This window comes from Leptothoe sp. LEGE 181152 (assembly GCF_032906605.1).
Taxonomy (GTDB): Bacteria; Cyanobacteriota; Cyanobacteriia; order Phormidesmidales; family Phormidesmidaceae; genus Leptothoe; species Leptothoe turfae.
Genome location: NZ_JASATU010000068.1, coordinates 1 through 115,343, shown reverse-complemented (window position 1 = coordinate 115,343; position 115,343 = coordinate 1). Strand labels below are relative to the sequence as shown.

Sequence of the window (115,343 nt, the reverse complement as noted above, 5' to 3'; positions counted from 1 at the left end):
CATGATCCGTATCAATAAGCTGTCACCCTTTTTATTGATACATGTCAAGTAAATGTTAATGGCACAATTAAAATGATTTTTATGTGAAACACTATGAAGTGAGGTACATTTTACAATCAACATCTGTCTGAATCTTTATCATTGAAGTTAGCTCTCTGCATAAAACTCTACATCCGGAAGCTGACCTTTGAGCAACTTAGGATTGACCTGCATGAGTGCCTGATAAAATACCTCTAGCTCGGGGCGGGCTTCCATCGCAGGTACATATTCAAACTGATTGGTTTTGAGGGATTGTGCGATTACAGAAGCAGGGGTGTCCATGTATTTAGCTCCCAGCTCTGCAGCATCAGTGGGATTTTGTTGAATCCAATCAAGGGAATCACGCAATTCTGTTTGTATCAATGTTACCACATCAGGATTGTTATCCACAAAGTTGCTGAGGGCAGATATTCCTGCTTGAGGAAAACGGGCCGATTGTCCTGTTACCTGACTCCAGGTTTCTTTAAAGTCTAAATTGTAGAAGAGTTCTAAATCTTGCTGTTGGGCCTTGGCAACAACATTACTGGCATGGGGCTCAGAGAATACTCCCACATCGGCTGCACCTGTCAATAACAGCTGAGCAGTACTCTGAAAGTCCTGGGTGGACTGAATGGTGAGGTCCTGGTCCGGTTCTAATCCTGATTGGATAGAGAGAAAGCGGAAGATCATTTCTGGCATTCCCCCCTTAAATGGAATCAGCACTGATTTACCGCGCAGGTCTTCCCACTGGCTAAGTCCTCCATCAGCCGATAGCACATAAATGTTACCCCATACCATTACGTTCAGTAGTTTAATCGGTATGTCTTGTTGATAGAGGCCTGCTGCGAGCAAGGTGGGATTGGCAGTGATCTGTCCCTGCCCCGAAGCTAGTAATGCCTTCATTTGGTCATGGTTGCGTATAGCAAAAAAATCAATGTCTGCGATCGCATTCCGCAAGCGACTATGCTCAACTAAGTAGGCCAGGGGAATTGTTAACAAAATTGGCGATCCACCGATGCCTAGGGATGACAGTCCGCCGTTGGTGGTGGGTCGTCCACAGCCAGCGGCAATTGACAGCCCAAGGCTAGCTGTCATTAACTGGAAAAACTGACGGCGGTTGTAAGTCATAGGATAACATTCCTGATGGTTGAAAGATTGACGGTTTTGAGATTAAAACTAGCGGCAATTTCAGGCAGAGTTTGTAGCGCTGAAAGGGTTTGGTAGATGTAAGCCGGATCCCGCTGATGGGGTGGGCGCTCATTGTGCCAGTTATAGACAATGTGGGCCGGACATCGGGAAAGCACCAGGAGACGATCGCCCATTGTCACCGCTTCCGCCAGGTCGTGGGTCACTAAAATAGCCATTGCCCGATGTCGTTGTACCCAAGTCACCACCAGTTGTTGTAGCTGCTGACGTGTGCCAATATCGAGGGAACTAAATGGCTCATCTAGCAGGAGCAGTTGGGGGTTGATGGCAAATGCCCTGGCCAAATTTACCCGCTGTTTCATGCCGCCACTGAGCTGAGGTGGGTACAGGAACATAGCCTCCGACAACCCGACAGTTTTTGCCAACTGTTGGGCCTGTTGCAGCTGCTGTTGTCGACTGATGCCTTTAGCTTTTAACCCCAGGGCAATATTCTCGATGACTGTATACCAGGGAAAAAGCCGGGGTTCTTGAAAGACATAGGCGGTCGCCATGGATATGCTGCCAACGGTCCCTGTTGTTGGCAACAGCAAGCCTGCTAACACATTAAGGAGTGTGGTTTTACCACAGCCAGAAGGCCCCATAATCCCCACAATTTCCCCAGGCCCAGCGCTCAGATGAATAGCCTCCAAGATTAGCCGGGATCTATAAGAGCGATAGATGTTGTCCAGCAGTTGCATCATTGTCACCATCCCAGGGGTTTAGCCGGTTGTTGCCAGGGTAGAAGCTGTTGTTGCAGTCGTCTCAGCAGTGTGTCGGAGGCCAGAACCAAGCCAATGGTAATCACGATCCAGGCCATCACTTCCGCTGTATCTAGATTGGCGCGGGCGGTATTGAGTTCAGCGCCAATGCCGGTGGGCGTGGCCAACACCTCAGACATGATCGACACGCGCCAGGCGAGGCCTAATCCGGTCACGAGTAACGGTAATAGCCGCGACACCAAATGGGGCCAATAGAGTGACTGAAATCGCGATGTACCGGACAGCTGATACACCTGGGCGACGTCTACTAGGTTGGGGTCAAGGGTCATCACTGCATTGACTACTCCAGCAAACACCATGGGTCCCACCGTAATTGCCACGGTAAAAATTGAGTTGGCGTGGCCCAGACCAAACCACACCATTGTCAACATTAACCAGGCGATGGGGGGTGTACCTAGCAGGGCAATGGCGACAGGGGTGAGTGCTGGACGAACCCAGGACTGACGACCCGCGGCCAGTCCCAACAGACCGCCAATGCCCAAGGCCAGGATAAATCCGACCAGGACATGCAGGCTAGTGGCTGCGATCGCAGCCCACAGCCGCCTTTCTAAGAGAAGCGATCGCAAAACAACGGCCACCTCAATCGGGGCAGGCAAGATCACGCGACTGTACTGCTGCGAGCCCCATTGCCAGCCCCCCAACACCAGTATCAGTGTCCCCAGGCCCAATAGTATCGACCGCAGCCGAGTCAACGCATTGACATCAGGTTGATTAGATAACATGGGCTGACTAAAACTGAAACACGATACGAAGATTGCCAAGCTCAACAGTGAACGACTCAATGAGAATTTCTATTGGTAAAAAATGCAATCGTCTGTAAATTGCAGCAGCCGGAATGCCCCTACCCACGAATTCTGCTCAGTGTAAGCGCTTAAAACAAGTCATTTCTCACAAGTGGAGATTTAATTTAGATTTATGTAGTAATTATTTGTTGTCTGACAGGTTGTCTTTTGACAACTCTCTTTTAAGCAGTTACCGAGTAACACAGTTTAGCTACAGCCTGCATGATCAGACTTTTATACAAGACAACAGTGCTACCTAAATTTAGGTAGTTATAACTAAATTTAAAGATTTGCATCCATAGCTACATTGGGTGACTTGGAACAACGCCTGTGCCTCTATCTACCGATGATCCCCCCAGTTCATACCCCTAATTTATAGGCCCCAATCAGCCGCAGAACGACTTGCATATCTAGGTCTATCGACCTATCATCGGAACATAAGCTATATCAGGTACAGAGGCAACTGTCTAAAGGCACAAAAAGATTTTTCTTTTAATGTTGTTCTTAGTCAGGCTAAATACGTGTATCTAAGGAGACTAGAATATGTCACGCCAAGTCGGTGATCGTTATGCCTGTGATAAGTGTGGAGCCCAGTTGGTTTATGAAAAGCCATGCCCCTGTCCTTCGGACAGTATGCCCCACTCAGAAATCTGTTGTGGAGAGCAGATGAAGATGGTGCAAGCAGGGACTCCAGAGAATATGAAAAAAGGCTAGGGTGTTGCCCCCTTGGGAAATTTCCACCGAATTAACACGATGAAAATAAGTAGGTTTTGACGTAAATGGTTCGGCTGAAGCTGGGTTTGAAACATCACCGTCGAAGCCTTAGTTAAATGGTGAGTATAGAGAGCAGTGAAGGACTGCAGATATAACCGCAGACATAACCTATGACAACAGCAACTATAGACCCACTGGTTAAATACAAAACCCTACCTATCTGGGCAGAAACAACGTTACCAGAATCGTTTCAAACTCAGCACAATACAAAGCCAGGCACCTGGGGAAAAATCACAGTATTAGCAGGCCAATTGCAGTATGAGGCCCTAAATGAGGCTGGAGAGATCCTGTCTACCGACATCATCACCCCACAGCACACAGACTTCTTTGTATCACCAGGAGCCTGGCATCGGGTCAAGCCTCTAGGACCCCTACAGTGTTTTGTTGAGTTTTACTGTCGCTCCGAAGACTACTTTCAAAAGAAATATCATTTTGCAGCGCCTCACCGAGATATCCAGGCGCTCATTCAAGGACCTTTGGCAGACTGTCAGGCGATGAACGTCTTAGATTTAGGTTGCGGGAAAGGTCGCAATTCTACCTATTTATACGCTAAGGGGCATCAGGTGACAGCATTGGATAAAAATACCAGTGCTATTCAGCATCTTCGGGAGATTATTCAAACGGAAAAGGTTGGGGATAGATTTCAAGCCCGGGTGCACAACATTGAATCAGCGGCGCTTGATGACTACTACGATTTGATTATTTCCACGGTTGTTTTTCAGTTTTTGAGGTACAAAACTCTATCCCATGTGATTGAGAACATGCAGGCTCAAACGAAGCCCCAGGGCTATAACTTTATTATTGCCCCAGTTTCATCGTCGGAGTTTCCCTGTCCTCTCAAATTTCCGACTACCTTGGTGCCCCAGGAACTGCGTGACTATTACAAGCACTGGCATATTTGTGAGTATCAAGAACAAGTGGGAAAATTTCATCGCAAAGATAGCAACGGCAACCCTATTGAATCTATCTTTGCTACTCTGCTGGCTCAGAAACGTACTTAGCCCCCTAAGGGATGTCGTCGTTTCGCCGGGTTAGTGAGAAAGAAGGCGTCCTTAGCCTGCCCTCGAATGAGGACAGGCTAACCCAGTTGAACTGGATGGTCAGGGTAGCCTGCAATACGGGGCCAGAGACCCACCTTAGTAGATCACTCTAATTGTGATAGCTCACTGAGGGTAACGGCATCCGCTAGACCATAAATTTGCTTCAAGTAGTCCGTATACTCAGAAGATTTTTTTCGAGAATAGTTGAGGTTCTTATACAGACCGATCAGGTGAGTAAAATAATCTCGGGCTGACGATTTATTGTCAAACTTATAACATCTAGTCACCAGGTCATTGACCAGGTTAAAGCTCTCTTTCTGACGGGCTAGGGGTGTGCTGGAATCAACGGCATCAAAGGCATCCTGTTGTAGATAGACCATGTCCACAAATAGGGATTTTTGATACGTCACATAGTCATCCAGGGTCACCCCATCCTCACCCGTGACTTGCATCATCTGATAAATACTATCCCCTTGTTTCAAGAGACTGTTCATGGCCTGGACCTGGTCAACCCAGTCAGAGGCAATCTCCTTTTTTAACCATGGTGTGAGTTGGGTCAGGTAGCGCGACCACGAAATTAACGGATCGATAGCTGGATAAAAACGCTTGTATGCCCGATCATAGCTCAGACCTAAGAAGGTTTTAACGGTGCTCATGGTGGATTGGGTGACCGGTTCTTCAAAGTTTCCTCCGGCCGGAGAAACAGTGCCTACCATGGTGAGACTGCCCACACTGCCATCATTGGTGCGAATCACTCCAGAGCGCTCGTATACTCCTTTAATTGAAGAGTCTAAATAAGCTGGAAACGCTTCCTCCCCAGGAATTTCCTCCATCCGCCCTGAGGTTTCTCGCATGGCCTGAGCCCAGCGAGAGGTGGAATCCGCCAGGAGGAGAACGTCATAGCCCATTTGACGATAGTACTCACCTAAGGTGATACCGGTATAGATGGACGCCTCGCGGGAGGCCACTGGCATGGAAGACGTATTGCAAATAATGATGGTACGCTCCATCAGTGAGGCCCCTGTCTTTGGATCTTTCAGTTCCGGAAATTCAGTAATGGTTTCTACCACTTCACCCGCTCGCTCACCACAAGCAACAACCAGAACAATATCAACGGCGGCATATCGAGACAGGGTGTGCTGCAATACGGTTTTGCCAGCCCCAAAAGGCCCTGGGATACAGGCAGTGCCCCCACGGGCAATCGGGAAAAAGGTATCAATAATCCGCTGGGTTGTCATCAGCGGCTCATCAGGGTAAAGCCGTTCTGAGAATCGCTGTGTCAGCAGCCGTTGTGGCACCGATCGCCGTACAGGCCATTGTTGAGTCATATCCAGGGTATGCTCTCGACCACTGGCCTCCCGGATGCGAGCGATCGGCGTGTTCACGGTGAAACTCCCCTGTTGGATCCAGATCAGCTCCACCTCACCCGGTTGATCGAAAGGGACCATAATTTTATGGCGAAATCGACCTTCCTGAACCGTACCGAGAGTATCTCCAGCCTTGAGTTGAGCACCCAAATGTACTGTCGGCACAAATGACCATTTCTTCCGTTCATCCAGGGCCTTGACATCGACACCCCGAGGTAGAAACGTACCGTAGGATACTGCCAACAGATCTAGCGGATTTTGTAGACCGTCATACACTTGACCGAGTAACCCCGGCCCCAAGCTGACAGAGAGTAACTGGCCCGTTTGCTCCACAGGATCGCCAATTCCCACCCCCCGCGTACTTTCAAAGACCTGGGCATCGGCTTCATATCCCCGTACCCGCAGCACTTCAGCCTTGAGTCTCTCAGTCCGACCGTCATTCTGCCGCTGGGGAGAAATGTAGACCACTTCATTCTTGGTCAAGGGACGCCCGTCCGTCGGGGCCATTTTAATGGTGACAATATCTTCTTGAACAGCAACAACCCTAGCTGGCTTGTACATTTCAGACATCGGACTCTCCTCATACAAACAGCTGATCAAATTCGCCCACCCCAGCGTCCACCAGGTTCTTGAACCGCTCTACGGCCAACGGGCCATCGTATCGAACCCATCGATCAATCAAGTCCCAACGCATTACATAAATTACCACTGCTTCAAAATCGAAGTAGTGCTCTGCTCCTAACTGACCTAATCGCTGCCAAACGTAGCTAAATAACACACGTTCTAACGCCACTGATTCATCGGCATGCAACAACTGTTGGGCTTCTAACAGCCAGGGGAAATTCCCCTGTAGTCGAAAGGCGGGTTCTGTCCAATGACGTTCAATGTGTTTAACCCAGCGCCCATACCCCCAGGGTTCTCCCACCGGTGCGGTTTTCTCGCCTCGCTGACGACGGCGTAGGGCGGCGACAATCGTGTGTAGCTCTAAGCGAAACGCGACGACTTCTCGCAGGAGCGGATTTTTGACCTGCTGAAAGAATTGCTCTGCTGCTGCTACAATTTCCGCATCTGTTCGCGATATGGGCACATGGTGCCAACGAATTAAGGACTGTATTTGCTGCAGGCGTACAGCATCTTCCTCACTCAGCATCTTCAGACGAGCTTCCAGTTTAAATCGCGACAACGGCGTCTGCTGGGCTTCAAAAAGTTCGCCAAGATAGGGCAGGCTTGCCATCAGGGTGACGTACTGGTTGGCCTTAAACATTGTTATACCTATTTGACAATGCCTTCTAGAAGTGCGCGGAAACGGGGTTGAAGATACTGAAGAAGTACATCGGCAATGGCGCGATCGCTAACATCTAGCACAACTTCCTGATCCACCAGTCGGATCCTCAGACCCCCATGATTATCGTTAGCCACACCAAAGGTGATGCCTTCTTGCAGTGCTTCTTGACTAATCAGACGGATAAAATGGGTTAATATCCCCTGTTCCAATTCCTCAGGGTTACGACTGAGTTCCTCAAACCCTGCCACATTACGAGGCAACAAGATCTCCACTGATTGCGCATCGTCAATCTCGTCTTGAGCTCGGCCTGCTATTTCTAGAATAAGTCGCTGTAAGAGTTCTGGTTTCTGAGCTTCGACACCGACTAAGCGACGCACCTCCCCGGCAAATCGCTGGCTCAACTCCATTTTGAGAGAGAGCATGGCATCACGGGCGGCAACTTCTAGCGCTTGATGACCCGCTTTTTCTAAACTGTCTGCCTCTTGTCTGGCCTTAGTCAGAACCTCACTCGCTTTTTCATGGGCTTGCTCAATAATTAACTCGGCTCGTAATTGGGCATCTTTTACAATCTGTTCCCCTTGAGCCCGACCACTGGCAACGCCTTCATCTCGCAGTCGTGCAACTAGGGCATCAACCCCATGGGCAGCGGGTATATCTGATCGGTGAGATTTATTGTTTCGCACGGTTATATTTTCCCCCTTTTTTACCTATGGCAGACCACCTGCCGCTACCAGAGCGAAGACAAAGGCAAACACGGCGAAACCTTCAATAATGGCGGCAGGTGCCAGGGAAAGCCCAAAGATTTCAGGTTTGGCTTTTGCCCCTGCGATCGCAGAGGCACAGGCTTGACCTTGATAGATCGCCGATAGCAGAAACGCCAGCCCGGATCCCACACCAATACTAAATAACCCGGCAGCATTATCCACGGTCACAAGACGGTTTAGGGAAAACAGAACCACAATGCCATAAATCGACATGGAAGAGGGCAAAGCTGATAAACCAACAAAGCGACCATATCCACCTTTAACCTCAAGCATTGCCCCAATGGCCGCTTGTCCAGCGATCTTACAGCCAAGGGCGCTGCCAATTGCCCCCAATGACACAGGAGCGTATATGCCTATCCACCCCAGGAGAATGATAAATTCATTCACGGATTACTCTCCTTTTTTGCAAATGCCTGAAAGGGATATCCTTCATCAGTGATACCCCAATTAAAAAACTCAATAAAATTCAACCGCAAACCATGGACAAACCCGCTAATGATCCCCAAGGCTAAATTAATGCCATGGCCCAGTAACAGAATCAAAATGCTGAGCAACAACCCTAATCCTGGCACTGACTGATACACCTGGTGGGCTAGCTGGTTGAAGGTTAAGGCCAATGAGGCACTGGCCAATCCTAGCGCGAATAATCGTAGATAGCTCATAATATCCCCAAACAGTTTGGAGATCTGGGATAACGAACCCAGGCCAGCCACCAACCGTAAGGGCAGATTTTTTTGGCGACTGCCGAGAAATCCGCCTAAGAAAATCACTAAGAAACCGCCCACTAGTAAGCCAATGCCTAGATGGTGCCCGACGGCTTCCCCCAACCCCAGTGACAAGGTTAATCCGCCAGCAATAACAACAATCCAACCCAGTGGTTTCGCCTTTCCGGCAAATCCACCGGCACCAAGGGCGGCGATGATGTTCGCGAACGTAATATGCAAACAGCCAATTGCGATCGCAAGCTGCATCATGGCATCGTAATTGTTGATATTTAGCACCTGAAAACGGGTGAGCCATGATCCAATGCGCGGAATCTGCTCAGGCCCGGCACCAAAGTAGCTACCGACCAAAACACCATAGATGATGGCCGCTATCAATCCCATTACCGATAGGATCCGGAAATGTCGGCCGCCTGCACTGCTCCCCATGGATGGCCAGTAACAAGCCACAATGACTGCCAGCACCAGGGCATAGCCAGCATCCGAGAGAATCATCGCAAAAAAGACGGCAAACGAGAAGAAAACCGCAATCGACGGGTCCCAGGTACGGTAGCCGGGGGTCTGGTAAAAGCTGACCAAATCTTGCCCACTACTCAGCTCCGGCGGATTATCCATCAGGGTGGGTGGGGCATCGTCAGGACGGGCCGGTTCAACCAGGAGTGCCAGTTCCTGTTGTTCAGCAAACGCTTCCAATTGTTCTAACTCTCGGGCGGGCATCCAACCCTGGACCATAAAGATGCCAACTTCCTTACGGGTTTGGGTACTCGCATACTGAATCGCTGCCCGATCGTCAGCCCGCGCCAGATTCTTAGAGAATAAATGTATCCAGCGACTTAGGGCCTCATGTTCAGCATCCAAGTCTTCTAACTGGATCTCAACCCGTTGTAACTCATGCTTTAAATCCGTTAGCGGCACTGCCCCGGTGTAGGTGCGAGCAACGGGCAGGGCGTTAGCGGGAGGCTCCTGTTTAGAAATGACTACAACATAGGTAAATCGATGATCCGCAGAGACCTGTTGCCAGGGCCATTCCAAATCCTGGAGAGATTTCATCTTCGCGTAGGGCACCCGATAAAACCAGAGTCGGTAACCACCCAGCTGGCCGAGATCGGGTAAGGTAAAATCACCCCAGGGCTCTAAATCTCGGATGCGATTCACCAAAAAATATCGCCTGTCCTCGGCCTCCCGACGGTTTTGTTTATTGGCCAAAGCCGCTGCTAACACGTGATCAAAGTCAAAATCCACATGCTTCAACACCTGATGTCGCCTACGCCGTACATCCATCAGATATAGCAGCGCTTCATGGGCATCTTCATCCCGCACAAATAGCTCTGCCTCTGATTCTTGAGCAGGGGGCTGGAGTGGGATCAAGTGGAGGCATCCCAAACGCTGTAGGCCCTCAAGTACCTTCTCTTGATCGTAACTTACCCCGCAAAGGGTGACTTTGTTTAAGGGAACAATACTCATGCAGCCACTCCCTTCTTCCGCTTGGCAATCTTTGAGTTCACCACAGCGGCCCGTGCGGCATCCGACAAATAAATCTGGATTTTTTTAATATTTGCCTGGGCTCTTGGGATCAGCACCTTATCAAACAGGTTGACTCGCTGGGTAATCTTGCGAGCAGCCTGATTTAGCAACACTTGCCGTTGCTCAGCCACCTGTAATTGCAGGCGTAATTCCACCGCTGTTGTGAGGGCGTCCACCACACGCTCGACCCAGTGAGGTCTGCCCAAGAAAGCATACTGGCGCACTTCTATATCAACCTTCTCCAACTTAGGCAGACGGGTTCCCACAACATTTTCTTCCACTATCTGCACCCCAACGACCTTAACAATATCGGTCAGATCTACCTCCTGAGTTGATAGCATCAACAGCTCGCTGGCAATCAGAGGATCTAACTCTCCCAGCTGCTGGCGAACATCCATGAGCCTGCGTCTAGCTCTGGCCTGCTCAGCCAGTAACTGACGGCGTTTCAGGTCGAGAGATGGCAAGACGTCTTTATAGGTTTTGAGTTGTCGTTGAAGTTTGGTAAGAGACGCCTTATTTAATGCCAACCTTGCCATGGTCGCCTCCTATTACTGCATCTCTTTTGGAAAGTACTTGTCAATCAGCGCCTGTTTCATCAACAATTCTTGAGGTTCAAAGCACTCGGCTAACGTTTTCCACCCCAGGTCAAGCGCCTGCTCAAGGGAAATAGAGACATTAATGTCCATGAAGCGCTGTTTGAATAGCTCACCAAATTTCAAGAGCTTATGATCAAAATCAGACAGTTCAAATGCCATCGCCTGCTTCTGTTCAGCATCTTTGGCATTGGAGTAAAAGCGAACCATCGTATTCATAATCTGACTATGGTCTTCGCGAGTCGCCTTACCAATAACATGCTGCTTAAGTCGTGACAACGAACCAAAAGGATCAATCACCCCATCATGGAGATAGAATTGCCCCTCGGTGATGTACCCCGTATTGTCTGGCACTGGATGGGTGACATCATCCCCAGGCATTGTGGTCACGCTAAGAATAGTCACTGATCCCCCCTGGGCATAATCACAGGCTTTCTCATAGCGACGAGCCAGCTGGGAGTATAGATCACCCATATAGCCCCGATTTGACGGTACCTGATCCATGGCAATACCGATCTCTTTAAGGGCATCGGCATAGGCGGTCATGTCTGTCAGCAATACCAACACCCGCTTCCCTTGTTCCACAGCAAAACGTTCCGCTACCGCCAGGGCCATGTCGGGAATCAGGGTACGTTCCACAATGGGATCAGATGCCAGGTTAACAAACATCACAGTGCGAGAGAAAACACCGGCATCTTCAAAGGTGGTGCGAAAAAAGTGGTAATCATCAAAAATGAGACCGAGTCCGCCAAAGACCACAATGTCTGCATCAGCCTGAATGCCAATGCGAGCTAGGAAAGGGTTAAACGGCTCGCCAGCGACAGAGAAAATGGGTATCTTCTGACTCTCGACCAGGCAATTAAACACATCAATCATCGGCACATCGGTGCGGATCATCTTAGATGCCAACACCCGCCGCATGGGATTAACGGACGGTCCACCAATGGGGACTTTAGAATCCTGTGATAGATCGGGTCTGCCATCAATGGACTCCCCGGTACCGCGAAATACCCGCCCTAGAATGTTGTCAGAATAGGTAACCTCCATGGGATGCCCTAAAAAGCGAACAGACGAATTTGTCGCCACACCTTTCGTGCCACCAAACACTTGAAGAGCAACCGTATCATGCTTAATGTTAATAACCTGAGCCAGAGATAGGCTATCCTCATCATCGCCTTCCACCACAGCTAAGTCGCCATAGCGCGGCCCAGTATCTTTCAGGTAAGCACTCTCAGGCACTTGCACCCGCATGATGTCGCCAACGATCTCAACTACTTTAGAATAACGAACGAGAGTTTGTGGCATAAGAAACACTCTGGGCTAAAAGATGGACACCCTAAGGACTAAATATCTTAACAAAAATGGTATTTTTTATTACTTGAAGCGAAACAGAAAACTTAAAAAACTTAGTAATATTCAAGTCTAGCTGGAGCAAAATCTTGAACAGAGCATCTAAGGAGATCTTGAAACCATAATTTCAGTTCATTAAGCCATACACCAGCCAAATAACAAGTAAGTACATCAGCTCTGGTCTACTTACTGAAAACAAAACAAATCGTTAGCAAAGATTCAAACTTGTCTGAGATTAATGAACAACGACCAACAAGATATCATTTTACTCACTCTGAACCATAGCAACACACCAAGTGTAAACACGGATCAGCAAAACGACTGCACTCAATCAAGCAAATAAACTAATCTCAATGAACCCATGCAATAACATTGCCTTATCTCCAACAGAATTTAAGGTTTTCTAAATAGATTCAATCACTTTTCTCTCATCTTTCTCATCAAAGCAGAATATTTTCTTTCATTACCCTCACCTTTCGAAAGAAGAGATATACAATAACAAGGCTGTATGTCTGTGGCTGGCGTCACAATCATCAATAACGGAGGTGATTTCAGAGATTTCAGGAATAAAGATGCATCTTTTAAATATCAGGGTATCTTAACTTCTCTATGCCGTATTTATAGATATCAGCGGTGTCAGAAAAATCAAGATAATCAGGTGCTGTTATACAGCTATACAGCCTTAATCAGTCACCAATCCCAGGTCTTCTAACACATTTGGGACTAGAGGTAGGATAGGCTCTTTTAAGGTCGCAACAACCAATCCCTAGGCACGTCGAAACCACAATAAACACCAAGCAGGTATCACAGGCAGCATCAGGTATAACAAATACTGTAAAAATGACACACTATCACCAGGTCTAACTAAAATGATTTCTTTCAATAGGGGTAACGCGAATGACAGCATAATCAGGCTAAATAGTCCGACTAAGAGTCTGCCTCGCTGAAATTTTATCCAGCGAAACCGGGTTACAAGACTGATGAGCAAGGTTTCTACCGCTAGAGCTATCTGGATATAAACCATGCCCATGACTAATCCCAATACCCAGTTCTCAATTGGCCTTACCTGATCTGGATTGAGTGTTCCGTACCACCAATCCTGCCACCAGGCTGCCACACCGATCACGATCAGCAACCCCAACAAACTAATTAGCCCAAGAATGATAGTTCGTAGTAGCTTGGCAAAAGACATGGCACAGCAGACAATTAAAGGATTGAGTTGTAGATGCTGCCAAGGCGGACCCATTGCCAACTATACACAGTTAGAAATGAGGCTCCGCCCACTTCTAGTATCGTCTTAACTTTTGTACGCTATGGGTTGCGCTTGAGTGTCCAGAAGGGTGGCGCATCGGGGGCTATTTTCTGGACCTGTATAATTTCAAATCCATGTTTCTGATAAAAGCGTACGGCTTGTTCCGTAAACGTCACCAAATAGCAGGCTACCCCTTCATGGCTTGCCTGTTGCAAAATCGGCTGTAGTAACCGACGGCCCACGCCTTGTCCCTGGCAGGCGGGATTCACTACCATCAAGCCCAAATACCAATGGGGGCAATCGCCCATATCTTGTTGATGGGCCTGCTCAACAGCCGATAACAACGTTAGACATCTTCCCAAGCGATTCCAGCGAAATTTTGTGGGTAAGGCATACAGCTGGAGCTCCCAGATCATTTTCAATAACTCAAGCGGATTACTAGAGAGTTCTCCCGGTGGTAGCCCGGCGGCAATTCCTTCTAAATCCTGGGTTGTATAAACATGATTGTACTGAGTAGAATACACAACCAGTTTGCGCATCAACCACGTCAAAGACTGCAGCCGAAATTCTCGATCGTCAGAGATTATATACATAAAGACTGGATCGTCTGCAAATGCCTTAGCGGCCACCATACCAGCATCTAAAACTTGTGATTGCTGTAGTTGGATAACATCAGATGATGGCTGCGGTTGTACAACACCAGACGTTTTCATGATTCAGGTTCCTTAGTTACGGTTCGAAATGAACGTTAGAATTTGTCGTTTTTCACTGGTTTAACTGTAATCAAACCAGTGTCCCTAAAGCGTCCCTAAAGCGTCGAACCCCTGCCAGTCATGGATTTAATGCGCTAACGTTAATTTTCAGCACACCGACGCCCAGACAAACAGGGGGGTAACGACCTGAGCAGATGCAGCCTGGTGGGGTCTACGCTCACGGTCTCCACATAGGCGGCAGTGAGGTAGGGATTATAGGTTTCATCCCCCATTAAAGAGACCTGACCATGGGCAATCAACAGCGTCACCATCAGATTAAACAGCCATTGTTCACTGGCGTTAAAGCGTTCTACAATGCCACTTCTGGGATACGCCAGGTCCAGGATCGCCCGCGTCAGGGCAGAGGTGTGGGATAGATTTTCAGCCAGGTAAAAATATTTTTCAGAGGTGGTAAGCCCCTGGAAAGCAGCTAGCTGCTCTTGCACAATGGGAGTGGCAATATCATAGGCTCCACCCACAATGACTACCGGAATCTGAATATTTCTCATGCCCTTGTCTCCAAACAGATTGCTTAAGGGAGACAGGGCAAACACCGAGCCAATGCGCTCATCGGCCAGGCTACCATCAAGCAGGTGTTGCAACACCTGGGGAGCAGATTGCAGCTCTAGTAATCGACATTGAATTAGCAGGGCAATATTGACATTGTCAGGCACAAAATCGGCGTCTAGATCACACTGTTGCTCCAGGAGGTCCACATCAACGGTTGCCCCAGCGGCTGCTAATACGGTGTACCCTCCAAACGAATACCCGACCAGACCTACACGTTCGAGCTGTAGCCGTCCCTGAAAATCAGTTTTGTTTTTCTCTTCTAGAGTGTCAAGGAGAAACCGAATATCCAAAGGGCGATTGATAAACTCCATGACATCAAAAGATTCACGGTTTAGTCCCAGGGCCAAATCATCCTGATAGACTGCGTTGCTGCCAATGTGCTCGGGCACAGCGACCACAAAGCCATTGGCGGCTAAGCTGCGAGCAGCGGCTACCGCATCTGGATTGGTGCGGGTCTCTCCGTAGCCATGGGACAACACCATCACTGGGATGGGTCCGAGAACGGCACTGAGGTCAGTGGGGAGATAGAGATCGGTAGGATAAGTGCGGTTGCGATCGCGATCTTCCAACATCAGCGATTGTTTCACCACATCAAACCGAGGCACATCTGCCAGCATGGGTAGCGCCTGATAGTCCAACATCGGCTCAGTGGCAGCAACAGCAACAGACTGTTGAATGGTCGCCTGCACTAAGCTGTCAGTAGTTTCAATATTGGTCTCAATAGCCTCAGATAGCGCCAAAATTTGTGGCAAATCCAGCCTGATACCATTCGTCGGGTAGAACCGGAGGATATTAATCAGCGATAGACCCGCCGGATCAGCCGCCGCCAACACCATCGCCGCTCGAATCGCCCGCTGACCATTGTGACGTCCCTCAGTTTTAATCAGCTGCCCAGCGTTCGCTAAAACAAGTTCTCCGATGGGAGAATACAGCCACTGAGACAGCACAAACGGATCGGCTATTTGTTCAGGAATACCGTCATTTAAAGCCACTAAGGGAGTACTCAAAGTCCGCTGAAACGCCTGACGATTTTCCGGTGAAACCCTATCCAAATAAGGGGCTAGTTCATCGTCTATGGTGCCTTCTGTGGCAAATGCTTCTAGGGATGAGATCGAAATCTGTCGCCCTAAAACACCGTAGTCAAAGTAAAGTTCATCCGCTGAGCGAACGGGTAAGGGGCTCATTATCCCAGAAAGGATACCTAAAGCCGTAGCTTGCACTAACCGTCGAATCACCTTGAGATAACCTGTTGTAAAACCCATGATAGTTGTCTCAGTTTATTGGATCAGTTTATTGGATAGTAGGGGCTTGCACCTGTCTTGGGATCACAGATGTCACCAAGCCGAATTTCAGATTTATTTCGCAACAGGCTGTTGCTCCTGATTAGTTACAGTCTGGTTACTAGCAAATACCCATCGCAGCATCGGAGGAGCCACAAAGGTGGTGGCAATCACCATCAACACAATGGCAACATTCAAGGAACCGGTTAATGTCCCTGTGGTGGCCCCCAGACCTGCAAATACTAAACCCACTTCTCCCCGTGGCACCATGCCAGTACCAATGGCCAGTCGATTCACATTCTCTTTAGAAGAGACAAAATATCCAGCGGCTAGTTTGCCCAAAATGGCAATCACAATTAGGAATGCTGCTATCACTAAACCAGTTCGACTCTCAGGATTCGCCAAGTTCAGGACACTCAAGTCAGTTTTGGCACCAATGGACACAAAGAATACCGTTGCAAATAGAGCAACTAAAGGCTCACAGGCCTTCTCTAAAGCTGCCGTTGCTTTTGTATTGCCAAGAATTATACCGGCTGCAAAACAGCCAAGGATTTCTTCCAAGCCAATCACATTCGCAATCGTGCCCATCAACGATAGAAAGATAATGGAACCGATCAGCACACTATACGGATTACTGAATCTGCTCAGAAAGTTGATGTAGCGGGGACCAAAAACCTTATTCAAGACAATGGCTGATATTACAAAAAGTGTAGCGCTGACAATTGTGCCAATGACGCTAGAAATCTCCACTGTTCCATGCTCAGCAATACCGATGGCCACGGCTAAAATAGCAATGCCAAGAATATCGTCTAAAACGGCAGCACCGAGAATAATTTGCCCTTCCTTGGTGTTCAATACTCCCATATCTTGCATGATTCGAGAGGTAATGCCGATACTTGTGGCCGTTAGTGCTGCCGCCGCAAAAATTGATGCGATCGCAGATAGATGAAAGATCGAAGTCAGACCCACAAACCCGGCTACAAACGGGAGAATCACCCCTGCCACAGCGACTGATGCCGCCTGGGGACCCACCTTGATTAACTCTTCGAGATCAGCTTCCAGACCAATCTTAAAGAGCAAAACCCCCACACCAAGCTCGGCATATTGATTCAGTAAAATCCTTATCGGACCCGCAAAGACTTCTTGAATTGTCGTCGTGTCACTACCAGAAATTAGCTGAACAGCGGCCACGGTCCAATCAGCAACTTCCCCCCCATTACCCAAAACAATACAATGAATACCTGAAACACCCAGAATAAAACCAGCAATCAGTTCACCTAGAACTGCAGGCAAACTCAAGCGAATAGCAAGTTCGCCAAAAAGCTGAGCAAACAGAAAAACGACAACGGTCACCAATGCAACTGCTGCGGCTAACGCTTTAGCATAGAGCTCGCTTTCAACTCCGACAGCTGAAGCCAGCAGCGGAGTAAACACAGAACTCGTGACAACAGAAAATGAAGAAAGAATCATAGTTCAAAAAAGAATCTTGGGGAATTTGAGAACCTGGACAACATTCACATCATTACCAATATTTCTAAACACTGAGTTCACCGGCACGATCTTCTCAAGGAGAGGAAATTCTAAGGCACAATGTCACCCATAGAATGTCTTACGCACCAGACTCTGTCGGGGTCCTGGGAGTCAACTGCAAGTAAAGCCCCGGCACAACCAACAGAGCAATCAACGTCGCCGACATTAATCCAAAAATGATCGCCATACACAACGGGAACCATTTCGCATCACTCAGCGCCAGCGGAATCAAACCAATCACAGTTGTGATCGACGTTGTCACAATGGGGCGTAATCGATCGCTAGCCCCCAGAGCAGCCGCATGGCGTACATCCCAGCCTTCTCTGCGGCGCTCATTCATGGTGTCCACCATGACAATTGCATTATTTACCACAATGCCTGTGAGAGAAATAATACCAATGGCCGTTGGGAACGAAAACGGTAGATTCAGCACAACATAGCCAAAGATTGTCCCAATCAAGGCAAAGGGAATGGTGAGGATAATAATCACTGGCTGGGTGTAGGAACCAAACTGGAGCACCAGCACCGCAAACACCAGAAAGATGGCCACCACTAACATCTGCCCTGCCGAACCAAAGGTTTCACTACTGGTATCGGCGTCACCACCAAACTTATAGGTGTAGCCCCGAGGCCAGCGGTCAGGATTCTTGGGATCGGTGGAATCGTACTGCATGGCCTCCAGATAGGGTACAAGTTCAGCCAAGATCTGACTGTCATAGTAGCCCTGGCCAGGAATCACTTTAGCCAACACCGTGACGCTGCGCTGGGTATCGCGATGGGTGATGGAAAGGGGAACAGCCCCCTGGACCGGTTCCAATAAAGCATTGGCGGGCAACGCCTCACCTTCAGGGGTGATAAACCGCATGGTGGCAAATTCATCTAGCCGAGCCGGTCCACCCACTTCGCCATTTTGAGAGGGCCATCGAGTACTCAAACGAATTTCCAGATCTTCTTCGCCACTGCCCACAGAAAAGTCACCCACCTCATTGTCAATCATCAGATAGCGCCCCTGGATCCCCAAATCTTCTTGACTAATGCCATAGAAATCTAAGGCCTCTCGTTTAGGCACAAACTTGTAATCTTCCCGTAAGTTACCAAGGTCATCCCGCACATCCATCGTGCCGGGAATCTCTCGCAAGGCCTGCTGCACCTGACCAGAAATCTCCCGCAGGGTTTGCAGATCTTTACCATAGAGTTCTACTTGGATAGGGTCTTCACCGCCCCCGGTACGCTCATATTGAACCGCTAAGATGGCTCCTGGATAATCCCGTAGGATGGTGTTGTTGATCTCTCGCCTGAGATCGCGAGCATACTCAAAGGAGTCACGGTCTCGCTGAGGCCGCTCGACGAACATTGTCGATAAACCAACAAAGTAGTCGGCATTGGTGGGTTTGATTTCACTAGACGCGACTAAATTACTGCGCTGACCCACCAGTTTCACCACACTTTCAAAGACTTTTTCTCCGTTAGGGTCACTATAGTTACGAACAAATTCACCCATGCGATCAGCCACCTCTTGGGAGCGGGTCAGCGTGGTAGCTGGGGGTAATTCCACATTAATGCTGAGCTTGCGGGCCTCCGCATCTGGAAATAGGGCAGATGGTAGCCCCGTGAACAACACCATAGCTAGCACAAACAAAGCAATTGTGCTAGCTGTCCATAGACGGGCCACCCGCCGATTGGGCACCGTGACCTTTAAGCTCCATTGGGTAAACTTTTTAGAGACTTCTTCAGTCAGGCGGTCCACAAAGGTTTTAGCATCGCCCTTACCCTGCACATTATCTAGCAAGAATTTAGAGAGGGGCACAACAACTAGTAAAGCAATTACATAGCTCAGCACCAAACAGGTAATGGCACTAATGGGAATCAGGCGCACAAACTTACCCATGGTACCTGCGATCGCCATCAACGGAGCCATGGCTAAAATGGTCGTCAGCTGGCCTGAAAACGCAGGAGCCGCATAGGTCTTCACGGTTTTAATCGCCGCTTGGGAAAAGGTTAGCCCCTCAATATATAGACCATTGTGCATGCCCTCCAGCATCAGGATAAACACATCCACCAGCAGCCCCAACGCCAGGATCATGCCAATCATCACCATGGTGTTGAGGGTATACCCCATCATCCACAGAAAGAAAATCGCCCCTGCAAACGTCAGGGGAATGGCTAATCCAGCAATCAGCGCCTCGCGCCAGGTGAGGGCCACAAAGAGAATGGCAAAGACACAGAGTGACGCCTGAAAAACGTTGCTACCGAGGTCGTTAAGTTCAGTTTGAATTTTGTCCGCATCGCTATTGAGAACGCGATAGTCCATGCCATGGGGCCATAGCTCAGGGTCTTCACGGGCAGATTCCATGGCCGCTAGGGCACCATTAACCACTTGGGTCGTATCACTACCGGCCACTTTTACCACATCCAGCACGATAGTGGGTGAAAATTCAGCCCCTTGCCAGCTCACATCGGCTCGATTGGTCTCTCGCTCTAGACCCTGATAAACGTCAGCCACCTCAGCTAAGCGCACCACACGATTATCATTCAGCCGAGCAACCGGCAGACTGCTCAAATCCTCCAACGTGCGAAAGCGACCATATAGCCTGACTTGAGCCCCAATTTTGTCATCCCGTACTAAGTCCCAGGAGGTGTCAATATTGCTCCCTTCAATGGCACTGCCCACCTGGGTGGCAGAAATCCCTAAAGTTGTTAAACGACTGGGTAGCATCTGCACATGGATAACATCTTCACGTCGCCCTGACAGATCGACCTCGCGCACATTTTTAACCGACTCCAGCCGTTCTTGTAAGTCTTCAGCAACCTGGCTGAGAATGGTAATATCCAGATTCTCTCCGGTTAAGGCTAGAGAGAGAACGGGTGCATCTTGCTGTGAAAGCTGTTCAAATTCTGGCTTTTCTCGCCCAGTAGCCTCTAACGGCAGTTCAGGCTCAGAATCATCCAGCTTACCGCGTAGTTGCTGAATCGACTCAGCCACAGGGGATTCGGCCTTAAAGGCAACATTAATAATCGAGAAGGAATTAAAGGTGGCACTGGTGAAATCATCCAACCCCTGGAGACTTTTAATCTCTTCTTCAATTTTATCGGTAACCTGATTTTCGATAGTTTCTGCATCGGTACCCGGCCAAACTGTGGTGATCAGCGCACGGGCAATCTTAATATCAGGGTCTCCCTCCTTTACCATGGAGAAATACCCCATCAAACCGCCCATCATCAACATAAAGCAGAGCAGAATGGCAAAAATCTGGCGGGTAAAAAAGAACGTCATCCAGGCAGGGACTGATGGCTGCTCACCTCTATGATCGGATGCAACACTGGTCACGCTATCTGATGGGATGTTCGACAACTCTTGAGGATTCACTGTATGTCCTCCTGATTAATAATTTCAACCGGGGTGCCATTCACCAAACGGTTTTGGCCGTCAGTCACCACCAGTTCGCCAGGCTCCACACCAGACAACACTTCTGTCCCAGCTAGACCCTCCACACCTACGGTGACCCGTCGTCTCTGCACAGTGCCGTCCTCGCTAACAACAAATGCAAAAAAGTCTTGTCCCCGAGCAAGCACAGACCCTAAGGGCAGAACGGTTGCATCTGAATTGGCCTCTGTTTCAATCCAAACGTAGGCCCGAGCACCCACTTTGAGATTACGCACCTGCTGGAAATCTCGAATAACAATCTTAGTACCGCGACTGCCTGGCGTCTGGGATGGGCTAATGGCAAAGACACGCCCTTCACTGCCCCGTTGTTTAGCAATTGTCAACAAGTCTTGCTGACTGACTCCACTGGCTTGGGCAGCACTCACATCTTCTTCTAAAACTACATAGGCTCGCTGACCAGAGCGCACAGCATTGGCATCATCAGCCTGAAGTTCTAGTTCCACTTCGTAAGTAGATGGATCGACAACAACAATGGGAGCCGTTTCAATTAACTCTTGAGCACCACTCACATTGAGGTATTGAGAGTTCCAATACTCTCCTTCTTGAATATTGATATAGGCAATCACACCATCAATGGGAGAAACTAGCTGAGTATCTTCGAGATCCACTGCAGTTTGATTACGGCGAGCCTGGGCGGATTGAATAGAGGACTCGGCCACACGCACATTATCTTCAGCAGATGCAATCGTTTGCTGAGCAATTTTGAAGGCAGCCTGGGCCTGATCCACACGATTTCGATACACATCCCGTGAGCTGGCCGATACTGCCCCTTGTGCAAATAACGATTGATAACGCTGGTATTCAGTTTGGGCCAACGCTAAGTCAGATTCAGCCTTAGCCAGCTCGGCTTGAGCTTGCAAGACCGAAGCTTGTGACTGATCGCGCTGGTTAATGGCTACCTGAATATCAGCCTCCGATGTCACCATACTGGACGTCTGTCGGCGGTCATCTATCGTGGCTAACAGCTGACCACGGGAAACAAAGTCCCCTTCCTTAAGGGCAATGCCATTATTTTTTGCCACATAGGTAATGTCGCCGTTGGCATAGAAGTTCAAGACCCTGAGCTGAACCGGCAGAGAAATACCTTCATCAAAGACCCAAGCTTGGGCAAGACCTTGTTGGGCACGGGTGACTCGCACCGGCAACCGAGCTGGGCTGGTTTCAACCGTTTCAATGGACGATGGTTGTTGCCACCCTTGATACACTTTCCAACCTGTAAAGCCAGCTAACACCAACATGGCCAAAGTAATCACTGGCCACAGGGGCTTTTTTAGTGTCCATGCAGAAGGTTTAGCAGGTGGAACGTTTTCATCCTGCGGCTGTTCTACGTCAGGCGGCTGAACTTCTTGAACGCGTTCCAGACTCTGAGAAGACGATGGAGATTGAGACTTAGGGTTTTCATCATTCATGGAACTGGTGTGATGTCAACGATAAGCTACAGATGATGGGGCGTCATCTGTTTGGCTAGTTCCACAATAGTTAGATGGGCGTCTCCAAAGCGTCTCAGGCCGTCTATAGAACGTCTAATCCTTGTTATTCAGGCATTTCAGAATAAGATAATATGCGTCTAGACTTTCATATAAAGCAAGCCCCCCGCACTGCCATCAAAAGACGGCGTACGGGGGGCTTTTGCGAGCTAGCTAAAGCTCATGGCGATGTCATTATCAAATGCCGATTACGAAGCAATTAAAGGTGCGCTAAGTGCAATAGGAACTTCTTCACCAGAGGCCAAGTCAAGCGGGAAGTTGTGAGCGTTACGCTCGTGCATCACTTCTATACCCAAGTTGGCGCGGGTCAAGACGTCTGCCCAAGAACTAATCACGTGTCCCTGAGAGTCAAGGATGGACTGGTTGAAGTTGAAACCGTTGAGGTTGAACGCCATCGTAGAGATACCCAGAGCGGTAAACCAAATACCGATCACAGGCCATGCACCCAAGAAGAAGTGCAAGGAACGACTGTTGTTGAAAGAAGCATACTGGAAGATCAAACGACCGAAGTAACCGTGGGCGGCAACGATATTGTAAGTCTCTTCCTCTTGACCAAACTTGTATCCATAGTTCTGGGACTCAGTCTCAGTGGTCTCACGAACCAAGGAGGACGTTACCAGAGAACCGTGCATTGCGGAGAACAAAGACCCCCCGAAGACACCCGCCACACCCAACATATGGAAGGGGTGCATCAAGATGTTGTGCTCTGCCTGGAACACCAACATGAAGTTGAACGTACCGGAGATACCCAAAGGCATTGCGTCAGAGAATGAACCTTGGCCAATTGCATAGATTAAAAAGATTGCAGTTGCGGCGGCGACAGGCGCAGAGTAAGCAACACAGATCCAAGGACGCATCCCTAGTCGGTAGGAGAGTTCCCACTCGCGACCCATGTAAGAATATACACCGATAAGAAAGTGGAAGATAATCAGTTGGTAAGGGCCGCCATTGTAAAGCCATTCATCAAGAGAGGCAGCTTCCCAAATAGGGTAAAAGTGGAGGCCAATCGCGTTGGAAGACGGAACAACACTCGCAGAGATCATGTTGTTGCCATACAACAATGAACCAGCAACCGGCTCGCGGATGCCGTCCATATCTACAGGGGGAGCCGCAATGAAGGCAAGGATGAAACAAGCAGTAGCAGTGAGCAGCGTCGGAATCATCAACACGCCGAACCAACCTACGTAGAGGCGATTTTCGGTGCTAGTAACCCACTGACAAAACCGTTCCCAAAGCGACACACTCTGGCGCTTTTGCAAAGTAGTAGTCATTATTAATCTTGGGTAATTAAGTAAAAAGACAGCCAAAACAACAAAATCCCAGGAAACTAAAAACTTCTAAAAGAAAGCTTTGCATTCCTTTGCAAGAAGTTGTTGTTTTTCGACTGACATAATTACTATAACCTATGCAACAGAATTCAACAATCCTCTTCGAAGTATTTTTGAATAAATTCTGTCGAAAGAGGAAAGTTCGCAAACACTCCCCCCCTTACAACAATCAATAAACACAAGTTGTCGACCATAAAAGACAAAACCACTAGCTTCGTGACAGAGCTAGCGACAGGTGACGCCAGAATTCGACCCAAAACACCTGAAATTTTAGAACAAAACAACAAAGAGACTAAATCCATCCTGGATTTAGTCCAGAAATGTCCCCAATGAGCGATCGCATTGGCTAAAATTTGTTCAACAATAAGTCCAGCAAAGCACTCGTACGCCCAGCCAAATACTTTTCAGCACTGCCAACACCTCGGTAATTGCAATGCTTACAAATTCACTAAAAGAGAACAGCGTCATGACGCCCACTGCCAGATCAAGCAACAAACCCAATGAGACTTTCATGGGCAAAAACACGGTTGTCATCGCGGTGACCAGTCCCAGTGTTACGGTTGTTTGTCCAACGACAGTAGTATGGCCGTCAAAAAAATATGAGCTGAGGATGAAAGAAATCGAATACTCTCAGCGCCAACTAACCATCAACGACTAGTTGCAAAAAGCCTACGGCCCAAATCATCTCCAGCACGGTAGTTTATTCAACCAATTCATAGCTCATTTTATCCACGCTCGATGATTGCGATTCCACAGGAATCTCTGAGGTACGTCGCGAGAATCCCCAGATAAACAATACCGCAATTAAACTGATCATCGCCCACTCAGGCGGCACCCATTCAGGATTGACCACCCGCAGCAGCAGACGCATTCCCACTAAGGCAACCGCCCAATAGCCTGCATCTTCCAGATAAACAAACTCCTGCAGCCACTGAATGAACAACCCAGCGAGAAAACGCAGCAAAACAACCCCAATCGTGCCGCCTAGCATAATCAACCAAAGTTCTTGAGAGATCGCGAGCGCAGTCGTCACACTATCTAAGGAAAAGGCCAGATCGGTTAACACCATCAGTGGAATAATTTGCCAATGGGAGCTCGCTTGCACCAACTGGCTGCTGTCTGGTGGTTTCGTTGTAAAATAGCGCCCAGCTAACCACAGCAGGTAAAGGGCCCCGGCCAGTTCAAATTGCCAGAACTGTAGCACCCAGGCAGTACCCACAACCAACAACATTCGGAAGACATAGGCCAGCCCCAATCCAATATTCAAGGCGCGTCGTTCAAGCTCTGGTTGCTGGAGTGTTTGGGCCAGTCCGGCTAGAGCGATCGCATTGTCGGCAGTGAGCACCGCTTCCATAGCAACTAGAACAATTAACTGAAGCAGCGTTTCGATGCCGATGTTAAAGGGAGAATTGAAAACTTGGTCGAGCATAAGTTCGAGTTATCTCGCGATAGAGCGTAGGCAATAAACGATGGAGAAATTAGATGGGGGCCTTAGTTCGCCATAGGGTATGGCCTGCACTTTGCCATGCCGCAAGTCCACCTTTCAAAACGCAAATGTTGAGGTAGCCACGGTTAATCAACTGCCGGGCTGCCATACTACTTCGCTGGCCGTTGAGGCAGGTGATTAGAATCGGCTGGTCTTTGGGAATGTCTCTAATTGAGATATCTAAATTTAATCTTTTCGCATCTGGAATCATGTGGGTTGCGAATTTTGGGTTTTGCACATCAATGACAAGCTGCTTTTCTAGCTCACGCTTTGCTTCACCGGGTGCCAGCTGCAGAATAGGCTTAATTCGTTTCTTTTTACGAAATCGAGCAGTCATGAAATTTTCCTCTTGTGGTCGCTTAATGACAGATACGGCAATCAAAAAACAGATAAGACAGTGGTTCGTCAAGCCTAAAAATTGGCATGCACGAGCTTTTGAAGCTTTACACTTCAAAAGTTTCAGACGCTATTGTTTTTAAGTTTGACGCTGCGCTAGGGCGGAAAAATCAGCTCAACAACAGCGCAACCAGAAATAAGTACCTGAAAATCGTATGGTGAGGTCATGACCAGAAAAGAGTGCTGAGGCATGATGGCGTTCAAATATCTTGTTGCAATTTAATTTTCGGAATAGTTACTGCGATCGCGAAGAGAAAACTGCCAAGACCAGACAGAAAGTAAGATGATCACCTGTATAAACCAGGGAGCTAAAACAATGCTCAAGAGAAGGCTGAGCAATGCCAAGATAGCTGCAAAAACTCCAATCATTTCTTCTTTGGCAGTGTTGGCGATATAGGTAGCTATACCAAAGACGGACATCGAGATAATCAATGACATGACGGACTAATAGAGAGTTGTTGAAGAGTATTAAAACGCCTGCCTGATCGATTCAGATGCGGATTCCATAATCACGATCATCGAAGGGCTGACTTTGGCATAGGGTTGCCTAGCACCAATGAATTTGAAACCTGAACAAATACCGTCCACTTCAGCTTGAAGTGGACGTGCCCATGGCTATAGGTACTAACTAGAGACAAGAATCTCTAGCTAAGGCTAGGAGAAAAGTCCACATCCCTGCAAATAAGGGACATGGCTATAGATACTCACTAGAGATTAAAACCTCTAGTTAAGGCCAGGAGAAAACTTCACATCCCTGCAAATAAGGGACAGCAAAGGCTACTTTAGCGTAGTGACAGCAGCTTTTTTTGCTTGATCGTTCTTTCCCAGTGTCGAGAGACAATGCGTACTGGGTTTGAAGAGACTATTGAAGTAGCATTATCATGTCGATGAATATCGGCAGCCATGATTTTGATAACCCCATCATTGTGATTCCAGATGAGCGATTGTGGTAAGAACGCTCCTTTTAAGCACCGTTGTTTTCGTAAAACGGCAACAACGACCACGAATTTTTACTATATCGTTTATCCCAGCAACCTGCAAGAAGATGTTCATCTCCGCATCTGTCGTCGCGCTGTCGCCCGTATGCCAGACCATCAATGATTCCTATTGAGACATCTACTTGCCAGATTTGTAAGCGTCCCCTTCGACTCCGCTCAGGGGGCGCTGGCTGGGAAAGGTAGTGGACCAGGGGATAGATGGGCCTGTCGGCGCTAGGCCATGCACCTTGAGATTTTGAGTGCCTAAGGCGGCTGCGATCGCTAATCCGGCAGGCCCTGAACCAATCACTAATACATCCTGCATCATGTATTTTCTCCGTCTGACTGTAGTTTATGCTCTGGCTCCTGTAACAATGACTGACTCAGGAAAATCAATGGAAAACCAACCACCAATGTCACGGTCCAACCGAGAGGATGTAGCCATGCTCCCCCAATCGCTAACAGTAAAATTGTGGGTTCAGCATAGCTGCCCTGTCGAATTTCTCGAATTATTTTATCGGACAAGTTGGGAGCGACTAGCCGTCGGTTGTACGTAGCGTAGATCCAGGTAACCGTGCTAAAGATACCTACACCTCCAGCTGCAAGACTGTAAAAAACTTGAACAGCAAAAACATCGTCATAAAACGTCAGCAGGTCATTGGCATAGGGCAAGAAAACAACAAACAGCAAGGATAACAGAACCAGCGACATATGAATCGGATCTGTTTTCTGATAATACTTAAACTGATGGAGATGGGACGTCCAGTAAAATGCGATCACCAAGAACGTTAGGACATAGGCCCCAAATGATGGCAGATGGGCCTGTAAAAATGCAGTAATTTCTTGCGATGTCATGCCGCTGACAGGGGGCGGATCAAATGTAAGTGCCATCAAGGTCATGGCTACAGCAAAAATGAGATCGCTCAAGCGAGTCAAACGTTGAAGTTCCATCGATAGAGGCTGTTTAGGAAGCGTAGAATGGTGTTGATTGGGAGTTAAAAGGGGATACGGCAGGATCGATTATGGTGTTCTGGATCGATGTGAGTTTCTGGTGGTCGGGGATGAATTTAAGGCCAGATAAAATCAGGTGTTCTAACCTTGGACAAGGGTATTAATTTACAGGCCATTGGGAGCCAACAGAACTTTACCCTTGCGTTCTCCGGCCATGGTGTAGGTGATGGCCTCTGTAATCTCATCTAGCAAGAAATGTTTTTCAACTGGTGCATGTAGCATGCCTGCAGCTACAGCCATGGTCAATTCACCATAAACTCTGGTTTGTTCTTTTTTACTGGTTTTCAGTAACCAGGGCAATAACCAGAATCCTCGCACGCGCACATCGCGGAAAAGAATTGGGGCAACCTCGACCGAGGCTGGTTGATTGGACATACCACCGTAGAGAACGATGGTTCCAGCTTCCTTAAGTGTTTCTGCCAGTCGACCAAACGTGTCGCCCGCCACAGCGTCCAGGGCTAACGTCATCTCGGTACCCGTTGCTTTACGGACCTGTTTGGCCAGATCTACTCCATCGACTAAAACGATATCTGCGCCTGCTTGCTTCAGGGCTGCCACCGCACTCTCGCGGCGCACAACACATACGAGATTAATCCCTCGCGCCTTGGCTAACTGCAAAATATAGCTACCCACCGCTGAATTGGCGGCAGATAGTATCACCCAGTCCCCTGGTTTGAGTTCCACAAACTCGGTCAGCAACAAATATGCGGTGGCTGGGTTCACCCGGAGCATAGACAGCTGATCTAGATCGGCCTCTGGTAAAGGCACAAGCTGATCGATGGCACCGACCATCTCTGTAGTCCAGGTACCTACCGAAGGCAACAGTACCAGCTGCCCTTCATCAACGCCGTTGCCATTGACTTCAACCACTCTGCCTAGACCTTCAAGACCGGCGACTGCTGGGAGATCGGGCTTCACCCCATACTGCCCTGCGATTTGAGCGACATCGGATGGATTTATAGGAGCTCTGAGTACCTTAATCCGTGCCTGCCCTGCGGTCAGCAAAGAGGCATCACTTTCTTTTACTTCCAGCACGTCTGCAGGATTGCCAAAGTTGCGATATAGAACCTGCTTCATGGTGATTTATCCAAATAAAATTAGGTGGTATTTTGCTTTTAAGGAGATTATTATGATGATTGTGATCGCAGCGAATGCAGGCTAGGAATATCCCAAGCCTCCTTGAGGCGTTGATCAACTATTCTCCAAACCACAACAGCATCTATCTCAAAAGAGCTACCGTCGAGGGTCATACTCGGGCAGGCATGGGCCACGACAAACTCGTCACCCACAGCATAGGCTTGGTGAATCCGCACACTAAAGGTGTTGTCAGTCAGCTTACCTAGTTTTCTAAAAAACCCTTGCAAGCCGTCAAAACGTTGATAGTCACCGTGAAGCTGTGGCAGCTGAGCATTGATGTAGTGCCAGACAAAATCATCGGCAAACAACTCTTTTATTTCGTCTAATCTATCCGGTAGTAGGGCCGGTATTTTTCCAACTAGAGAGAGGTTAGCCTGTGCTTTACCCATGGTTATTTTGTCCTATTACCATGGTTTTACCTTAATTAAGTCGGCGTCTCTAGACCGTCTCCAGAGCGTCTAACCCTTGTGCTGTCATCGTTTTAGCAGCAATCAGCTGCTAGGTTATTGATTCAAAGTCGTGGTGTCATGCTCCACTAACTCAGTCGCATCGGATTGCAGATATGACACAGCTGACATAATTAACCCCGGTGCCAGGGATGGATGGGGGTATAAATCGGCCACGATAAAGGTTAAGAGAAATGCGATCGCAAGCCGTTCAAAAGCAAGATGATAGGGGCGTAATACTTGCAACATTTTTCGAGGCCTCCCTAATGTGTGGTTGTGGAGTTAAACTGTGGCGGTTGAAAACGTTCTATATGTTTCAACTACCCCAAAGGTAACCAAACAGGCGTCTCTAACTCGTCTCTAATGCGTCTCCGTCCCCACAACCAAGCCCATAGGGATCGCCGTGACACACATATCTAAGCCCATGGCCTACTATTGGAAATAGAACAGTGCAGGCACATTAGAATCTCCTAGGGGAGTCAATACATCATGAAAGTCTTAATCGTTACCCTGGGCTCTCGCGGTGATGTGCAACCCTACGTTGCGCTGGGCCAAGGATTAAAGACCGCTGGCCATGAGGTCACTGTTTGCACCAGTACTCTGTTTCAAGCCTTTATCACTGAACAGGGTCTGCATTACGGCCATATGAACAATCAGCTGATGCAGCTGATGGACTCAGATGCGGGTCGAGATGCCATGGAAAATACCAACAATCTGTGGGGGACTATTCGCACCAACATCAAACTGTTTTCCCAGGTGAAGTCAATGTACCGCCAGACCCTACAGGATGTCTGGCAAACCACCCAATCGGTTGCACCGGATCTGTTGATTTTGGCATCTAAAGCCGCATTTATGGCTGAAGCCATTGCCGACAAACAGAAAATTCCCTTAGTGATTGCCCTACCGTTTCCCCAGTTTGTGCCTACGGCTCAATCCCCTGCCATGGGTTTCCCAGATTGGCCCCTGGGCCGCTGGTATAACCGCCTCACCTATTGGATTGTGCACACAGCCATTGGTTTGTATGGAGGGATTCCCAATGAATTTCGCCGCAAGGTGTTGCAGCTACCGCCCAAACCTAAAGGTATGGACCTGTTGCACCGAGCGGATGGCAGTCCGATTCCCGTGCTCCATGGCTATAGCCAATATGTTGTTCCCCGACCAACCGACTGGCCAGATTCTGTCCATGTTAATGGCTATTGGTTCTTGGATCAACACGATAGCTGGCAGCCACCAGATGACTTAAAAGCATTTCTGGAGGCGGGGGCACCACCCATCTATATTGGCTTTGGCAGTATCTCTGGCAGTCAGCCCCAGCGACTGGCTAAAGTTGTTATTGACGCATTACAGACCACCCATCAACGGGGTATTCTGGCCACGGGCTGGGGTGGCCTGCAAACGGGCGACTTACCTAAAACAGTTTTTCAGCTAGATCAAGCCCCCCACGACTGGTTGTTTCCAAAAGTGTCAGCTGTCATCCACCATGGTGGTGCGGGTACAACTGCCGCAGGGTTGCGAGCCGGACGTCCCACACTGATTTGTCCTTTCTTTGGCGATCAGCCATTTTGGGGCAAACAGATTCACACCCTAGGGGTGGGGCCAAAGCCAATCCCGCAAAAACAGCTAACGACAAGCAAGCTGGCTGACGCCATGCATGATCTGGTTTCTAATCAAACCATGCGACACAATGTTGAGATATTGGGTGAGAAAATTCGGACTGAGGAGGGTGTGGGAAATGCGATCGCAATCTTAGAAACCCTATTCTCTTCTCAGCCCTTAGGCCGTTATTAGATTAAGGCGTTGCCGATCCTCGACCAGGCTCTAATCTGAAAAATACTGCTGTCAGGTAATCCTGCCAGATCGATTCATCCTCTAAATCCTACGGTGTACACACATCTCGACAGGGAGCTCTTAATCCTGCATTACCCCCCTTAATCCCCCCTTACCAAGGGGGGAAATCTGGTCCTCCCCCTTACCAAGCAGGGCTGTTTCATTGTCTGGACAGAAAATCTGAAGGCACTGAAAACTCATTCGACAAAAGGCATGCTTTACGTGGAGATAGGCTATGCCAAACAACAACGCGATAACCTGATTAATCGCCCCCGCCGTAACCCCTATTTAATGCAATTGAGGACAATCCAGTAGGCTGGGTTCTAGGGCGGCCTCCCGGCCCTAGCCATGGGGGTTTGGGGAACTCGGAGGGACCCCAAGCAACCGGTTTTGGCTCCTTCCGATCATATCTCGACTCAGTATGAACGGAGGGATAAGCCTTACAGATTTTCTCTGCTGAACACGAAACGACCCTGCCCTTGGTAAGGGGGAGTTAGAGGGGGTGAAGCAACCGCAGACGCTAGTTTTCAGGACTTATGTACACAGTAGCCTCTAAATCAGCAACGGCTTACTTCTCAACTGCTCCCAGTGCCTTCAAAGACTCTTTTTGAGCAGCGGTTAACCCTTGCACATCGGTAATATTCATATTCTCGTAAGGTCTGGGCACCATCAGCGTCTTCAAACATTCACCCGTAGCAACAGTCCAAAGTCGAATCGTTTGATCCGAACTGCCACTGGCCAGTATTTGACCATCGGCGGTAAAGGATAGTGAATTGACACGTCCATGATGTAAATCTAGAATCCGTAACAATTTGCCTGTGTTAGCATCCCAAAGCTTAACCGTCTGATCGTCGCCACCCGTGGCGATGGTGCTGCCATCCGGGCTAAAATCAGCCGCCCAAACAGTTGACTGGTGCCCTTGCAGAGTTTTTAGCAGCTTACCCGTCTTAGGATTCCACAGTTGTACTGTGCCATCATCACCGCCGATCACTAACAGTTGACCATCACAATGGAACCCTAACGTCCAGGTGGCAGTTTTTTGACTTTGCAAAACAGTGAGCAATTCTCCCGTTGCCGTATCCCACAGTTTAATGGCACCATCCATACCCGTGCTGGCAAAGTATTGACCATCTGGGCTAAAGCGAGCTGCAAACACCCAACCGTCATGGGCCTCAATGGTTTTAATCACCTGCCCAGAGGGCACATCCCATAGGCGCACTGTTTGGTCGAATCCACTACTCAACAGCAGTTGACCATCGGCGCTAAATTCTACGAAATATACGGCAAAATCATGCCCATGTAGCATCCTCAAAAGCCGACCTGTTGCCACATCCCATAGACTAATAGTGTTCTCAACACCACTACCGGCTACCATCTTGCCATCGGGACTGACCGCCACCCCTAAGACGGCGTCACTCTGCCCTTCGAATGTGCTGATCAGCTCACCCGTCTCTACATGCCAAAGTCTCACCTTGTGATCGCTACTGCCACTCACTAAGAGAGGTTTATGAGGATGAAAACGCACTGAGTTCACCCAACTGGAGAAGCCCTGCAATGCCTTGAAAAGACGTTTCTGGGGTATTTCCCATAGTCTAATGGTGTGATCATTGCTGCCAACGGCCAACTGTTGACCATCGGGGCTAAATGCCAGGGCCCATACGAGGCTAGTATAAACGGTTGCAATGCGCAGTAGCTGGCCGGTTTTCGGGTTCCATAACTTGGTTGTAGCATCAGCACTACCGCTAGCAAGATAATGACCACAGGGGCTAAACGCCACGGATGAGATCCAATATTTGTGTGCTTGGAATGTTAGTTCAATTTGTCGGGTTTGCCAATTCCAGATGCGAATACCACCATCATTTTCACCAATAGCCAAATACTGCCCATCTGGACTAAAACTGACACATTTAGGCTCAGTTTCACAATGCCAGACAGTGATCACGTCTCCCGTTTGGGTGTCCCAAATACGCAGGGTTTTATCAACGCTAACACTGGCAATTTGTTGGCCGTCTGGGCTAAAGACAGCTGCATTAATCTGTTGAGTATGTCCGGTTAATCGATGTCGAGGTTTGTAGGTGGTTAAATCCCACAGGATCAAATGAGTGTCAAGGCTACCACTCACTAGCAAATTATCGGTGGGGCTCGTATTTATGGTCCAAACAATCCCTGTATGCTCTTTTAGCACCTGAACCAATTGGCCTGTAGCGACATCCCAAATATTTATTTCTCCAGCCTTGCCTTCAGTTACTAAGTGTTTGCCATTATGGATAAAATCCACAGCAATAACCCAGCTGGTTGACGCTTCTTTTATGATCAAGATAGGTCTCTGGTCAATTGTTCGCCAGACAACAACTCGCCCATCCCCTTCACCGGTGGCCAGAAGTGAGCCATCAGGACTATAGGCAACACTGGCAACGGGATCTAAGGGTTGATTAAAGACCGCTTCTTTAAATACAGTATGGGAAAAGTCAACCTGTTGCAGAGGCACATGCTGTAGATAGGCATGATAAATTGTTAATCTCGATAAATCCAACTCCGTAAAGTCTATATCCAGGGACCACGCAAGATTAATCAGATTGCCAGCGCTATAGCCAGTGGCTTGCTTCTGAAGTGATTGCAATATTTTGAGATGGTCCAAAATAGTCTGTTCTGGATGCGATAACCATTGCTTCAACTGCTCAGCAACAACCTGTAAGATCAGCCTTTCTTGACTCTCTCGTACAAAATCTTTAACAGTTGTTTTAATTAAGGCATAGGTAACTGTTGCCAGAGATTTTAGGGGCTGGCTGCTAAAACACTCAGGATCAATTAATTCCTCACCGATCTGTTCAATCAGCCGATCGATGACATACTCCATAATCACCGGCTGCTGGGTATAGGTATTACCCCGTCGTTCAATTAGAGAACGCCAACAGAGTGATTCGATGGCCTCAATTAATTTTGTCTTATGGCAGGACGGATAAATATCCGCCTTGAGTTCAGTAATTGTGGTCCAATCTCGATTAATCGCCAGCCAGGTCATGACCGTTTGTTCCAGGGGAGAGAGACGGTCAAACTGAACATCTAACAATTTTCGTGCACCATTAAAGAGCAAGGTGTCTTCTTCTAGAAATAGGGAGATATCGCCATCAAACACATCGCGGATAGAACTGCTGATGATCTGCAGCGATAGGGGACTGTGGCCGTAGCGATCGCAAAGCCGTTTTTTATCATCTTGGCTACCCACCAGTTGCTTCGCTTCAATCAGAGCCAGTGCCGCCTCCGGCGAACCTTCTAACTGCAGCACCTGCACCGCAGGATTTGCCTCTGACATCGTGGCCACCTCAGCCGGTTTTTCTCGACTGGTTAGCAACAGACAGCTTTGATGGTTAGTCTGACCGGCAACTGACACCAGCTCACTGTAGTTCTCATAACCCTCACGATATTGACCCGCCCGTTCTCCCCCCTTAAACAGGGTTTCCACATTGTCCAAAATCAGTAAACATCGCGCTTGCCGTAGCCAATGCACCCATCGAGTCAGGGAACAGGTCGCTTCTTGCTGGTTAGATATAAACGGCACTAAATCTTCTAGCAAAGTATTGAGCGGCGGTGCATTACGCAGCGAACGCCAGATGATGAAGTCAAATTTTGTCTGCAGCTCATGAATCACCTTGGCCGCCAGGGACGTTTTGCCAATGCCGCCCATCCCCACCACAGTCACCAGGCGACACTGGTCTTGGCCAATCCATTGACATAGCTGGCCTGACTCCTCTGAGCGGCCATAGAAAAAACTAATATCTGGAGCTTCTCCCCAGTCGATTTGTGGTTTTGTTTTTGGGGCACCGATGGCCACAGACTCAGTAGTCAATTGACCCGACCATGGCTCAGGCTGTCTAGAGGCGGGTGATGGTGTTTCATCTAAAAGCAGCTGTTCATAAAACTGGCGTGTTTCTAGACTGGGGTCAATGCCCATTTCATCCCGTAGCAGCGTCATGCACTGGTGGTACACCTGTAGGGCATTGGCTCGTTCTCCCTGCTGGGCATGGCACTGCATCAAGGTTAGATAGCCCGACTCATTCAGGGGTTCTAGCTGGAGTAAGCGTTGGGTAGTTGCGATCGCATCCCGATACTCTCCCAATTCAGCTAACACCGAACTCAAGTCAGCCAACCCATTGATCAAAAGCTGATGCAAACGATGGCGCTCCGGTTCAATCCAATCGTCATAGCAGGTGGGGAGTAGTTCACCTTGATACAGCTCAATAGCTTGCTTGAGACTCTCGGCCTTGGCTGGAGTCGTCACCGCCTCAGCCGCCTGGGCAATTTTGGTTTCAAATGCCGCCACATCCAACCAGAATGAATATTGAGGTCGCCATTGAATCGTTTGGGGTGTGACCGCCAATAGCTGATCCGCATCTGGCAAAATCTGTCTCAGCCGATGCAGTTCTCGCCTCAGACTCGTTTTTGCTTTGCTATCGGTGGTATCTGGCCAAAATACACTGGCCAGCTGCGCCCTCGGCTGGGGTGTTTGCGCATTTAGCACCAAATAGGCGATCAACGACTGATATCTATCTGTCTGTAATCCTTCGACCGGTTGGTGCTCAAACGTTAATCGAAAATGACCTAGCAGATGGATACATAGTCGTTTGGAAGATTGCATTACTCTATGCTCGACCGTTCACAAACATCAAGAGGGAAAAGCACAACACTATCAGATAATTTGTTGGGCATTACTGATCCGACCTGGGTTCTACAGGTTAGCCCTCATCAATAGACACCCTCCCTGGTGTGGCATCAGAGGATGGGGTTGGAGGTCGATGGGCCTGACGCTCTCAAATCCATGGCGCTGATATAACCGCTGGGCCCCGACATTATCTGCCAATACGATCAGGCTTAAACTGTTATAGCCTTCTGTCTGGGCTTTGGATTTTGTGAGCTCAATCAGCCGGGAGCCGATCCCTTTGTGCTGATAGTCTGTTAACACACAGAGGGCATCAAGAAAGAAACTGCCGTCCACTCGGGCCGAGAAAAAATCTTGAAAGTGCTCAAGCCGGTCTGTCGGGAAAAAGTCACGCATTTCCGGGGTAATTTGATGATAGGTGGCCGGAAATGAGAGGGCCATGCCAATGACATGGTGATTCAATTCGGCCACAATGGCACTGCGATAAGAGTGAGGATACACATCCTGTTCCAGGCTAGATGCGACAAACTGCAATGCGGAAACCCCTGGCACCAAATCGTGGAAAAGAAACTCGATGGCTCCGTCCGAGGCGATATACTCTAGTTCAGCCAGGATCTTGCTATCTGCCTTTTGGCCTGCTCGGTATAGAACTTCCATGGGGGCCACCGCTCAGAGGGTGCTTTAAAGGTAGCATTCAGGGCTCGATCAGTAGTCATCCTTGATCTGCTGTAGGAAACCAGCTGTTGCTCCTGGCCACAGCCCCCTCAATAATCCTTAATAGAAGGAGCCGAGGCCAGGGTTAAAGCGCCTGCCTGCATACGTTTAACATCCATCTCTGACCAGGTCTTGGGACCTTGACAGTGATGGGCTACGAGCAAACCCCATAGCCCCTGGTTAGTCAAAATGGGCACTACCAAATTGGCTCGAACATGCAAGTGTCGCAAAAAGTCACGGTGACAAGGCTCAATGGGGGCTGTTTCAATATCCTCAATGGCTCTGATGCGACCAGCCAGATAAAGCTCAGCATACTCATCGTTAAAACATTGGTCTGGCCCGGTCGAACCGTAAATAGAGAATTCCCCGGCACTGAGGGCTTCAAAGGTGACCTGGCCTTCCCATTGATTGTAAAAATAATAGATAACGACTCGATTAACTTGTAGAAAGGTGCGCAGGTCCTCAGTCGTCTTTTGCACTAGCTGATCACGCTGTATGGTCTGCCCCAGACGCTGCAGGATAGACCCGATTGCGCCGACTTCGGTATCGACCCGTTGAGCATGAATATTTGGATCAAACTGGGTCGTCATGGTAAAAAAGCAGCATTTCTCAGCATTAATTCCCTTGTATCACTTGCCATAGCAAAAATTTAATTAATTCACAGAATTTTAAGCAACAGAAAGATTTTCAGCACCCTAGTCTGAACTAATTGACAAACATCAAAAAAGCTTCAAAATAAATTGTTGCTTTACGTGGTTTTCTAAGTGGACGGCAACGATGACAGATATTCGGTTAATTCGAGGTCGCTGGGTTTTTACGGGTGAGACTACGCTAACTGATGGCGCGATCGCAATCCAGGACGATACTATTGTGGCGGTCGATTCCTGGGCGACGTTACAGGCGACCTATCCCCAGGCAGCGGTGATTGGCTCTGATAAGTTTGCTGTGATGCCGGGGTTAATCAATGCCCACCACCACAGTAATGGGGTGCCCAATTCTCTCCAGGGTGTGGACGATGATTTTCTAGAATTGTGGCTGTTTGCCAATATTGGCTTGCGATCGCAAGATCCTAAACTTAAAACTTTACTGAGTATTGCCCAGCTATTGCAGAGCGGGGTAACCAGCGTTGTCGATGTGGCCAGCCTTGGTGGCACCGCCCAGGACTGTCGGGACAATCTTGAGGGACGACTGGCCGCCTATGGGCAAGCTGGCATGCGCGTCGCCCTAACGCCGGGCATTCGCTATGAAAATATGTTTGTCCATGGTGAAGATGACGCCTTTTTAACCAGTCTGCCAGAAGACTTAAGACAGCGGCTGCAAACCCTGGTGCCCATGGCACAGCCCTTATCCAGAACAGCACACATAGAGCTGATTACCGACTTTGTTCAACAGTATCAGACTCACCCCCACATTGATATCTGGTTTGGTCCACCAGGCCCTCAATGGGTTGGCGATGAGTTACTGGTGCAAATGGTGGATGCCGCTGAGCGCTTAGATACCCATGTTCAAACCCATGCCCTGGAGTCATTCTATGAAAAACTGATGGGGCCGCGTCTCTATGGTCAATCTGTGATTGCTCACTTAAACCAACTGGGGGTACTGAGCCCTCGGTTCTCCATTGCCCACGGCGTCTGGCTCACACCAGCTGACATTGAAATTTTGGCGACAACTGGAGCTGCGGTCAGCCACAACCCCAGCTCTAATCTGCGACTGCGGGCGGGCATGGCTCCGCTGACAGCCATGCTCTCTGGTGGGGCCACCGTCGGGTTAGGCATGGATGGCACTACCCTTGGCGATGATGAGGACATGTTTGCTGAAATGCGATTAGCGGCGCGGCTGCAGCGGTCTCCTCAAATTAATAGCCCGGCCCCTGGCTATGGCGATATCTTTCAGCTGGCAACAACAGGCAGTGCTAAGCTCATGGGCAAAGAGCAACAGCTTGGCAAACTTGCCCCTGGCTATCGGGCCGATGTGGTGTTGGTAAATTGCGATCGCATCACCTGGCCCTGGGTGTCTCCTGGGGCCAATCCCCTCCATGTCATGCTGATGCGGGCCAAAGCCACCGATGTGGACACTGTGTTAGTCAATGGCAAAGTTGTCTTAAAATCAGGCACACCCACCGGTTTTGACCTACAAGCAGTTGGACAAACCATTGCCGAACAACTTGCAGCCGCCCCCAATCGAGACAACTATCGCACACTAGCAACAGAGCTCATCCCCTATTTAAGTAACTGGTATGCCCAATGGGAAGTACCGCCCTTATCTCCCTATGCCGCCTTCAACTCTCGCACTTAGTAAGCATTAGGTTATCCCAGGGCACCCACAAGGGAATGGCCCTTGGCGACATCACAGCCCTAGAAATTTAAATTAACTTAAATTAACCTCGAAGAAATCTTTGAAACCTGGCAGCTATTGGGTATATCGTCTTAAATAGCCTTCAAAAAATTACTAACACTGGCATCCCACAGCGGACGATCCACACCGATCAACTGATGATGCCCAGCATCCGCTGACACAACTAATTGTTTTGTCGCTGGAATAGTTTGCACCAATGCTTCAATATCGCTAACCGGAGTCCATTTATCCTGCGCCCCATGGATAACTAGGGTGGGGCATTCAACGGCTTTGGCATAGTTGATGGGATTATGGCTAAAGCCATTGATACCGTGCTGGATACTAGCCCAGAAAATAAGTAAGGTCGCCGTCGGGTCTGTTGGAATTTTGTGGTAGCGTAAACGACTTTTAACAGCGTCAATCAGACGGATGAAGGGTAATTCTAGGACGATGGCATCGGGAGTAATGTTTTGGGTTGCGATCGCCCTTAAAATCGCCGCCGTGCCCATGGAAACACCATAGAGAATAATGGGCGAATCCCCATGCCCTTGAACAACATTTCGATGCTTTACATCGTTAAAAACAGTGACAACATCCTGAGCTTCTGCAATGCCCAGGGTCACAGTATTGCCACTGGAACCGCCCACCCCTTGAAAATCCACTAAAACCGTATTAAACCCCAGGGAAGCAAAGCTCTGGGCAGGCGGAATCAGTTGACTGCTTTTAGTGCCCAAATTACCTGGGAATAGAATCACCGTTCCCCTGGGCACCGCAGTTTGAGTAGGAATTTCCCAAGTTTCTAGCCACCTGGATTGACCAATGGGAAGAGTGCGCGTGCCATAGAATACCCCCCGATCTGAGGGAATCTGGGAATGACTGGGCTTCGGTACACCGAGGCCAATCTGTCCCGGTGAACGCACATGGGTCATGTGGTGGGCCAGCAGATAGGCTGGAAAGTTAAGGCTAAAAAGCAAAATTGCTAACCCCCAGCACAGCTGCCGCCGTCGTTGATGGTTGATCGGTCTAGAAACCGGCACCGGCCTTCTACTCAGAACCTGAGCAGCCACAATGCAGCCAGTGCCACCAAATAGACAAAACGCCCCTACCTGAACCAGGGGAAAAACCCAGGCGTTAACAGCACCTAGTAAATGTAATACAACCAAGGCCACTGTTAGACCGACTGGCGCAAGTAACGTTAAAAAACCAACATTAAGTAACCGTTTGCAAGGGACAGTCATAGTGGGGGTACTACATTAGTATCTGCTTACGAAGGTTTCCTTCATCAGTGACAGTCAATATTTCGGTTGAAGTGCAAAAGCATCCAACTCCCCACCTGAGTAGAGAGTCTATCTTTCTATGGAATCTTCAACGGTTGCTCAAGTGCGACAATATTTCTTGCAACACAATTCCGTAACAAAAAATAGCGTTCTAATGTTTTAATCCTCTGTCAAGTAACCTACAGTAAGCTCATCGGCAAGGAAGCTCACGCGCTGCTACTTATGGGTAGGATAGTGGAATGGAATAGTCCCTAAAGCTTCCTCAGCGCATTAGTTAAGCTCTAACCCACCTGATCTACTCAAAATGCTAGCTATTCTTCCCATAGCAAGTCTTATCTTGTTAATACTGATCAACTCAAAGATTTTTCAGCTCAAACGAGAAGCACTGCTAGGTGCGCTGATGTGCTGGGGAATTATTGTCACCGTTTTAACCGAAGTTCTGAGCCTGGTTCGAGGATTTAACGTTATCTTTTTAACGCTGTCCTGGCTGATAGTAACAGCAGGCATAACCTTTTTCCTATGGAAAGCATATGGGCCAAGGCTGCTCAAAACCGCACCTAAACAATGGTTGAGTCCCTATCCTTTTATCGATTTACCGGTAACACTCAAGCTATCGACCATCGGGATGGCCCTGGCATTGCTAGCAATCGGTGCTACGGCTGTTTTAGCGGCCCCAAACCATTCTGACTCCATGGAGTACCATCTCAGTCGCATTATGCACTGGATGCAGAATGGCAGTGTAGCCCACTATCCTAGCCACAATATTTTTCAGCTTTATCAAAATCCTTGGTCTGAGTTTGCGATCGCACATCTCCAAATCCTCAGCCACAGCGACCGTCTCAGTAACACTGTGCAATGGATCAGCATGATCGGCTCCATGCTGGGGGTCTCCCTAATCGCTAAGGAACTGGGGGCAAAACGCAACGGTCAAATTTTGGCCGCAATTTTTGCTGGCACCATGCCCATGGCAATACTACAGGGCTCAAGCACCAACAATGATCATGTAGTAACCCTGTGGATAGTCTGTTTTGTCTACTTTGCCCTGGTGACCATGCGGCAAGGATTAAAACCGCTGCTGCTGGTGTGTTTAGGCACCAGCCTGGGCCTGGCAATTCTCACCAAGGGTACAGCCTATATCTATGCCTTTCCCTTTTGCATCTGGCTATTGCTGTGGGGCATCAAAAATCTAGGTTTACGCATGGTAAAACCCATGGTCGGCTTGCTTGCCATTGCCATTGCCATCAATGCCGGGCATTATCTACGTAACTTTGGTCTATTTGGCACTCCATTGGGGTCCCCTGGAGACGAAACCGGAGCCGCTTTTGGGTTAACATATCTGATTTCTAACGTAGTACGCAACCTGGCTCTCCATGCCGACATTGTTAGAAATCTGCATTTAGACAGCGTTATTACACCAACCACGGGACTCACAGAAAAAGCAATTACCATCTTTCACAACATTATCGGCATAGATGTTAGCGAGCCCTTGATTACAAGTGCAAAGGAAACGCGCTTCTACGTGCCTAGCATCTCGTTTAATGAAGACAAAGCAGGAAATCCCTTACACTTGCTGATTATTCTGGCCTCTTCTGGGCTATTGCTAATCAATGGCCGCCTACAACAGCGACGGCAGTTATTTTTATACTGGCTCACCACAACAGCGACCTTTCTACTGTTTTGTCAGCTACTGACCTGGTCCACGTCACGCTGTCGCCTACATTTACCCATTTTTGTTCTCTTTGCAGCCCTAGTAGGCACCGTCATTGGCAATGCCCTCAATCGTAGGGTTGCTAATATTTTAGGCATATTCCTGGTACTGCTTTCATTTCAGTGGGTGTTGAGCAACGACATTCGAGCACTAACGGGTGAAAACAATATTTTTACTGCATCACGCCCGAGCCAGTATTTTACAAGTCAGCCAGTGTTAGAAGAAATTTACACTAACGCTGCTAACGAGATTAACAACCAAAGCTGTGCAAACATTGGCATGGTCTTTGAAAATATCTCCTTTGAATATCCCTACTGGCTATTGCTAGACGCCCCCCGGCGCAGCCTCAGGCTGCAACATGTTGGTGTAGATAATGAGTCTGCACCATTAGAGACATCCCGTCGCTATGGTCAGTTTGAACCCTGTTTAGTGATGAAAACCGTTTCACGGAACCAGGATGCGCCCTTGGAAACTGAACTTCAGATCGAGGAACAACAGTATCGAGAGATCTGGCAACAAAGCAACCAAAGAGGCAAGTCTATCAAATCGGTACAGTTATTTGCTATGAATTAGCCCTTATATTGACTGACACAACTCAATTAACGCTGCCTGGCAGTCATGGTGTATCTGTTTTGCACGCTCTACTAGTTCTGTGGGGAAAGATTGGGTGAGTTGGCGTTGCGATCGCACAATTTTTCCCGCCTTAATTTTTCCCTTTGGATCGCCCACCCCTTTCATGCCAGTGGTTTTCAGCACCTTATATTCTTCCGTAAACGGTGCCTGTGTATGCAAAAACTGCTGTAGTGTTGCCAACACATTTGGAGTGTTATCCAGCAATTGCTCATAGGTAACCACCAGCATCCGCTCTGGGTTGTTGATCAGCCGCGCATAGTCCACCAGCATAGCCATACGCTCAGCATAGTACTCAATCGTATCCTGCTGATTCCAATGGGGCTTGAGGTCGGCAATACTGGCTAAGCTGCGCTCTGGCTCTCGCAACAAAAAAATGGCATATACCTGTTCAGACTGTAACCAGTCATGGTTCAAAAACTTTTTGTTGTGCAAGACTTTGTCCATCACATACTGATGGTTCATGCGTAGGTTCTGCACATCTCCCAACTTACGAAAGTCTTGGGCTTGCCAATAGACCTTCTTGAGCAACCCCTTAAAGTCATTGGCATCAGCATAATTAGTGTGGGTTTCACCGTAGCCAATCACCTCAGGATTCGTTGTCAACAAATGGGTCAATAGCGAAGACCCAGACCGCATATGGCTGAGTAATAGCAAAAACCGATAGGGTTTGGCCCGAAACGCTACGCCATAGGGCTGATTTGCCGACTCAATGCGATAGTTAAAATAATTCTGCACCAAGTCATTCTTATACTCACGAATTCGCTGTCGCCACTGGCTTACTGCTGCTGCCATAGGTGTTACTAAATAAACTTAAAAATAGCAATAAATATCCTGATTCTACGTTACCCCGCTTATTTCCTTACTGCTTCATAGTCTTGCAAGTATCGCTCAAACGCTTTATCTAATCGATTTGTCTCCCCCAACCAGTAGGCCGTCAGCCCATGGCCAAACGCCCAGGCATTCTGTTCTGGTGGCGTATCATTGTCTAACAGCATTGGCCACAGGGTAAGCAAGTCAAAGGTACTACCTTCTTTAGCCAGCAGGTTAAACAGCTCATAGGCCAGCTGCAGCTTACCAATCACCACTGGGGCCTGCTCAACTGGAATCTTTTCCATCAGAGCCGTAGCCAGCAGATCTGAGCCCGTCATCATGCGTGAGAGGTAACGCAGAATCGGACTTTTCAGCAGTTCGGTTACCCCCTGGGTGGTAGTCATCTGAAACGTGTACTGGTCAATCAGCTTGGCCGCCGCTTTGGCTAAAGCCGTCTGATTAGTCAGAAACCGCGCCAGGCGATACTGCTTAGCATTCCCCAACGTCTCCACTAGCTTGAGGGCCAGAGCGTCATCATTCCAGGCGGCTCTGTTATTGTCATAGGTCACCAACGGCAGCACAGTTTCAGCCGACTGCCCCAGGGTATCCACCCGATAAGCAACCGCATCACGGATAGACGCTTCCTTAGGTCGCTGTCCCATTTGCCAATCGTAGGGGGGCTGCCATTCTCGTATAGGCCGCAGTCGATCAACCTGGGTTACCACCACCACCGTTGGCGGGTGCTGCTCCGCTGCTTTAAGGTCATGCAAAAAAGTTTTGTCGCTCTGTAACGCCGGATCCAAAGCCGGTGTCGCCAGCACCAGTAAGTCTGCTTCTGCCGCCTGATCCAGAACTAAATCGCGAAAATCGCCACGCTCAATTTGTTCATAGCCAGGGGAATCAATCAGAGTCAAGACTTCTCCCGTATCTAGCTGCCAGCTATATTGGCGAATTTTATCGGTACTGGGCAGTACATCCACCTCCGCCAGTTCAGTTTTGAACAGGGTATTGATCAAGCTACTTTTACCTGCCCCGGTACGGCCTACTAATATCAGAGAAACCGGTTTCTTTTCAATGGTTTCAGCTGGGCTGGCCGTTTCTAAAATTGACCGCAGTGTGGCCGTTTTTGCCTCAGTACCCAAAGTCTTGGACGGCTCTACTGCAAAAATTGCCGGTAGCGTATCGCCACTGTACAAGTTAGCCGTTTGCTGAGCCAGATTGCGCAATGCCGTTTCCCGCAGCAGCTGGCTCAGGTTTACCAATAGCTGCTGATTTGCCTCGTTAGAACTTTTTTGGCTGGCCACTTTAGCCGCTGCTGCCGCTGGGTTAATTAACCACTGCGCCCAATTCCAGACCCGCCAAAGCTTCCCCATGGAGGGTTCCAATTTGCGATAAATTTCGTAAGCTTCATAGGCCTGGCCAACGGTCACCTGATTCAACACAGGAGCCAGCTGGGTCATGGCCCGGTCCATATCATCCACCGTCCCACGAATTAAGCCATAGGCCTGGGGCACATAGATATTAAGCAGCGGGTACTTCACTTCCGGGTGATAGTGATGGGCCACCGTTGCCACGATGGTCTGACATCGTTGCCAAAAAGCAGGCCAATCGTCCCATACAGGTGGATCTTCACGGGCTCCGGTCAAAATTGGCTGTAGTGCAGATTCCAGCACCTGATTAGCTGCGTTATCAACCGTCACAGATTTCAGCTCTGAGCGGACAGCCGTAACAATGCGATCAATCTCGCGGGGCTTGGTCCAGTGCACCAGCAACCAACGCCAGCCCACAAACACGAATAGAATGACAGCCCAAATCCAGGTGATGCCCCAGGTACGTAGCTGCAATCCAGCCGCAATCAACACAAAGGCGACAACCATCACCAGCGGCAGCGCCAGCACAATCCACTGCCATCGTTTGAGCTGTACCATCGTCTTTTACCAAGTCATTTTTTCTAGTTTAAGCACGGGGTCCAAGTCGGAAAAGGTGAAACATCCGAACTTGGAGAGGACGTTTTGAGTTAGGTGCATATTCGATGTCGTTGTCACTTGGGACCACAACGCTTCAGAACTTGTCATACTAAATCTTGACTGATAGCACCCGGCATCGAAGGGCATCCACAAGGGAGTGCCCCTACAGGATCATCCATTTTTAATCGGGTTTAATGAATTCGGATTTGGGATCACTCTTTACTCAGAAAAATTATTGATTTTAACCACGGTTATACCCATATACTTTTGCTAATTTCGGCTGTTTTGGGTGTACCTAGATGTCTCTCAACCGTGGGAAGCTATGGCTTTTGTTGGTGATTACTTCGTTTCTGCTTCCCTCTCGGACTCAAGCGCAGATTGTGCCTGATACTACATTGGGAACAGAGTCTTCTAGCTTAATTCCCGAGCAGCTGATGGAAGGAGAACTCGCTGATTTAATCGATGGGGGTGCGCTGCGGGGTAGCAATTTGTTTCACAGCTTTGGTGAGTTTAATGTAGCCGATGGTCAGCGGGTTTATTTTGTGAATCCTGCGGATGTGGAGTCGATTTTGAGTCGGGTAACGGGAGAGAATCCGTCGGAGATTTTTGGCACACTGGGAGTGGATGGACCTGCCAGTCTGTTTTTGATTAATCCCAACGGATTAGTATTTGGTGAGAATGCTCAGCTGGATATTGAGGGGTCGTTTTATGGCACAACGGCTGATGGTGTGGATGTGGGCGGTGAGGTGTTTAGTGCCGTTGCTCCCGATCAGCGTGGGTTACTGAGTGTTAATCCCAGTGTGGCATTTTGGAATTATTTGACAGCAGGAGATATCGTCAATCGTGGGGCACTGGCAACTGGTGGGGATTTGGTGCTGGTAGGAAAGAGTTTAGATTTACAGAATCAGGTAACTGCATTGGGAGATGTGTCGCTGTTGGCAACAGACGGCATCAGAATTCGTGATACGGCAGAAGTGCCGTTTATCGCCCTGGCAGGCGATGAGTTGCTGGTGCAGGGAAATCAGCAGGTGGATATTGTGGCGTTGAGTCATCCGGATAGTGGGTTGTTTTCCTATGGCGATATGGTGCTGCGCTCAGCGGAGAGAGTTAGCGGTGATGCCCACTATTTGAGCGGTGGTGATTTTCGAGTAGAACGACTGGATGGATCGGACGGAAAGCTTTATAGCCCAATTGATCCGATTGTAAGAACTTTGGGAGATGTGAGAATTGGCACCTATCGCGGTTCGTCGTTGCATATTTTGGCTGGTGGCTCGGTGACAATCGGAACTGCAGAGATTACTGCAACGGAAGGTACCAATTTAGATGTTGATTTTTTACGAGAGACGATTATGTTGTCAGATGGAACGGTTGTTGAAGTTGATGGTAGCGCACAGCCAACGTTGGATGTCAGAGCAGGTGTGAGGCCAGAGGCAATTGGTACACCTCCGTTGACTCTCTTAACTGGTTTTAATGGCAATACAGATTCTTTTTCTGATGATTCCGTTGCTGATCAAACACCTATGAATGCCAATATCTCATTAGGAGATGTGGCTCTAGAGAGCGCAAATGGTCTTGTTCTACTTACAAATCAATACGAGCCGAATGAGAATTTGTCTGACGGTAATATTCTGATTACTGGTGAAGGAGAGAGAGGCTTTGGTATCAATGCTCAGAACTTTTCTGGAGTAGGTGGAGCCGTTTATCTAGATGCCCGCAACAATATCGATGTTTTGAATAGCGCTATTTCTATAACCTCTACAGCTGATGTACAAGATATTGTATTGATTGCCGATGGCATAGTTACTTTTGATGGCTTGGACGGAACTCGTGCAACTGCTGCAGCTGCTAATTTAATTCCAGGAGAAACTGGCAACTCTGGCAATGTTGAAATTACAGCGAATAGCCTAAATGTATTGAACGGTGCACAGCTCAATAGTGTTGTTTTCGGTAATGGTCAGGGCGGAGATATCATTCTCAATATTCAGGAAACAGCTCGATTTTCAGGTAGTAATCCTAGAAATGGTCGTGGCAGCGGAGCATCCAGTATTATTGGGCCTGATGGCCAAGGGATAGGAGGCAATGTTCACATTGAGGCACGTAATCTCGAGGTGCTAGATGGTGCTCAGCTCAGGGTAGGCACCGTTGGTATCGGAAATGCAGGCAGCGTTGTTCTCTTGATTGATGAGACAGCTCGCTTTGAAGGAAGTATGAGCGGCGTGTTTAATAGTATTCAGGCTGACGGAGCAGGCTCAAGTGGAGATGTCCACATTCATGCTCGCAACCTTGATGTACTTGAGGGAGCTCAGATTATTTCTAGTGTCTTTGGCATTGGTAGTGCAGGTAATGTGCTGCTCGTAATCGAAGAAACAGTGCGATTTAAGGGCGTCGCCCCTGGGAATGGTAGCGCTAGCGGATCGTTTAGTAGCATTGCGCCCAATGGTCAGGGAGTTGGTGGAGATGTGCGTATTCATGCACGTAATCTTGAGGTGCTGAACGGTGCTCAACTGAATTCGAATACTTCTGGCATAGGTAATGCAGGTAGTGTGATTTTAGTCATTGAAGAAACAGCGCGATTTGAGAGTATTAATCCCAATAATGGTTTCCCTAGCGAAGTTTCAAGTGCGGTTAGAAGAGATGGTCAAGGTAGTAGCGGAGATGTGTACATTCGCGCTCGCAATCTCCAAGTAGTAGGGGGTGCTCAACTCGGATCAGGCAGTTTCGGCATAGGTGATGCAGGTAGCGTGATTTTAGTCATTGAAGAAATAGCACGATTTGAGGGTATTAATCCTACCAATGGTAGTTCTGGTGGAGCATTTAGCAGTATTCAGCCTAATGCTGAGGGAACTGGTGGGGATATACATATTCGGACTGGTAATCTCGAAGTGTTAGAGGGCGCTGTACTCAGTGCGAGTTCTTTTGGTATGGGTGATGCAGGTAACATAATTCTCACAATTGAAGAAACTGCACAATTTGAGGGTAGTAACGTTATAGATGGTGCAGCTGGTGGAGCATTTAGCAGTATTTCACCTAATGGTGAGGGCGCTGGAGGCGATGTACGTATTCATGCTCGTAATCTTGAAGTGCTTGAAGGTGCACAGCTTAGCGCAAGCACTATTGGCGGCATAGGTGATTCAGGCAGCGTAATTCTAGTCATTGAAGAAACAGCACGGTTTGAAGGTGGTGACCCAAGGGATGGTAGCCCTAGCGGAGCATTCAGCGGCATTGAACCTAACAGTAAGGGCACTGGAGGCGATGTGCGCATTCGCGCTCGTAATCTTGAAGTGCTTGAAGGTGCACAGCTTAGTGCCAGTACTTCTGGCATAGGAAATGCAGGTGGTTTGATTCTTGTAATTGAAGAAACAGCACAGTTTGAAGGCACTGATCCCAGGAATAATGGCCCCAGTGGAGTGTTTACCAGTATTGCACCTAGTGGTGAGGGAATTGGAGGCAATATTCGCCTAGTGGCAAAGAAGGTTGAAGTTAATGATGGTGCAGCTCTATTTTCTGGCAGTCTAGGGCAAGGTATAGCAGGTAATATTTTACTTACGATTCATGATAGTCTTATAGCAAGTAGCGGGACAATCGCAACCAATGCTGAGCAAGATGCTGGTGGTCAAATCCAGATTGATGCGGGTAGTATTTTTCTCTTTGGTGATAGCGACATTCAGACTTTTGTGAACTCTGGTGAAAACAACGGCGGTAATATTACTATTAGGGCCAACGCCTTAGTTGGCCTGGATGACAGTGATATTCTTGCGTTTGCCGCTGATGGGCGTGGTGGTGACGTAGACCTGAGTGAAACAGCTTTCTTTGGCCAAAACTTTCAATTTTCACCACCTGGCACTGACCCGCGAACCTTAGATAACAACGATCGCGTCGACATCAATGCCACTGGTGGAATCGCCTCTGGAACTATTTCGCTTGCTGATGTCAGCTTTATTGAAGACAGTCTCAGCGAACTACCCGACAATTTAGTTAATCCTGAAACCTTGGTAGCCAACAGCTGTGTTGTGCGCACCAACGACACAGACAGTAGCTTTACGATCACAGGTAGCGACAGCTTAAGAGAACAACCTGGCAATTCTTCAAGCAGTTATAGTCTGGAAACTGTGCAGTCTATACCTGCCGCGACAGAAACCGCAGTCGCTGAACCCCAGGGTACCTATCGCCTGGCAGACGGGCGTTTGGTGCTCGGACGTGCATGTCATACCGACCGATAGGGGCATTACATGCAATGCCCCTACGGCGGGATATCAATCTATTCGAATACGTCGAACGAGAATAACCATGCCCCCATGGAGGTATCCGATAGACAATGGGATGCTAAGGTATATTTTTCATTGCTGATGGATCTTCCTTAGCCCCATCCAATCGTGTCTTTTCCATTGCCGTAGATATGGACGGCAGCGGCAGCGTCATGGGCTTCGCCGGTAATAAGTACGGCTGGATGGTGGAGGTGGATCCCGCTAATCCCAATGATTACGGTACCAAGCATACTTGGCTGGAGCGGTATCGCCATGAGGCAGTGAGCTTCCATGCGGTGGCGGGTATCAGCACTGGCACCATTACCGATCCCAAAGACAACTCTAACCTGCTGATTGATAGCATGCTCTACGGGGCTAAATTTAACGCTGTCTGGCTCCCCTGGCGGTGATAGTGGCCCCGATGCCAAGATATTTGTGGGTCCCAACGGTGAAGCACCCTATGGATTTGATTGGATTATCAAACTCCAAGAAACTGGCAATGATCCAGCATCAATGACCTTCAATTGGTCCAAACTTGCCATGGGTGGCTAACCAGCTAATGATGACATGGGCTTCTCTAACCCCAACAACATCGAGTTAGATAAATCCGGCAATGTCTGGGGTGACAGATATGTCCACCAGCAGCCACAATCAGGCCATATTCAGCCATATGAAGGATGGCAAGCCTGTGGATCTAGGTGCTTTGCGCGGTGTTTTTGACAACAACTCGATCTGGTTTATTCTCACATCAGGTCCTGATGCAGGGAATGCCTATCCCTTTGGCATCGGTCCCATGGAAAGTGAATGCACGTGTCCTTTTAACGAGGAAGAAGGTCTCTTCTTAGCGGTGCAACATCCCGATGAGAAGAATGGTGTTCGCAAGGATGGTGCATCCGAAGTCCGTGATTTTGCAATGAAGACCACCACAGGTGAAGAATTTATGCAAAAACGGACAGTTCCGGTTGACTCCAACTGACCTGGGAAAGGCGTTAATGATCCAGCAAAACCTGCTGTAGTCGTTGTACGACGGAAGTAGATTCTGATTCAGAAATTCTGTGATATAGCAAGCTTTGTAGGGGTGCTCAGCTGAGCACCCTTATTTGTTGGAGCTGGCATATGACAATCTTTCCCACATAGAATGATTGTCATATGAGTTCTAGAAAAAGTCAGAATACCAACCAAATGTATGGCTTCGATTGATGCTCAAAAAATGTGCCTGTATCGACAATCGGCTCAAAAGCGTGCCGAGCAAAAAGAATATGAATTAAAGTGCAGGCATCAGTGGGCATTATCAATTGCTAAAGAAGCCGCTGCAATCCTAAAAAAACTGGATGGTTTCTCTGCGTCGATCATAGAAAATGTTTGCTGGATTTGACGCTGGCTGAGTAACCATAGAGCCTATATTCCTTATTATTCGCTTTGCTCTCGCAATGCTTGAATGTCTGCTAAAGACAACTCTGTCACGTCAGCAATCTGACTATCAGTCATACTGCTCAGCAAGCGCGCTGCAATTTTCTGTTTTTCTTGCTTGGCCGCTAACATAATCGCCCCCCGCTGATCTTGAATAAAGATAGACTGATGCTCGATTTCATCAAGTTCATCAGCGCTCAGGTTGGCTTCATTGGCCATTTCAAAAGCTTGGTGAATAGCAGGTATATCCCCCATCGGTGTGGGTATAACACTGAAGTCATCCGCATGTTGTAAAAAGTAGATCCATTTATCGGTAAGGGTGGTCAACACGTCTAACGATTGCTGAAACTTAGGTAACTCCAGAAAGACCAGCTCTAGATCATCAATGGGATAGTCAACTAAATATTGTTTTTCTTTCAAAACGAAGCGAGAGATCACTGCATCAATGTCAGAGAACATTTCAAAATCGGTAATCGTCAGGGCAATCACTGGATTGAGCAATGGATATCCCTGACCTGTTTGCAATTGTGTGGAGTACGCCTTGGCTGCATTGTATAAAATCCGCTTTTGAAACCCTTCGACGTTGAGTACCTGCATTTCGATAATTACCGTTTCACCCGTGGCCAGTCTTGCCTTGACATCTAGATAGGATTGCTTTACCCCAGCGATTTTTGGGGCCTGGTAGGGGTTAAGGATGTCTAGATCTAAGATCGTACTCGCCCCATCATAAAGAATCCCATTGAGGAAACTAATCAAAATGTCATGGCTTTGCTCAGAGCCAAAGATTTTCTTAAACGCAAAGTCTGTCTTAGGATCGATAAACTTCATCACTGGCAGTCGGGAGGATTGACTTGCCTTGATTCTAGCTAAATCCAGTTACAGGCTGAAATTCTATTGTTCAGTCTATAACTGGGCAACCCTGACTATAGCAGCAGAGCTGGACCTGGCTTGGAAATTGAAATTTGCACCTACGTGCACTGCATACGATACGAAAACCAATAACATGGTGCTGCACCTCATGGCTATTGGTCAAAAACGCCCGTACAGCTTCAAATTCAACTCGTAATGCAGTAAGAATGACAGCACGCAGATTGGGCATCGCCGAACCACAAACAAATAAGTAACGACGTTAATCCTTGTAGGAAATAGAATACCTTAAATAAACTTAAAAGCCCCCAGTATTGGGGGGTTGGGGCCTGTCAAGGCTGTCAGCTACCCCACCAAAATCCAAGCCATACCTATTTGGGTCGATACAATGAACTTTGCCCAGATTCTGGAAATTTTCCGTAGTCAGGAACCCCAAATCCCAATGGACAAAATCGTAGGGGTAATGCCTTGTGCTTACCCCGAAATATCCAGTGTCTGCCATGAAAAACCGCTAGCGAGATGTGCGATCGCTAATCGGCAATCCATTCTCACCCAAATAACCGATTTCAATTAAAAACGCCCGCAATGCCGTCGGGAAATCCGGATGTGTACCCACCTGTTCGCCATCTTCATAGATTTGTAGCCCCCAGGTAGCCTCACGATCATAGTTGTCGAGCATAAACTGCCAGGCAGCATCAAAGTCTTCATTTAAAACAGCATGTTGAGCCACATAGCTAGCCAACAAACTATTAGACACATAATCATCCTCTTCTCGAACTCTCACAAAGACACTTTGCAAAGTCTCTATTTGTTCTCGAATTCGCTCTGGAAATTGTCGTGTAGTATCTACCAGTTCCCCATCTCGATAGGTGAAAAACATCACCGGTGGGAATGACTCAGCGTAACTGCCAAACCTGTAGAGAAACGCCTGATGAGGCACAGCCATTTCCACATAGCCATCACCGTTAACATCTGCAATATCAGGACCTATCCCATCTAGATAACCAGTCTCTACACTGGCAAATGCTTCACCTGTCCAGCGGTGAATTGTTGTATTCGTACAGCAATGGGCACCCCCAGAATAGTTACGCACAATAATTTCTTCGGTGCCGTCGCTATCTAAATCTTGCAACTGAAACTCAGCAAATGTCCAAGCTAAGGTATCCACAGCCTCTTGCTCTTCACCCTCATAAAGCAGCTGATAGCTCAAATTATTCTCATCCTGCTCATCCATTTCACTATGGTGGGTGTAGCTAACTCGCACTCCAATATCGCGCCCTGTCAGCTGTAGATTTTCAAAAGATGACGTATCGTAATTCAAACGTAGTGTGGACTGAGCTTTGACTGATGAGGTTAGGCCGAATAAACTAACCCCTAACACGCCAATGCTCAATAGACCTAATAGGTTGAGTCGCTGTTTCATAGCTAAATGTTCTATGTTTCTGGCGCAATATCTATCGCCAGGCTATATTTCCCCACATTAGACTTCATTACCTAAGAGCCTTTTTCCTAGAATTTATTCTGACCTTTATAGTTAAGCGTCCTAGCCGGGTGGGCAGTGCTCACCCTCTATGCTTTTACTCTGTGCCCTTCTGCCTTCTCCGTTTTTATGACCACCGCCATCCTGCCTGCCTTAGACCGACAAACGTTCCTCCATGGTTCACCTGGCCAACAGCAGGAATTCGTCCTCGCCTTGGGCCAAGCGTTAGAAACTGTGGGCTTTTTTGCTCTAGAAAACCATGGCATTGAGGGCAGTTTAATTAAGTCTGCCTATGATGCGGCAGCTAAGTTTTTTACACTGCCAGAAGCGACTAAACAAAACTACGAACGACCAGACATTAATCAACAGCGTGGTTTTACTCGCTTTGGTCAAGAACATGCAAAAGATAGCGATGCTCCTGATCTCAAAGAGTTCTGGCATGTGGGGCGTGAAGCAGAACTGGCCAACCCCTGGCCCCAAGAAGTACCGACATTTCAGCCGTTAATGTCAGCGCTATATCGAGAGCTAGAAGCCTGCGCAGCTGACTTATTAAAAGCCTGTGCCCTTTATCTAGACTTGCCCGCAAACTTCTTTGATAAAGAGGCTAGGCAAGGAAAAAGCATTTTACGAATACTGCACTACCCACCGTTACCAGAGACTATCCCTCCCAAAAGTCTGAGGGCGGCTCCCCATGAGGACATTAATCTGATCACCCTGCTATGTGAATCCACCGGACCTGGCTTGGAACTCTTGCAAGCAGACGGCAGCTGGCTTGCCATTGAGTCCTTGCCAGGTCAGATTCTTGTGGATACTGGAGATATGCTGCAGGCCTTGAGTAATGGCGTGTTCAAAAGCACAACGCATCGAGTGGTCAATATGGATGGTCGAGATCGTCGATTTTCGCTGCCATTCTTTATGCATCCACAACCAGACTTTGATCTCACACCGCTCCCCAATTGCATCAAACGCACAGGCGGCACACCTAAGTTTCCCACCCAAACAGCCGGACAATATCTACAGCAACGCCTTCAGGAAATAGGATTAGCCTGACAGTACAATCAGGCATGGGCAGATTACAGCAACACGGCATAATAGATACCATCCAAGCTTTATGCTCAACATTTTCCACTACCCCATGGACATTGCCTCCGCTATACCAGTCGCTATCGTCACCCTACGTGAAGGCGTAGAAGCCGCACTAGTGGTCGGGATTGTATTAGCCTGCCTGAATAAGGCTGGCAAAATGGACCTAAATCAATGGGTTTTTGGAGGCGTGGCTGCTGGGATAATAGGCAGCATTTTAATAGGCTCATTTTTAGGCTTAGGACTGCAGCAGGTGCAGTATGTTATGCCTAATGCTGAAGCTCTATTGAAACCGATCCTGGGCATTCTGTTTGGCAGTATCGCCATTATTATGCTGAGCTGGATGCTGCTGTGGATGACCCGCCAGGCCAGAACCCTTAAAACAGAGATTAATCAAACTGTCACCAATGCCCTTGGCAATGAATCTGCAGGTCTCAGTATTTTTAGTTTGGTTTGTATCGCGGTATTAAGAGAAGGATTTGAAACAGTTTTATTCTTGTTTACCCAGTCCCAAACATTAACTGACAACTTATTAGGAGTTGTTATGGGGCTGTTGGGAGCAACATTCATTGGCTTTGGATTATTTAAATGGGGCATTCGCATTAACTTGAAGCTGTTTTTTCAAGTTATGGGTGTATTGCTGTTGTTAATTATCTCAGGCCTGGTAGTTTCAGTTTTCCGCAACATCGATATTACCTTTGCCACTATTAGTCAATTCAACAGCTTATCGGTTGACCTCTGTCTTGGGTTTCAACAGTCTTGTGTATTGGGGCCTCAAATCTGGAACACTAGCCAAATCTTGCCAGATAAAGAATTTCCAGGCGTTGTTTTGAAAGTGCTGCTGGGTTATCGCGATCGCATCTACCTATTACAGTTACTCGCCTATGTATTGTTCTGGCTAGTCATCGGTAGCCGCTATTTCCGCACTCTCAATCAGCCGACTAATTCAAAAAACTCTCACACTACGTCAGTTTCTCCATCAGCTTGAGAAGAAACCTAGCACAAAACATTTTCCAAATAACCATTAAGCATAAACAAGGTTTGAGCTTCAGGTCTTTAGAGGTAGTTAAAAAAAACCAAAGCTCAAACCAATTCACTTCACAATTGCTGATTTAGGGGATGAACCGAGCTAGAGCCATTGCTGCTAAAGGTCATCCCGATGATCAGCAATACCTTTACTTCTCTCCTTAGAAGGTCCTAAAGCTATTGTTCAGAGTCACTTTGGTCTAATAATCGCTCAAATCGATCCTTCGACCAGCGATCTGTCGCGTAGGAAATAGCACTAATCTCAGCTAAACGAATCAGCCACACCGTCCGTTGATAAGGATCATCTGGTAATTCATCATCCTCATAACCTTCTGCGACATCCACATCTACGACTTCCACGTAGTCACTGTCTAAATAAATAGGAATGCCGACTAATCGTGTTCCTGGCATTCGAAACCAGACTTCACTACCACTGTGGAGAGCTTCTTCTAAGCGTTTGTAGAGCCGTGTTTGTTTCGGAGCTTTGCAGGCGCGGGACTCTGATTCACGTTGAATGAGCTGTCGAGGGGTATCTTGCATGCTTCTCTCCTTTTGATCAATACACAATGCCGTACACGTACCACCTGTTTGTTTAACGACGGTTGTTAAACCCATTTAACTAAGCGGCTTTAGAGCTGGACATCTGGCATATCTCTACCGAGGGCACACCTCCTTCTTGAACGAAAAACTAATTGAATAGAGCTAGTTTAGTGGCTTGCCTAAGGCATAAACTAAGTACCTGCAATAGACCGGCATCTGTGTAAAGAATGCCCAAGTCTACTAAAGGCAGAACCTTTCTAGGTAGTCTACATCATAGCAATCCAGACAAGTAGGCAGAAAATCAAGAGATTTCCCCATACACCTTAGACAAATTATTAAGTTACTGTGTGCAAAAATATTTCTATAAACGGGTCGGTTGTTAAGAAGCACACCACCGGTAAAGCTAACCCAGAGGTCAGCAACGCCCATGATTATTAAAAACCCTATCCAGGTGCTGTGCGTCCCATCCCCCGCCGATTAACTCTGCTTTACTCGCATCAGGGGCTGACCAAACTCAACCGGTTCAGCGTTCTGAACTAAGATTTCTACAATCTCACCAGATACTTCAGCTTCCAGTTCGTTCATCAGCTTCATCGCTTCAATGATGCAGACTGTTTGACCGGGTTTGATGCGATCGCCTGTGTCGACAAACGGAGACTCATCAGGAGCTGGAGAACGATAAAAGGTGCCCACCATGGGAGACGTAATCTCATACAAATCGGATGGACTAGACACAGGTGGTGCAGCGGGCTCTGTAGCAGCAGCACCTGTAGCAGGTGGCGATGCCATCATTGGTGCAACGGACGGTATAGCAGCAGCAGATACAGTAGCATCCGAAGACAGTACCACCGATTGACTGGGAGCAGTCGCTTTACGCAGGGTGAGCTCAAACTGAGGATTTTTAAGCGTCAGCTCAGCAATATCCGTTTGATCGAGAGCGGCAACTAGCTGACGAAGCTCACTAAAATCCAAATCCACTATGTACACTCCAAATAAACGATTAGAGACGCCTAACCCACAGAACCTAACTAAGGCAATCTAGCATTGAAATAGACACAAAAATTGCAAAACCTAACCATAGGGCACTGAGCACCCCCCAAACCTATTCTCGACCGAGATAGGAATCATTACGAGTGTCAATCTTGATGCGTTCACCAATTGAGATAAACAGAGGTACCATCACCTGGGCACCGGTTTCAACTTTTGCAGGCTTGGTACCGCCAGTCGCTGTATCCCCTTTCACACCAGGATCCGTTTCTGTCACTTCTAAAACGACCGAGTTCGGCAAATCGACCTCCAAAACCTGGCCATTCCAGCGCAGAACGGTAACCTCCATTTCTTCCTTGAGATACTTCACCTGAGTCCCAATCTGCTCTGCCGAGAGCTGGGCTTCATCATAGGTTTCCATATCCATAAACACGTACTGCTCACCATCGCGATAGGTGTGCTGCATCACGCTTTTTTCCAAAATAGCCTGAGGAACGGTCTCCCCAGCGCGAAAGGTACGCTCAACAACGCTACCCGATTGCACATTTTTCAGCTTAGTGCGTACAAATGCTGCCCCTTTCCCAGGTTTTACGTGGAGAAACTCCACCACTCGCCACACGGAGCCATCAAGTTCAATGCTAGTGCCGGTACGAAAATCGTTACTAGAAATCATGGTGCTGGCAGACAGTAGGTTAGTTGATAGTCAGGGGTTGATAGTCGGCCCTTATTGTACAGCCCAGTGGTCATTTCCCCGTACGGTTGAATAGTATGGCCAATGCAGTCGGGGGTACAAGACGTTTAGCTCCCTAACAGGAACTATCTGAGACGAGCCACACTATGGCAAGATCGTAAAGGTTTGTCACGCCGTTGTCGTTAATTTACAACTATGGCTCGTTTTCAATACAGCTTTCAGGCCGCTCTTGCGGGTCTTTTAGGCGTCGGTTTTAGTTTTTTCCTCAGCATGGGTTGGTTTTTAGTGCCGTCTGCCCAGGCTGGTCCCATCCCTTCAGTAGCCTTACCAGTTGCTTATCTACCCCCTGGTGATGCCATTACTGACCCTAATGCTCTATTACGCTATGCCCTACCCATTGATAGTCCTGAGATTCGAAAGGTTCAGGATAAGTTAGAAGGTTTGAACTATGCATTACGTACAAAACAGTGGGGCCGAGCAAAGCGGGATATTTACCAATCGTCAAAGCTAATTCATCGTAAGCGTGCGGCCATTGTCGAAGCAATTCCTGAAGAGCGGCGCTCCATGGCTGACCCGTTGCTGGAAAAGATGGATAGTCAACTGGAAGTAATGGAGAAGGCGGTCAAAACCAAGGACTTAGAAACCCTGTGGGCAAGTCGACGAGTCACCCTCAATACCATCGGTGACCTGGAATACTTAATGGTGAAGGGCTTTCCCTACGAAGTACCGACCGAGTATGACAACCTTCCTCAATTGAAAGGTCGCGCCACCATCGAATTTAAGACCAATGAAGGCCCCGTAATCGTAGTTGTTGACGGTTACAGTGCACCCATTACTGCGGGCAACTTCGTGGACTTGGTGAAGCGGGGTTTTTATGACGGCATGACCTTTGACCGAGCTGAAGAAAACTATGTGTTACAAACGGGTGACCCAGACGGTCCTGAAGCTGGGTTTATTGATCCAAAAACCCAGAAATATCGTGCTATTCCGCTAGAAATTTTGGTGGAAGGTGATGAAAAACCCACCTATGGAGCCACACTGGAAGAACTAGGACGTTTTCTAGAAAAGCCTGTACTACCGTTTAACTCGTTTGGTGCCCTGGCCATGGCCCGTCCTGAGTCTGAGCCAGATGGAGGATCGTCCCAATTCTTTTTCTTCTTATTTGAGCCAGAGTTAACACCCGCCGGGCTCAATCTGCTGGATGGTCGCTATGCGGTATTTGGCTACACCATTGAAGGACAGGATGCCCTGGATCACATGGGCCGCCAGGGCGGCAAAATCATCTCCGCTAAGGTGGTGAATGGTTTAGATAATTTGGTTGAACCAAAGGTTTGAGCACCGCTGGCATCACCCTTGCTCAATTAGGTGAGCACGAAATCCTCAAACGGCTGCGTCAGTATTGCGCAGCCGTCGTTGGTGATGACGGTGCTGTGCAGTCGTTACCGGCTGGTGAACAGCTAGTGGTTACCTCAGATGTCTTAATTGAGGGGGTACATTTTTGCGATCGCACCCTATCCCCCAATGCCCTCGGCTGGCGAGCCGTCGCCGTTAACCTGTCGGACCTGGCAGCCATGGGTGCCAGGTCCATGGGCATCACTATCGGCCTCACCCTACCGCCAGCTACACCTTGGGGCTGGGTCGAAGCGCTATATGAGGGGATGCATAACTGTTTAGAAAAATACGGCGGTGCCATTATCGGTGGCGACCTCTGCCGAGGCAACCAGCGCAGTTTAGCCATTACCGCCTTAGGTATCGTCCCCCAGCATCAAGCTATTTATCGCAGTCGCGCCCAAGTCAACCAAACCCTTGTGACTACCGGTATTCATGGAGCCTCCCGTGCAGGCTTAGCCCTACTGTTAGATGAACTAGATGAACTCAAGGGATCAGGCTCGGCAGCCCAGTCATGGATTAAAGCTCACCAACGACCTGTGCCCAGGTTTGACGCGATCGCAGCCCTACACTTACAGCTACAAGATTTCGGCAATATCGCTGCCATGGACACCAGCGACGGTCTGGCAGACGCTGTCATTCAAATCTGCCATCAGAGTCAGGTGGGGGCAAAAGTTTTGCGATCGCAGCTACCGATTCCCCCCGGTTTAACCGAAGCAGTCGGGCAACCGACCGCCGAAAACTGGACCCTCTACGGCGGCGAAGATTTTGAGCTGTTGCTGAGCCTACCACCAGATATTGCCAAGGCTTTTGTCAACAAACTACCTGGCAGTCAGATTATTGGTCAGACCACTGCGGCCAATGAAATTCGACTCATTGACGATGTGAACCATGGGCCTAATATTCGATTGGATCAAGGGCAGGGATATCAGCACTTTAGTACTTAGTTCCTAGTTCCTAGTTATTGGTTATTAGTTGATTGCCGCAATTAGGCTAATACTTAACAAACAGCAACTAACGAATAACCAAGGACCAATAACAAATAACTCTTGTACCCCTAATAAATTTTCCACGCCTTCATCGCATACCCAAAGGAACACTCATCCGGGTGCAGAATCTCCGCCAAAATCTCCAGAGAATCCACTAAACGGGGTCCCGGTCGATTGAAGTATTGATTGCCATCCACCAAAAAGATACGGCCATCTTTAACCGCTTTTAGATTTTGCCAGGAAGACATTTGGGTGAGCTGATCCACCGATTGACGGCCCTGTTGCAGATCGTAACCGCAGGGCATCACCACTAATATATCTGGCTCAGCCGCATTGAGATCGTCCCAAGGCAGCCAGGGAGAATGACGCCCCACTTTCCCAAATAAAGGATGACCGCCCGCCATGGACACTAATTCTGGCACCCAGTTGCCTGCCCCCATCAACGGATCGGTCCACTCTAGACAGGCAACGGTGGGTTGGGGTAACTTGGCTGGCACCTTTGCCAAGCACTCCTGGAGTCGCCCCTGGAGTTGCGCAATGGTGAGATCTGCGATCGCATCTCCATTGTTTGCATCTAATGATGTTGCCACCCGCCGGAGATCGTCCCACAGGTCGGCTAAGATTTGAGGCTTTAAAGAAATAATTTCAGGCTGGGGATCAATGATCTGGGCAACCGCCTTTTTCACATCGGACAGACTGGCAGCACAAACCTCACATTGGTCTTGGGTCAAAATGTGTGTGGGACGCAGCTCCTGTAGCCTCTCCACATTGACGTTATAGACACTCAGCCCTCGATGCAGCAGTTCGCTGACCCGGTCATGAATTTCTTGGCTTTTGCCAGTGGGATGAAAACTCGGGGACGTACACACTGGCAATTTCTGCACCTCCGGCGGAAAGTCACAGGCATGGGAACGACCCACCAGTGACTCTCCAAATCCTAGGTGGATAACAATTTCTGTAGCGCTGGGAATTAGCGAAACGATGCGAAGCTCAGACATGGCAGCGCGTTGGTAAAACAATTAGCTTTTGAAAAGCTACAAGGAGAATCAATGTATCGGGTGGGGTGATGGAATATGAAGGCATCTAATCATTGTCCTTATATTCCTACACTCAGGTTATATCAGCTCTAACATTCATGACATGGGAATCGACCCTCAGGGGGAAGACCCCTTTGCCTTTGCAGAATTAACGGGGCCGAAACTCTACAGAGTTCACCTGCAAAATGACATCAAAATTTTTGTAGACATCATTTCCTAACAACCCAATAGGCACAGCATCACCAATACTCACGGGCAGGTTGCGATGGGTAATGTTGCCAACACTAATGGACTCTACATAGCCCACATCAACAACGGCACGACTATTGCTGGCCGTTGCCACCGATGCCTGACCAACCACATTAATACCCAAATCATTGGCCATGGATCGGGTAATGTGCGTATGGCTGGCTCCGGTATCCAAAATCATAGGATATCGTCTGCCATTGAAGTTCACCGCAATGACGGGGGTACCCCCACGACGCTGGATAATCGGCACACGTGCTACCCCGGTGGCAGTGGCGGCTACAGGAGCAGTCGCCACTGCCACCGTAGAATCCTTAGCAATGGGTGTGGGCCTGTTTAAACTTATTTCGGCTGGGGGTTGCTTGAGATCGGCCAAACGCTGCTTTGCCTGAGCTAAATTACGCTCATAGTCTTTCAGTTTAGTTTGGGCAACTGCATAGTTTTGCTCGCCTGCCGGTACGTCCTGAAGTTTTTGAACTGCCTGCTCCCAACGGCCAACGATTAAATCCCAATCATCTGGAGATGTGGCCTGCTGACCTAATTTAAAAGCACTAGATGCCAGGTTAATGGCATCTTGATAGGCTGTGGATAGTTCCGCTGTGCTCGCTGGAACAGTTGCAGCATTAGCGGCATCAGGTTCAATACCAGCCTTATTATTAGTTTCATCGGACTCCACCGAAGCACTCATTTGAACCGGGACGGAGGCTGTTTCCCTCTCTGTTCTCTCTAAAGTGTCGGTTGATACTGGACTAATCTGACAGGCCGCTAGGGTCCCTAGACAGAGAATTTGAAGAATTCTGATGCATTTTTTCTCAAGCATTGTTCAAAAGTTCCCCATGGCCTCTAGGATGGTACGGGTCCCCATCATGTTCCAACGTGTTCTGGGTGGGAAGGCACCGCGTTTATTTCCCTGTTGTAACCCATGTCTATTTTTTCCACTAGCTCACAACCAGCCCTATTAGTATTAGCTGACGGGTCAGTTTTTCGTGGCTGGTCCTTTGGAGCCACCGGTACAGTAGTGGGCGAAATTGTCTTCAATACAGGCATGACAGGGTATCAAGAAGTATTGACCGACCCTAGCTATCGCGGACAAATTGTCACCTTCACTTACCCGGAATTGGGCAATACCGGAATTAATAATGAGGACGATGAATCAGCGACTCCTCAGGTGAATGGTGCGATCGCAAAAAATATTTGTGAGTGTCCTAGCAACTGGCGCTCCACCACATCTCTACCTGACCACCTAAAACAGCACAACATTCCAGGCATTTATGGCATCGATACCCGTGCCCTCACCCGCAAACTACGAACGGTAGGTGCCATGAATGGAGCAATCTCCAGTGAAATTCTTGACCCTGAACGGTTACTACAGCAACTTGAACTCATCCCCAGTATGGAAGGGTTAAATCTGGTAAAGGAGGTGAGCACCACCGAAGTTTATGAATGGACAGAGCCCACAGATACCCATTGGGAATTTACATCTACCACATCTACCGCCCATGATAGGACGGCTACACCTCTGACGGTGGTCGCCATTGATTTTGGCATCAAACGTAATATCCTGCGCCGCTTAGCCAGCCATGGCTGTCGCGTCATCGTAGTCCCTATTGATACAGAGCCAGAAGAGATTCTTAAGCATAAACCCGACGGTATTTTCCTGTCTAACGGACCAGGCGATCCGGCAGCTGTAGAATCTGCTCCAGCTCTAGTCAAAGCACTGTTAGATAGCGAGTTGCCCACCTTTGGCATCTGTATGGGACACCAGATCCTAGGGCTATCCCTTGGCGCAAAAACCTTCAAACTCAAATTTGGACATCGAGGTTTAAATCAACCCTGTGGTCTCACCCAAAAGGTAGAAATTACAAGTCAGAATCATGGTTTTGCCATCAATGCTGATACAATTCCAGCCACAGAGGTTGAAGTAACCCACTTGAATCTCAATGATCAGACTGTCGCTGGTCTACAACACAAAACCTTGCCCATCTTTTCAGTGCAGTATCATCCAGAGGCCAGTCCCGGACCCCATGACGCAGATTATTTATTTGAAAAATTCGTTACCCTTATGCTTGATCATCGCAGCAATGGTGTAGGGTAATCTATATTTTCCATTAAGTGAAAGAAAAGCCCCAGATGAGTCCGAAATTAGCCCTCGGTTAACCCTGGATAAGTGCATTTACGTTTCACTTAATTTCCTTGCAGTCGGAAAGATCCTGACCTAAAATTAAACGTCTGATTTTGCCGTATCTATTGCCTTTAGGAGGTTATTATCGCTGAGTCGCTGACCCTAACCGTAAGTTTGAGAGGCACCCGTGATGTTAGGGGGAAATGTCAAATATTTCGCCTCACTGGTCTATTAGATGCATTTTCAGAACCCACATTTCGTAAGGTTCTGAATCGGTACATTGAAGAAGGCCCCACCCATATTATCCTCGACCTATCGGCGATTGATTTTGTCGACAGTTCGGGCCTAGGTGCCCTAGTGCAGCTGGTGAAAAAAGCAAAGGGTGAAAGCGGTAGTGTTCAAGTGGTAACGAATGCTCGCGTTACTCAGACGGTAAAGCTTGTCCGTCTGGAACAGTTTCTTTCGTTACAGCCCAACGTTGACACTGCCCTTGAGAATCTCAAGGATTCTTGATCGCAACCGTGGGCTCGATTTGGAACGCCATAGACCCATGGCGTGCTTACTCATTAGAGTGTTTAAGCGCGGGAGGTTTTGATGGACAGTCATGATGGCGCTAACGACATCAAGGTCCCGCTACCTACTTCAAGTCAACTGACAGAGATATTCTCACCGGGTGCTCTCCAGTTCCAGCAGGTGCAGTCTGTCCCACCGATAGCCTTGGCCTATATCGGTGATGCTGTGTTCGAGCTCTATGTTCGTATGCAGTTTTTATGGCCACCCCAGCGGATACAGATGTTTCATCAGCAGGTGGTAAGCCAGGTAAAGGCTGAACAGCAGGCTGCCTATCTTGAACAGTTAACGCCTCACTTACGCGATGTGGAAGCTGACATTGTTCGACGGGGACGCAATGCTACGTCTAAAGCCCCAAGACGTTTGTCAGCAAAAATATATCGACAGTCAACTGCATTCGAAGCCCTGGTTGGCTATCTCTACATCACTGACCAACCTCGGCTATGTGAGTTACTCAAGAACTTAAGCGTTACCTCTACTCTCCAGTAGTCTCTTAACGTGAAAAGCTACGAAGCTCACGCTCCTAAGGCAATTGCCTTAGGAGCATCTATCCCTTGCCAGTTCCTCTATAGCCCCACGCCCCACGCCCTATTCCCCACTCCCCCAAACAACAACTAAGCGGTATGATGTGACTCCGCTTCTACTCCTAACCCATGGTTAAACCGTCGTCCGATCGGCCACGTCCGGCCAAAGGCAAATCTCGTCCTCAGCGGAAGGGACATGCTAAACCATCCTTTAAGCAGACATCCAGCAAGCCATTTAAAAAGCGACGACCCGGTCCTAAGGATGCATCAGGGCGACCACCCAAGCCTCGTTCCACCCCCCCAGCAGAGACCTTGCAAGAGGAACGCCCAGATTTAGTATACGGACGTCATTCAGTAGAAGCTGCGATCGCAAATGAGCGTCCCATCAATCGGCTGTGGGTCAATGCCAGACTCGTATTTGATGCTCGCTTTCGCCCGCTAATCCTAGATGCCAAAGCCAACGGTGCCGTCGTCGATGAGGTCAATACCCAACGGCTTAACCAGCTCACCCAGGGGGCAAATCATCAGGGCATTGTGGCGCAAATTGCGTCCCACAGCTACATTGAGCTGGATGACCTGGTGGCCAAAGCCAAAGCCGCCTGCCGTCAACCAGTCATTGTTGCGGCTGATAGCATTACCGATCCCCATAATTTAGGAGCCATTATTCGCACAGCTGAAGCATTAGGTGCCCAGGGTGTGGTCATTCCTCAACGACGCGCCGTGGGGATCACGCCAACGGTCGCAAAGGTTGCCGCCGGGGCCTTGGAAACATTACCCGTTGCCAGAGTTATTAACCTGGGACGTGCTTTAGAACAACTTAAAGATGCAGGGTTTTGGGTGTATGGAACAGCTGCTGAAGCAGGGCAAGCAGTCCATACAACCCAGTTTGATCGCCCGATAGTGCTAGCCATCGGTGCAGAGGGTCCGGGTCTCAGCCTATCGATTCAAAATCTTTGCGATGTTTTAGTCTCTGTCCCTCTAGCTGGCAAAACTCCCAGTTTGAATGCTTCAGTCGCAACAGGTATGGTGCTGTATGAGATTTATCGACAGCGATGGTTAGAAAAATTACCGACTATTAATCTTGGCGGGGATCAAAATCACACTGTATAAATGTTATAAGCGCAATTTTAGGCTGCTCGTAAGCTGGATTTTTAATAACAACAGGTACTCATTTTATGAAAAGCTTTTTGAGTAATCTTTTTAGCTCATTTTCAAAGCCTTGGTGGGTTGAAATTTCCACATCCCAACCTCGCTGTCTTTATTATTTTGGTCCATTTGATACAGAACGTGAGGCAACCCAATATCAAGGGGGTTACATTGAAGATCTAGAGCAGGAAGGGGCACAACAAATTGACGTTGCCATTAAGTGCTGTGCCGAACCCGCACACTTGACTGTGGAATATACGGAGCCTAGCAATGTAACTCCCGTTTATAACAACTAGCGGGTTAGGCTAAAAAAACTACAAGAAATTTGCTCAGTAGGTTTTGACAAAAGGTGTTTGGCGCAGTAACCAAACACCTTTTGTTGTTAGTCAAAATATTCTGACATATGAGGGAACGAGCCTTTTTGTTCAAAATAACAGCGCCATCCGCGATTCAGGTATAGCGTTCGTTAAGCCTGCCAAAATTCATGGGTTTGCAACCATTGACCAATGTCGTTACACAGCTGCGGTCCTATTTCCCAAGGCATTAAATGGGCAACATTATCGTACAAACGACATTCGCAATTCGGCAAGATAACGGCTGTTTCCTGGCTAGACTCTGGCGTGATGTGCACATCATTAGCCGCGGCTAGCATCAGGCAAGGTTGAGAAATGCGGTGTAATTCTCCCAAACGGTTATACCCTTGCCTCAGCGCGGTGTTTAAAGCTCGATTTGCCAAGGTCGATGTCTGGATAAAGGCGGGTGTGCCTTCCCTAGCGAGATATCGATAGGCCTGAGCACTATGCTGGGAGATCAAATAGCGAAACAGTGAGCGTTGACCAAAGGTGGAGATATTCCATGACCAGCCTGGAATTAACCAGTTAATTACCCCCGCAATCCCTGTCAGTAGGTTATCTTGCCAGCTAATGGATGGATGACGACCCGCTGGTCTGGCGGCAGTACTCACTAAAACTAAACCGGCAATTTGTGCAGGATGTTTCAGGGCTAACTCCATGGCCAAGATACCGCCAAGGGACCATCCCAACAACAAACAGGGCTGATCCAGACGGTCTAGCAGCACCGATAAATCATCCAGGTGCTGCTCCATGGTAAAGGGTTGGGTGGCACGGCTGCGACCATAACCACGCAAATCTGGTGCAATAATCTGAAAATGAGGCGATAGATAGTCCGCAAACACTGACATACAGCGCCCCGTGCCGGGATGGCCATGGAGGCACACGATGGGCATGCCCCGACCACAATAGTCAACCGCTAACTCCATAAACAAAGGGAAACTAGGCGTTTTCCTTCGGCACAAAATCAAGGGCGGCTGAGTTCATACAGTAGCGCTCTCCAGTGGGCTGAGGTCCATCGGAGAAAACGTGACCCAGGTGGGCGTCACACACAGCACATAGCACTTCGGTGCGCACCATAAAGAGACTAAAGTCACGCTTTGTGGCAACATTTTCGGCCTTACTGGCAGCCCAAAAACTAGGCCAACCTGTACCAGAATCGTACTTGGTTTCAGACGAGAAGAGTTCGGCCCCGCAGCAGACGCAGTTGTAGATACCGGCTGCTTTGTTGTCGTGATACTTACCGGTAAACGCTCGCTCTGTACCGTGCTTGCGAGCCACTTGATATTGCTCGGGGGTGAGCTGTGCTTGCCATTCTGCGTCTGTTTTTTGAATTTTCTCCACCATGTTTTTACTCAGAAAGTCGGTTACAGCTACTCATTGATCCTAACGCAGATTCCGGTCTATCTTAAGCGGGGATATCGCTGGCGATAACGACGATAGGCTAAGAGGCTGCCACTGGCGACAGTAAAAGCTGCTAAGGGCGCAACAACTGGCACCCAGGCATTGGTTAAAAAGAACAGAACCGTTGTTCCTGCGATCGCAACTACCCCAATGCCATAGGCGAGCAGTAAATAACGTCGCTTACGCAATTGCCAGGTAAGCCAACTGCCGCCGCTGGCCCAAACAATAATCCAGGCAATTTCTGCACCGTCCGGCCAGGCCCAGGGCAGTGGGTAATCATCTAAAACAGCACTTAAAAACTGACTGACCATGTGAAGATGCACCTCCACCCCTGACATTAAATAATTCTCATCGCTGATATCACTACGCAGGGTATAGGGGGTAAAAAATTTGTCAGTGCTGGTGTAGGCTGTCGTGCCAATCAAAACCACCTTGTTAGTAATCAACTCAGGATCAACCGCATCTGTCAGAATGTCAGTCAATGAAACTCGCTGGGCCAACTGCGTCGGTGAACGATAGGTAATCGGTATTTGATATCCGGCTGCATCCACCGATTGATAGCCACCGAAAGTGGAATTCATTAGCTTGAACCCCGTGTCACCCAGCTTTAAAAACTCATCTTCCCTGTCCCCGGGTGCGGGCTGCAAACCATGCTGCTTTTCTAGATAATGCATGGCCACCAGGAGGCCAAATGATATATGGACCTCGGCGTCTTCGTCAGTGCTGAGGCTGGCATACAAAAGATTACGTCGAATTTTACCGTCCGGATCCAAAGGAAAGTCATTGAAACTCACCTGTTCAGGTCTCAGCTCCGGAGGGGGTGGAATCCTCTCGCCTTGAAAGTCCCCTAACTTGGTAATACCAATAATGTTGTCAGCGGTCAGACTACGAGCCAACGCCGCTCGTCCCTCACCGATGGGGAAATTACGGTGCAGGTCCAAACCAATGGTGGCTGGCTGATGGCTTTGAATAATCTCAAGGGCATCGGCAATTGACTGATCGGACGGACTATCACGCTGCTGATTGTTGAGATCCTGTTCGTTAATCCCAACAAGCAGAATGCGGGGATCGGGGCCTAAATCCCGCTGATAGGCCACCAAACCGTCATATACCTGTAGTTCTAAAGGTACAAAAGCTTGAAGCTGACGAAAACCGAGAATTAGGACACTGGTTACAGCCGTTGCGATCGCAACGGCCCGAATACTCTCCTTGCGGGATGGCTGCCAGACCGTTGCCTGGGGCAAAAACGTCTCTGCCACTGTCAGCTGATCGGCCTTTTCAGCCAATTCATCTAAATGGCCCAGATCGTAGAGTACTTCCGCAACAGATTGATAGCGCTGATAGAAATAATGACGCACCATCTTTTTCAATAAATACTTGAGCCCCGGGCTGATATTGGCATACTCTTCCCAACGCAGCTCCAGGGAAGACATATCATCCGGTAAGTCTGTAGGGGCTCGCCCAGTTAATGCATGGATTGCCGTCATTCCCAAGGCAAAAATGTCACTACTCAAACGCGGCTTACCGGCCAGTTGCTCACTGGGGGTATACCCTTGTGTGCCTACACCGACCGTTAGACTCGTCAATTCACTATTGACCAACTGGGTACGGATTTCTTTGACGGCTCCAAAGTCAATCAGGCACAGCTTATTATCACTCTTACGTCGAATTAGATTATCAGGCTTCAAATCACGATGAATAACGCGATTATCATGGACGAATTTAAGAATCCCTAAGGTTTCCTGTAGTAAGGTAATGATTTGGTCTTCGCTTAGCCGTCCCGCACGACGAATTTCATCTCCCAAAGACTCACCATCAATCAACTCCTGAACCAGATAAAACTCCTGCTGCTCTTCAAAAGAATCTAGTAGTTTAGGAATACAGCTGTGGGTACCTAAACGCCTGAGCGTAGACACTTCCGTATCAAACAGCCGCCGCGCAACCTTGAGGAAAGTGGCATCATTGCTCGCTGGCTTTAACTGTTTAACCACACACTCAGGTGTTTGGGGCTGAAATAAATCCCTAGCCACATAGGTCTGCCCGAAGCCACCTGCCCCCAGCACTCTGACTAATTGATAGCGTTCCTTAAGAACCTGGCCTAGCATCAGCTTTAGCAGCCCCTGAACAGCTTGCTGGAGTAAATCTTCCGCAGCATTCGGATAGTTGCGCGTCCCATTATCCAGCAATTTTGGAGAGTGTACCCAGGCTGAATTATGGAGCCAACAGTATAGACAGTTTACCTGGCATATTCCCCGAAAGCCTAATAACCATACCAGTTCAACTGACTGTACCTAGGGCAAATAACGATGCCTGGGACAGCCATGCAACCTAACCAGGTAAAGCCTGAATCTTACTGAGCAGCGTTGGTGGATGGATAGGCTTCACCAAGTAATCATCAAAGCCATCCATAGAAAGTTCACCCTCGGCTGCCATATCCTCAGCCTGCATCAACGAAATCACTTTAATTCCGGATGTAGCCACGTAGTGCTTGAGATCATCCACAATATATTGACTATTCCCACGGACTAAATGGTGGTTGAGAATAATGGCTACAGGCTGCAAAATCTCTACCTGGTGGACAATTCGCGACCCTTCGATCACCCAAATTACCTGATAGTTGGCAGCGGTCAATAAATCACAAATTAAACTGGCACTACTTTCATCATCTTCCAGCAGAATAATCCGACCAGTAATCGGTTCAACACTTTGATAGGAGTGAGATGGAACGTCTGGATGCTGTAGCGGAATCCGCACGGTGAACATGGACCCCTTACCCGGTGTGGAAACCACCTGAATTGAGCCATTATGCAGTTCAACAAGTTGTTTAGTGAGCGCTAACCCCAGACCAGCACCAGGATACTGACGCTGACGGGCCGCTTCTAACTGCTTAAATGTTTCAAACAAAACCGCCTGCTGCGCCTCAGGAATACCAATCCCAGTATCTTCCACCTGAAACATGACATTCTGTGGATCACGCCAAACCCGTAAACTAACTCGCCCATTGGCATCGGTAAATTTAACAGCATTACTGAGTAAATTGGCTAAAATTTGACGTATTCGACGTGGATCAGCGCAAAAATTGTCCTCACTTTCCGACAGCCTTAAATTTATTCGTAAATCTACCTCTTTAGACTGAGCCTGTTGCCGAAAACTCTCTAGACTGCTGCGGGCTAAATTAGATAGGGAAAAATTGTTAATCTCAAGGACAGTACGTCCCGCCTCAATTTTAGCGACTTCCAGAATGTCATTGATAATGTCTAATAGCTGTTCTCCACTACTGTGAATGGTGTTGAGATAATCACGTTGACGAGGACTCAACTCTCCAAAAGACCAGCGCAATAAGGTGGCCGACATGCCAATAATATAGGTCAATGGCGTCCGGAGCTCATGGCTCATGGTGGCCAAAAATTCACTCTTAGTTTTGATAGCAGCTTCAGCAGCCATCAATGTATCATTAAGGTTCTGGGTTCGGTCCTCAACCTGCGCCTCAAGCATCAGTTTTTGATACTGGAGTTGTTGTTGCAAATCGTTTTGACGAATCGCTATGGCGATATGTTCTGCAACCTTAACCAGAAACTGCCCTTCCCATGGTTGCCAATGGCGCAGCTTTTGAGATGCCCTCTCTGACTCACTGGTACACTGATGGGCGATCAATAACCCCCACAATCTATCGCCCAGCCAGATAGGCACTACCAACTGAGATGCGACATTAACGTGTTTGAGTTGTTTGAGCAAACATGGGTGATTTTGATAGTGTTTTTCTATGTTTTCAATCGCGATATACCCTGCTGCCTGAGACATTTGGGCATATCGCTCAGCACAGGACGCATCCGACACACAATGGGCGTCGGAACGATAGAGAACAGACTCCGTAGATGGATGCCCACGTGCCTCGTAGGTAATGCAAGACGAGACATTACCCTCCTTATTCTGCAACAACGACTGTTCAGGTTTGGGAGGGGGATTAGCAACTTGATAAACAAATAACCGGTCAAGACACAACCATTCGCAGACTTCATTTAGAGTTAATTGAATCAAGGATGCCAGTGGTTCTGACTGCTGTAAACGGGTAACAATACGCTGCAGAATAGTAGCCGATGATAGGGACGGATCTGGATAACGTTGCGCTAGATCACTCACATCCAGCACAAGCTGATTCATTAAGTTAATAAGGTACTGACTCTCAAAGGTATAGGTTTCAGACAATGGCTCTGCGACAGACCGATTTAACCGCTGCTGCAGTTGCCCTATGGTATCTTGACTGGAACCACTCAATCCCTGGACTAGCCAAGGCAGAGATAAAAAACGATCAATCGCCACCGGATCGGTACAAAGGCAAACTAGATAATGATTTACTTCACCAGGTTGAGCTATGAGCAAACCATTAATTTGCCCTACCGAAAACAGCGAAAACTTGGCGATATCAGCTTCCACAGGCAATTGACCATTGTCTAAATCCTGCTCAGAGAGATAATATTCATCGTCTGTCAACAGCCCAGAGAGACTCCTTCGCACCTGTTCAAAAACATGATGCGGTATGCTTTGATACTCTAAGGCTGAGGAGAAACCAGACATAGTTATTGACTATTTGTAAGGGCGATAACCTGGAAACGACTGAAATAGCCACAAAGCAAAGCACACACATCAGGATCTCCTACAATGGTGTTTCCCATAAGCAAATCTGTTCTGACTATTATCATTGTCATAATGCTGTAATACGCTCAGTTATTAACTACTCTCTAAAAAGAGTAAACACCTCCTAACATGGATCAGAAAACATATTTAACCAAGCTGATACTGTTGTGAAAAACAGTGAACATAGTTTTCTAAAAACCATGTTTCTTTAAGCAGGGCTTGCCCCAGAACCTTTAGCTTCTGACAAGCCTAGAAAACATATCACCAGCATTTTAAGGTCCCTCAACTCCTTAACGATAAAACCAGTATTGATCCCTAAAGCTTAAATATCACTAACGTTAGCTGGAAACCAAAAGCATAGTGACGGATTAAAAACCATGGCTACAGACGCAAATAAATGGTCAACAGCCTAACCAAATAAATTATAAAGATTGTCTGGGACAACTATTTTCAATGTTTATTTAATCATTGATTTTTCAATATGCTTACCGAGAGAAAAGCGGTAGATCCAACGACTTCAAGTAATCTCATCCTAACGCTGTCGTTTTGAGTTCTGAGGGAAACCCTATACTTCTTTCATAATTCCAAAACGCTGATACAACCGTGGCAAATGGTTGCCTAGAATTAGAAAACTCTCCCGCATAAGGGAATTAAATAGATCTATAAAATCTTTTTTACGCGACGAGAAAAATATAAAGTCGACTGAAGGGCTACCCCCTCTCCCTAGATCTAAGCAGCTCCTGCCCCCGTTTCATATGCTCAACAGTAGCCGTAGCTAATTTTATTTTTTTAGTGAAAAACTAAATCACTCTATTGCCATTGATGAATATATTGTTACAATACCCATCAAGTTTTGATATGCAGATATGTCTGTTTCCCTAGGGTCTTGGAGGTCCCGCAATGGAACCTATCTCCGCTGAAGTTATTCAGCAGGTGGCCGATTACTTCAGCGTTTTGAGCGAGCCCATGCGGCTCAAAATTTTGAATCTGCTGGGAAGTGGTGAGAAATGCGTGCAGGACCTGGTTGATGTTACCGAAACCAGTCAGGCTAATGTGTCTAAACACCTGAAAGTAATGATGCAGGCAGGCATCCTCACTAGGCGAACCGAAGGCACATCGTCTTTTTATCGGGTATCTGACGATCTGAGTTTTCAGCTGTGCAGCTTGGTTTGCGATCGCATCGCCAGTCGTATCGAAGAACAAGCCAAACATTTTCGTGCCTTTAGCTTCTCCAACCAAGAAGTTAGCAATAACGAGGCGGCTTCAACTGAAGCGGAAGTCACCAGCTAAAGTAATGGTAATGATTAGGCGTTAAACTCACAATTCAAAACTGTTGCCCAACCCGCCATCGACTAAATAATGCTGTAGTGACACCCAACCGTTGCCCAACCCGCCATCGACTAAATAATGCTGTAGTGACACCCAACTGTTGCCCAACGCGCTGCGCTTAAGGTATAGCTATCATCATCGACGTCTTCACCACCACTGATATCATCCAGTAAAGCCTGTACCAGCGGCAGGGCATTATCGCCAAGGGTCACCCGCTGATTACTGGCCGTATTGGCCATGGACAGCAATACTTTCCAACAGTTAGTCAAGGGATTGGTACTACAGACCAGATAGGTTTCAACCCTACCTTCTGAATCATCAACGACCCAGGCATTCTGAGTGGGCAGGCTGGTCGATGTTCCAGGCAATAAGGTCAAAGCAGTCTGTAATGACTCTATGGCATAGGGTTGACCATCACTGGGGGGGAAAAACGCCTGCATCCGATCCTTAGCGTCAAAAGCCAACAACATAGCATATACAGGAGTTGAACCAAAATTCAGGGCTTGGTAACGTAGCTGAGCCCCCTTAGAAAACTCCACCGGGCGATTTTGACGGCTGACAGCATCAGCTAAACGACTTTTCGAAGCCCTACCCGAGGCTTGACGAGTCTCATGCTGGAGTAAGAGTTTTTCAGTCTCCCCTGCTAATAACAGATTCAGCCGAACCGCCAAATGGGACGATGTTTGATTGTCACTCAACCGCAGCAGCTTCATAGCTAGCATGGTTTTGAGCTTAGGCGAAAGACGAGCCACCGCCATTTTGACTGCTTCGTCTTGCTTGGCTAAGGTACCCACCACCAGGGTACGGGTGGGGGTGAACAACCCATACCCCTGCCTCACGACTGGCATAGTGGGTAAATCGCCTCTATCTGCGATTTCTGAGCGAACCTGGCCCAACATACAGTCCGCCGGATGGATATCATCTGTAGAATCGACAAAGGACAGTGCAGCTAGGGCACTGGTGGCATCAACACGCTCAATTCTCTCCAGGCTGGAATCTAGAGCAACAACCAGGGGCAGATCTTTAGGTAAAACCCGCATTGTTTCGTATAGGGGCTGACCCACTGGCCAGGGTTCCCCATCGGGTAATTTGATGCGACTAGACAAACCAGTCTGCGATCGCACCATCACCACCTGCTCATCACTATCTAACTGCCTAGCAAATCCCAACCGTTCGCTGCACTGAACCACATCTGCCGGTAAGCCACCTAACCACAACGTGGCCGAACGCCCTTCAACAGACATAATCACCGCATCCAAACACGGTAGATCTGCATCACCATAAACAGCATGCTCATCGGCGGTTTGCGTAGTCCAATAAGGTGTCTGATTAGGCACCAGAGGCAAAATGGACTCTTGAGCCCCCCGCATAACAGCCGAAAGCTTAGCCGGTAGTTGGGTGGCCCACAGATAACGGGTAAGACCGTAGGTAAATAAGCCCGCTCCAAAATCAGACCACTGACGTTCAATCACCGGCTGGCCATCACGGGCAGCCATGAGCAAATCACCAGGGAAAAATGAGGGCTCTGCCGCAATTTGCAGCTTTTCCACCTCCGACGTACCATCCATAGATAACGGAGGACAGTACACATCCTCAACCGTCGGTATTATTCGGCGAGAACGCACACGATAGCCACTGGACAACATCTCATCAAGCTGACTATACCCAGCATCTACCACCGTAAATACTTGCTTAGTTTTGAGCTTAGCCAAAATTTGCTTCACCCAGGATACTGGCACATCCCTGGACAGAGGTTGAGCAGCTGTAGGTAAATAGCCATCCACAGGCACCCAAGTTTTAATGCGTTTTTCGCCCAGGGCTAGCTGACTACCACAACCACTGAAGTGAACAACCACAAAATCACTAGTATTCGACGTTTGAGTCAGCTGATAGAGGGCATCTAGAATACCGATCTGGGTTGCTTGGGCATCCACCAACGTAACAATGTTGTTCGGATCAAATCCAAAACGATAAAGCAACAGCTGTCTTTGCAGTTCAACATCTGTCAGACAGCCCTTGAAAGGGTCCACATCTTTTCCTAGAACCCCATTGGGATATTGGTTAATACCAATGAGCAAGGCTAGTTTGCGACGGGAAGGATCTGCCAGTGCCTGCTGCCAGCCTAGAAGCTGGGACTGACTGAGCCCAAAGGCTCCCAAGATGACACCTGTCGCTGACAAAAACTCCCGTCGCTTCACGACCCGATTACTCCATTAGCTTTAGCTTTAGGCATGCATGGCACGAGCCAACTCAGCAGCCACTTCTGGGCGAGAAAATTCCGGGGGGGGAAGCTCGCCACGACGCAACATTTCGCGCACCTTTGTACCCGATAGATGGATACGTTCTTCCTTACTACTGGGGCTAGTCTTACTAGTTGCCATAGTACCTGTACGGGTGCAGTAGAAGGCATGTTCAAACTTCATAGGTGTAATTCCCATTTCACCCGGTTCAAACTGATCAAAGATGTGCTGAGCATCGTAAGTGCCGTAGTAATCACCCACTCCAGCATGATCACGCCCCACAATAAAGTGAGTACAACCATAATTCTTACGAATTAAAGCGTGGAAAATTGCCTCGCGAGGACCAGCGTAACGCATAGCCGATGGATTAATTGCCAAAATTACCCGATCTTGCGGAAAATAGCGGTCCATCATGATTTCATAGCACCGCATCCTGACATCTGCTGGAATGTCATCCTTTTTAGTCGCACCGACCAGGGGATGCAAAAACAGACCATCCACAGTTTCTAGAGCACATTTTTGAATGTACTCATGGGCCCGGTGAATAGGGTTACGGGTCTGAAAACCAACCACGGTCTTCCAGCCACGCTCACGAAACATAGCGCGAGAAGCCGCTGGATCAATCTGGTACTTAGGGAATAAAGGATGAGGATCACGCTCTAGTAGCCAGACAGGACCAGCTAAATTAACAGCTCCCTGTTCATAGATAACTTTGACGCCAGGATGCTTATCCTCATCAGTACGATAAACATTAATCGCCTCTTTTTTCTTATCGTAGGTATACTTTTCAGTCAGCTCAAGTACACCAACATAGCGACCCGTCTTATCGTTAAGACGAATCAACATGCCCTCATTGAGGGGAGTAGCGACTTCTTCTGAAACAGAGAGGGTCACAGGTACTGACCAGGGCAGCCCATTAGCCAAACGCATATCAGTTACTACAGGTTCGTAGTCGGCTTTGCCCATGAACCCAGTTAAAGGGCTAAAGCCACCAATGGCGATCATGACTAAGTCCGACAGAGCCCGATCATCTAAAGTAACCTGGGGCAAAAAATCAGCTTTACTTAAAAATTCTGCTTTCTGCTCATCAGATACTAAACGATCGATCAGCGTGCCGCCGTGGGGGGCGATACCATCTTTAGTTAATGTCAAAACGTCCTCTTTTCTTCTATAGAAACTGCGTTAATGTTCATCTTCTGGAACGAACGGTCGAATAAGACCGCCGCCTAGCACCCGATCATCATCGTCGTACCATACCGCAGCCTGTCCCGGAGACACGCTAAACTGAGGCTCTTTGAAGACTAGCTTCACAGAACCATCTGCTAAGGGAAACACGGTGGCAGCTACCGCAGGTGAACGATAACGAATCTGGACTGTCACTGCCATGGGAGAGTCAGGGGCTTGAACCGAAACCCAGTTAACCCGATCGACAGTGCAGTAAGGCTGATGAACACTATCTCGTTCTCCCACAACCACCTGGTTGCGAGCAACGTCCAAAGAAATTACGTAAAGAGGAGCTGGAGCAGCGATGCCCAAACCTTTACGCTGACCGATAGTGTAATGATGAATACCTGTATGCTGACCCAGTACGTTGCCGTTAGTGTCAACAATATCCCCCGTCTTAGGCGCTAGATACTTATCCAAGAAAGCCTGCATAGAGCCATGCTGTTCAATTAAGCATAAGTCTTGACTCTCAGGCTTTTCCGCTGTGTGAAGACCTAATTTTGTCGCCATTTCCCGCGTTTGAACTTTAGTTTGTTCACCGAGGGGAAACTGGGTAGCACTGAGCTGTGCTTGGGTTAAATCATAAAGAAAATAGGACTGATCTTTCTTGCGATCAACCGCACGGCGCAGCTCGTAGCGCCCTGTATCGCTATTATAAGCAATCCGAGCATAGTGGCCCGTGGCAATGGTATCTGCCCCCAGTTCTTGGCGAGCATAATCTAACATAGGGCCAAACTTAACGCTGCGGTTGCACTGGGAGCAGGGTAAGGGCGTTACCCCTCGGCTGTAACCTTCAACCACATAGTTGATGATTTTTTCTTCGAACAGCTCACGGGTATCGACAACGTGATAAGGGATATCCAGCTCTTCACAGAGCTGAGCGGCATCCACCATCCCTTCAGAACAGCATTGCCCTTTACCTTTCATCAACCATAGAGTCAGGCCAATTACATCTTGCCCTTGCTGGTGCAATGTGGCTGCAGCGACCGAACTATCTACGCCCCCAGACAGACCTACAACAACTTTACCCATAGATACCCATAGATGATCGCACTCATCAAAATTGCCAATTCTTAGGCTAACACTCCATTCACAAATACGTGATTACTGGCCATCACTTTTAGCGTTTGAACTCAGGCGGGGGCTATGACCAAGACAATAAAAACTGAGACATTCACTTCAAGACATACAGTCATGAAACCTTCATATCCCGATGAAATGAAAAAACAAGGCAGCAGCCCCCATCGCCATTCATTCTGCGTTGCATCTAAACAGATGCAGGCCATTGAGGCTCAGCTCTTTGATGCAGGCTTTCCCGTGGCAGCCCTGATGGAAAAAGTAGCGGGACGCATTGCCGACTATTGGGCACAGCACTGGGACCGCTCTTATGAAGTCGGGGTTTTGGTAGGCCCCGGTCACAACGGTGGCGATGCCTTGGTGGTGGCCCGTGAGCTACACCTGCAAGGCTATGGGGTAAAAATTTATGGTCCTTTTGAGCGATGCAAATCGCTGACCATGGACCATGGTCGTTACTGTCGTAGCTTAGGGATTCCCTGGTACCAAACATGGAGTGAACTGGAGGCTAACCTGGGCCAGCGCTGTCGCCTGCTTGATGGTCTGTTTGGATTTGGCCTCAGTCGCCCCATTAGCGAGGAGGTCGCCACAGCGATCACCAGGATTAATCACAGTAATATGCCCGTTGTGAGCATTGATCTCCCGTCTGGCATCCACACCGACAGTGGAGAAGCATTAGGAATAGCTGTTAAAGCGGACATTACCCTCTGCCTGGGACTCTGGAAACGTGCCTGCTTACAGGAAATAGCTCAACCTTATTTGGGACATACGGAGTTGATTGACTTCGACATTCCTTTGGCAAACATTGAAGCTGTGCTGGGGGTTACACCAAAGGTACAGCGTTTAACACCTGGGCGGGCACTGCGGACCTTACCCCTGCAACGGTCTCCTGTGGCCCATAAGTATACTGTGGGGCAACTGTTGGCCATCGCTGGCTCCAGACAATATGCAGGGGCTGCACTGTTGACGGGTCACGGAGCCATGGCCAGTGGTGTGGGCATGGTGACCCTGGTTGTGCCAGAGACTATCCGTCCCTCAATGGTGGCCCAGTTGCCAGGAGCCTTGGTAATTGGAGCGGAGGAAACAGCAACAGGTGAAATAGCCACGCTGCCGCCGTTAGACCTGGACCGCTATGACACCATCGCCTGCGGACCTGGATTGGCTCAGGTTGACTGGCTATCTGACATTTTGGCCAGTTCTCCCCCCCTGCTCTTGGATGCCGATGGGCTCAATAGCACCACGACTGAGCAACTAACAAAACGCCTGGGACCAACTGTGATCACCCCACACCCCGGCGAATTTAGACGACTCTTCCCAGAACTTATTAGCGGTCATGATGGTGCGCTTCAGGCGGCCCAGCAGACTGGAACGATGGTCGTTCTTAAGGGCGCTAAGGTGGCCATTGCCAGCGGCGATCGGTTATGGGTTAACCCCCACAGCACCCCAGCCCTGGCACGGGGAGGCAGTGGGGACGTTTTAACAGGCTTAATGGGGGGGCTAATGGCTCAGAAAATAGCTGATGTCAACCGTGGGCAACGCCAGAAAAGTACCCCGGCAAACTCGACCGATGCTGTTTTAGAGGCTGCTATAGGCGCAGTCTGGTGGCATGCGCAAGCGGGTCTTTATGCTGAGCAACAACGCACGGTTCTAGGGGTGGATCCACTACAGCTAGCCCAGTCTTTAGATCCCGCTCTGGCAAATTATTTAGCTAACAAATAATTGTTGACCATCTGGTGATAACACTCCTACAGGCCCTTTGATTTGGAAGAGTTCATGCGCGATCGCAACGTAATTGCCATTAAACCAAGAATTGTCAGCGGCACAATTACATATTTGAGGGCAGAGCCAAACATCACAGTGCTGCCATGCTCGGTTGATTTCATCACCAGATATAAGGTGTAGGCCAAATAATAAGCCAACAGCAATACCCCTTCCCAACGACTCACCAAATTGTCGTTAAAACAAATTGGGAAACACATGATCGCGACTCCGATCATGACTGGAATATCAAAGGCTAAAACCGATGGCTCAATGGCAATACCGTTGGGGGATAAGGCACTTGTAACGCCCAACACCACCAAAATATTAAAAATATTACTGCCCACAACATTACCCACGGCAATATCTCGCTCTCCACGCAAACTCGCCACAATCGATGTAGCCAGCTCAGGCAACGACGTCCCAAAGGCCACAATCGTTAAACCAATGATGATGGGATTCACCTCCAGGGCCTCGGCAATGGTCACAGCCCCCCTTACTAAGAGCTGTGAACCCACCACCAAACAAGCCATCCCTCCCAAAAAAGCCAGGAATTCTATACCAACCTTAGACCAGGCAAATTCTCGAGGACCGTACTCTTGGGCATACTCATCCTGAACCTCAGGGTTCTGCTCACGACGACTTTGAAAAAGCAGAAAAAACGTATAGCTGAGACCACCTAACACCAAGACAACACCGTCAGATGTGTCAATAAATCCATCCAGGCTAAACAAAAAAACCAGACCGGATACCCCGATCATAATCGGTACATCCAGGCGGATTAGCTGCTGGGCAACGACTAGAGGGGCAACCAGGGCAGAGGCTCCTAAAATCAGCAACACATTGCAGATATTACTGCCAACCACATTCCCTACAGCCAGCTGCGTCTGATCATTAAATGAAGCGTGCAAGCTCACAGCAAGCTCTGGCGCACTGGTGCCAAAGGCAACAACTGTCAAACCAATCACCAGAGGAGAGATGCGCACCATAGCCGCCAGGTTGGAAGCTCCCCTAACTAAAAAATCTGCTCCAACCACCAGGAAAACTATCCCCAGTATGAGAAATACAGTGGCAGTCATGGCCCTACAGGCTATCTCCTTTCATACGTCTTTCTGTTAATTTATTCTTTCTAACCGGCCCCCTGGCCATCGATTTGAGTGTACCGGCTTTATTCGATACTATGCCGAGAGTTTGTTCTAATCAATGTACCTACAGGTATGAATAATTACCTAACAATCATTATTGTGCCGCCTACTAAGCAATGGCACAAACGAATAATCGCTGTAAATCTTGCCAACGAATCCACACATCTACCATGACGCTAGCCCCATGGCGACCCGCCTTAGCTCGAGCTCTTCATCGCAATCGTGCGCGAGCAGATTGTCGGTATTTACAGCTAGCAACCATTAATACAGAGGGTAAACCCTCTAATCGTACCGTAGTTTTTCGGGGATTTGTTGAAGAAGCCCTACAAATGGTCACCGATGGGCGTAGTGAGAAAGTCCAGCAAATACAAATGAATCCCTGGACCGAAGCATGCTGGTATTTCACCGTGACTCGCGAACAATTTCGTTTGGCAGGTCAACTCACACTGATTGGCCCAGACAACGATCCAGGAGATTTACGCCAAAAGGCCTGGCAGACAATGTCCGATCAGGCCCGCCAACAGTTTTATTGGCCCCAGCCAGGGCAAAGCAGATCAAACGCAAACGCATTTGAACCAACGACTGTATCCATGGAACACCCAACCGATAGTTTCTCTGTACTGTTGTTAACCCCTGAACATGTTGACCATTTAGCCCTACGCGGCCATCCCCAAGATCGACATATCTATGAACGAGGGGCAGGAGAATGGACAGTCCAAGCAGTTAATCCTTAAGTAATGGCAGCGTGAGCCTTGAACAATGAAAGGTCTGACCCACTAGCCCTTAGGGCAGCCGTCTAAAAACTCTTCGATGGCGCGATCCTTTAGCCGACAACAGTCACCCTCATCTTGGTCGTTCGGCTGAGCAGCACTCGCTACTATAGTCACCGGCAACGCTGGAGCTTTGGGCGGCTGCTGTAGTTGAGCGATCTGACGCTCTAGGGTTTCAATCCGATCGACTAAGGTGCGAATAACAGCAGCCTCAGAGTCAGGTAGCTGACCATGTTCCAAGGGGCCGGGACGGTTAGAAGAGCGGTGTACAACACGCCCAGGCACACCCACCACCGTGCAACCAGAAGGAACATTCCTGAGCACTACAGAACCAGCACCCACCCGAACATTATTACCAATTTGAATATTGCCAAGCACCTTAGCACCTGCCCCCACGACGACCTGGGTACCTAGGGTGGGGTGACGCTTGCCGGTTTCTTTACCGGTTCCTCCCAGGGTGACTCCTTGATAAATCAGAGAGTAATCTCCCACGATAGCTGTTTCACCAATGACCACACCCATACCATGGTCAATAAAGACGCCGCAGCCAATGGTGGCTCCTGGATGAATCTCAATACCCGTGATCAGACGCGCTACATGGGATACAAACCTCGGTAGAAACGGTAGTCCCAACTTCCACAGATTATGGGATAGGCGATAAAGCAATAAAGCATGCAGGCCCGGATAGCAAAACAGAACTTCCAGTGCATTACGGGCAGCTGGGTCCCGCTCAAAAACCACTTTAAAATCGGCAATAAAAGTTTGTAACACGTAGACGTCCTCAAAGGTGTTAATGCGTTGCTAAATCGCTGTATGTGTTGAAGATGTAGGACACCTGTCCATCTAGAATCAGAGTTTCCTAGCAGCGAACATGTTATGTATCAGCTGGGATGTGGCTTAAGTGGCACAATCGACAAATGTCATAACAGAACCATCCAGTAAGATTGGCAACAACGTAATGGAGTCTTTGCTAAAAATGTGACGTATATATTAACTTGCGCTCCGCAACTAGCATACCTCAGGGATAGATATTGAATCTGAGTGTTGGCTTAATTACAATTCCAGCGCGTTTGCTGGCCTCCAAGCCTTATTGGGATTGGGGATCAGTGGCTGAGGCGGACTCTGCTCTGTTTGAAACCAGAGATATCGTTTTACTGAAAATCGTTACAAGATGGGGTTGAGCCATGGTGGATACTCAATCTTTGCCGTTTATTCTTTTTGTCCAACACGGTTGGCACGATACCCATCGTCGTATTCATCGATTGGGGATCTCCTTAGCCGATCCAAACACAGAGGTAATCGCACCTAATCTAGGGTTAATTAAAACCTGGTGGCGCATTGACCCACTGATTGATCAAGTAGAACAAGTTGCGATCGCAACCCATCAGCACCACCCCAACCGTCCCTGGCGCATTGTTGGTCACTCCATGGGCGGATTAATTTGGCTAGAGTTGCTCGAGCGCCATCCCGAATGGTGGTCTCACGTCAGTTCAGTCAGCCTGGTGAGTTCACCGGTTGGAGGTGCTGACCTGGGGCGCATTTTTGACCCATTCCGATGGGGTATTGGCATCGCTAGAGATTTAGGCACTGACCGCCGTCAAATGGCTGAAAATCTGGCCCGTCACATCCCAATGCAAACCATTGCCAGCGATTACGATGGTGGCAGCGATGGCACAGTTCCCCTGCAGTGTTCTCAGTTTCGCCATGCCCACTACACCCAGCTCCAAGGAATTCGCCACGACAATACCAAAGACCATCCCGACGTCACCACAGCCATCCAAAATTTTTGGAGCATACTGCCCAAGGCTTCAACTGTGCCAGAGGATCCGTTAGAAGACACTATTATCGCCCAGATGCAAGCAATCCCTGGCATCACTGACGCCCACCACCGCAATTTTAATCGGTCTACTATCTGGGCTACCTTAACCCATGGGTTCTCCCTGCGCATCTGGCGTCATCCCCTGGGCATTCACCATGTTTTTCTAGCCGATGCTCAACAGCGTTGTCGCTTTGCTGGGTTTGTCGGCTGGGCTGACACCCAAGGCTTATATCAAAGATTAGCGATGATTAAACAGCGGCACTGTAAACAGTAGCTAGTGCCTGCTTGCTGCCATGGCACATTGATAGCAGAAGCCATGCCGAGGACTATACTAGCTTCTATGCCATTGCAGCAATGCCCATGCCCCACACTCAGAGTGCGTCTGGCGTAGTTTCCATGAATTCCGTCACAGTGTCGGAGCGATCTTCCAAGCTACCGCCTGAGCTACCAAGCCCCGAGCTATGCCCCGAGCTATCAATTATTGTCCCGCTTTACTGCGAAGAGTCTAACGTCGACCATTTGTTTGCACGGCTAGAGCATGTCGTCCATGGCTTAGGGACAAATTACGAAATTGTCTGTGTTGATGATGGCAGCAAGGATAATACCCTGCTGCGATTGATTGATCACCATCACCGTAACCCTGCCATTAAAGTTGTGGCCCTAGCCCGTAACTTTGGCAAAGAACTCGCCCTCACTGCGGGCATTGACTATAGCAAAGGCAAGGCCGTAGTCCCCATCGATGCCGATTTGCAAGATCCTCCCGAGTACATTCAGGACCTGATGGAAAAGTGGCGAGAAGGATATGACGTTGTCTATGCAAAACGCCGCCATCGCCAGGGAGAAACCTGGCTGAAGAAATTCTCAGCCAATGGGTTTTATCGAGTCATCGGCAAAATGAGCCAGGTGCCCATCCCTCAAGACACCGGGGATTTTCGGCTCATGGACCGTAAGGTTGTAGATGCCCTCAAACAGCTATCCGAGCGTACTCGATTTATGAAAGGGTTATTTGCCTGGGTGGGCTACAAGCAAACGTATATTACTTACGACCGTGACCCGCGCCACAGCGGCAACAGTAAGTGGAACTATTGGAAACTCTGGAACTTTGCCATTGATGGCATTGTGTCCTTTAGCTCCACACCTCTGAGGATATGGGGCTACCTGGGGGTGATGATTTCTGTTATCTCCTTTGTCTATGCATCGTTTTTAGTCATCCGCACCCTGGTGCTAGGCATTGATGTACCGGGCTATGCATCGCTCATGGTGGCAATTTTGTTTCTGGGGGGCATTCAGTTAGTTAGCCTCGGCATTATTGGCGAGTATCTAGGTCGCGTATATGAGGAAGTTAAACAGCGCCCCCTATATTTAGTACGGGAGTTCTATGGAGAGCAAATAAAATAAACCCTGAATATTTCCCGTGGCCAATTGTAGCGACGTTCCATGGAACGTCGCTACAATTGGCCACGGGGTTAGAAAACCATAGATGGGCGATCAATGGCTAACTTCAAACGCCTGGTTTTAATCATGGCCCTAGTCTGCATTGCCGCAACTGGGGTTGCCATATTCTCCCTAGGAGGTATAGATCCTGTGTGGCTACAAACCAGCCTCGACCGGGCAGGCCTGTGGGGACCTATTTTTTACATCGTGATCTACACGGTGGCAACGGTATTGATATTGCCGTCTACTGTGCTCAACCTGGCGGGGGGAGCGTTGTTTGGTCCCTGGTTAGGCTCGCTATGGACAACCATTGGAGCGTTGATAGCCGCCATGGTCGCCTTCGGCTTTACCCGCACCGTGGGGCGAGAGCTGGTGGAAAAACGACTGGCTGGTTACTGGCAAACCCTTGATGCCGAAATTCGCCATGGTGGCATGGTTTACATATTCTCCATTAGACTGCTGCCAGTCATTCCCTATGGTTTGGTAAATTTTGCTGCAGGTCTTACATCCATTAGCTGGAAAGACTATGTGGTCGGAACAACCTTGGGCACACTACCAGGGGTATTACCCTTTGTGCTGTTGGGCAGCTCTGGCCTCACACTTTCCCAAACTGGGGATTTGGTGCCTCTAGTGATAGCGTTGACCTTAATTGGCATGCTGGTGGGTGGAGCCACCTGGTATCGAAGGCGACGGGCATTGCCCAAGGCAGTGCCGACCGTCCCAGCTAACAGCTCAACCAACAATCAGAATCGGACCCCTTGAAGGAGACTTCCTGTGTCACAGAGTCCTATATCTTCACAAACTAATTCTCTTGGTAGACTTACGGGTTTAATCCAACAGATACGGATTGAATGGATATTGATTGCGGCCATTGCGATCGCATGTCTGATTCGAGTTATGTACGTGGGTGCGCGAGAATTCTGGTACGACGAAGTCTTATCATTGCTGCTATCCACCTCCCAGCGCACCGGCTATAGCAACCCGCCCGATATCCCCATTGCACTGGCCGATTATGGCAATCTGCTACAGCTGCCACCTTTCAGTGGTGCCAGTGATTTCATCAAAGCCATTAAACCCCTATTACAAGGGTTAGTCGGGCGCGAACCCCATCCCCCGCTTTTCTTTTTATCTCAGTACCTGTGGCTACCCCTGACAGGCACACAGGAAATCGGTGTACGCAGCCTCAATCTGTTGTTGAGCCTGGGCGCAATTTTAGGAGCCTATGGCATGGGCAAAGCCCTCTTTAACCATCGAGGAGGTCTGATACTAGCAGCACTGTTGGGTTTAAACCCATTTTTTTGGTTTCATTCTTTAAATGTGCGCATGTATTGCCCAACAGTGTTGTGGGTTACCCTGGGCGGTTGGGCAGCGCTACAGCTCTGCAATCAGCGTTTATCTCGCCCGGCACGATGCGGATGGTATCTATTACTAACACTGTCGGTAACAGCGGGAGTTCTGACCTATTATCTCTCAGCCCTATGGTTTATGGCCCTGGGCTGCGTGATTCTCATCCAAGACCGTAAACGCTGGTGGCAGTATGGACTGTGCGGCCTCGGTGCCCTTTGTTTAGCAATCCCCTGGGCCTATTGGGGTCTACCACAACAGCTCAGAAATGTAGACCTCAATCGATTTTCCACTAAAAGTACTTTAGTAGAAACCATCACCCAGCATATTCAAGGTTTACTAGAAGTTCTAGGCATTCAACTAATAGTGGGAGACTGGGCAACCAGTTTACCCATAGCTGTTGTTTTAGCCATGGGCATCATCGCAATCTTTTTGTTAGCCGGGATTATCTGGTACCTATGGCGTTTATTGAGGCAAGAGTCTCCCGCATTACTGATCACAATTCTTATATTAGGGTGCTTACCCCTATTGCTGATGCTAGGGTCCGACATCTTATCAGGCAAGTCCACCTTAGCCTGGGGGTTTGGGCGTAGTGCTATTTTCATTTTGCCAGGTCTGTTGTTGATGGTTACTGCTTGGGTCATAAATCTGCCCACCAGCTGGAAAAAGCCAGTTTTGCTAACCATCTTAGTTATGTATCTTGGCCTCAATGTCGGCGATATGGCTGGCCGTAACCGTCAGGTATTTCAGCAGATTGCTGCAACAGCTACAGCCTCAGACTCTACCCTAATAGCTATGAATTCTAAAGCCTGGGGCCATGTGTTACGGCTGGTGTATTATCTGCCCAAGGGCACCTCTGTAAAACTGTTAGCGACCCACCCAGCGATGCTACCTGAGTCATTAGAGACGGTTCTCGCTGATGGTAATGAGACCTATGAAAGAGTTGTATGGCTAGAAGCGGCGAGACCTGTATGGCAAGCACCAAAAGACCCAGCAGAGACCACAAAGATTCGGCAAGATGTTGAACAACTCTTGAGCATTGACTATCAGCCCGTAGGCAACCAAGAACTTGTGGGCACCATGGAATTAGACAGATTTAGTTTAAATGTTTACGAGAGAATGCCTTAGCTTGATTTTCAAGATTCTTCTAACATCGACAATTGTTCACCCTGTTGAGCATAGAACACATCTTCCACATCACCGCGACGAAACAGGGGCTGCTGCTGACGTTTAGATAAACGATGTTCTAGTCCTGCCTTAATTAGCAAATCCAACGCATCTTTTTTGCGTTTCCCCAAAATCGCCGCCGCATCTTGGAGACGAATCCATTGCTGGCGAAATAGCCCTAAGATCTTCTCTTCAGGTTCTTGCTGAATCAGGGTCAACAATATCTCGGCCAGGAGCCAGCAGGCTTTAGTATCAGCTTTCGCCCGGTGAGACGTACCCACATCAAAATTAAAATGTTTGACTAAATTGGGCAGACTGCGGGAGGGTAAATCTGCCAGCAATAGCCGGGACAGTAAGACGGTGCAAAAGCGATGGCTGGGGGGACGATAATAGTGAACGTCTAAACGCTTATATTCAGATTGGAGAAATCCGTAGTCAAAGTCCAGATTATGGGCAGTGAGCACATCCTGGCGCAGTAGGTGTTCGTAGTCGGCCCATACTTCCTCAGGGTAGGGGGCCTTGCTGACCATGGCGGTGGTAATGCCGGTAATTTTGGTAATGAAAGGCGGCACCTTACCGGTGGGGTTAATTAGGGACGTTTCTTGCTGGAGGATGCCGTCGGTCAGATTGGCTTTGATGACGGAAACTTCGATGACGTTGGACTTGTAGGCGACAGAGCCAGTGGTTTCGACATCGACAACAGTCAGGGTGGATTGGCTTACCCGCCGGTAAAAGGCCAGCAGTTGTTTGGAAAGAAGGGAGGATTGACCCTGGTATTTTTTTCCCGACGGTTGAGCGGCCATGGTTGGGAGCGGCGACAGCGTTAGTTATTGTAGCGCTATGGCTATGGTCTAATTTTGATTAGTCGAGCTACTATTATACAAAGTATAATTATAAAGTGTTTTACGCTATGGAAATTCAGCTTAAAAAATGGGGCAATAGTTTGGGGTTTCGAATTCCTCATCAGCTGGTCACCCGCCTTGGTCTGGATGAAAACTCTACCTTGGAGGTTCTTGAGGTGGATAATACGTTGGTGATCAAGAAAAAGAGTAGCCCGCCTAGTTTAGATATTTTGCTTGCCAGTATTCCTGATGATTTTGCTTATCCTGACGATGTGGTTGATTTTATAGGTGGTGAGCCTACGGGACAAGAATTGATTTGATCAGAGTCTTGGCAAATGGTCAATGGTATCGCGGGGCATCCACAAGGGAGTGCCCCTACAGGAATTGGGGGGTATGAATTTTAATGTGGTGTAGCAATTATGGATATTCAGCGGGGTAATATTCTTTGCGTTAATCTAAATCCGACTACGGGGCGTGAGCAAACGGGTAATGCTCGTCCTTGTTTGGTGCTTAGCCGTACTCAGTTTAATCAGGCGAGAAAAGGAATTGTGATTGTTTCTCCGATTACGAGCACGATTAGGCCCGAGATTAAGACGATGATTACTATCCCTGAAGGTTACAAAATTCAGGGATCTATTATTGCTGAGCAGGTTCGGACGTTAGATCTGAGTAAGCGTTGGTGGAAGCCTACGGGGGAGAGATTGCCGGAAGAGTTTGTTGATTATGTAGTTGCGACTCTCAATATTATTATCGGCAATGATTAGGGTGAAGGTTTGCAGTTTTATGTTTCCTGCCAGCGTACCTTTCAACTTCGCTCAAGGTACGGCCATATATTAATCAGACAACAAATGACTACCTTTTGTCGTTACTATTGTGGTGCAAAATTGATGCTTCGTCCTGACTTTAGTTACTATTAATTGGTTGGAGCAACGGCAATGGCTAAACTTGGATAAGGTTGAGTACGGATCGTGTTGAGGTGGTTGTGATGGTGGATCGGACAGCCTTAGTGAAACGAATTACTCAAACACCTGGTAAATGTGGAGGACGTCCTTGTATTCGGGATATGCGAATTCGGGTGGTGGATATTTTAGAAACGCTAGCAGAAGGGGGCACTGCTAGCGAAATTTTAGAAGATTTTCCTGATTTAGAGGCCGCTGATATACAAGCTTGTCTGTTATATGCTGCAATGCGGATTGATCTCCCGAGGTTGGTTGCATGACCTTCTGTGAATAGCCTATTAAGGCAATGCTACAAATCTGAATAGCGGCTTTTGATTTGGCTAGAATACTGCGGTGGCAACCAAGATACCCCGCTATGGCTGATACGATTTTGCTGACGATTGACTGGCGTGAGGCAGATAGTGATATGCCTGAAGAGCAGCAGGAAACGCTGACCCAAACGGTGTTTCAGGAACTGCGGGCGTTAGATGAAGTGGAAGATGTGCAGCGGGTGGCAGACCCGGAGGTGCCAGACGGGGGCATGGGTGCTAACTGGCTGTGGAGTGTTTTGACAGCAGAAATAACTGTTGAGGGGATTAAGCAGGTGTGTCAGGATGCTTATGAACGGCTACCTGGTAAACCGATTGAGTTTACCCTGGAAGTCGACGGGAAGAAAGCCAGCATTGGGGCGAAGAATGTCCGCCCGGATAGCTTTGATGAGACGCTTGAAAAACTGATTGCAGCGGCACAGAAACTACAGGATAGTTAACCAAAACAGTGGGGAATTGGCTGGTTTAGGGCTGAAAGAATTGGAAGGTGCTGACTGCTGGGTGAATGGCTAGAAAAATTGCATTGCTGATGGTGTTGGGGAGTATGGCAGCGGGCTAAAGCCGTTGCGATGTCCGGCTAATGGTGTGAATGCAATGCAAGAATTGCTGGAAAATCCTGAGATTGGTGGCTTTGATCAGGTGGTGCCGCTGATTAATCCGGATGTGGGGACGATGCAGGCTCGCATTGGTGAAGTGTTTGGTCAGCTGTCTAAAAATGACCTGGTGTTGTTTTATTTTACGGGCCATGGCATTAAGGATATGTCTGGCAACTTTTATCTATCAACAACACAAACTCAGCTATTTAAGAGTGGCAGCCTAAACCCTGGTACAGCTGTTGCAGCAGACTTTGTTAAACGGGTGATTCGGGGCTCGTATGCTCAGCGTAAGGTGGTGATTTTAGATTGTTGCTTTGCCTCCGCCTTTGCCGAGGGCATTACGGGGATGGACGATAGTAGCATTGATGTGGAGACCCAGCTGGGAGGTAAAGGCTGGTGTGTAATGACGGCATCGAAATCTACTCGCTATGCTCTAGAGCAAGAGGGTGAAGATTTGTCGGTGTATACCCGTTATTTGGTAGACGGGATTAGAACCGGCGGTGCAGCCTCCGATGAACAGGAGCGGATTTATATCAAGGATTTACATAGCTATGTGCAAACCCAGGTAAAAGCAGCTGCACCAGCCATGGAGCCTGCTATTTTTAATGGTTTGGACGGGACAAAAATTGCTATCGCCAAAATACAGGTGGATAGTTTACAGCGCTATCGGAAACAGGTACAGCGCAAGGTGAGAAACGGTCGAATTCGCCCTGCAGCCCTTGCGAATTTAAAACAGCAACAAATTCGACTAAGGGTTTCTGATGAGGATGCGGCTGCAATTTTAGAAGAGGTGTTAAAGCCTTATCGGGAAAAGGCTAAGCATTTGGAAACTTATAAACAGGCGCTGATCGCAGAAAAAGAGTTTGCCTATCCGTTGGATGATGAGGCGATTGAGGAACTGGAGGAGCTAAAGCGTCAGCTGAACTTACGGGATGAGGATGTAAGGGCAACTGAGAAAGAGATTTTAGGTGATGGGTTAAAACAGCAACTGACTCAGCCACCAGACGTTTCACCTGCTCCTGCACCAAAAGTTAAACCTGTAAAAACCACTAAAGCTCAGAAATACCAGACTTTTTCATTTAAGACTGCACGGGTGGATGAGAAAGGTAAGGTAATTGAAACTCTAGAGAAAAAGGCGGAGTTTTTCGCTGAAGATTTGGGTGACGGTATTAAATTAGAGATGGTGAAGATTCCTGGTGGCACTTTTATGATGGGGGCTGCTGAGGGAGAAAAAGGTGCAAGCGATGATGAGTATCCACGGCACAAGGTGACGGTGTCTGAGTTTTGGATGGGGAAGTTTGCGGTTACCCAAGAGCAGTGGCAGGCGGTGGCGAAGCTTAAGAGAATTGAACGAGACTTGAATGGCGATCCAGCCCGTTTCAAAGGGGCCAAACATCCAGTTGAGAAGGTGAGTTGGCAGGAGGCTGAAGAGTTTTGTAAACGGCTATCGAAAAAAGCAAAAAAAGAGTATAAATTGCCTAGTGAAGCACAATGGGAGTATGCCTGTCGGGCTAACACTAAAACGCCATTTCATTTTGGTCCGACAATCACTAAAGATTTAGTCAACTATTATGACGGCAAGCAACAAGGGACAAAAGAAGTAGGGAGTTTTGCGATCGCAAACCCATTTGGCCTTTACGATATGCATGGCAACGTATGGGAATGGTGCTTAGATGACTGGCACGACACCTATAAAGATGCTCCTAAAGATGGAAGCGCATGGATATCCCTTGACAAAATAAAAATACTGCGGGGCAGTTCCTGGGACCTCAACCCGGTCTTCTGCCGCTCTGCCAATCGCAGCAGGAGCGGCCTCGTCCGCTGCAACGACGGTATTGGTTTTCGAGTGGTCTGTTTTCCTCCCAGGACATAATATTAGCTCTTTACACTCTTCTCCTCTTTTCCCTCGCTCCCAGACTCTGCCTGGGTAACCCGCCAGCAGCCCCGTGGCTCCGCCACCATCATGAGGCAGAGCCTCCACACTCGCTGGTCCAGGCAGAGCCTGGGACCTAGGTTGTGGGAGCTAGACGGGAGTGATTGATAACAATCCAGGTTCTCCCAAATAATTCCGATAGCTCGAATAACGCCAGTGGGCCGGATTATCCACATATCCACGTTTCACCGGATTGTTATGAATATAATCTAGCTTCTGTCGCAACATTTCATCCGAACAAATCATCTTTGGATGAAACCCCTCTTGCCACATTTGATAGCGCTGCCCCGTCTTATGAGACAACTTGATAGAGTGCCCAGTCAGAGGCTTGGCCACCAGGTAAGCTGCCTTAAAGCACTGTCATGTAAGTCTCTTTGCCTGTGACTGGTAAATGTCGTAATCGCTGATTTTGTAAATCTGGCTCTAAGCCTAAATCTTCTAGCGGTATCAATCCCAATAAAGGCGTTTGCCCAGCAGGTAGCTCTACACAGTCATAACGACCTTCCCGTCCTTCAACAGTCAGCTTGAGACCTTCATAAACATTAACCGTCTGTGGTCCCGTCGCAGTTTGAGCGTCAATAGTGCCTGTTAACTTAAGCCCCAATTTTTGAATAACCTCAGTAGGTAAACAAAGGCGAGTAGCACCAGTATCCACAAGAGCATTATCCACCGTTATCGAACGAACCTGAGCAACTGGAATAAAGCCTCGTTCTGCTAAAACCTGATCAACCCAATTGATCAGATTTAAAGTAACGACGACTTTACCCATAGTGTTGTTGTACGTTGGTTGCCTATCCATCATTCCCACAAGTCAAACAGGTTGCGCCATAGCCGTACTCTCCCCAATTATAATGCCAACCCATAAACCCAACCCAGTTCTCCCCACAAGAGCCTCGTATAGTCCTGTGCTGGGTAAAAAAGAAAAATCACCCCAGCATTTCACGGCATCCAACCTGGAAATCAGGATCTAGAACTGAAGATCTGAAAGCGTTTGTATTGAAATATTGCCAATTGATTTGACTCACAGCCTTTATCTGGGCGAAATGGATACGTTAGATACAGGCAACCTCACTAAACCTCTTCTGCTTGGAGTTATGTTGACGCTTTCGAAAATGAAACTTGGCCAAAAGTTTACGCTGATGCTAATGGTCGTCTTTATAGGCGGCATTCTGATGAGTGGCATCGCCTTATCAAGCTTACTTAATCACACTGCCCAAGCAGAGCTCACCAACAAAGCACTGATGCTGATGGAAACCATGAACTCTGTGCGTCAGTACACTGTTGATGAGGTACGACCAGAACTGGCAGAACGTAGCGAAACTCAATTTTTGCCAGAAACTGTGCCCAGTTACTCGGCCCATAGAGTATTCGAAACGCTGCAAGCAAGCCCAGACTATAAAGATTTTTTCTATAAAGAAGCTGTCTTAAATCCCACTAATATTAAAGACAAAGCGGATGAGTTTGAAGCATCACTGGTCAGCTCATTTGATCGGCCTAACAGTCGCGAAGAATTACACGGTTTTAGAAAGACACCGGGCGGCAAACTGTTCTACATCGCTCGACCAATTCAAATTAAGCAGGAGGCTTGCTTATCATGCCATAGCACTCCAGATCAGGCCCCTAAGAGCATGATTGAGAAATATGGCAGCGACAATGGGTTTGGCTGGCAGCTGGACGAAATCATCGGCACCCAGATTATCTCGGTACCAGCAAAAACTGTATTTAGAACGGCTAATAAGTCATTGTTTATTACCCTGGCGGTTTTTACTGGGGTATTTGCGATCGCAATCCTCCTCGTCAATCTTTGGCTCAAGCGCTACGTCGTCCGCCCCATCAACCGCATGGCCGCCACTGCAGAAGCCGTCAGTACCGGTGATACCAAAGCCGAATTTATCAAATGGTCTGACGATGAAGTTGGCAACCTCACCGACTCCTTTAACCGTATGCGCCTCAGCCTACAAATGGCCATGCAGCGATTAGAGCGCCATCGCCGTAGTCGCAAAGGCAGCCAGGGGGCTGGTTAAGGGCGTCCGATATCGCAGGTCAACCAATTGACGATGGGTCCACATCCCAGAGGGCGCATGGCCATGCGCCCCTACGGGGGAATCTTCTCACGTTGACTTCACGCTAATCTCGCTGCGTAACTCCAATCGAAACTCCTGAGCTTTCTCGCCATCAGGAATTTCTCTGGCGAGTCGATCAACAAAAGCAGGCGGATTCAAGTTGGGATAATCCACTAACGTATCTTCCACAATCATGCTGGCCATCGGCCCAATACATTGAGCCAACACCTGACGGCAACGATCGATAAAGGCAAGATCTAAGGTTTGCTGACGTTGTTGAATTACCGTACTAATCTCCGGCATGGTATCACTTGATGCCAGAGCCTCGTCTGGGATACAAATGTGACTTAAAAAGACCGTAGCCTGGTCAGCATCAGATATTTGCCCGACAAGAATATCAACAATCTCCTGGGGCGTAGCGTTCGGGTGATCTTCCAGCGTTTCTTCGATCACCATATCGGCAATGGGACCAATGCAGCGGCTCAGTTCATCACGACACTGGGCAATAAAGGATGGATCGGGCGAAATACGCTCAGGTTGCTCAGGCATCTCTGCTGGCAAAGTAGAAGCTGGCTTCGGATTAAGCGTTTTACTAAAGCCGACAGGCAATAAAGGAGCCAACTGCTCAAATACCGCTTGGGCCGACTGAAATCTATCCTGGGGTTGCTGTCGGGTCATTGTCGCTAAAACGTCCCCCAGCAGCGGGCTAATTTCTGCATGGGGTCGCCAGTCCATATCCAGCGTATGGACATCCATTAGATCGCGAGGATGTTTCCCGGTCAGTAGCACCAGTGCCGTCACTCCCAACGCATACAAATCACTGGAGGGAGTACATTTTCCAAACATCTGCTCCGGTGGAGAATAGCCAAATTTACCCACAGCGGTGACAGCTTTTTGTAGATTCTCGTTCTGGGTAGGGCTCTCTGACAATGAGTCAGACATGGTGTTGTTGACTAGGCCAAAGTCAATCAATACGGGCAGGTTGCGATCGCGGGAATACATCACATTCTCAGGTGAAATATCGCGGTGCATAATATTGAGACTGTGCAGATAGTCCAATACCCGCAGCATATGGGCCAGCCAGAAGACAACTTCACCTTCAGTAAACAGCTTGGACTGTTTCTTACGCCGTTGCAACAGCTTTAGATAGGTAACCCCATCAATATATTCCTGGACGATAAACAGTCGCTTAGCCTGGGTAAAACAGGCCATAAACTTAGGAATTTGCGGATGATCGATGCTATGGAGGGTTTTGGCCTCCCGCTGAAATAACTCAATCGCTTTTTGCAAAAATTTTCCCTGTTTTTGCACCGGTCGCAATTCTTTGAGCACACACAGTTCGCCAAACCGCTGGGTATCTTCCACCAGGTAAGAGAAACCAAAACCCCCTTGACCCAGCATGCGCTTGATCGCGTAGCGCCCCCCAATTTTAGTGCCTTCTGTCAGGACGGGCGTTTTTTTTGCCGTCTGTTTAGACGCCGTCTGTTTAGATTCTTGATGGGTCCAATGTTTTGTCTTATCAGGATCGGGAGCAGACTTGGCTACCGCCGCCGTGTCGATACCTGCCACATTAATGTGGTAAACCGTAATCGGCTCTTTAATATTTTTTAGTTTGAGCGGCCCAGCAAACTCTGCATCCAGCGACAGGCGGACTTTAACCAAATCGTACATCAGTTTAGATAAGCAGATACCACCGGGTTTAGCCTGAGTTTGTAGGCGAGCAGCAATATTCACGCTGTTGCCCATCACGTCTGAATTATTAAAGAAGACGTCTCCCATGTGAATACCAATGCGATGGGAGAGACTATCGGTCTGCTTCTCTTGAGCGTAAAAAGCTTTTTGGATTGCGATCGCACAGCTCACCGCCTGCACTGCGCTAACAAAATACATCAACAAGCCATCGCCAGTAGATTTGAGAACCTGGCCCTCAAATTCTGTGCATTGCTCTGCCATCAACGCTAAGTCACGTTGAATCAGCTGTAATGTATTTTCCTCATCAACTGACATGCGGGCACTAAAGCCAACCGCATCAGTAACAACAATAGCGGCTAGTGCACGCTGTCCTCGGCTAGGGGTAGGAAGATCGCTGGACATGGACGTAAGGGCGTTATAAAAACGTCACATTCTTGAACAACTGAAATCAATGGTTTGTGCATTGTCTAAGGATTCTACACAGATGACATTAAACAAAAATGAATTACTTAATGCCATGGAACATCACAACTCCATAACCTTCACCAAAAGGTCGAGTTTTTTCTGATGAACCCCTCTGTAACACCTTAGAAACCGTACATCCATACAAAAAATCAACGAATAAAACTGATTCCATATCTACGCTTTCATTTTTTGACAACCTGGTCAGTCAAAGCCGCCAATTCAATCACAAAGCTTAATCCCACAGAGCTGCTTAGTAGGCACAACTTTATAGTTACGGACATTCATCCACTATCACTATTAGTAATTGGTGCCTGATTCCTGACGTCCGATCTAAATCAGAGTTAGCCGCCTACATTGATGCCCATTTAACTTAGACAAGGTTTAGCGATAGCATCTAAAGATTGACGTTTTTTAATTGACCCACTTTAGTGCAAACAGCAACCCCAAAGGGCATACCACATATGGACACACAGAACCTGATCCGAATTATCGACACCGCCTGGGAAAACCGTAGTTCGATTAATTCCAGCACATCAGGCGAAACCCGTGATGCCATCGAATATGTAGTTAACGGCCTCGATAGCGGTCAGTATCGCGTCTGTGAAAAGTCAGGCGATGACTGGGTCGTCAACCAATGGCTGAAAAAGGCTGTACTCATGTCCTTCCGCCTCAATGACTCCACCGTTATTTCCAGCGGTCTAAAATACGCTGACATGGGAGACGCCCCCTGGTTTGATAAGGTGCCTTCTAAGTTTTCCGGCTGGACCCAGGAAAAGTATGCCGAAGCTGGGTTTCGAGCCGTACCCAACTGCGTTGTGCGACGGGGGTCCTATGTGGCCAGTAATGTGGTGCTAATGCCCAGCTTTACTAATATCGGTGCCTATGTGGACAGTGGCACCATGATCGATAGCTATGTCACCGTCGGCTCCTGCGCCCAAATCGGTAAAAATTGCCATATTTCAGCAGGTGTGGTCATTGGTGGTGTACTAGAACCCCTGCAAGCGAACCCGGTCATTATTGAAGACAATGTGTTTGTCGGTGGCCAGAGCGAGGTTTCCGAAGGCGTTATTGTTAGAGAAGGGGCGGTGCTGGCCATTGGTGTGTACTTGAGTCAGTCCACTAAAATTGTTAACCGGGCCACAGGCGAAGTGACCTACGGTGAAATTCCTCCTTACTCTGTTGTTGTCCCTGGGGCATTGCCTGGCAAGCCTCTGGCAGATGGTACTCCTGGACCTAGCCTATATTGCAATGTGATTGTTAAGACTGTGGATGATAAGACCCGGTCTAAGACATCCATCAATGACCTGTTGCGGGATTAGTTCCCTCATCCCCCAGCCTCTTCTCCCCAGGGAGAAGGGGAGTAAGAGCAATATATCTTTTGCAGATAGCAAAGCTACGTTCTCAAAGTCCCTCTCCCTGGGGAGCTACCGTGTATACATAAGTCGGAGAGCTGGCTCTAGATTTCGAGCCCTCATCCCCCAGCCCCTTACTCCCTGAGGGAGAAGGGGGGCCTGGCCTCAAAGTCCTTCGCCCCCAGGGAGAAGGATTTAGGATGAGGGCCAATTCAAGGCTATGTCTACCTTTTGGGAAATTATTTTCTAGATGTGTATACACAGTAGCCCCAGGGAGAGGGATTTAGGGTGAAGGCAAAATCCAAGGACACAAAGTCCTTTTAGTCACCACGTTCCATCCACAGCGTTCCACAAATCTCCTCGCTTCTCCAACTCCATCATCCATAGGAATTCCCATGTCTCTGTTGCCTTTCGACCAAAAGGAAGGATATCTGTGGCTTAACGGCAAAACTGTTGTCTGGAAAGATGCCACTATCCATCCCCTCACCCACGGCCTCCACTACGCCAGTAGCGTTTTCGAAGGTGTCCGTATCTACAATGGCAAAGCCTTTTTGCTCAGCGAACACATCGAACGGCTGCATCAGTCCGCCAAAATTCTAGGCTTTAAAATTCCCTATTCTACGGATGACATCATTACTGCCACCCACGACTTGCTGGCTAAAGAAAAGATTGATGTCGGCTACATTCGTCACTTTGCCTGGCGCGGCAGTGAGCAGCTACGGATCTATACACCGACCCCATCAACCCGTCTTGGCATTGCCGCCTGGGCATTTCCCACTACTCTGTTTAACATCGAAACCAAAAAAACCTTAAAACTGACTAGCCGTATCACCTGGCGGAAGCCTGATCCAACAACTGCACCGACAGTCAGCAAAGCGGCCTGTCTCTATCCCATCTGCTTTATGAGCAAACATGAGGCAATACAACAGGGGTTTGATGATGCCCTGATGCTAGACTACCGTGGGCTGATCGCTGAATCCACCGCATCCAATGTATTTCTGATTATGGATGGGGCTGTACACACACCAATACCGGACTGTTTCCTGGATGGGATTACTCGCCAAACCATCATCAAACTGGCCAAGCAGTTGGGCATTGAAGTGATAGAACGGCATATTAAACCCGAAGAACTTGCCCAGACCCAGGAGGTCTTTTTGACCGGGACAACCTGTGAGATTGAGTCCATTAGCCAGATTGATGAGCAACGGTTTGAGGCGTTTGGTCCGATCACGATGCGTTTGATTGCGGCCTATCGGGACTTTGTTACAAAGCAAACAGCGGCAAACAGTTAGTCGATCAGGACTTTGTTACAAAGCAAACAGCAGCAAACAGTTAGTCGATCAGGACTTTGTTACAAAGCAAACAGCGGCAAACAGTTAGTCGGTTTTGTACAATGCTGAAAACAAACGAATTCCCATGATCGCTAGCACTACCGTCACGACTCCCGTTTTCGATCCCGTCAAAGTCACCCAAGAACTGATTCGCTGTCCCAGCGTCACGCCCGATCGCGAGGGTGGTCTCGATGTGGTGCAACGTCATCTAGAACAGCTTGGGTTTACCTGCCACCGTATGACATTCCACAATGAGCCTGGCAGTTACGAAGTCGATAACCTTTACGCCCGCTATGGCACTGAAGGTCCTAACCTGGCTTTTGCTGGCCATACCGATGTTGTACCTGAGGGCAATCGGGAGCGCTGGGGAGATATTGATCCCTATGCAGGAGAGATTCGAGACGGTATTTTGTGGGGACGAGGTACTGTCGATATGAAGGCAGGTATCGGCTGCTTTATTGCGGCTGTTTCATACTGGTTAGCGAAGGACAAAGACAGTTTTAAAGGGTCTTTTAGTTTTATTATTACTGGCGACGAAGAACACGAGGCGATCAACGGCACCAAGCCAGTGATGAAATGGTTGGCAGCGCAGGGTGAGAAAATTGATGCCTGTGTGGTGGGGGAACCGACTAACCCGTTGGAGATGGGAGACTGTGTTCACATTGGTCGTCGGGGCAGTATCAACACCTTTATTACGGTAAAGGGTAAACAGGGGCATGTGGCCTATCAGCGCAATGTGCTGAACCCGGTACCTGCTGCAGTGGCAATGGTGACAGCGCTGCAAAATATAACATTGGATGAGGGCAATGAGTGGTTTGAGCCATCCAACTTGGAGATGACCCAGTTTGAGACGGCACAATGTGCAGAGAATGTGATTCCGGCTGAGGTGAAACTACGGTTCAATATTCGCTTTAATGATGAACAAACTGGAGACGGGCTACAGCAGCTCATTCGTGAAACGGTTGATCCCATCGCTCGCGAGCATGGAAACGAGTACGACATTCGCTTCCGGGTGAGTGGTGAAGCGTTTCGTACTGATCCGAACGATGATTTTGTTGCCTTGGTGCAAGATGCAGTTGAAGAGATTGCCAACCGTCGTCCAAGACTGAGTACAGAGGGTGGGATCACCGATGCTCGTTATCTCGTACCTCACTGTGTGACGGTGGAATATGGCCCTCTGGACAATACGATGCATCAGATTGGTGAGCATATTCCCATCGCCCATATTTATGAGCTACACCAAGTTTATGAGCGAATTATCGACAAGTTCTTTGAGGGTTGAGAAATACCCAAATCAACATATGTGTCAACACCTTTCAGGTTCTGGCTTTCCACCAGTGGCATAGCCACTAGTAGCTGTCCTATGATAGGAAGCAAATCACTTTTGATTGAGGCAACGCCAATGACATTAACAACGGCTCCCCCAATCCCTGAAGAAAATCGCCTACTTTTCAAAGGCTTGACTTGGCGTGAATTCAAAGTGGTTGAGCAACTCCTTGAGCAGCCAGGGTATCGAATTTCGTTTCTAGATGGCACCTTAGAGATACAGCAAATGCCTGGAGAACCCCATGAAACCATCAAAAAGCGAATCGCAGCCCTACTGGAACTATACTTGCTGATGGCTGGGTTTGACTTTAAGCCAACTGGCTCTATGACATTAGAAAACGAAGCCAGAAATGTTAAACGAGAAGCTGATGAGTCGTATAAACTGACGCCTAGTAGCCAACGTCCAGACTTAGCTATCGAAATAGTTTTCTCTAGCGGTGGCATTGACAAACTAGAAGCTTACAAACGCCTTAAAATTTCTGAGGTTTGGTTTTGGGAAGATGGAGTTCTCAAGCTTTATCATTTACGAGATAATAACGATGAAGCCTACTATGAAAAAATCAGCGTTAGTAAAGCTGTTCCAGAGATGGATTTAGATTTATTTTGTCGCTGTATTCTCATCGACAACCATGTTGAGGCACTCAAAACTTTTCAGGCAGGTTTATCAGCGTAGTGCAGAAGATAACTATAATCGTTTGCCTTTAAATCTCATCTTGACACCATTAGCTGGAGCTAGGGTGACACCCCGACGTTTGGGTGTTTCAGGTGTTTGATCAACACACTCCAGCTGATAATGTGCAACCATGGTTGCCAACACCAATTTCATTTATGGTTACGCAAGCTCTAGGATTCTGATAGACGCTTGACCTTTGCTCCAGCCAGACGTGTGTGGATTTCCATCAATCGCTGAGGGATAACATCCTGGTGAGGGCTGTGCTGAAGACAGCGACGCAGGTCTAAAGAGTTCACATTATCGGCACGGGAACCAGGAAACCAGTGGCTGGCACCGCCCAGTAGGTTATAGCGGGCAGCGGCGTATTCGGTCATATCGAAGGCATCCACTAGATTACCAAGCCAGAGAATGATGGGGATATTTAGATTGCCGGGGGTGTCGGCTGGTTTGGGTAGCCCCACATCCCAGGTTTTGTACCAGGTTTCGCCCAGGGCTGCGATCGCACTCTCCTCCAGCTTTTTTAGAATCGGTGGTAGTACCTCATCCGCCTGATCTATCAATGGCAGTACCTTCACGTGCTCATCAAAATCGCTAGGCTTAGCAGCCCCCAGGCTTAAAGTATGCACCTGGGAATGGCTCAGACAAAACAGGTCGTTAAACACCATTGGGCTCAGCGGTGCGCACAGGTCCACCAGCTTGGGTGGTGGTGCATACAGATGGCCGCCTTTATCCGATGGACTGATGATAAACACACCCACATCGTGCTTTTGGGCCGCTTCAATGGCAGGCCAATTATTTTGAAAAATGTAGTACCAGTGCAGGTTCATATAGTCGAACTGCCCGGTATTCACCGTGTCGACAATGACATCGGTGGGGCCATGGGTGGAAAAACCGACGTAGCGCACTCGACCCTGGCGTTGAAGTTCACGCACAACCTCCATGCAGCCGCCCGGACGTAGTGTGCAGTCCAGCAGTTCGTGGGTATTAATGCCGTGGATACCCAACAGGTCTACATAGTCTAGCTGTAGGTTTTTGATGGACTTATTAAAGGTGGCGAGGAATTCTTTAGGATTTTCGCGGGGTGTAACTTTGGTTTGAACGATGATGCGATCGCGATCAAACGTCGGCAATACTTTACCTAACTGGATTTCTGATGTGCCATAGCCACGGGCAGTTTCAATATGATTGATACCTAGCTCAATCGCACAGTGGATTGTCGCATCGAGGTTTTGTTGATTTTTTTCTGGAATCATCCATTGCGGGACATCTTTCCAGGAGTGCTGATACCGCATGCCGCCGCAGGAGAACACCGGCATTTGCAGTTCTGTGCGTCCAAATCGACGATATTGCATTCGTTTGCTGTGACATTGTTCATTGATTAGTATGCAAGATTTAAGTCGATTCTGCCGTTGATGTAACGGATAACCTCGTAGGGGCTGGCCTTGTGCCAGTCCTGCATCGCAATCGCCTCATCACAATTGTGCTATGAGCATCGAGCCAATTTGTGAAGCATAGATTATACAGGGCACCCACAAGGGGATGCCCCTACACCTCAATTATTCAATTCGTAAATTGTTGGGGTTTACCAATGCAAACCAACCTACATTGTCCGAACCGACGCTTTCCCATCAATCACTTCACCGATTAACACCTCATCGGCTAAGCCAACAAACAAACCATTCTCCAAAACACCAGGAATGTTGTTAACGGTCTTCTCCAGCTCAGCAGGGTTATCAATGCCGGTAAACTTCACATCCAGCACCATGTTCCCCTGGTCAGTAATCACCGGACCATCCTTATTCACACCCATACGTAACTCAGGCGTACCACCCAATGCCGTCAACGCACGAGTGACAGGCGCAACTGCCATGGGTAGAACTTCTACTGGCAAAGCAAAGGTGGAACCTAATTTATCAACCAGCTTAGAGCTATCAACCACAACCACAAAGCGCTCGGCCAAGCCATCCACAACCTTCTCGCGAGTGTGGGCGGCACCACCACCCTTGATCAGGTTCTGCTGAGGATCAACTTCATCTGCACCATCAATGGCAATGTCAATGCGAGGCGCTTCATCCAGCGTAGTTAGCGGAATACCATGCTTTTTAGCCAGTACTGACGCCTGAAACGAAGTGGGAATACCCACAACGTCAGTAAGTTCACCAGCCGCCAAACGCTCGCCAATAAACTGAATGGCAAATGCAGTGGTGGAACCCGTGCCCAGACCCACAATTGAGCCAGATTTTACCTGGGCAGCAGCGGCGCGACCCACTTCTTGCTTCATTAACTTAACTGGGTCCATATCTCCCATGGTGTGATAACTCCTCTACTTGTCTTTAAAGACGATGTTGCTGAGGCTAACCTAAATCAATCTGAAAAAGACTGATGGCTATTACCATGGATAACTCATGGCTCAATCAGCAACCGCTCATCTTCGGGATCTAGCATGACGGAAATCGGGTCGGCTGCATAGACAATGGATGCGCAAATAGGGACATCCATGGGTCATCTACCTTGTCACCAAAAGGTCGGTAAATATCTGGAATTACCCCCACTACCATTTACCACCTGTGACTGTTAAAAACGCGCAAAACTACTGACGCGCCTAAGCTTAATACCTTATCGCTCTACCCTACAGACATTTACTGACCCTAGACTTTAGTCAACATTGATGCGGAGTCAGACCAACTTCTATGTAGTTGCACCTACACACTTTAGGATGTAGCAATATGAAATTTTTATCTCGCGCCCTATCGAGACGCCATAAACCGCTGCGATGGCTTTTGGCTCCCCTGATTTGCCTACTGATAATAGCGCCTACACCAGCCTTCACCCAGGAACTAACCCTAAGCCAGAAAGTTCTGAATATGGAACTGATGCTGGAGTCAGAATATGAAACGTATTTTGGTGAAGATCTAGCTGAGGTGACTCAATCACCAGAAGAAATTGCGATCGCATTAGCTCGGGTTGGAGAAGAAACCGGAACATCCCCCGCTGTTTTATGGGCCATGCCACGAGAAGATCACCTGCACCTGGTGCTGATTATGCCTAATGGTGAGCCCATTGTGCGTGATTTGTATGACGTCCCTAAAGACCTGCTGGCAAAAACCACGGAGCAATTTCATCGGCATATCAGTCGCCCCTCCGGCAATGCTTATATGCCAGCAGCTCGTAAGCTATACGACTGGATAATTGGCCCCTATGAGGATGAGTTTCTCACCCCGGCTGGCATCAATACTCTGTTGGTGTGTTCTGGAGATGGGCTCAGGGGGCTGGCCTTACCCGCACTCTATGATGGTGAACAATTTTTGGTGGAGAAATACAATACCGCTAGTATTCCTGCCTTCAACCTGATCGATACCGACTATGACGCCATTGAACCCGGCAACTTGTTAGCGGTGGGAGCCTCTGAATTTCAGGATTTGTCTCCACTACCTGCGGTACCGGTTGAACTGTCAAATATTGCCTGGCAGCTACGGACGGCTGAGGGTAGCGATCGCAACTGGCAAGACCGTTCCCTCCTCAACCAAAGCTTTACCCTGGAGAATTTTAATACCTTACTCAGTCGTCAATCCTACGACATTGTTCATTTGGCCACCCATGCCGAATTTAAGCCCGGCAAACCAGAGAACTCTTACATCCAACTATGGGACCAGCGACTCACCCTGGAGGATGTGAACAACTTAGACTGGCAGCTGCCCAACTTAGAGCTTTTGGTGTTGAGTGCCTGTGAAACAGCCGTAGGCGATAGCAATGCTGAGCTAGGTTTTGCGGGACTAGCCCTAAGATCCGGAGTTAAGTCAGCCGTAGCTAGCCTTTGGGATGTTAGTGATTTAGGCACATTGGCCTTGATGAGTGAGTTTTATCACCAGATCCCCCAAACAGCCACTAAGGCTGAAGCACTACGCCAGGCTCAGCTGGCACTACTCAAGGATCAAACTGACGCTGTTGATCTCAGCCAACTACAAAAATCATATGGAGAGAAAGCCCTGGCTAATGAAAGCTTAGGCTCATTATCTCATCCATTTTACTGGGCCGGATTCACCATGATTAGCAGTCCCTGGTAATGCCAGAGCCCCCCTGTCTCAAGTTCTTACCTTGGGGCAGGCAGGGCTTTCACTGGCTACAGCACAATCTTGCAAACAAGGCTGCTGATAGGCGTCTTCTGTCTCCAGCGGCGGCGGCGTTTGGCCAAATACCATGTCGCAGCTGAGATCCTCAAAATTAGGTGTCATGGTCAGAGGAATACCAAACTTTTCAGTAAAAAACTGCTGTGTGGGTAGTTTGCACATGTTGACACACATGCCCACACAGCCACTTTGTTCTAAATAACGACACTTTTCGATGTGAACCGCACTTTTTTGCTGCCGTTTTTCACCAGAGGCGGTTGTGACCTCAGCCAGCTGCACCGTGCAAGGACCCACTAGCCATTCAAATAGCTGGGTGGCAAACCAGGCATTGAGTTCACACACCAACTGGGTAGGCGAGAAAAACGTACGAATCCCCCACAGGACCGGTGCTGGCACCAATGACTGCAAAACGACAGCAACCAGCTGCTGTTGCTGTTGCGAACTGCGACCTTGCATAATCTTTTGCGAGAGTTCTACAAAGCCGTCATAGCCAGACCGACTGCTACATTCACCAACGGCTTTAGACATTTTGCTAGCAAACAGACGAATAAAAAGCTGGTCAAAAAAAGAATCGTGGTAGGTCGTTTTTTCCACTGCTAGATTTTGCATGAGTTGGGCCGTGCGTCTTGTCTAGTAATAGCAAACAACCACCCCTGCTGTCTTAGGCAGAGATGGTTGTTGTAGTGCTTGGGATATGAGTCCGTGCCTCGGCATTCGCCAGTCACGACTCTACCCATCCTCAATTTTTAGCTGGAAGCAGTACTAGTTCTTATTGCGCACTCCACGATTGTGGCGAATGAGGTCATGGAACGTAGCATCTTCAGAGAGCTCTGAAGGGCTCGATACCTGATGATTTGGATCAAAAGTTGTTCTAGCTTGGGCAGCAGACGTCACAGCAGTCGCTGCAATCAAAACGGTCAAAACATATAAAAAAGAGCGTTTCATGAGTCAAGATCCTTATAAGTAAGATGCCTATTACCGATGGGTAGGTAGATCGGTAAATCCCCTCCATCAGCAACGACATCAGATGATTTATTTACTTGACTAAAATCATGATCTATGAATCTGAATTATTCCTGATACGGATCTGAATAAGTCTTAAGCATCACCATAGCTGGCTAAGTATCCTGGACTCCCATCTCTGAATATCGCCCATGAGCAAGCAATTTGAGCTAGATCACGTTTTTATTTTGACCAACAAAATAGGAGCCCCCGAGGCCGACAAACTGATGGAATTTGGCTTGGTAGAAGGCCCACCCAATATCCATCCAGGGCAAGTAGAAAACCAAGGACAAACTATGGACTTTTGCCACCATCTGCCATTGCGGCTGTGTTGGTAACCATCAGATACTTGACTGTCAGGTAAATGACCACCATGCCTAGCCAAAGGGCAGAGGTAAGCTGACGCAGGTAATTGGCTTGCCATAGGGTAATCAGGCCGAGAGCAATACCATTGGCTATTAAGACGGGCCAACGGGCCTGCATCGGAAATGGCCGAATCGGTTCAAGGCTTTGGGGATATAGCTGAATATTGGCAGCTGTATTAAAAAAGAACTGACTCATGAGAAAAATTACCATGCCCAGCACCAGATGTTGCCAGGCCAGATAAAACCCAATGAGTTCCATGGCAACCGTAATTAGGGTGACGCCATAGAAGATGACTACACGACGATCGGCCAGGGAAACCTGATAGACATTGTGAAGATCAACCCAAGCCATGCGCCCTTGGTCGATACATATGAGGATGAGGGCAACAGCAATGGTAGGGCTACCCGTAGTCAGATTGGCTGTTGGCAACAAGAGGTAGTACCAGCCAATACCGCCAGCGGCAATCCAAAACAAAACAACTATGGCCCGCGTAGGCCAGGGTCCTAAAGCAGCTTGCATTGACCCTGGTGACGCATCAGATGATCGCACAGCACCAGAGCCATCATGGCCTCCACCATGGGTACCGCCCGAGGCAATACACAGGGGTCGTGGCGACCGCGACCGGACAGTGTGGTCTCATTGCCCTGCTGGTCTACGGTTTTTTGCTCTTTGAGAATAGTGGCTGTAGGCTTAAAGGCTACGCGAATAATGATGTTTTCGCCGTTGGAAATTCCCCCTTGGGTACCACCAGAGCGATTGGTGCGGGTGCGAATATTGCCGTCAGCGTCAGTGTAGAACTCGTCATTGTGCTGACTGCCGGTGAGAAAGGTACCGGCAAACCCGGAGCCCAGTTCAAACCCTTTGCTGGCAGGCAAGGACATCATACCCTTGGCGAGGTCGGCTTCAAGTTTGTCAAAAACGGGGGACCCAAGACCTTTTGGCACTTTGCGGGCCACACACTCCACTGCGCCACCAATGGAATCGCCGTCTTTGCGCACCCGATCAATGCGGGCAATCATTTCATCGGCAAAGTCAGGATTCGGACAGCGGACAATATTGCTTTCCACCTGTTCCAGGGTGACGCTATCGGGGTCGATGGGGGCCTCTATGTCCTGAATCCGTTTGACGTAGCCAACAATTTCGATGCCAGCCACCTGACGGAGAATTTTTTTTGCGATCGCACCCGCCGCTACCCGACCAATGGTTTCCCGCGCAGAAGAACGACCGCCTCCCTGATAATTACGAATCCCATACTTAGCATCGTAGGTAGCATCCGCATGGGAAGGACGATATTTCGTTGCCATTTCCCCATAGTCCTGGGGACGCTGATCTTTGTTACGCACCAAGATTGTAATGGGTGTGCCTAAGGTCTGGCCCTGAAATACCCCAGAAACAATCTCGCAGGTATCCGTCTCCTTACGGGGTGTGGTGATTTTGCTCTGGCCTGGCCGTCGTCGATCCAGATCCACCTGAATTTCTTCAGCAGAAATTTTTAACTGAGGTGGACAACCATCAATAACAACACCCACACCACCGCCATGGGACTCGCCAAACGTAGTAATGCGGAATAGGTGACCGAAGGTATTGCCCATAGGTTTCAAGAAAGGTGTTTGAAAGCCTTTCAATCCTACCGTAGGACGCCCCTCTGAGGACGGTCCATTGCCATTGACTAACGCAACCGCCAGTACTCAACCAACGTCATATCATGATCCATCTTCATCACATTACGCGGGTTGATGGCCGTGCCTTTGAAATAGACACCGTAGTGTAGATGAGGCCCAGAAGAACGACCAGTATTACCTAGATACCCCAGCACATCACCGCGCTTGACCCTAGCCCCAGACGCCACAGCGACCTTTGACATGTGGGCATACAGAGTCTCGTAGCCGTAGCCATGCTTGACGGTGACGGTATTACCGTAGCCACCATAGTACTCAGCCCGGCCTACCACACCTTCCGCAGTAGCCACAATAGGGGTGCCATAGGGGCCAACAAAATCTGTGCCCTCATGGGTTTCATAGGAAGAACCCCCAAAGGGATTACGACGCAACCCAAACTCAGACGAAATATCAATCGGGCCGCCAATGGGAACTCCATCTGGGTAGGCGGCTATCTTCGCTTCTTCTTCAGCAAGCGTTTCTTCCAACGCAGGCTTAATGCTGTCATCCAAAAGATCACTCAGCTTAGGCAGCTTTTGGCTAGCTTTCTCATAGAGCTCAACACCATCAACGGTCACAGCTTCCCCACCTCGGGGAATACCGTCATCTGACACACTATTCTGGTTACTCAACTCAGGCAACCCAGCTCGCTCTTTTAGATTTTCAATTTCAGAATCTAACGTATTCAGATCAGTTAGAACCTGATGAGCCTGATCCGTAAGCTGCCGGTTTTGATCCGCCAGCTGAACATTACTCTGAAAAAGAGAAAAAATAACAGCCCCCAGCCAACCTAAGGGCACCCCAAGCAGGACAAATGCAGCGATCATTCCGGCAAGTGGGGTAAACGTAATCGTAACGGGAGTCTGCCCAGTACGAGTAACTAAAACTGTGTAACTTTTCAGCAATTGCCGACGCATAGGCATTGAACTTAAGCGCTTAAACCGAAAAATATTAGCTATTTAGCCAATATTTTGGAACGCTGTACCAATCTGTACGATAAACAGCCTGATTATACGGGGATCACATCAAGAAAACGAAAAACAATTTGAAGAAACGTATAAAGTAGGGAAAGAACATAAGTAAAACTTAATAGTTCACTTTACCTTCATAACTTAATCTGTCCGGACTAACGTTCATTTTTTTCAAACAGGGGCAGATTAACCACTTGGTAGAGTTTGTAGCTACAGTTTTCCGCAGTTCGGCATCACTATAACAGCCAGCAGTTTTTTTCAGCGCAGTTTTAAGAGGAGCTATGTCAACAAAAAGGTCAGACACCATCACCTGGTTAGATGTGAACAGTTGGCAGTTCAACCTGGCAGGGCGTTCCCTGCTAGTAGATCCATGGTTAATAGGAGACCTGGTTTTTAACAACGCAGGCTGGTTGATTCGTGGCATTAGACCCCGACCAATCCCCATTCCCCAACAAGTAGACCTATTACTGCTTTCCCAGGGCCTAGCTGATCATGCCCATCCAGAAACGTTGGCAGCACTCGATAAATCAATTCCAGTAGTTGCTTCAGCCGCTGCCGCCAAAGTAGCCAAAGAGAAAGGGTTTACCGATGTCATCAACCTGCCCCCTGGGCAAAGCCATCGTCTCGGTGATGATTTACTCATTGAGGCCTTACCAGGAGCCCCCATTGGTCCTCTCACCCAAGAAAATGCTTATATCATCACTGTCTTAGATACAGGGCTGCGCCTATACTATGAGCCCCACGGCTATCCTGACGTTGCCCTGGCTACGCGTCCTCCGGTCGATGTGGCTATTACCCCCCTGGTGAGTTTGACATTACCCGTACTCGGTCCTGTTATTCGGGGCGGAGAGGGTGCCCTAGAACTAGCCCAAAAGGCAAAACCCCAGTGGCTATTGCCCACAGCCGATGGTGGCGATGTGGGCTATGAAGGACTACTGGCTAAATTTTTAACGGCATCTGGAGGGGCAGATGTGGTGCGATCTCAACTCGCTAACGCCAATCTTTCCACAGAGGTTAAAACCCTACGCCCCATGGAAGCTCTCACCCTAGATCTAAAACCTCAGAAACCGGCAGCGGCGGAAACCGTTTAGTCGCTCCTCTCCGCTTTCCACTCGCTCAAGCCTTCATGACCCATCCCATCACGATCAAGTTTAAAAAACTCAACCCTGAAGCCGTAATTCCCGGCTATGCCCACCCCGGTGATGCTGGTGCAGATTTAGTGGCCATCGGCGCTCACACGCTGCAACCACTCCAGCGGTTAGCCATTCCCACCGGTCTAGCCGCAGAAATCCCCCAGGGATATGAAATGCAGGTGAGACCCAAAAGCAGCTTGGCCCTTAAATACGGCATTACAGTACTCAACACACCGGGTACCGTCGATGCCGGGTATCGTGGAGAAATCAAGGTAATTCTGATCAACCTGGGACAGTCTGCGTTTGCGATTAACCCAGGTCAGCGCATTGCCCAGATCATTATTGCCCCAGTGCTTCAAGCTGAGTTTGTAGAGACAGCGCAGTTAAACGACTCCCAACGCGGTGAAGGTGGGTTTGGGTCAACCGGGACAACCTATGGATAAATAGTTTTGAATAAAGAACCAATAACTAATAACTAAATTAAAAGTCATCCAATACATCCGGATCAATATCCTCATCCTCCAAAATGTCAGTCAACGATGACGGATTGGCATCACCAGGCTTAGGGTTGGGCGGTGTTATTTTTTCGATGATACTGTTGGGTGCCAGGGACCCGTTGCCATTGGATGAACTGCCATTGCTAGCCACAGGTGGAGGACTGCCCCCCAAAGCCTCACTCAATTTTGGTCCGTAGGCTTCTCCCGCCAGAAAATGTCGACGAATTTGAAAAATTCTGAACTCTAGCTCGTCAATGGCATTACGAGCCAGCACTTGCGCCTCTTCTTTAGAAACCTCATCCTCATAGGCCCAGGGTAAATAATAGGCCTTAAGAGCTCGAATTACGGACTCTCGCATATTCACCATTTTGTTGTCGCGCAAATGATTAACAATACGACCTTCAACGGTGTCGGGGTCGGAGCTAATACTAAAAGAAACACGCTTTCTGGAAGGAGGGTTTTCGTTCTTCGGTGTACTTTTCTTTTTAGCCACGACTCCTCCCTACAGCGAGTTTTTGGAATTTTAGCGCGAGCCACTTCGCGCCGCCATAGCAGTCACAGAATCGTAGCTGATCAATATCTGTCTCCAGGTCTAAATTGGCCGCAACTTCTTCTTGCAAATCTTCCAACCAATTCACCGTACAGAATGTGGAGCGTTCTTCAAAGTACTCTTCTAACTCATCCCGCAGCTGGGCCGCTGTTCCACCACTGACTAGCACCTCATAGTTGGGGACACTGACAGCGGCCAACCACTCATTCAGACGATATCGCACCAGCTCCCAATAATAAGAATTTGCCTTTTCTCGACGCTCAGCCAGGGGATATCCCTTTCTAGGGCGATTGGGAAAAACCACGCGGGCTGAATTGTTGATCAACGCATCATAGAGAAATGGATCGTCCGAATTACAGGGCAGGTCTTGGGCAACAGCCTTCAAAAGCTGTTGATAGCCAAGACGCTCGGTGTTACTGGGTTCTCCCTGGGGTGGACGCCCCCCGTTAAACAACAAAAAGCTCAGGTCTCGATGGCCAAACATCAGCACCACAAAGGTTTTCTTAGAGCGTTCTTTTTGTTGCGATCGCTGCACTTTACGCCACTGCACTAATCCCGCCGCCTCAGGTAACACCTTAACGTTGCCAAACTCCAGAAAGATGTCTTGGCCACGATAGGTGAACATCTTATGACCTAAAATTTCACTGGTCAGGGCCTTATAATCAGTCAAATATTCGTTAAAGGGAAGAGCAATTCCCACATCCAGGGTGATCCGTTCTAACTCATGCTGGTGGGCAAACTCACCAATTATCCCGAGGGCACGAATATGGGCTAAGGCACTTTTAGGCAAGCTACTTGTCGCTTTATTGGGACGCCCCTGGGCATCAATACCAAGGGCATAGGCTGGCGTTTCTGGATCAAGCTGCAGATAGCTAATCGACTCTAGACCTGAACCTATCTGCTCCCCCTGGGCCTCAATAATGGTCAACTCAGACGGAGGCATATCTGCCACCAGGGGAGGACACTGATAGGAGTAAAACCGTTCACCATCATTAAGAACGGCCTTGGTGCCAGAACTACCTAAATCGATAAAACACTGATATTGAGCCATGGGGATACGGGCAAAGATATGCCGAGTAGTACGTTAGTACGCTTATTCTAGTGGATTCATTTTAATCGAACGGGCGCTGACAATATATCGCAATCGATACGTTTTGTTGGTAGCGTGCCCAGGCACACAACCATATCAGCAGCGTCAGGCAAACCTGAGTGACGTAGCTAACAGGATTTTAGATTAAGCACTATAAGCACTATATGTAGCGCTCAACTTGAATTTCGAGTACTAGAAGGCAATATGATACCTGCCATAGGCATTTTTGTGAAGTGATTTTCTGCTCTGAAATTTAGTCGGCTTGGGGCATAGGCAACTTATAGAGTAAGTTAGCTAAAATTCCTTGAATACTCTCATGGGAATAGACAGCTTCTGAATGAGCCTTTAAACCTGGTTGCTGAAAAGAAGGGCGCTCTCCATTTATCTGTCCCCACTCCACCGCCACTTGGCGAGAAAACTCATATAGTATCTGGGGCTGCTCAACAATATCAGTCACAATTACTTGCAGTGCCACCAGCGGAGTATCTAAGTATTTACCCACTCTCACATCGGTTTTAACCCAACGCTGCAAACAAGGCTGCAATGCCCCGTCTGGATCGTTTAAGCATTGTTCAATACATTCATTAATGGCCGCTAGCGCTCGTAAAGGGCGCGGTACCATCGCCTGGCTGCCCTTGAGAAACGAGCCTCCCTCGCGACCAATGGCTTCACCTAGACTAAATTTACGCTCTGCTCGAATTTCGCGTTGTAAGCCTGGAGGTAAGGGGTTTTCAGAAACAGTCATCAGACCAGCACTAGGATATCTAAAATCACCGTATCAGAATCACGCTAGTATCCTCACGGTGGTTCATAATAACGGAACCTTATACGCATCTTGCTTAGTTCATGGTCGGTGATAATGGCGAGCTCAGCCCCAGAACCTACATCCCCGATTTGTCGCCTTCGGCGGAGGTCCACAAAGATCACTTTATTGTGTGTGGTTTGGGCAGCTTAGGTCAGCAGATTATTCTGAATTTGACCAAGTTTAGTTTTGATTCCTTTGAGGTCCAAATCGCCGGCATTGATCGGGCTCCGGTAACAGAGTGGGAAGTGGAGAACCTACCGGATATGCTCAGCCAGGTACCGATTGTGGGAGACTGTCGCCGCGACCATGTGCTACAGGAAGCTGGCATTGAGCAATGCCGTGCCATCTTAATTGTCACAAGCGATGAAAGCACCAACGTACAAACCGCGATCGCAGTACGACGATTAAATCCCCAAGTCCACATTATTGTGCGTTCGTCCCGCCATGGCCTCAATCAGTTACTCAATCGTCAGCTGGGTCGGTTCGTTGCCTTGGATGCGACGGAACTGCCAGCCATGACCTTTGCCCTGGCTGGGTTAGAGGACAATACCCTCAGTGTCTTTAATATTGATACGTTTCAGTTTCGGGTGGTGGAGCGGCAGATTACTGCCAGGGACCCGCAATATTGCAATATGCCAGTGCATCGGCTCCATCGCCAGCAAGTGCGACTGCTAAATTTAAAGCCCTTTAGCAATCCCCATCAGCCCATTGGTTGGGCAACCACAGCATCATCCATGTTTCATCGTTGGCAGCCCCATGTACGGGTACAGGCTGGCGACCAGGTTGCGTATGTGGAGGTGAAAACCCTCACCCACAGCCAGATTGAGCATATGCCTACACGGTCAGGGCCATGGTCAAAGTTACGCCAGGGCATTGGGGATGTGATCGATGGTGAATGGCGGAGGCGACTGTGGGGGTTTTGGCACAGTGCCAATCAGCAATCGTTGCGTCGAGTGGTTGCGATCGCACTCACCACCGCCCTAGTTCTCTGGACTACGGGCACTCTGCTGCTATATTTCAACATTCCCACCATCAGCTTTACCAAAGCCATTGTCTTAGGAGCCATTCTTATTCTCGGTGGCTATGGCGATGTCTTCGGCGGCTTTGAAGACAGCGGTGCCCAAGGGTGGGTGCTACTGACCTGTCTGCTCATTGCCACAGTCAGTTTATTGATGGTGATCGGTGTTTTGGGTTTATTGGCAGACCAGCTACTCAGTTCTCGCTTTGAATTTCTACAGCGTCGCCCCAAAGTACCTAAGAAAAACCATGTCATTGTGGTCGGGCTGGGACGGGTGGGCAAACGAGTGGTCCGCATTTTGCAGGATCTACGCCAGCCTCTAGTGGCCATCACCCATCATTTAGACAGCCCGGCTTTGCGTAATCAAATTCCCCTACTAGAGGGACCCATGCTGCAACAGCTGCAAGAGGCCCATCTGTCCACAGCCCGGAGCGTCATCGCGGTCACTGATGATCCGGTCCTCAACCTTGAGGTGGCACTACTGGCAGCAGAAGCTCTAGAAAATGAGAAACGACCGTTTACACCGGTCATTCGTACCCTGAGCCAGTTATTTAGCGACAATATTAAAGCGTTTTTACCCCAGGCCCGCTCGTTTTCAGTCTATGCCCTATCGGCAGAAGCCTTTGCCGGGGCTGCCTTTGGAGAAAATATTTTAGGTCTGTTTAGGCTTAATCAACAGACGATTCTGATTACGGAATATGCCATCGAGTATGGCGATACCCTTAATGGAAAACCCTTGGCAGAGATTGCCTATGGCTATGGTGTTGTTCCGATCTTGTTGCGTCAGCGTCAGCCTAGTAAACAGTATCAAGACTATCCAATGCCCTCGGATGATTTACGAGTGCATCTCGGAGATAAGCTGTATGTACTCTCCTCCATCAATGGATTACGCCGTATAGAACGAGGAGAAATGACCCCCCCCCGTCAGTGGCTGTTAGAAGTAGATTCCCCCCTAAATCCCACCATGCTGTCAGAAGCCGGTAGCCTGCTAGCAAAGCTATCCAATGTGCAGCTAGACAAGTGTCGCCAACTGATGAAAACTCTCCCCAATACGCTACAGCTGTCCCTTTATGATTACCAGGCCCATCGCCTGATGCAAGAACTAAAACGATGCGTTCCCATTCGCCTCTCGCCTCTCAAGTAGGAGGTATTGATTAAGGTTAGTAGGAGAGTGATCTGAATTTTGTATAAACGCGGTTTGTTTAGAGATTGGACTTTTAACAAAAAAAGAGGCAAGAGCTTCTATCTCTGCCGATTGCAGAGTGTGTTGTCACCGGGCAACATGAGTGCAAGCAATCAACGTTAAGCTGCTTTTTTCTTCTTTTTCAGTCTAGC

The 115,343-nt window shown here is 48.5% G+C and carries 101 protein-coding genes and 2 pseudogenes; 41 read left to right on the top strand and 62 right to left on the bottom strand.

Features of this window, described 5'->3' with window-relative positions:
* Positions 1-147: 147 nt before the first annotated feature.
* From QGP82_RS34245 to QGP82_RS34235, 3 genes are read right to left on the bottom strand one after another with little or no spacing between them, the layout of a single operon-like run.
* A complete protein-coding gene (locus QGP82_RS34245; RefSeq protein WP_499062276.1) occupies positions 148-1,146 on the bottom strand; it encodes an ABC transporter substrate-binding protein in 999 nt (332 codons plus the stop codon).
* Positions 1,143-1,904: an ATP-binding cassette domain-containing protein gene (locus QGP82_RS34240; RefSeq protein ID WP_499062275.1), complete on the bottom strand. Its 762-nt coding sequence runs from the start codon at positions 1,902-1,904 to the stop codon at positions 1,143-1,145. Before QGP82_RS34240 ends, QGP82_RS34245 begins: the two co-directional genes overlap by 4 nt.
* Positions 1,905-1,906: 2 nt before the next feature.
* Positions 1,907-2,704, bottom strand: a complete 798-nt coding sequence (locus QGP82_RS34235; RefSeq protein ID WP_490796254.1) for an ABC transporter permease — start codon at positions 2,702-2,704, stop codon at positions 1,907-1,909.
* Between the two features lie 603 nt (positions 2,705-3,307).
* Between QGP82_RS34235 and QGP82_RS34230 the strand changes: the two genes are divergently transcribed.
* A complete protein-coding gene (locus tag QGP82_RS34230) occupies positions 3,308-3,478 on the top strand; it encodes a hypothetical protein (protein ID WP_163670154.1) in 171 nt (56 codons plus the stop codon).
* A 170-nt stretch (positions 3,479-3,648) separates the two neighbouring features.
* Positions 3,649-4,539, top strand: coding sequence for an SAM-dependent methyltransferase TehB (tehB, locus tag QGP82_RS34225; RefSeq protein WP_163703252.1), 891 nt, complete (start codon positions 3,649-3,651; stop codon positions 4,537-4,539).
* Positions 4,540-4,682: 143 nt separating this feature from the next.
* On the opposite strand, the gene QGP82_RS34220 is transcribed toward tehB, so the two are convergent.
* The 18 genes from QGP82_RS34220 to QGP82_RS34135 all read right to left on the bottom strand — a co-directional run bounded on the left by QGP82_RS34220 (position 4,683) and on the right by QGP82_RS34135 (position 26,147).
* Positions 4,683-6,515 carry a V-type ATP synthase subunit A gene (locus tag QGP82_RS34220; RefSeq protein WP_163703253.1) on the bottom strand — a complete coding sequence of 611 codons (1,833 nt, stop codon included), beginning with the start codon at positions 6,513-6,515 and terminating at the stop codon, positions 4,683-4,685.
* Positions 6,516-6,525: 10 nt separating this feature from the next.
* Positions 6,526-7,209: a DUF2764 family protein gene (locus tag QGP82_RS34215; protein ID WP_163670148.1), complete on the bottom strand. Its 684-nt coding sequence runs from the start codon at positions 7,207-7,209 to the stop codon at positions 6,526-6,528.
* An 8-nt stretch (positions 7,210-7,217) separates the two neighbouring features.
* Entirely contained in the window at positions 7,218-7,913 is a 696-nt protein-coding gene (locus QGP82_RS34210) for a hypothetical protein (protein WP_163670146.1), read from the bottom strand.
* Between the two features lie 24 nt (positions 7,914-7,937).
* Complete coding sequence (locus tag QGP82_RS34205; protein WP_163670144.1) at positions 7,938-8,381, bottom strand: ATP synthase subunit C; 444 nt, start codon at positions 8,379-8,381, stop codon at positions 7,938-7,940.
* Positions 8,378-10,180 carry a V-type ATP synthase subunit I gene (locus QGP82_RS34200; RefSeq protein ID WP_499062273.1) on the bottom strand — a complete coding sequence of 601 codons (1,803 nt, stop codon included), beginning with the start codon at positions 10,178-10,180 and terminating at the stop codon, positions 8,378-8,380. The genes QGP82_RS34205 and QGP82_RS34200 overlap by 4 nt, the downstream gene beginning before the upstream one ends.
* Positions 10,177-10,776 carry a V-type ATP synthase subunit D gene (locus QGP82_RS34195; RefSeq protein ID WP_163670140.1) on the bottom strand — a complete coding sequence of 200 codons (600 nt, stop codon included), beginning with the start codon at positions 10,774-10,776 and terminating at the stop codon, positions 10,177-10,179. The genes QGP82_RS34200 and QGP82_RS34195 overlap by 4 nt, the downstream gene beginning before the upstream one ends.
* A gap of 12 nt (positions 10,777-10,788) precedes the next feature.
* Positions 10,789-12,138 carry a V-type ATP synthase subunit B gene (locus QGP82_RS34190; protein WP_163670138.1) on the bottom strand — a complete coding sequence of 450 codons (1,350 nt, stop codon included), beginning with the start codon at positions 12,136-12,138 and terminating at the stop codon, positions 10,789-10,791.
* Positions 12,139-12,949: 811 nt separating this feature from the next.
* Positions 12,950-13,429: a hypothetical protein gene (locus QGP82_RS34185; RefSeq protein ID WP_499062272.1), complete on the bottom strand. Its 480-nt coding sequence runs from the start codon at positions 13,427-13,429 to the stop codon at positions 12,950-12,952.
* A 65-nt stretch (positions 13,430-13,494) separates the two neighbouring features.
* Entirely contained in the window at positions 13,495-14,148 is a 654-nt protein-coding gene (locus tag QGP82_RS34180) for a GNAT family N-acetyltransferase (protein ID WP_499062271.1), read from the bottom strand.
* A 140-nt stretch (positions 14,149-14,288) separates the two neighbouring features.
* Complete coding sequence (locus QGP82_RS34175; protein ID WP_163670132.1) at positions 14,289-16,019, bottom strand: alpha/beta hydrolase; 1,731 nt, start codon at positions 16,017-16,019, stop codon at positions 14,289-14,291.
* Positions 16,020-16,112: 93 nt separating this feature from the next.
* Positions 16,113-17,507 carry a cation:proton antiporter gene (locus tag QGP82_RS34170; RefSeq protein WP_499062270.1) on the bottom strand — a complete coding sequence of 465 codons (1,395 nt, stop codon included), beginning with the start codon at positions 17,505-17,507 and terminating at the stop codon, positions 16,113-16,115.
* A gap of 139 nt (positions 17,508-17,646) precedes the next feature.
* The gene (locus tag QGP82_RS34165) at positions 17,647-20,841 is read right to left on the bottom strand and encodes an efflux RND transporter permease subunit (RefSeq protein WP_250565449.1); all 3,195 of its coding nucleotides are present in this window, start codon (positions 20,839-20,841) and stop codon (positions 17,647-17,649) included.
* Positions 20,842-20,930: 89 nt separating this feature from the next.
* A complete protein-coding gene (locus tag QGP82_RS34160; RefSeq protein WP_163670126.1) occupies positions 20,931-22,421 on the bottom strand; it encodes an efflux RND transporter periplasmic adaptor subunit in 1,491 nt (496 codons plus the stop codon).
* Between the two features lie 266 nt (positions 22,422-22,687).
* Entirely contained in the window at positions 22,688-23,770 is a 1,083-nt protein-coding gene (psbA, locus tag QGP82_RS34155; RefSeq protein WP_163703258.1) for a photosystem II q(b) protein, read from the bottom strand.
* 414 nt (positions 23,771-24,184) lie between these two features.
* The gene (locus tag QGP82_RS34150; protein ID WP_163659813.1) at positions 24,185-24,361 is read right to left on the bottom strand and encodes a hypothetical protein; all 177 of its coding nucleotides are present in this window, start codon (positions 24,359-24,361) and stop codon (positions 24,185-24,187) included.
* Between the two features lie 166 nt (positions 24,362-24,527).
* The gene (locus tag QGP82_RS34145; RefSeq protein WP_163659811.1) at positions 24,528-25,256 is read right to left on the bottom strand and encodes a TerC family protein; all 729 of its coding nucleotides are present in this window, start codon (positions 25,254-25,256) and stop codon (positions 24,528-24,530) included.
* 49 nt (positions 25,257-25,305) lie between these two features.
* Entirely contained in the window at positions 25,306-25,650 is a 345-nt protein-coding gene (locus QGP82_RS34140) for a rhodanese-like domain-containing protein (RefSeq protein WP_163659809.1), read from the bottom strand.
* Between the two features lie 278 nt (positions 25,651-25,928).
* Positions 25,929-26,147, bottom strand: a complete 219-nt coding sequence (locus QGP82_RS34135) for a hypothetical protein (RefSeq protein WP_163703259.1) — start codon at positions 26,145-26,147, stop codon at positions 25,929-25,931.
* Positions 26,148-26,645: 498 nt separating this feature from the next.
* Between QGP82_RS34135 and QGP82_RS34130 the strand changes: the two genes are divergently transcribed.
* Positions 26,646-26,810, top strand: a complete 165-nt coding sequence (locus tag QGP82_RS34130; protein WP_499062269.1) for a hypothetical protein — start codon at positions 26,646-26,648, stop codon at positions 26,808-26,810.
* 72 nt (positions 26,811-26,882) lie between these two features.
* Here the strand turns inward: QGP82_RS34130 and QGP82_RS34125 are convergent.
* The 5 genes and pseudogenes from QGP82_RS34125 to QGP82_RS34105 form a co-directional block, all read right to left on the bottom strand.
* Positions 26,883-27,011, bottom strand: a pseudogene (locus tag QGP82_RS34125) (lycopene cyclase family protein); the annotation flags it as partial.
* Positions 27,011-27,637 carry a TMEM175 family protein gene (locus QGP82_RS34120; RefSeq protein ID WP_499062268.1) on the bottom strand — a complete coding sequence of 209 codons (627 nt, stop codon included), beginning with the start codon at positions 27,635-27,637 and terminating at the stop codon, positions 27,011-27,013. The pseudogene QGP82_RS34125 and the gene QGP82_RS34120, both read right to left, overlap by 1 nt.
* A gap of 165 nt (positions 27,638-27,802) precedes the next feature.
* Positions 27,803-28,774, bottom strand: a complete 972-nt coding sequence (locus tag QGP82_RS34115; RefSeq protein WP_499062267.1) for a zinc-dependent alcohol dehydrogenase family protein — start codon at positions 28,772-28,774, stop codon at positions 27,803-27,805.
* Positions 28,775-28,824: 50 nt separating this feature from the next.
* The gene (locus QGP82_RS34110; RefSeq protein WP_499062266.1) at positions 28,825-29,223 is read right to left on the bottom strand and encodes a nuclear transport factor 2 family protein; all 399 of its coding nucleotides are present in this window, start codon (positions 29,221-29,223) and stop codon (positions 28,825-28,827) included.
* A 114-nt stretch (positions 29,224-29,337) separates the two neighbouring features.
* Positions 29,338-29,529: a hypothetical protein gene (locus QGP82_RS34105; protein ID WP_163659047.1), complete on the bottom strand. Its 192-nt coding sequence runs from the start codon at positions 29,527-29,529 to the stop codon at positions 29,338-29,340.
* Positions 29,530-29,769: 240 nt separating this feature from the next.
* Here QGP82_RS34105 and QGP82_RS34100 point away from each other — a divergent pair, with 240 nt between their 5' ends.
* Positions 29,770-31,068 carry a glycosyltransferase gene (locus QGP82_RS34100; protein ID WP_499062265.1) on the top strand — a complete coding sequence of 433 codons (1,299 nt, stop codon included), beginning with the start codon at positions 29,770-29,772 and terminating at the stop codon, positions 31,066-31,068.
* A 607-nt stretch (positions 31,069-31,675) separates the two neighbouring features.
* On the opposite strand, the gene QGP82_RS34095 is transcribed toward QGP82_RS34100, so the two are convergent.
* The 3 genes from QGP82_RS34095 to QGP82_RS34085 all read right to left on the bottom strand — a co-directional run bounded on the left by QGP82_RS34095 (position 31,676) and on the right by QGP82_RS34085 (position 37,068).
* A complete protein-coding gene (locus tag QGP82_RS34095; protein ID WP_499062264.1) occupies positions 31,676-35,743 on the bottom strand; it encodes a WD40 domain-containing protein in 4,068 nt (1,355 codons plus the stop codon).
* 90 nt (positions 35,744-35,833) lie between these two features.
* Entirely contained in the window at positions 35,834-36,421 is a 588-nt protein-coding gene (locus QGP82_RS34090) for a GNAT family N-acetyltransferase (protein WP_499062262.1), read from the bottom strand.
* 107 nt (positions 36,422-36,528) lie between these two features.
* Complete coding sequence (locus QGP82_RS34085; RefSeq protein WP_490793207.1) at positions 36,529-37,068, bottom strand: GAF domain-containing protein; 540 nt, start codon at positions 37,066-37,068, stop codon at positions 36,529-36,531.
* 187 nt (positions 37,069-37,255) lie between these two features.
* On the opposite strand from QGP82_RS34085, the gene QGP82_RS34080 reads away from it, so the two are divergent.
* Positions 37,256-38,773 (top strand): amidohydrolase family protein, encoded by a 1,518-nt coding sequence (locus QGP82_RS34080; protein WP_499062261.1) that lies wholly within the window; start codon positions 37,256-37,258, stop codon positions 38,771-38,773.
* A 131-nt stretch (positions 38,774-38,904) separates the two neighbouring features.
* Here the strand turns inward: QGP82_RS34080 and QGP82_RS34075 are convergent, their stop codons facing one another.
* Entirely contained in the window at positions 38,905-40,050 is a 1,146-nt protein-coding gene (locus QGP82_RS34075; RefSeq protein ID WP_499062259.1) for an alpha/beta hydrolase, read from the bottom strand.
* 343 nt (positions 40,051-40,393) lie between these two features.
* On the opposite strand from QGP82_RS34075, the gene QGP82_RS34070 reads away from it, so the two are divergent.
* On the top strand, positions 40,394-42,370 hold the full coding sequence (locus tag QGP82_RS34070; RefSeq protein WP_499062258.1) for an ArnT family glycosyltransferase: 1,977 nt from the start codon (positions 40,394-40,396) through the stop codon (positions 42,368-42,370).
* Between the two features lie 3 nt (positions 42,371-42,373).
* Here QGP82_RS34070 and QGP82_RS34065 read toward each other — a convergent pair whose 3' ends face one another.
* Positions 42,374-43,222, bottom strand: a complete 849-nt coding sequence (locus tag QGP82_RS34065; RefSeq protein ID WP_499062257.1) for a sulfotransferase family protein — start codon at positions 43,220-43,222, stop codon at positions 42,374-42,376.
* A gap of 59 nt (positions 43,223-43,281) precedes the next feature.
* A complete protein-coding gene (locus QGP82_RS34060; RefSeq protein ID WP_499062256.1) occupies positions 43,282-45,168 on the bottom strand; it encodes a GTPase family protein in 1,887 nt (628 codons plus the stop codon).
* Positions 45,169-45,506: 338 nt separating this feature from the next.
* Here QGP82_RS34060 and QGP82_RS34055 point away from each other — a divergent pair, with 338 nt between their 5' ends.
* The 4 genes from QGP82_RS34055 to QGP82_RS34040 all read left to right on the top strand — a co-directional run bounded on the left by QGP82_RS34055 (position 45,507) and on the right by QGP82_RS34040 (position 50,826).
* Entirely contained in the window at positions 45,507-49,427 is a 3,921-nt protein-coding gene (locus tag QGP82_RS34055; RefSeq protein ID WP_499062255.1) for a two-partner secretion domain-containing protein, read from the top strand.
* Positions 49,428-49,624: 197 nt separating this feature from the next.
* Complete coding sequence (locus tag QGP82_RS34050) at positions 49,625-49,861, top strand: alkaline phosphatase PhoX (RefSeq protein ID WP_499062254.1); 237 nt, start codon at positions 49,625-49,627, stop codon at positions 49,859-49,861.
* 221 nt (positions 49,862-50,082) lie between these two features.
* Positions 50,083-50,427 carry a hypothetical protein gene (locus tag QGP82_RS34045; RefSeq protein WP_499062252.1) on the top strand — a complete coding sequence of 115 codons (345 nt, stop codon included), beginning with the start codon at positions 50,083-50,085 and terminating at the stop codon, positions 50,425-50,427.
* Positions 50,428-50,637: 210 nt separating this feature from the next.
* Complete coding sequence (locus QGP82_RS34040; RefSeq protein ID WP_499062251.1) at positions 50,638-50,826, top strand: hypothetical protein; 189 nt, start codon at positions 50,638-50,640, stop codon at positions 50,824-50,826.
* 35 nt (positions 50,827-50,861) lie between these two features.
* On the opposite strand, the gene QGP82_RS34035 is transcribed toward QGP82_RS34040, so the two are convergent.
* Together QGP82_RS34035 and QGP82_RS34030 are read right to left on the bottom strand one after the other, a co-directional pair.
* Positions 50,862-51,689, bottom strand: coding sequence for an Rpn family recombination-promoting nuclease/putative transposase (locus tag QGP82_RS34035; RefSeq protein ID WP_499062372.1), 828 nt, complete (start codon positions 51,687-51,689; stop codon positions 50,862-50,864).
* Between the two features lie 550 nt (positions 51,690-52,239).
* Positions 52,240-53,151 carry an FG-GAP repeat domain-containing protein gene (locus QGP82_RS34030; RefSeq protein ID WP_499062250.1) on the bottom strand — a complete coding sequence of 304 codons (912 nt, stop codon included), beginning with the start codon at positions 53,149-53,151 and terminating at the stop codon, positions 52,240-52,242.
* Between the two features lie 186 nt (positions 53,152-53,337).
* Between QGP82_RS34030 and QGP82_RS34025 the strand changes: the two genes are divergently transcribed.
* Together QGP82_RS34025 and QGP82_RS34020 are read left to right on the top strand one after the other, a co-directional pair.
* The gene (locus QGP82_RS34025; RefSeq protein WP_499062249.1) at positions 53,338-54,258 is read left to right on the top strand and encodes an isopenicillin N synthase family dioxygenase; all 921 of its coding nucleotides are present in this window, start codon (positions 53,338-53,340) and stop codon (positions 54,256-54,258) included.
* Between the two features lie 85 nt (positions 54,259-54,343).
* On the top strand, positions 54,344-55,279 hold the full coding sequence (locus QGP82_RS34020; RefSeq protein ID WP_163665412.1) for an FTR1 family iron permease: 936 nt from the start codon (positions 54,344-54,346) through the stop codon (positions 55,277-55,279).
* Between the two features lie 215 nt (positions 55,280-55,494).
* Here QGP82_RS34020 and QGP82_RS34015 read toward each other — a convergent pair whose 3' ends face one another.
* The 3 genes from QGP82_RS34015 to efp form a co-directional block, all read right to left on the bottom strand.
* On the bottom strand, positions 55,495-55,857 hold the full coding sequence (locus QGP82_RS34015; RefSeq protein WP_163665415.1) for a hypothetical protein: 363 nt from the start codon (positions 55,855-55,857) through the stop codon (positions 55,495-55,497).
* A gap of 477 nt (positions 55,858-56,334) precedes the next feature.
* On the bottom strand, positions 56,335-56,835 hold the full coding sequence (accB, locus tag QGP82_RS34010) for an acetyl-CoA carboxylase biotin carboxyl carrier protein (RefSeq protein WP_163696838.1): 501 nt from the start codon (positions 56,833-56,835) through the stop codon (positions 56,335-56,337).
* A 124-nt stretch (positions 56,836-56,959) separates the two neighbouring features.
* Positions 56,960-57,517: an elongation factor P gene (gene efp / locus QGP82_RS34005; RefSeq protein ID WP_163665419.1), complete on the bottom strand. Its 558-nt coding sequence runs from the start codon at positions 57,515-57,517 to the stop codon at positions 56,960-56,962.
* Positions 57,518-57,730: 213 nt separating this feature from the next.
* Here efp and QGP82_RS34000 point away from each other — a divergent pair, with 213 nt between their 5' ends.
* Both QGP82_RS34000 and thiL read left to right on the top strand, forming a co-directional pair.
* Positions 57,731-58,870 (top strand): peptidylprolyl isomerase, encoded by a 1,140-nt coding sequence (locus QGP82_RS34000; RefSeq protein WP_163696840.1) that lies wholly within the window; start codon positions 57,731-57,733, stop codon positions 58,868-58,870.
* The gene (gene thiL, locus QGP82_RS33995; protein ID WP_250565634.1) at positions 58,867-59,871 is read left to right on the top strand and encodes a thiamine-phosphate kinase; all 1,005 of its coding nucleotides are present in this window, start codon (positions 58,867-58,869) and stop codon (positions 59,869-59,871) included. Before QGP82_RS34000 ends, thiL begins: the two co-directional genes overlap by 4 nt.
* A 110-nt stretch (positions 59,872-59,981) precedes the next feature.
* On the opposite strand, the gene QGP82_RS33990 is transcribed toward thiL, so the two are convergent.
* Both QGP82_RS33990 and QGP82_RS33985 read right to left on the bottom strand, forming a co-directional pair.
* Positions 59,982-60,911 carry a cobalamin-binding protein gene (locus tag QGP82_RS33990; protein WP_499062248.1) on the bottom strand — a complete coding sequence of 310 codons (930 nt, stop codon included), beginning with the start codon at positions 60,909-60,911 and terminating at the stop codon, positions 59,982-59,984.
* Between the two features lie 187 nt (positions 60,912-61,098).
* On the bottom strand, positions 61,099-62,016 hold the full coding sequence (locus QGP82_RS33985; protein ID WP_499062247.1) for a retropepsin-like aspartic protease family protein: 918 nt from the start codon (positions 62,014-62,016) through the stop codon (positions 61,099-61,101).
* Positions 62,017-62,118: 102 nt separating this feature from the next.
* On the opposite strand from QGP82_RS33985, the gene carA reads away from it, so the two are divergent.
* The 5 genes from carA to QGP82_RS33960 all read left to right on the top strand — a co-directional run bounded on the left by carA (position 62,119) and on the right by QGP82_RS33960 (position 65,854).
* Positions 62,119-63,291, top strand: a complete 1,173-nt coding sequence (carA, locus tag QGP82_RS33980; RefSeq protein ID WP_163698677.1) for a glutamine-hydrolyzing carbamoyl-phosphate synthase small subunit — start codon at positions 62,119-62,121, stop codon at positions 63,289-63,291.
* A 201-nt stretch (positions 63,292-63,492) separates the two neighbouring features.
* Entirely contained in the window at positions 63,493-63,831 is a 339-nt protein-coding gene (locus tag QGP82_RS33975; protein ID WP_006515003.1) for an STAS domain-containing protein, read from the top strand.
* A gap of 81 nt (positions 63,832-63,912) precedes the next feature.
* Positions 63,913-64,377 carry a Mini-ribonuclease 3 gene (locus QGP82_RS33970; protein WP_163665435.1) on the top strand — a complete coding sequence of 155 codons (465 nt, stop codon included), beginning with the start codon at positions 63,913-63,915 and terminating at the stop codon, positions 64,375-64,377.
* A gap of 164 nt (positions 64,378-64,541) precedes the next feature.
* Positions 64,542-65,522 carry a 23S rRNA (guanosine(2251)-2'-O)-methyltransferase RlmB gene (gene rlmB, locus QGP82_RS33965; RefSeq protein ID WP_163665437.1) on the top strand — a complete coding sequence of 327 codons (981 nt, stop codon included), beginning with the start codon at positions 64,542-64,544 and terminating at the stop codon, positions 65,520-65,522.
* 65 nt (positions 65,523-65,587) lie between these two features.
* Positions 65,588-65,854 (top strand): DUF1816 domain-containing protein, encoded by a 267-nt coding sequence (locus QGP82_RS33960; RefSeq protein WP_163665439.1) that lies wholly within the window; start codon positions 65,588-65,590, stop codon positions 65,852-65,854.
* 170 nt (positions 65,855-66,024) lie between these two features.
* On the opposite strand, the gene QGP82_RS33955 is transcribed toward QGP82_RS33960, so the two are convergent.
* From QGP82_RS33955 to QGP82_RS33940, 4 genes are all read right to left on the bottom strand, one after another.
* The gene (locus tag QGP82_RS33955) at positions 66,025-66,837 is read right to left on the bottom strand and encodes an alpha/beta fold hydrolase (protein WP_163698679.1); all 813 of its coding nucleotides are present in this window, start codon (positions 66,835-66,837) and stop codon (positions 66,025-66,027) included.
* A 13-nt stretch (positions 66,838-66,850) separates the two neighbouring features.
* A complete protein-coding gene (msrB, locus tag QGP82_RS33950; RefSeq protein WP_163665443.1) occupies positions 66,851-67,255 on the bottom strand; it encodes a peptide-methionine (R)-S-oxide reductase MsrB in 405 nt (134 codons plus the stop codon).
* 56 nt (positions 67,256-67,311) lie between these two features.
* Positions 67,312-69,498: a CHASE2 domain-containing protein gene (locus QGP82_RS33945; RefSeq protein ID WP_163665445.1), complete on the bottom strand. Its 2,187-nt coding sequence runs from the start codon at positions 69,496-69,498 to the stop codon at positions 67,312-67,314.
* Positions 69,499-69,640: 142 nt separating this feature from the next.
* Entirely contained in the window at positions 69,641-71,887 is a 2,247-nt protein-coding gene (locus QGP82_RS33940) for a hybrid sensor histidine kinase/response regulator (protein ID WP_499062245.1), read from the bottom strand.
* A 960-nt stretch (positions 71,888-72,847) separates the two neighbouring features.
* Here QGP82_RS33940 and QGP82_RS33935 point away from each other — a divergent pair.
* Positions 72,848-73,237: an ArsR/SmtB family transcription factor gene (locus QGP82_RS33935; RefSeq protein WP_006515011.1), complete on the top strand. Its 390-nt coding sequence runs from the start codon at positions 72,848-72,850 to the stop codon at positions 73,235-73,237.
* 110 nt (positions 73,238-73,347) lie between these two features.
* On the opposite strand, the gene QGP82_RS33930 is transcribed toward QGP82_RS33935, so the two are convergent.
* From QGP82_RS33930 to mnmA, 3 genes are read right to left on the bottom strand one after another with little or no spacing between them, the layout of a single operon-like run.
* Positions 73,348-75,474 (bottom strand): caspase family protein, encoded by a 2,127-nt coding sequence (locus tag QGP82_RS33930; RefSeq protein WP_163665450.1) that lies wholly within the window; start codon positions 75,472-75,474, stop codon positions 73,348-73,350.
* Between the two features lie 27 nt (positions 75,475-75,501).
* Complete coding sequence (gene sat / locus QGP82_RS33925) at positions 75,502-76,668, bottom strand: sulfate adenylyltransferase (protein ID WP_163665452.1); 1,167 nt, start codon at positions 76,666-76,668, stop codon at positions 75,502-75,504.
* Positions 76,669-76,698: 30 nt separating this feature from the next.
* Positions 76,699-77,772, bottom strand: coding sequence for a tRNA 2-thiouridine(34) synthase MnmA (mnmA, locus tag QGP82_RS33920; protein ID WP_163665454.1), 1,074 nt, complete (start codon positions 77,770-77,772; stop codon positions 76,699-76,701).
* Positions 77,773-77,934: 162 nt separating this feature from the next.
* On the opposite strand from mnmA, the gene QGP82_RS33915 reads away from it, so the two are divergent.
* The gene (locus QGP82_RS33915; protein ID WP_499062244.1) at positions 77,935-79,533 is read left to right on the top strand and encodes an NAD(P)H-hydrate dehydratase; all 1,599 of its coding nucleotides are present in this window, start codon (positions 77,935-77,937) and stop codon (positions 79,531-79,533) included.
* 26 nt (positions 79,534-79,559) lie between these two features.
* Here the strand turns inward: QGP82_RS33915 and QGP82_RS33910 are convergent, their stop codons facing one another.
* Positions 79,560-80,651 carry a calcium/sodium antiporter gene (locus tag QGP82_RS33910; RefSeq protein WP_163665458.1) on the bottom strand — a complete coding sequence of 364 codons (1,092 nt, stop codon included), beginning with the start codon at positions 80,649-80,651 and terminating at the stop codon, positions 79,560-79,562.
* 236 nt (positions 80,652-80,887) lie between these two features.
* Here QGP82_RS33910 and QGP82_RS33905 point away from each other — a divergent pair, with 236 nt between their 5' ends.
* Positions 80,888-81,451, top strand: coding sequence for an Npun_F5749 family FMN-dependent PPOX-type flavoprotein (locus tag QGP82_RS33905; protein WP_499062242.1), 564 nt, complete (start codon positions 80,888-80,890; stop codon positions 81,449-81,451).
* 42 nt (positions 81,452-81,493) lie between these two features.
* Here the strand turns inward: QGP82_RS33905 and cysE are convergent, their stop codons facing one another.
* Positions 81,494-82,258, bottom strand: a complete 765-nt coding sequence (gene cysE / locus QGP82_RS33900) for a serine O-acetyltransferase (RefSeq protein WP_163702399.1) — start codon at positions 82,256-82,258, stop codon at positions 81,494-81,496.
* A 413-nt stretch (positions 82,259-82,671) separates the two neighbouring features.
* Here cysE and QGP82_RS33895 point away from each other — a divergent pair, with 413 nt between their 5' ends.
* The 4 genes from QGP82_RS33895 (at position 82,672) to QGP82_RS33880 (ending at position 87,212) form a co-directional block, all read left to right on the top strand.
* Positions 82,672-83,580 carry an alpha/beta hydrolase gene (locus QGP82_RS33895; protein WP_499062241.1) on the top strand — a complete coding sequence of 303 codons (909 nt, stop codon included), beginning with the start codon at positions 82,672-82,674 and terminating at the stop codon, positions 83,578-83,580.
* 122 nt (positions 83,581-83,702) lie between these two features.
* The gene (locus QGP82_RS33890) at positions 83,703-84,704 is read left to right on the top strand and encodes a glycosyltransferase family 2 protein (RefSeq protein ID WP_250564992.1); all 1,002 of its coding nucleotides are present in this window, start codon (positions 83,703-83,705) and stop codon (positions 84,702-84,704) included.
* A 93-nt stretch (positions 84,705-84,797) separates the two neighbouring features.
* Complete coding sequence (locus tag QGP82_RS33885) at positions 84,798-85,502, top strand: TVP38/TMEM64 family protein (RefSeq protein WP_499062240.1); 705 nt, start codon at positions 84,798-84,800, stop codon at positions 85,500-85,502.
* A 12-nt stretch (positions 85,503-85,514) separates the two neighbouring features.
* Positions 85,515-87,212, top strand: a complete 1,698-nt coding sequence (locus tag QGP82_RS33880; RefSeq protein WP_499062239.1) for a glycosyltransferase family 39 protein — start codon at positions 85,515-85,517, stop codon at positions 87,210-87,212.
* An 8-nt stretch (positions 87,213-87,220) separates the two neighbouring features.
* On the opposite strand, the gene QGP82_RS33875 is transcribed toward QGP82_RS33880, so the two are convergent.
* Positions 87,221-88,054: a 3'-5' exonuclease gene (locus tag QGP82_RS33875; protein ID WP_163665470.1), complete on the bottom strand. Its 834-nt coding sequence runs from the start codon at positions 88,052-88,054 to the stop codon at positions 87,221-87,223.
* A 107-nt stretch (positions 88,055-88,161) separates the two neighbouring features.
* Here QGP82_RS33875 and QGP82_RS33870 point away from each other — a divergent pair, with 107 nt between their 5' ends.
* The 5 genes from QGP82_RS33870 (at position 88,162) to QGP82_RS33850 (ending at position 91,829) form a co-directional block, all read left to right on the top strand.
* The gene (locus tag QGP82_RS33870) at positions 88,162-88,413 is read left to right on the top strand and encodes an AbrB/MazE/SpoVT family DNA-binding domain-containing protein (protein ID WP_163665472.1); all 252 of its coding nucleotides are present in this window, start codon (positions 88,162-88,164) and stop codon (positions 88,411-88,413) included.
* A gap of 99 nt (positions 88,414-88,512) precedes the next feature.
* The gene (locus QGP82_RS33865; protein WP_163702392.1) at positions 88,513-88,857 is read left to right on the top strand and encodes a type II toxin-antitoxin system PemK/MazF family toxin; all 345 of its coding nucleotides are present in this window, start codon (positions 88,513-88,515) and stop codon (positions 88,855-88,857) included.
* Between the two features lie 221 nt (positions 88,858-89,078).
* Positions 89,079-89,312: a DUF433 domain-containing protein gene (locus QGP82_RS33860; RefSeq protein ID WP_499062371.1), complete on the top strand. Its 234-nt coding sequence runs from the start codon at positions 89,079-89,081 to the stop codon at positions 89,310-89,312.
* 95 nt (positions 89,313-89,407) lie between these two features.
* Positions 89,408-89,800, top strand: a complete 393-nt coding sequence (locus tag QGP82_RS33855; protein ID WP_499062238.1) for a hypothetical protein — start codon at positions 89,408-89,410, stop codon at positions 89,798-89,800.
* Between the two features lie 82 nt (positions 89,801-89,882).
* Entirely contained in the window at positions 89,883-91,829 is a 1,947-nt protein-coding gene (locus QGP82_RS33850; protein WP_499062370.1) for a caspase, EACC1-associated type, read from the top strand.
* Positions 91,830-91,979: 150 nt separating this feature from the next.
* Here the strand turns inward: QGP82_RS33850 and QGP82_RS33845 are convergent.
* Both QGP82_RS33845 and QGP82_RS33840 read right to left on the bottom strand, forming a co-directional pair.
* Positions 91,980-92,195 (bottom strand): annotated as a pseudogene (locus tag QGP82_RS33845) (transposase); the annotation flags it as partial.
* Between the two features lie 43 nt (positions 92,196-92,238).
* Positions 92,239-92,658, bottom strand: coding sequence for an aspartyl protease family protein (locus tag QGP82_RS33840; RefSeq protein ID WP_163660901.1), 420 nt, complete (start codon positions 92,656-92,658; stop codon positions 92,239-92,241).
* Positions 92,659-93,001: 343 nt separating this feature from the next.
* Here QGP82_RS33840 and QGP82_RS33835 point away from each other — a divergent pair, with 343 nt between their 5' ends.
* Positions 93,002-93,913, top strand: a complete 912-nt coding sequence (locus QGP82_RS33835) for a Tll0287-like domain-containing protein (RefSeq protein ID WP_499062237.1) — start codon at positions 93,002-93,004, stop codon at positions 93,911-93,913.
* An 87-nt stretch (positions 93,914-94,000) separates the two neighbouring features.
* Here QGP82_RS33835 and QGP82_RS33830 read toward each other — a convergent pair whose 3' ends face one another.
* Positions 94,001-96,046, bottom strand: a complete 2,046-nt coding sequence (locus QGP82_RS33830) for a DUF8082 domain-containing protein (RefSeq protein ID WP_499062236.1) — start codon at positions 96,044-96,046, stop codon at positions 94,001-94,003.
* 524 nt (positions 96,047-96,570) lie between these two features.
* Between QGP82_RS33830 and dapD the strand changes: the two genes are divergently transcribed.
* The 4 genes from dapD (at position 96,571) to QGP82_RS33810 (ending at position 100,791) form a co-directional block, all read left to right on the top strand.
* Positions 96,571-97,428 carry a 2,3,4,5-tetrahydropyridine-2,6-dicarboxylate N-succinyltransferase gene (dapD, locus tag QGP82_RS33825; RefSeq protein WP_499062235.1) on the top strand — a complete coding sequence of 286 codons (858 nt, stop codon included), beginning with the start codon at positions 96,571-96,573 and terminating at the stop codon, positions 97,426-97,428.
* A gap of 428 nt (positions 97,429-97,856) precedes the next feature.
* Positions 97,857-98,753, top strand: a complete 897-nt coding sequence (gene ilvE, locus QGP82_RS33820; protein ID WP_499062234.1) for a branched-chain-amino-acid transaminase — start codon at positions 97,857-97,859, stop codon at positions 98,751-98,753.
* 124 nt (positions 98,754-98,877) lie between these two features.
* Positions 98,878-100,074, top strand: a complete 1,197-nt coding sequence (dapE, locus tag QGP82_RS33815; RefSeq protein WP_499062233.1) for a succinyl-diaminopimelate desuccinylase — start codon at positions 98,878-98,880, stop codon at positions 100,072-100,074.
* A 120-nt stretch (positions 100,075-100,194) separates the two neighbouring features.
* On the top strand, positions 100,195-100,791 hold the full coding sequence (locus QGP82_RS33810) for a Uma2 family endonuclease (protein WP_499062232.1): 597 nt from the start codon (positions 100,195-100,197) through the stop codon (positions 100,789-100,791).
* A gap of 170 nt (positions 100,792-100,961) precedes the next feature.
* On the opposite strand, the gene QGP82_RS33805 is transcribed toward QGP82_RS33810, so the two are convergent.
* Together QGP82_RS33805 and rpiA are read right to left on the bottom strand one after the other, a co-directional pair.
* On the bottom strand, positions 100,962-102,143 hold the full coding sequence (locus QGP82_RS33805) for an aldo/keto reductase (protein WP_499062231.1): 1,182 nt from the start codon (positions 102,141-102,143) through the stop codon (positions 100,962-100,964).
* Positions 102,144-102,391: 248 nt separating this feature from the next.
* Positions 102,392-103,099 carry a ribose-5-phosphate isomerase RpiA gene (gene rpiA, locus QGP82_RS33800; RefSeq protein WP_006515046.1) on the bottom strand — a complete coding sequence of 236 codons (708 nt, stop codon included), beginning with the start codon at positions 103,097-103,099 and terminating at the stop codon, positions 102,392-102,394.
* A 418-nt stretch (positions 103,100-103,517) separates the two neighbouring features.
* On the opposite strand from rpiA, the gene QGP82_RS33795 reads away from it, so the two are divergent.
* Positions 103,518-104,855 carry a CHAT domain-containing protein gene (locus QGP82_RS33795; protein ID WP_499062230.1) on the top strand — a complete coding sequence of 446 codons (1,338 nt, stop codon included), beginning with the start codon at positions 103,518-103,520 and terminating at the stop codon, positions 104,853-104,855.
* An 18-nt stretch (positions 104,856-104,873) separates the two neighbouring features.
* On the opposite strand, the gene QGP82_RS33790 is transcribed toward QGP82_RS33795, so the two are convergent.
* Both QGP82_RS33790 and QGP82_RS33785 read right to left on the bottom strand, forming a co-directional pair.
* Positions 104,874-105,527 carry a DUF4033 domain-containing protein gene (locus QGP82_RS33790; RefSeq protein WP_499062229.1) on the bottom strand — a complete coding sequence of 218 codons (654 nt, stop codon included), beginning with the start codon at positions 105,525-105,527 and terminating at the stop codon, positions 104,874-104,876.
* 153 nt (positions 105,528-105,680) lie between these two features.
* On the bottom strand, positions 105,681-105,863 hold the full coding sequence (locus QGP82_RS33785; RefSeq protein WP_499062228.1) for a hypothetical protein: 183 nt from the start codon (positions 105,861-105,863) through the stop codon (positions 105,681-105,683).
* A gap of 209 nt (positions 105,864-106,072) precedes the next feature.
* On the opposite strand from QGP82_RS33785, the gene QGP82_RS33780 reads away from it, so the two are divergent.
* Entirely contained in the window at positions 106,073-106,258 is a 186-nt protein-coding gene (locus QGP82_RS33780) for a hypothetical protein (RefSeq protein ID WP_499062227.1), read from the top strand.
* Here QGP82_RS33780 and QGP82_RS33775 read toward each other — a convergent pair.
* The 3 genes from QGP82_RS33775 to QGP82_RS33765 form a co-directional block, all read right to left on the bottom strand.
* Positions 106,215-106,805: a hypothetical protein gene (locus QGP82_RS33775; protein WP_499062226.1), complete on the bottom strand. Its 591-nt coding sequence runs from the start codon at positions 106,803-106,805 to the stop codon at positions 106,215-106,217. The two genes, QGP82_RS33780 and QGP82_RS33775, sit on opposite strands and share 44 nt — an antisense overlap.
* The gene (aroC, locus tag QGP82_RS33770; RefSeq protein WP_163660878.1) at positions 106,790-107,878 is read right to left on the bottom strand and encodes a chorismate synthase; all 1,089 of its coding nucleotides are present in this window, start codon (positions 107,876-107,878) and stop codon (positions 106,790-106,792) included. Before aroC ends, QGP82_RS33775 begins: the two co-directional genes overlap by 16 nt.
* A gap of 77 nt (positions 107,879-107,955) precedes the next feature.
* Positions 107,956-108,861, bottom strand: coding sequence for a peptidoglycan DD-metalloendopeptidase family protein (locus tag QGP82_RS33765; RefSeq protein ID WP_499062224.1), 906 nt, complete (start codon positions 108,859-108,861; stop codon positions 107,956-107,958).
* Between the two features lie 335 nt (positions 108,862-109,196).
* On the opposite strand from QGP82_RS33765, the gene QGP82_RS33760 reads away from it, so the two are divergent.
* Entirely contained in the window at positions 109,197-110,006 is an 810-nt protein-coding gene (locus QGP82_RS33760; RefSeq protein WP_499062223.1) for an MBL fold metallo-hydrolase, read from the top strand.
* 47 nt (positions 110,007-110,053) lie between these two features.
* Positions 110,054-110,491 (top strand): dUTP diphosphatase, encoded by a 438-nt coding sequence (gene dut / locus QGP82_RS33755; RefSeq protein WP_490793554.1) that lies wholly within the window; start codon positions 110,054-110,056, stop codon positions 110,489-110,491.
* A 37-nt stretch (positions 110,492-110,528) separates the two neighbouring features.
* Here the strand turns inward: dut and QGP82_RS33750 are convergent, their stop codons facing one another.
* From QGP82_RS33750 to QGP82_RS33740, 3 genes are all read right to left on the bottom strand, one after another.
* Entirely contained in the window at positions 110,529-111,038 is a 510-nt protein-coding gene (locus QGP82_RS33750; protein WP_499062222.1) for a hypothetical protein, read from the bottom strand.
* Positions 111,031-112,146 carry a ParM/StbA family protein gene (locus QGP82_RS33745; protein ID WP_499062221.1) on the bottom strand — a complete coding sequence of 372 codons (1,116 nt, stop codon included), beginning with the start codon at positions 112,144-112,146 and terminating at the stop codon, positions 111,031-111,033. Before QGP82_RS33745 ends, QGP82_RS33750 begins: the two co-directional genes overlap by 8 nt.
* 292 nt (positions 112,147-112,438) lie before the next feature.
* Positions 112,439-112,930, bottom strand: coding sequence for a hypothetical protein (locus QGP82_RS33740; protein ID WP_163660868.1), 492 nt, complete (start codon positions 112,928-112,930; stop codon positions 112,439-112,441).
* A gap of 101 nt (positions 112,931-113,031) precedes the next feature.
* Here QGP82_RS33740 and QGP82_RS33735 point away from each other — a divergent pair, with 101 nt between their 5' ends.
* Positions 113,032-115,152 (top strand): potassium channel family protein, encoded by a 2,121-nt coding sequence (locus tag QGP82_RS33735; RefSeq protein ID WP_163702758.1) that lies wholly within the window; start codon positions 113,032-113,034, stop codon positions 115,150-115,152.
* The last annotated feature ends 191 nt before the right edge of the window (positions 115,153-115,343 follow it).

Bases quoted from the DNA above. Each gene is read 5' to 3' on its own strand.
- QGP82_RS34245 (WP_499062276.1), bottom strand. From the start codon at position 1,146: ATGACTTACAACCGCCGTCAGTTTTTCCAGTTAATGACAGCTAGCCTT.
- QGP82_RS34240 (WP_499062275.1), bottom strand. From the start codon at position 1,904: ATGATGCAACTGCTGGACAACATCTATCGCTCTTATAGATCCCGGCTA.
- QGP82_RS34235 (WP_490796254.1), bottom strand. From the start codon at position 2,704: ATGTTATCTAATCAACCTGATGTCAATGCGTTGACTCGGCTGCGGTCG.
- QGP82_RS34230 (WP_163670154.1), top strand. From the start codon at position 3,308: ATGTCACGCCAAGTCGGTGATCGTTATGCCTGTGATAAGTGTGGAGCC.
- tehB (WP_163703252.1), top strand. From the start codon at position 3,649: ATGACAACAGCAACTATAGACCCACTGGTTAAATACAAAACCCTACCT.
- QGP82_RS34220 (WP_163703253.1), bottom strand. From the start codon at position 6,515: ATGTCTGAAATGTACAAGCCAGCTAGGGTTGTTGCTGTTCAAGAAGAT.
- QGP82_RS34215 (WP_163670148.1), bottom strand. From the start codon at position 7,209: ATGTTTAAGGCCAACCAGTACGTCACCCTGATGGCAAGCCTGCCCTAT.
- QGP82_RS34200 (WP_499062273.1), bottom strand. From the start codon at position 10,180: ATGAGTATTGTTCCCTTAAACAAAGTCACCCTTTGCGGGGTAAGTTAC.
- QGP82_RS34195 (WP_163670140.1), bottom strand. From the start codon at position 10,776: ATGGCAAGGTTGGCATTAAATAAGGCGTCTCTTACCAAACTTCAACGA.
- QGP82_RS34190 (WP_163670138.1), bottom strand. From the start codon at position 12,138: ATGCCACAAACTCTCGTTCGTTATTCTAAAGTAGTTGAGATCGTTGGC.
- QGP82_RS34185 (WP_499062272.1), bottom strand. From the start codon at position 13,429: ATGGGTCCGCCTTGGCAGCATCTACAACTCAATCCTTTAATTGTCTGC.
- QGP82_RS34180 (WP_499062271.1), bottom strand. From the start codon at position 14,148: ATGAAAACGTCTGGTGTTGTACAACCGCAGCCATCATCTGATGTTATC.
- QGP82_RS34175 (WP_163670132.1), bottom strand. From the start codon at position 16,019: ATGGGTTTTACAACAGGTTATCTCAAGGTGATTCGACGGTTAGTGCAA.
- QGP82_RS34170 (WP_499062270.1), bottom strand. From the start codon at position 17,507: ATGATTCTTTCTTCATTTTCTGTTGTCACGAGTTCTGTGTTTACTCCG.
- QGP82_RS34165 (WP_250565449.1), bottom strand. From the start codon at position 20,841: ATGACGTTCTTTTTTACCCGCCAGATTTTTGCCATTCTGCTCTGCTTT.
- QGP82_RS34160 (WP_163670126.1), bottom strand. From the start codon at position 22,421: ATGAATGATGAAAACCCTAAGTCTCAATCTCCATCGTCTTCTCAGAGT.
- psbA (WP_163703258.1), bottom strand. From the start codon at position 23,770: ATGACTACTACTTTGCAAAAGCGCCAGAGTGTGTCGCTTTGGGAACGG.
- QGP82_RS34150 (WP_163659813.1), bottom strand. From the start codon at position 24,361: ATGACAACCGTGTTTTTGCCCATGAAAGTCTCATTGGGTTTGTTGCTT.
- QGP82_RS34145 (WP_163659811.1), bottom strand. From the start codon at position 25,256: ATGCTCGACCAAGTTTTCAATTCTCCCTTTAACATCGGCATCGAAACG.
- QGP82_RS34140 (WP_163659809.1), bottom strand. From the start codon at position 25,650: ATGACTGCTCGATTTCGTAAAAAGAAACGAATTAAGCCTATTCTGCAG.
- QGP82_RS34135 (WP_163703259.1), bottom strand. From the start codon at position 26,147: ATGTCATTGATTATCTCGATGTCCGTCTTTGGTATAGCTACCTATATC.
- QGP82_RS34130 (WP_499062269.1), top strand. From the start codon at position 26,646: ATGAGCGATTGTGGTAAGAACGCTCCTTTTAAGCACCGTTGTTTTCGT.
- QGP82_RS34120 (WP_499062268.1), bottom strand. From the start codon at position 27,637: ATGGAACTTCAACGTTTGACTCGCTTGAGCGATCTCATTTTTGCTGTA.
- QGP82_RS34115 (WP_499062267.1), bottom strand. From the start codon at position 28,774: ATGAAGCAGGTTCTATATCGCAACTTTGGCAATCCTGCAGACGTGCTG.
- QGP82_RS34110 (WP_499062266.1), bottom strand. From the start codon at position 29,223: ATGGGTAAAGCACAGGCTAACCTCTCTCTAGTTGGAAAAATACCGGCC.
- QGP82_RS34105 (WP_163659047.1), bottom strand. From the start codon at position 29,529: ATGTTGCAAGTATTACGCCCCTATCATCTTGCTTTTGAACGGCTTGCG.
- QGP82_RS34100 (WP_499062265.1), top strand. From the start codon at position 29,770: ATGAAAGTCTTAATCGTTACCCTGGGCTCTCGCGGTGATGTGCAACCC.
- QGP82_RS34095 (WP_499062264.1), bottom strand. From the start codon at position 35,743: ATGCAATCTTCCAAACGACTATGTATCCATCTGCTAGGTCATTTTCGA.
- QGP82_RS34090 (WP_499062262.1), bottom strand. From the start codon at position 36,421: ATGGAAGTTCTATACCGAGCAGGCCAAAAGGCAGATAGCAAGATCCTG.
- QGP82_RS34085 (WP_490793207.1), bottom strand. From the start codon at position 37,068: ATGACGACCCAGTTTGATCCAAATATTCATGCTCAACGGGTCGATACC.
- QGP82_RS34080 (WP_499062261.1), top strand. From the start codon at position 37,256: ATGACAGATATTCGGTTAATTCGAGGTCGCTGGGTTTTTACGGGTGAG.
- QGP82_RS34075 (WP_499062259.1), bottom strand. From the start codon at position 40,050: ATGACTGTCCCTTGCAAACGGTTACTTAATGTTGGTTTTTTAACGTTA.
- QGP82_RS34070 (WP_499062258.1), top strand. From the start codon at position 40,394: ATGCTAGCTATTCTTCCCATAGCAAGTCTTATCTTGTTAATACTGATC.
- QGP82_RS34065 (WP_499062257.1), bottom strand. From the start codon at position 43,222: ATGGCAGCAGCAGTAAGCCAGTGGCGACAGCGAATTCGTGAGTATAAG.
- QGP82_RS34060 (WP_499062256.1), bottom strand. From the start codon at position 45,168: ATGGTACAGCTCAAACGATGGCAGTGGATTGTGCTGGCGCTGCCGCTG.
- QGP82_RS34055 (WP_499062255.1), top strand. From the start codon at position 45,507: ATGTCTCTCAACCGTGGGAAGCTATGGCTTTTGTTGGTGATTACTTCG.
- QGP82_RS34050 (WP_499062254.1), top strand. From the start codon at position 49,625: ATGGGCTTCGCCGGTAATAAGTACGGCTGGATGGTGGAGGTGGATCCC.
- QGP82_RS34045 (WP_499062252.1), top strand. From the start codon at position 50,083: ATGTCCACCAGCAGCCACAATCAGGCCATATTCAGCCATATGAAGGAT.
- QGP82_RS34040 (WP_499062251.1), top strand. From the start codon at position 50,638: ATGGCTTCGATTGATGCTCAAAAAATGTGCCTGTATCGACAATCGGCT.
- QGP82_RS34035 (WP_499062372.1), bottom strand. From the start codon at position 51,689: ATGAAGTTTATCGATCCTAAGACAGACTTTGCGTTTAAGAAAATCTTT.
- QGP82_RS34030 (WP_499062250.1), bottom strand. From the start codon at position 53,151: ATGAAACAGCGACTCAACCTATTAGGTCTATTGAGCATTGGCGTGTTA.
- QGP82_RS34025 (WP_499062249.1), top strand. From the start codon at position 53,338: ATGACCACCGCCATCCTGCCTGCCTTAGACCGACAAACGTTCCTCCAT.
- QGP82_RS34020 (WP_163665412.1), top strand. From the start codon at position 54,344: ATGGACATTGCCTCCGCTATACCAGTCGCTATCGTCACCCTACGTGAA.
- QGP82_RS34015 (WP_163665415.1), bottom strand. From the start codon at position 55,857: ATGCAAGATACCCCTCGACAGCTCATTCAACGTGAATCAGAGTCCCGC.
- efp (WP_163665419.1), bottom strand. From the start codon at position 57,517: ATGATTTCTAGTAACGATTTTCGTACCGGCACTAGCATTGAACTTGAT.
- QGP82_RS34000 (WP_163696840.1), top strand. From the start codon at position 57,731: ATGGCTCGTTTTCAATACAGCTTTCAGGCCGCTCTTGCGGGTCTTTTA.
- QGP82_RS33990 (WP_499062248.1), bottom strand. From the start codon at position 60,911: ATGTCTGAGCTTCGCATCGTTTCGCTAATTCCCAGCGCTACAGAAATT.
- QGP82_RS33985 (WP_499062247.1), bottom strand. From the start codon at position 62,016: ATGCTTGAGAAAAAATGCATCAGAATTCTTCAAATTCTCTGTCTAGGG.
- carA (WP_163698677.1), top strand. From the start codon at position 62,119: ATGTCTATTTTTTCCACTAGCTCACAACCAGCCCTATTAGTATTAGCT.
- QGP82_RS33970 (WP_163665435.1), top strand. From the start codon at position 63,913: ATGGACAGTCATGATGGCGCTAACGACATCAAGGTCCCGCTACCTACT.
- rlmB (WP_163665437.1), top strand. From the start codon at position 64,542: ATGGTTAAACCGTCGTCCGATCGGCCACGTCCGGCCAAAGGCAAATCT.
- QGP82_RS33960 (WP_163665439.1), top strand. From the start codon at position 65,588: ATGAAAAGCTTTTTGAGTAATCTTTTTAGCTCATTTTCAAAGCCTTGG.
- QGP82_RS33955 (WP_163698679.1), bottom strand. From the start codon at position 66,837: ATGGAGTTAGCGGTTGACTATTGTGGTCGGGGCATGCCCATCGTGTGC.
- msrB (WP_163665443.1), bottom strand. From the start codon at position 67,255: ATGGTGGAGAAAATTCAAAAAACAGACGCAGAATGGCAAGCACAGCTC.
- QGP82_RS33940 (WP_499062245.1), bottom strand. From the start codon at position 71,887: ATGTCTGGTTTCTCCTCAGCCTTAGAGTATCAAAGCATACCGCATCAT.
- QGP82_RS33935 (WP_006515011.1), top strand. From the start codon at position 72,848: ATGGAACCTATCTCCGCTGAAGTTATTCAGCAGGTGGCCGATTACTTC.
- mnmA (WP_163665454.1), bottom strand. From the start codon at position 77,772: ATGGGTAAAGTTGTTGTAGGTCTGTCTGGGGGCGTAGATAGTTCGGTC.
- QGP82_RS33915 (WP_499062244.1), top strand. From the start codon at position 77,935: ATGAAACCTTCATATCCCGATGAAATGAAAAAACAAGGCAGCAGCCCC.
- QGP82_RS33910 (WP_163665458.1), bottom strand. From the start codon at position 80,651: ATGACTGCCACTGTATTTCTCATACTGGGGATAGTTTTCCTGGTGGTT.
- QGP82_RS33905 (WP_499062242.1), top strand. From the start codon at position 80,888: ATGACGCTAGCCCCATGGCGACCCGCCTTAGCTCGAGCTCTTCATCGC.
- QGP82_RS33895 (WP_499062241.1), top strand. From the start codon at position 82,672: ATGGTGGATACTCAATCTTTGCCGTTTATTCTTTTTGTCCAACACGGT.
- QGP82_RS33890 (WP_250564992.1), top strand. From the start codon at position 83,703: ATGAATTCCGTCACAGTGTCGGAGCGATCTTCCAAGCTACCGCCTGAG.
- QGP82_RS33885 (WP_499062240.1), top strand. From the start codon at position 84,798: ATGGCTAACTTCAAACGCCTGGTTTTAATCATGGCCCTAGTCTGCATT.
- QGP82_RS33875 (WP_163665470.1), bottom strand. From the start codon at position 88,054: ATGGCCGCTCAACCGTCGGGAAAAAAATACCAGGGTCAATCCTCCCTT.
- QGP82_RS33870 (WP_163665472.1), top strand. From the start codon at position 88,162: ATGGAAATTCAGCTTAAAAAATGGGGCAATAGTTTGGGGTTTCGAATT.
- QGP82_RS33865 (WP_163702392.1), top strand. From the start codon at position 88,513: ATGGATATTCAGCGGGGTAATATTCTTTGCGTTAATCTAAATCCGACT.
- QGP82_RS33860 (WP_499062371.1), top strand. From the start codon at position 89,079: ATGGTGGATCGGACAGCCTTAGTGAAACGAATTACTCAAACACCTGGT.
- QGP82_RS33855 (WP_499062238.1), top strand. From the start codon at position 89,408: ATGGCTGATACGATTTTGCTGACGATTGACTGGCGTGAGGCAGATAGT.
- QGP82_RS33840 (WP_163660901.1), bottom strand. From the start codon at position 92,658: ATGGGTAAAGTCGTCGTTACTTTAAATCTGATCAATTGGGTTGATCAG.
- QGP82_RS33835 (WP_499062237.1), top strand. From the start codon at position 93,002: ATGAAACTTGGCCAAAAGTTTACGCTGATGCTAATGGTCGTCTTTATA.
- QGP82_RS33830 (WP_499062236.1), bottom strand. From the start codon at position 96,046: ATGTCCAGCGATCTTCCTACCCCTAGCCGAGGACAGCGTGCACTAGCC.
- dapD (WP_499062235.1), top strand. From the start codon at position 96,571: ATGGACACACAGAACCTGATCCGAATTATCGACACCGCCTGGGAAAAC.
- ilvE (WP_499062234.1), top strand. From the start codon at position 97,857: ATGTCTCTGTTGCCTTTCGACCAAAAGGAAGGATATCTGTGGCTTAAC.
- dapE (WP_499062233.1), top strand. From the start codon at position 98,878: ATGATCGCTAGCACTACCGTCACGACTCCCGTTTTCGATCCCGTCAAA.
- QGP82_RS33810 (WP_499062232.1), top strand. From the start codon at position 100,195: ATGACATTAACAACGGCTCCCCCAATCCCTGAAGAAAATCGCCTACTT.
- QGP82_RS33805 (WP_499062231.1), bottom strand. From the start codon at position 102,143: ATGCAATATCGTCGATTTGGACGCACAGAACTGCAAATGCCGGTGTTC.
- rpiA (WP_006515046.1), bottom strand. From the start codon at position 103,099: ATGGGAGATATGGACCCAGTTAAGTTAATGAAGCAAGAAGTGGGTCGC.
- QGP82_RS33795 (WP_499062230.1), top strand. From the start codon at position 103,518: ATGAAATTTTTATCTCGCGCCCTATCGAGACGCCATAAACCGCTGCGA.
- QGP82_RS33790 (WP_499062229.1), bottom strand. From the start codon at position 105,527: ATGCAAAATCTAGCAGTGGAAAAAACGACCTACCACGATTCTTTTTTT.
- QGP82_RS33785 (WP_499062228.1), bottom strand. From the start codon at position 105,863: ATGAAACGCTCTTTTTTATATGTTTTGACCGTTTTGATTGCAGCGACT.
- QGP82_RS33780 (WP_499062227.1), top strand. From the start codon at position 106,073: ATGAGCAAGCAATTTGAGCTAGATCACGTTTTTATTTTGACCAACAAA.
- QGP82_RS33775 (WP_499062226.1), bottom strand. From the start codon at position 106,805: ATGCAAGCTGCTTTAGGACCCTGGCCTACGCGGGCCATAGTTGTTTTG.
- aroC (WP_163660878.1), bottom strand. From the start codon at position 107,878: ATGGGCAATACCTTCGGTCACCTATTCCGCATTACTACGTTTGGCGAG.
- QGP82_RS33765 (WP_499062224.1), bottom strand. From the start codon at position 108,861: ATGCGTCGGCAATTGCTGAAAAGTTACACAGTTTTAGTTACTCGTACT.
- QGP82_RS33760 (WP_499062223.1), top strand. From the start codon at position 109,197: ATGTCAACAAAAAGGTCAGACACCATCACCTGGTTAGATGTGAACAGT.
- QGP82_RS33745 (WP_499062221.1), bottom strand. From the start codon at position 112,146: ATGGCTCAATATCAGTGTTTTATCGATTTAGGTAGTTCTGGCACCAAG.
- QGP82_RS33740 (WP_163660868.1), bottom strand. From the start codon at position 112,930: ATGACTGTTTCTGAAAACCCCTTACCTCCAGGCTTACAACGCGAAATT.
- QGP82_RS33735 (WP_163702758.1), top strand. From the start codon at position 113,032: ATGGTCGGTGATAATGGCGAGCTCAGCCCCAGAACCTACATCCCCGAT.